We start from the raw sequence: 84,127 nt of genomic DNA, 5'->3' as shown, positions 1-84,127 counted from the left end.
ACTCTTTGCCAAATCGATCGCAACTGTCGTAATCTCCATAGCGGACGCTCCTTCCGTTCAAGTGGTTGTACGCACTCCCACTTTGGCACATTGATGCCGTTTCAGGTAGGGGCGTCCATCCCATTGACTTCCACTCGCTCGGCCACGAGGCGCGCCAACACGGTCACTGCCCCGCCTCGACTCGCAGAATCTCTGATTCCCTCGCCGCTGGCACGACTGGTCTTCGTAGGCTTCGTAGCACGGGCGTTTGCAAGGATGAAGATCTTGCAGGGCTGCTATTCATTGGCGCCTACGGGCGCGCCAATGAATAGCGTTCGTGATCTGCATGCGAAGGTTTTGGCATCGGAGATGAACAGAAGATCTCTCGAGCTACGATTTCGTTATACCTAGAGATGAACTGCGCATCATCGTCGCATGCACCAACTCTAGCCAAGCAGATCTTCCAAACTGGCACCATGCCACCCCGCCGCATGCCCGGACCGATCGCTATTCGCGCGTGTGCAGGGCACGCGCGAATAGCAGCACCGCAAGATCTTTCTCTTTGCCAACAGGGCTACAAAAAAACGCCAAGCAAGACAACCGTGCCAGCGACGTGATGAGCTTGAATTACTGCGAGTCGAGCCGAGGCAATCGGGCCGTGCGGGCGCCTCAAAGCCGAGTGGAGCGGATGCTGAAGGGAGGCCCGAAGGGGCCGGACGAAGCGAGCGAACACGATGTCCGGCGCCCGCGCGCCGGACCGGCTTTGTGAAGCCCGCACGGCCCGATTGCCTCGGCTCGACGTCCATAAGCACACCAACACCTGATAATCTCCCCAATCCCATACCGGTTAACAGCAACAACGCTGTCAACAATCCTTCATCTGCGCCCGCTACGCTGTAAAAAACGGGTAAAGGACCTGAAGCCATGAACTTTGAAGACCGCGACGAACTGCGACGCCGCATCGAAAACGATTTGCTCGACAGCCTGGACGAAGAGCTGGAGCTGGAAATCGAAGACCGCACCTATGACCTGGCACAGCAGGAGGGCGGCGCCGCCCCAGGGAATGAAACACATGCCCAGCGCGTGGCCTATTTCCGCGAGCTGTTTCGTCTGCAAGGCGAGTTGGTCAAACTGCAGAACTGGGTTGCATCGACTCGGCAAAAAGCCGTCATCATTTTCGAGGGCCGCGATGCGGCAGGCAAGGGCGGCGTGATCAAGCGCATCACACAACGCCTGAACCCCCGCGTATGCCGCGTAGTGGCCTTGCCCGCACCCAACGATCGCGAGCGTACACAATGGTATTTCCAGCGTTATGTGGCGCATCTGCCTGCTGCCGGCGAACTAGTGCTGTTCGATCGCAGCTGGTACAACCGGGCAGGCGTCGAGCGCGTCATGGGGTTCTGTTCGGACGAGGAATACGAGGAGTTTTTCCGTTCGGTGCCGGAATTCGAACGTATGCTGGTGCGTTCGGGGATCAAGGTCATCAAATACTGGTTCTCGATCACGGATGAGGAACAGCATCTGCGCTTTCTGGGGCGTATCCACGATCCTCTCAAGCAATGGAAGCTCAGCCCCATGGATCTGGAGTCGCGCCGCCGCTGGGAGGACTACACCCGCGTCAAAGAGACGATGTTGGACCACACGCATATCGATGAGGCGCCGTGGTGGGTCGTGCCCGCTGACAACAAAAAACAGGCGCGGCTCAATTGCATCCATCACCTGCTATCGCAGTTTCCGTACGAGGAAGTGGAACGTGCCGAGGTGGTCTTGCCAGAGCGCGTGCGCAACAAGGACTATATCCGCCATCCGGTGCCGGCCGAGATGATCGTGCCTCAGGTGTATTGAGCCGGAGCGATCAGTACTGTCGCGGAATTATGGTTGAGATTAGGGGTCAATCGGCGGAAGTTCATCGGCGATCAAATCCAGCCCCGCGCGCAACAGCCGATCATAGCGTGCACGTTCAGCAGCGATGCTTTCGGGCGTCCATTCATAAAAGCCATGGCCCGCCTTCATGCCGTGCCTGCCATCCGCGGCGCGTTTGGTCAGACAACGTGCGGGCGTATCGCTGTTGCAGAATGAGGGATACATCGTGGCGCCTGCCGCGGCGTGTACCTCGATACCTGCGTGATCTCGCTGCAATACCGGTCCGGCGGCCAGGAACCGGAACCCGAAACCGAACCTTACGGCCGCATCGACATCCTCGGGCGAGGCGATACCTCGATCGATCAGATCAAACGCCTCGCGTGACAATGCGTGCTGCAAACGATTGGCCAGAAAGCCAGGCAAGTCTTTCAATACCTTGACGGGGACCATGCCGCAGCGGCGCATGAATGCAATCAGGGCATCAGCCTGCGCGGGGTCGCTGGCGTCGCACAACACCACCTCGACCAGCGGCACGAGATGCGCCGGCATGAAAAAGTGTAGGCCCAACATGCGATCTCGTGTATGGAGTCCCTCGCCGATCGCACTGATTGGAAAGCTCGAACTATTGCTCGCCAGAATGGCATGCGCAGGCGCACGTCGCTCCAGTTCGGCAAACAGGGCTTGCTTCAGATCCAGTCTTTCGGGAATGCATTCGATCACCAACGCGACGCTATTCCAGTCGACGCTATCCAGATCGGGCGCTGTTTGCACATAATCCGCCGCCTCCGCACGTCCGGCCGCCGTCAGGTTGGCGGCGACGCGTGCAGGCAAGGCCTGGGCGCGCGCGGCATCGGGTTCAATGACCGTCGTGCGGCAATGCGCACGTGCCAGGACCACGGCAACGTCAGCGCCCATTGTGCCGCCACCTACCACCACGGCGTGCGTAGCGGCGGGGTTTGCGAGCAGAGGTTGAGGTAATGAAGACATCATGTTTCCTTTGACGGGCGGCGCGTTGAGTCATGGCGCACGTCTCGAATGCGCGGCGGATGGGCCGGATGGCAGTCAGATCCCCCGGCTCTATGGCCGGGGTATCTGCAACACTGCGAGCGCGAGAGAGAGGCGGTACAGCATTGTCCATCAGTCCGGCGAAGGCAGCTGTAGTGACATGAGCTAAGCCTTGCCGGGCACGCTTTCCTTCGTATCTGTGGCTCGCAGAAAATCAAAATCCACGCCTTGATCGGCCTGCGTCACGCTCTGCATATACAGCTTGCGATAGCCGCGTTCCCCGGTAGGGCGCTCGATGGGATGCGCGGCGGCGCGGCGGGCGAGTTCCTCGTCGCTGATCAGCACGCTGATTTCTCGATTTTTCACAGACAAGCGGATGCGGTCACCCGTCTGTATATACGCCAATGGCCCGCCCACCGCTGCCTCGGGCGTCACATGCAGCACAATCGTGCCCGCCGCCGTGCCGCTCATGCGGCCATCGGAAATACGCACCATGTCTTTGACACCGGCTCGTGCGAGCTTGAGCGGAATCGGCATATAACCGGCCTCCGGCATGCCCGGTCCACCGGTGGGGCCAATGCGTTTCAGGACCAGCACATCGTCCGCCGTGACGTCCAGGGCATCGTCGTCAATGCGATTGGCCATGTCCTCGGCGTCCTCAAACACGACGGCACGGCCTTCATGTTCCATGAGTTTGGGGTTCGCTGCGGATTGCTTGATGATGGCGCCGCCAGGAGCCAGATTGCCGCGCAGAACGGCCAGGCCGCCGACGGGATAGATCGGCGAGTCGAACGGCCGGATCACATCCTGGACGAAGGCTGCAGGCGCAGCGTCGAGTTCCTCGCCCAACGTACGGCCGGATACGGTCAGCGCATCCAGATGCAGCAAGGGCCGCAGTTCACGCAGCAGGGCAGGCATGCCGCCCGCTTTGTGAAAATCCTCCATGTAGTGCTGGCCGGAGGGCTTCAGATCGACCAACACGGGAGTCTCTCGGCTCAGGCGATCCAGGCCAGCCAGATCGATATCGATGCCCAGCCGTCCTGCCATCGCGGTCAAGTGCACGATGCCATTGGTCGAGCCGCCTACTGACAGCAGCACGCGCAATGCATTCTCGAATGCCTTGCCTGTCAAGATCTTGTCAGGCGTCAGGCGGTTGACCGCCATGGCCACAGCCGTGGTGCCTGTCTGCTCCGCCACACGCATGCGGTCAGCCGTGACGGCAGGGGCTGAGGCGCCACCAAACACCATGATGCCCAAGGCCTCGGCCAGGCATGCCATCGTGCTGGCTGTTCCCATCACCGAACAGGTTCCGACGCTGGCCACCAGTTGATTATTGACGTCGGTGATCTCCTCGGCGTCGATCTCCTCTGCACGATAGCGGCCCCAATAGCGCCGGCAGTCCGTACACGCGCCCACGCGTTCGCCGCGATGCGAGCCTGTCAGCATGGCACCCGTGACCAATTGGATCGCCGGTACGCCTGCCGACGCCGCGCCCATCAATTGGGCGGGCACGGTCTTGTCACAGCCGCCGATCAGCACCACGGCATCCATGGGCTGCGCGCGAATCATCTCCTCGGTGTCCATGGACATCAAGTTGCGCAGATACATGCTGGTTGGCTGCGAAAAGCTCTCATGCACTGAGATCGTAGGGAAATCGACCGGCAGCCCGCCCGCCAGCATCACGCCGCGCTTAACCGCCTCGATCAGCTGGGGGGCATTGCCATGACAGGGGTTGTAGCTGCTGCCCGTATTCGCGATGCCGATCACGGGGCGAGACAGGGCGTCCTCGGTATAGCCAGCACCCTTGATAAAGGCCTTGCGCAGGAACAGCGAAAAGCCCGTGTCTCCATAATTGGTCAACCCTTTGCGCAGACCGGTGGCAGGGGATTCAGGTTTTTTTGAGGAAGCCATTGTCATCTCAATAATATTATTGATAATCTATGGGCGATCATATCCGGGCCTTCTCGCGTAATGCAAGTACCGGACGGTGAAGCGACGCCAGAAACACATTCAACCACTAACCTGGCAGGAGACAAACATGTTTTTATCGAGCAAGCGTCCACCCGCAAGGCGGGCATTTCTGGCCTGTGCCTTGACCTTTTGTGCGAGCCTGGGCTTGCCCACTGTTGCTGCTGCCGCGGGCTATCCCGAGCGTCCTGTGCGCATGGTGGTGCCTTATCCGCCCGGTGGGGCGACTGATGTGATAGGCCGCGTCATGGCGCAGGAGCTGTCGCTGGCACTGGGCCAGCAGTTCGTCGTGGAAAACCGTGCCGGTGCGACGGGCAACATCGGGGCAGATCATGTCGCGAAATCCGATCCCGACGGCTATACGCTATTGCTCGGCGCGTTGACGAGCCATTCCATCAATGCAGAGCTCTACAAAGGCAAAGTCCCTTACGACATCGAAAAGAGCTTTGCTCCTGTTTCTATCGTCGGTTCGGTACCGCTGGTGTTTGTGGTGAATCCTTCCGTAGAGGCGAAGTCGCTGCAGGAATTCATCGACTTAGCCAAAAAGCGCCCGGGCTATTTGACGATGGCTTCATCAGGCAATGGCTCGCCTCAGCATCTGGCCACTGAAATGTTCAAGAGCATGGTGGGCGTGGACGTCCTGCATGTGCCATACAAGGGCAGCGGCCCGGCGATGACGGATTTGATGGGCGGACAGGTGCTCAGCATGATCGAGACCGTACCGGCGGCGCAGGGGCACGTGAAGGCCGGCAAATTGCGGGCCCTGGCGGTGGCATCAGATCAGCGCGCTGAGGCCTTGCCCGAGGTGCCGACGACTGCCGAGGCGGGGCTGCCGAATTTCCAGGTTAGCTCCATGTTCGGCATCGTGGCGCCTGCCGGGACGCCGGACGCCGTCATTCAGAAGCTGAATGACTCGCTCAAACAGATCCTCGCCAAACCCGAAGTCAAAGCCGCGCTGCTGAATCAAGGCGCGGTGGCAACGTGGACGACGCCTGCGGATGCGGCTGCGCGCATTGGCGCGGAGCGAGCGAAATGGGCGAAAGTGATTGCAGACGCTGGGGTGAAGGGCGAGTAGCGGGGTAGGGCTGGCGGAACCCGCCAGCCTCATACTGGATCAGTGAATCGCAGCCATCAAACCTTGTGCGATCTGGCGCGATTCACGGGCTGCTGTGGTTGCTGCTATCAACCGGACGCACGAAATCCCGCCAGGCGATACCTGCCTCATATCCAACCTGTTCAAGCGCGCTCAACGTGTCAGCCGGCAGCAGCAAGCCATTTACGCGGTGACGTACATCGGCTTCGGCCTCGATTTCGCCTGGGTAATAGACCGTGTCGTGACCTGCGGCGACGGGGACGCTCTTGAGAGAAGCGATGTACGCCTCCATGCGCGTTTGAAATTCGGCGATCGGCTGAAACGCGTCGATATTCAGGGCCATGATGAAATGGCCCGCCCGGCTGCGATTGACCGGATCATATGGGCCGTGCACTTGATCCTGAAAACCGCTGCCCGACAAGACCCCTGACATCACATCCACCATGACGCCAATGGCATAGCCTTTATGGCCGGCCATGGGCAGGATAAAGCCTTTCAGGGCCTCTTTCGGATCGGTCGTCGGGTTGCCTTGTGCATCGACCGCCCAGTTGGCAGGGATAGGCTCATGACGATTGTTCGCCAGATAAATCTTTCCCCGGGCGACGCCGGAATTGGCGATGTCCATGATCATCGGCGCATGCTTGCCGGCCGGTACGCCGATAGACCATGGGTTCGTGCCGATTTTCTTTTGCAAGCCGCCCCATGGAGCCATATTGGGCCCGCCATTACTCATCATCAGCATGGCGCAATTCTGTAGCGCGCCTTGCCGAGTGAAGTACATGCACGTGCCAAAATGGTTCGAATGCCGGACCGACACAATGCCCACACCGTGTGCACGCGCACGCCGTACGGCTTCTTCGGTAGCTTGGTGCGCAATGACTGGGCCGACGCCGTCATTGCCGTCCAGTACGCTGACGGCGCCCGCATCGATCACGGTCTGCAGGCGAGTCACGCCTTTCATTGCTCCGGAGCGCAAGCGAGCGTAATACCAGCCCAATCTCAGCAGGCCATGTGATTGGTGCCCCCATAAGTCCGCCTGGAGCAGTGCGTCGGCCGCCAGGTCGGCGTCGGCAGGCGGTACGCCCGCCTGCTGGTACACAGCGCAGGCAAAATCTTTGAGCGCCTCGGCGGACAATGGCGTGCACGACAGTTCGTCGATAGAGGAGGATTGCATCGCGTGACTCATTTGTTGAGATGGATATTGCGTTCGCGGATAAAGGTCTGCCACTTGTCCAGATCTGACCGAAACAAGGTGTTGAATTGTTCATGAGACAAATTGCCAGGCCGTAGGCCTTCTTCGGGAAAGCGCGCCTGAATGGTGGGGTCTTTCAACGCCTGGAGCATGGCCGTATTGAGCTTGCTGACGATAGCGTCCGGCGTGCCCGCCGGCACGAATACGCCGAACCAGACACTCATTTCGAATCCCGGATAGGTTTCTGCAATCGTAGGAACGTCCGGCAACACACTGATCCGCTCACGGCTGGCGACGGCGATAGGTTTGAGTTTCTTGGATTCGATAAAGTTGATGAACCCGGGGACCGTGCCGAAAGACATCATGATCGTACCGCCGACCAGATCGTTGATCGAATTGGCCGTGCCTTTGTAGTGGACCATCGTCAGCTTGGTATCGCTGGCCTGGCTGACCATCTCTGCGACCAGATGCGACATTTGGCCGGCGCCCGGTGTGCCTACGGTCACCTCATTCGGATGTTGTTTGGCGTATGCCACCAATTCGGGAACCGTGTTAAAGGGAACTGACGGGTGAGCGGCGAGCAAAGTCGGCGCATCAGCCAGATAAGTGACGGGTATCAGATCCTTGCGCGTGTCGTAGGGCAGCGTCTGATACAGCGAGGGATTGCTGGTGATCGCGCTGTTGGTCATCAGAATGGTGTACCCGTCGGGTGCTGCCTTGGCGACCAGATCCGTGCCGATGATGCTCGATGCACCTGGACGGTTTTCTACCACGACATTCTGTCCTAGCAACGGGCCCATTTTTTCCGCGACGAGACGGGCCACCACGTCCGAGCCGCCGCCCGGAGCAAAGGGGGCTATCATCCTGATGGGTCTGTCGGGATAGTCAGCGGCCGATGCGGACACGCCGCAGCCGAGCAAAAAGAGGGCAGGGAACAGGCCGCGCAGTACTGTGATGGGTTTCATGGTCGTCTCCTTGAGTTTTTATTTGCTGCACAGGCACTATAGAAAAATCTGCCTGCCTCACAGTGCGAGTTTTTGAGCCGAATACATTAGAAGCGCTTAACAAAATGAAGAGCCTGGACATTGATCACCTACGGACATTCGTTGCTGTCGTGGATCGGGAGTCATTCGCCGCGGCTGCCGTCGAGGTGTTGCGTACGCAATCGGCGGTGACGCAGCAAATGCAGCGTTTGGAGGCATTGTTTGGTAAACGGTTATTCCAGCGTGTGGGGCGCAACAAGCAATTGACGCCGGACGGATTGCGTCTGCTGGATTATGCGAGGCGTCTGCTGGCGCTAAACGATGAGGCCTGCGCCGCCATGCTGTCCCGAGAGGAAAGCGGCGAGTTGAGATTGGGCGCGCCTCATGACGTGACCGACAGTATCCTGCCCAATCTCCTGGCGCATTTTTCTCAGGCGTTTCCTCGATTGCGGATCGCGATTCATGTCGGGCGCAGTCCTCATCTCTTGCAGCGCTTGCGCCAGGGGGAAATCGATATGACGATTGCGGGATCGGATGCACCGGATCTGCGGCACATCACATTGCGCACCTCGCCTATCGTATGGATGTGTGCCGCCCGCTATCGGTATGATCCAGAGCAACCTTTGCCTTTGATCGTGGCAGCTGAATCGAGCCAATTTCGCCGCATCGCAATAGAGCACCTGGATCGTATAGGTATTCCGTGGCGGATTACCTATACCTCTCCGACGGTGGTGGGTGTACGCGCGGCAGTGAGGGCAGGGTTGGGCGTGACCGCGCGCAGCGTTGAAATGTTGGGCAGCGATCTGCGCGTGATGAGCGAGGCAGAGGCGTTGCCGAGATTGCCTGATGTCAGTTTCAGGTTGTATTTAAGCCCGCTCAGTGCGAACAGCGCCGCGCAGCGGGTGTTCGATTCGCTGGGGCATCTGAATTTGTAGCCCGGCGAGATCGAAGGCAAGGTCCAGCAGTGCACGCATGCTGGACCATTGCCATCAAGTCACCGGCGTCAGCACTTTACGCTGCTGAAACCAGCCATCGAGATTGCTCAATACCAGATCGGCCATGGCCTGCCGAGTTTCTTCCGTACCGCTCGCCAAGTGCGGAAAGAGCACGACTTGATCCATGTCCAATAGCGCCTGCGGGACTTGAGGCTCGTGCTCAAACACGTCCAGGCCAGCACCAGCGATACGGCCGTCTTGCAAGGCCTTGACCAATGCAGACTCGTCGACGACGGTTCCCCGTGCCACGTTGATGAGATACCCCTTGGGACCCAACGCGTTGAGGACCGCATCATTAATCAGATGTTGCGTGTCTGCTCCACCAGGCACAACCACCACCAGAAAATCGCTGTCTTCGGCCAGTTGGATCAGGTTGTCGTAATAGCGATAGTGACCCGGCACATCGCTGCGCGCGCGACGGTTGTAATACGCGATGCTCATGTCAAAGGCTTCGGCGCGTCTGGCGACCTGCAGGCCGATGCTGCCCAACCCGACAATGCCGCAGCGTTTGCCGCTGGGTTTGACCGCGAGCGGAAAGGCTTCGTTGAGCCAGCGACCCTCGCGCACGAAACGATCCGCCAGGCAGAGACGGCGCGACACGTTCAAGATCAGTGCGAGCGCAGTATCCGCAACGCAATCGTTCAACACGCCAGGCGTATTGGTCACGACGACGCCGCGTTTCTTGGCGGTGCCGATGTCGATGGGATCGTAGCCCACCCCTTGGCTGAAAATGCCTTCCAGCTTGGGCAGGCTATTGATCAGTTCTGCCGATGCGCCGTGGCGTCCGCTGGTGACCATGCCACGCACCGTTTGCCCTTGCATTTGCAGAAAACCGGCCTGGTCTTTGATTTCCCACCAGCGGTGCAAGCGGTAATGGCGATCGACGTGTTCAGTGATGGCGGGGGGCATGGGGCCCACCATCAGTACGTCGATGAGATCCGTGGAGACAGCATCAGTCATGAAAAATCCAATCTATAGGGTTTCAAGAACCCGCTTTGCCTTCGGCGGTCCAGTCATGGGGGACAGCGGGTTCTCGCGTATGAAGCTTCTTATTGTGCGAGCAGGCCACGCGCCTTGATGATCTCGCCATAGCGTGCTCGCTCGCTTGCGGCCAGCTGCGCCAACTCTTCAGGCGTCGAGCCGTGAGCGCCTGCACCTTGGGCCAGCAGCTTTTGCTTGATGCCTTCCTCGTTGGCGACATCGCGGATGGCTTTCGAGAGCTTGTCGACGATGGCTTGAGGCGTGCCTGCGGGCACCAGCACGGCGGTCCAGGATCCGCCTTGGGCATTCTTGATGCCGGCTTCGTCGATCGTGGGTACATCCGGCATCGCGGGCGAACGCTTGTCGCCTGTGACGGCCAGCGCACGCAGCTTGCCGGCTTGTACGAACGAATTGGTTTCCAGCACCGAGGCGAACAACATATCGACGCGGCCGCCCATCAGGTCGCCCATGGCCGGGCCACCGCCTTTATACGGAACGTGCAGCAATTCCGTACCCGTGGCCAATTGGAATACCTCTGCCGTCAGGTGAGGCGCGCCACCGGTGCCCGAACTGGCAAACGTGTGCTGGCCGGGCTCGGCCTTGGCCAAGGCCACGAGGTCTTGCACCGTTTTGACGTTCAGCGAAGGCGGCACGACCAGCACAAAAGGCAGGTCCGAGAACAGCGACACCGGCGCGAACGCCACCGCAGGATCGGTTTTCAACTTGTAAATCCAGGGGTTGATGGAGAGCATGCCCGAGTTTGCGAACAGCAGCGTGTAGCCATCAGGATCCGCGCGCGCGACCAGATCGGCAGCGATTTGCCCGCCTGCGCCGGCCTTGTTGTCGACGACGATGGTCTGGCCCAATGTCTGCCCCAGGCGTTCGGCCAGAATGCGGGCGGAAATGTCAGTGCCGCCACCGGGCGAGAACGGAACGACCAGCGAAACAGGACGATTGGGGTAATCGCCCGCCGCCTGGCTGGTGATGGGAAAACATGCTGCGATCGCCAAGGTCAGTGCGCCCGTGATCCGGGCGTGAATACGAGTAATCCGCTTTGCTTTCATGCGTTTGTGTCTCCGCAATACCGTTTTTGAATTGATTTTTAACTGAGCCGCTCTCGCTGGGTCGCAGCGCGCATGCTGTCTGGTTTACGGCATCTTTGAATGATGCCAACGGCAAAAGTATAGGGGCGGGGACACCATTCAATACCAATTAAGCTATAAATAACATTACCCGATACACATATTGAATGGATGGATGAGGCAGTATGGAACTGCGTCAATTGGAATGTTTTGTCGCCGTGGCCGAGGAATTGCACTTTGGCCGGGCAGCGGCGCGATTGCGCATGACGCAACCGCCACTCAGCCGGCAGATACAGCTGCTGGAACAGGACCTGGGCGTGACGCTGCTCGAACGCCATAGCCGCGTCGTCAGGCTGACTGCCGCGGGGCAGCGTCTGCTGCGAGATGCGCGTCATCTGTTGGATTATTCGGCACGTGCAGCGCTCGCGGCGCGGCGCGCTGCGCACGGCGAGGCGGGGCACCTGACCTTGGGATACACCGCTGTGGCAGCCTACCGTTTGATGCCGGCGATGCTGATGCGTGCGCAGCGGGTGCTGCCCGACGTCAATATCCAGTTGCGTGAAATGGTGTCCAGCGATCTGGGCCGGTTGCTATTGGCCGGCGAGCTCGACGTCGCATTGACGCGGCATGTGCCTATGCATCAGGGATTGGAAAAGCGGTTGATGGAGCGTGAAGCACTGATATTGGCGCTGCCTGCCGGTTCTCCGTTGTGCGCCATGGATACCGTGCCGCTGCGTGCCTTGCATCAACAGCCGTTGATACTGTATTCGCCGGGGGATAGCCGATATTTCCATGACCGCATTGTCGGCGCCATGGGCCTGGCCAATATCGCGCCACGCTATGTACAACGCGCCAGCCAAACACATACCTTGGTCGCGCTGGTCAGGGCAGGGCTGGGATATGGCATCGTGCCGGATTCGGCGCGAGAGCTGCATTTCGAGGGCGTGGAATATCGTCCCATTGCGCAAAAGAACCTGTACGCAGATATTTATCTGGCGTGGCGGCAGCAGGCGGACAATCCTACGGTAGAGGCGTTCCTGGATCGCGTCGCGGGGCGGGATGCAATGACAGACGCACCCGATGTCACGCTGGACGAGGCGTGAATCGGGCACGCAAAAAATAACGCCGGATTCGAGGGCGAATCCGGCGTTATCGTGGTGCTTTACCGCGTTTCTATCTACGATCAGGGCTTTTGCGGCGCGCCGTCGACCAGACGCCACAGGCCCAGCGGATTGGCCTGTTGAACCGCCTCGGGCAGCAACGCATCAGGCAGATCCTGATAGCAGACCGGACGCAAGAAACGATCGATTGCCGTCGTACCCACCGACGTGTACATCGCATTGGACGTCGACGGGAACGGACCACCATGCACCATGGCGTAGGTGACTTCCACACCGGTGGGGAAGCCGTTGGCCAGAATGCGGCCAGCCTTGCGTTCCAATACCGGCAACAGGGTGCGCGCAGCCTCAACGTCGCTGGCTTCGATCTGCAGCGTGCTGGTCAACTGGCCTTCCAGGTGTTCGGCGATCTCGCGCATTTCCGCGACGTCGCGCACGCGGATCAGAAGCGAGGCAGGACCGAATACTTCGGCTTCCAACGCCTTGTCTTTCAAGAAACGCTGTGCATCGGTGCTATACAGCACGGCCTGAGCGCTATTGGGGCGGCCTTCGCTGCTTTGGCCCTTGGCTACGCACGATACGCCTTCGACTGCGCTCAGTTGCGCCACGCCGGAGTTATAGGCGTCGGCGATGCCCGGGGTGAGCATGGTGCCGGCCGGTGCGGGTTGCAGCGCTGCCGTCACTGCAGATTCAAAACGCTTCAGATCCGGACCATCGATCGCGATGACCAGACCCGGATTCGTGCACAGTTGGCCCACACTGCCGGTCAACGAGGTGGCAAAGCCTTGTGCAATGCTTTCCGCGCGGGCAGACAACGCGCCCGGGAACAGGAATACAGGATTGATGCTGCTCATCTCGGCGTAGACCGGGATCGGCTCGGGGCGGGCGTTAGCGGTGCGTACCAGCGCCAGGCCGCCTTGACGCGAGCCGGTAAAGCCCACGGCCTTGATCGCAGGGTGCGCAACCAGCGCGTCGCCCAGGGTGCGGCCTGCGCCGAACAGCAGCGAGAACACGCCCTCGGGCAGATTGTTGTCTTTGACCGCTTTTTGAATGGCACGGCCCACCAGCTCCGACAGGCCGGGGTGGCCGCTATGCGCCTTGACCACAACCGGGCAGCCCGCGGCCAGTGCCGAGGCGGTATCGCCACCGGCGACCGAGAATGCCAATGGGAAATTGCTGGCGCCGAACACGGCGACCGGGCCGAGCGGCACGCGAGATAGGCGCAGGTCCGAGCGCGGCAGGGGCTTGCGTTCGGGTTGGGCCGGATCGATGGTGGCGTTCAGGAACAGACCATCACGCACGACTTTCGCGAACAGACGCAGTTGGCCAACGGTACGGCCGCGCTCGCCTTGCAGACGGGCTTCGGGCAGGCCGGTTTCGGCCATGCCGCGCGCGATCAGTTCGTCGCCGAGCGCCATGATGTTGTCGGCAATACTTTCCAGGAAAGCGGCGCGCTGAGCCAGCGGTGCAGCGCGATAGGGATCGAACGCCGCGGCGGCCAATTCGCAGGCGCGATTGACTTCGTCCTTGCCGCCCATGCCGAATTCAGGCTCGATGTGTTCGTTACGAGCCGGGTCAAATGCGCGCTGTGCGCCCAGTGTGCCGCGCACGGCGCTGGCGCCGATGAGCATCTCACCAGTGATAGACATGGAAAAGTCTCCTGAAGCTGAATTGAATGGATTCCGGAGGGGAGCCCGTATAAACGTTCTAGTATAGGGAAAGATGGTGGTCAGCCAGGAGGTTCTTTTCTGATTCAGTCAGAAAAAACATCGATCCATACAGGGATTGAATCAAATGGTGGGACGAAGGGCATGGGAAAAATGCCCTTCGACAGTTGGCAGTAGCAGATGGAGTACGTTCGGCACGCAGGCCGTTCTATCTACTTTTTAGCATCAGCAGCGACCAAAGGGCATTCACTCTTTGACAATGGCCGATACGCTTCGTCCCCAGGAATCGTGTCCAGGATTTTCAGCAGGTCCCAGTCGCCTTTGGACTCGCTCGGCGTTTTGGCTTGCGCCAGATACATGTCATAGACCATGCGGCCGTCTGCGCGAATTTTGCCGTTCTTGGCGTAGAAGTCATTAATCGGAGTTTCCTTCATTTTCGCAGACACGGCATTGGCCTCATCCGATCCGACGGCCTGGACGGCGTTCAGGTAATGCAGCGTGGCGGAGTACGCGCCGGCTTGCACCATGGACGGCATGGATTTCTGCCGTTCAAAGTAACGCTGCGACCATTTTCGGGTTTCCTCGTTGCGGTCCCAGTAGAATCCCGTGGTGAATTGCAGTCCCTGTGCGGCCTGTAATCCCATCCCCTTGATGTCATGCAAGAACACCAACAATGTGGCCAGTGCCTGCCCGCCTTGCGTGATGCCGAATTCCGACGCTTGCCGTACGGAGTTCTGGGTATCGGTGCCTGCATTGGCCAGGCCAATGACCTTGGCTCGGGATGCCTGCGCCTGCAATAGATAAGACGAGAAATCGGGGCTCGACAACGGTGCGCGTATTTGGCCGAGTACCTTGCCGCCGTTTTCTTCGATGACCGCTTTGGTATCGCGCTCCAGCGAATGGCCAAAGGCATAGTCGGCTGTAATGAAAAACCATGTGTTGCCGCCAGCGCGCGTGACGGCGCGGCCCGTGCCGTGTGCCAAGGCATACGTGTCATACACGTAATGCACGCCATAAGGCGAGCACGATTTTCCTGTCAGATTCGAGGTAGCCGATCCGGCGAAGATGGTGACTCGCTTTTTTTCTTGTCCCAGTGCTTGCAGCGCGAGCGCCGACGCGGAGTCTGTAGATTCGATGATGGCGCTGACGTTCTCTCTGTCATACCATTCTCGCGCTCTCGTCGCGGTGATATCGACCTTGTTCTGATAGTCGGCCGACAGGACTTCGATCGGGCGGCCCAGGACTTTGCCGCCAAAGTCTTCCACGGCCATTTTCACTGCGGTCACCATCCCCGGTCCGCCATGGGCGGAATACACACCGGTCATATCAACAATCGCGCCCAGGCGGAATGGCTTGTTATCTTGAGAATGGGCGGTTAGTGCAAACAACATGCTGCCCGTCAACGATACCAGGCGCAAGACGTTTTTCCTCATTGTGCTCCTCCTTATATTGGCATTCTTTTTGGTCTGGACCGAGTGTCGCTGTGCGTACTCGATGGTTGACCGACTCGTTACGGGATTCGTCCCTGGGAGGAGTAAAAGCAACTTCTATGCCAATTTACATACGCTGAGGAGAGCCGGGAAAAGGCCGTTCAAACAGTGTGCATAGTGTCTTATGTTTGGACACTTGCCAAAAAAGCGGGACACTGGTGACTACAGGTCAGGGCGACAGCAGAGGACAGGGCTTTACTGATGTGCAGCAGCGCCACGGATCAGTTGGGCGCCTTTTTCCCCGATCAGGATTGCGGCTGCATTGGTATTGGCCGACACCATGGCTGGCATCACCGACGCATCGATGACGCGCAACCTGTCCACCCCCTGCACCCGTAGCGCCGGATCGACGACTGCCTGCGCATCGCTGCCCATACGGCAGGTCCCCGAGACGTGGAATACTGTCCCCCCGCGTTCGCGCGCGAACTGCGCGAGGTCCTGCTCATTTTGTAGTCCTCCACCTGGCATGTATTCCTCGCCGGCGGTGAATTCGCGAAAGGCGGGTTGATGATAGATCTCGCGCAGCATGCGCAGCCCTGCGACCAGGACTTTGATATCGTGCGGTTCTGTCAGATAGTTGGATACGATGCGCGGTGGATCGAAGGGGTCGGCCGAGCGGATTTCGACTGTGCCGCGAGAATCGGGCCGGCATTGCGTGGCCGATGCGGAAAAACCGGAAAATCCATGCAGGGGGTCCCCAGGCTTGTCTACCGATAGCGGCATGACATTAAACAGAATATCGGCCCGGCCATCGCGCGCATGCTCGGTACGCACCATGCCGCCGACCTGTCCTGCGCCGACGGTCAAAGGGCCCGCTTTGTTGAAGAGCCATTTCGCGCCCATGTTCGCGAGCTTGAACGGATTGCGCACGTCGTCATTGAGCGAGAGTTTGTTTTTGACCTTGACGATGACGCGCGCCTGGTAATGATCCTGCAGATTGCGGCCGACTTCCGGCGCGTCGACATGGACGGGGATCTGGTGTTTTTGCAGCAGGCGGGCAGGGCCGATGCCGGATAGCTGCAGCAGATGAGGCGATTGCAGCGCGCCTGCGGCCACAATCACTTCGCCTGCTGCATGAGCACGCATGACCTGTCCGCGCTGCAGCCAGGTGACGCCGCGGCAGGTGCCACGTTCAATCAGCAATCGCGTGACATGGGCATCGGTCAAAACAGTGAGGTTTCGACGTGCCTGCACTGGCCGCAAAAACGCCGTAGCTGCGCTGTCGCGCCAGTGTCCCCGCAGTGTCAGCTGGTAGCTGCCCAGGCCGCTATCGTGTGCGCCATTAAAGTCAGGACTGCTAGGCAGGCCCGCTTCGGCACCCGCCCTCAGCCAGGCCGAACACAGTGGGTGATCATTGCGCAGGTCCGAGACATGCAACTCGCCCTGATCACCGTGATACTCGTTCGCGCCGCCCGCGTAGCACTCGGATTGCTTGAAGATGGGCAAGACATCCCGATAGCTCCAACCCCTCGCGCCCAGCCGCGCCCAGTCGTCATAATCCGCATGCTGGCCGCGAATATAAATCAGCCCGTTAATCGAGCTGGACCCGCCCAGCACCCGGCCGCGCGGCCAGACGATAGAGCGATTGCCCGTTTCGGGCTGAGGCTCCACGTCAAACTGCCACGAATAGCGCGGGTCATAGATCGACCGGAAATATCCCACGGGCAGCTTCAACCAGAATCCCGTGTTTGCGCCGCCGGCCTCCAGCAGCAATACACGGCAGGCCGGATCGGCACTCAGGCGATTGGCCAGCACACAGCCGGCGGAGCCGGCTCCCACAATGATGTAGTCGTAGGTTTGGGACATGGCGCGTTGCAGCGAGGTTAGGCTTTCACGATGTCTAGATAGGGCTTGGGATCGAAATAGGTACTGGCGGGCACGGGGTTGGAAATATTGGCGGTCTTGACGAAAAAGTCTGTGACCTGCTGCAGCCATTTCGTGACGGTGCCGTCGGCGTATTTGGCCCGCCATTCGCCGGAGGTGAAATACTTCGACGCTTTGAATTGATTCTTGAGGTCGGCCAGCGGGACTTCGGGATACTGTTTTTTCTGCAGTGCTGCAATGGCTTCGTCCGTGTGCGACAGGAGGTGATCATTGGCCTTGACCCAGCCCTTGATCAGCGATTGGATCAACTGGGGATTCTTGTCGTAGAAGTCATTGCGCGCGGCCCAGCCGCCCACGATGGCGGCCTCGGGATAAAAGGCCGAGGCATCGACCAGCATGCGCGCGCCTTCGGCCTTTTGTTTGACGGTCACGTCAAACGGTACCCATAACGCCACGGCGGGTACTGCGCCTGAAATGAACGAGGTGACAGCCTCAGTCATGCGCTGATTCACGATCTGCACGTCTTTGCCTTCTTGCAGATTGGCTCCTTGCAGTACTCGATTCAGGAAAACGTGCGCAGTGGTGCCGGCCGTGGTCGAGATCTTCTTGCCCTTGAGATCGGCGGCGCTCTTGATGCCGGAGTCTGCTCGTACCCACAACTGCGCCGTCGCGTATTCCACATTGTTCAGCAAAAAGACTTTGCCTTGGCCGCGTGCCGGGAAATTGGATACAACGGCACCGGTGGACAGTACATCGAGACTGCCTCCGATCATGGCCTGGAACAGTTCGAGTCCGGTGGTGAACTTGATCATTTGCAAATCCAGGCCTTGCTCGGCAAAAGCACCGGTTTCCAGGCCTGTCCAGATTTGGCCGTCTACGGCGGGCGTATGCAGATAGCCCACGCGCACGGGCTGCGCGGCACGGGCCAGTAATGGCATGCCTATACCCGACATGGCGGCCGCGAGGGCGCCGGTTTTCAATAAGGTTCTGCGCTGCGGATTCATGTGGAGGCTCCTTTTAGCAGGCGAAACGACGACATAACGAGTCAAGAAAAACGGGAACAGCGCGGCGTGAGACACGCGCGCCAGGATCATTCAGACAGACGCACCGCCTGGCTGGCCTGCCGGGCGTATTCCTCCATGACCAGACTGCGGATATGCGAACGCAATTCCCCAAAGCGCGGGTCTTCGTGCAGATTTTCCGCACGCGGATAGGCAAATGGCACGTCGATCACCGTACGGATCCGCGCCGGTCTCGCCGTGACCACCACAATGCGCGATGACAGATAGATGGCTTCTTCGACCGAGTGCGTGATCAGCATGACGGTCTTGTTTTCGGCCAGCAGCACTTGCAGCAGCAAGTCCTGCATAGCCGTGCGTGTCTGTGCGTCCAGCGCCCCGAAAGGCTCGTCCATCAGCAGAAACTGCGGTTTGACAGCGTAGGCGCGCGCCAGGGCCAGGCGCTGGCGCATGCCGCCGGACAGGTGCTTGGGATGGTGGTTCGCAAAATCGGCGAGCCCCATCAGCGACATGTAGCGCTGACAGATCTCGTCGCGCTCGGCGCGGCTGACTTGATTGGCGCGCAGCGTCAGGCCGAACGCGATGTTCTCTTTCACGGTCAGCCAGGGAAATACGCCGTATTCCTGGAAAATCACGCCCCGGTCCGGCCCCGGGCCGGTGATGGGCTTTCCATCCAGCTGGACTGTGCCCTGGGTAGGCTGCAAAAAGCCCGCCACCATATTCATCATCGTGGTCTTGCCGCAGCCAGAGGGGCCGATGATCGAGACAAACTCGCCCTGATGGATATCGAGATTGATGCCGTCGAGTACCCGCATCGGCCCGTGCGCCGTGGGATAGTCCACGGACACATCGGAAAACTGCAGGCGTACAGGGGTGTTCGATGTCATGCGATGCGCTCCTGCCATGCCACCAGGCGGCGCGCCAGCGCGCGCAGAATCAGATCCATGATCAGCGCGATGAGGCCGATGCAGATGATGCCGACGTAAATGATATCGAGCTGAAAGAACGACGACGCATCCTGAATCAAGGCCCCCAGTCCCTGCTGAGCGGCAATCAGTTCCGAGGCGACCAGCGTCGCCCAGGCGACTCCCAGCGCCACACGCAGCGCGGTCAACATATGGGGAATCGTGAGCGGCACGATGACCTTGCGAAAAATCTCACCATCGCTCGCACCCAGTGTCCGCGACACACGTACGAATATGGGATTGATCTGCGCAATGCCTTCGTACATGACAATGACGCCGGCAAAGAACGATGCATAAAACAGAATCGCGATCTTGGCCGACTCGCCTATCCCAAAATACACGATCACCAGCGGAATCAACGCAATCGGCGGCAGGGCGCGGAAAAAATTGATGACCGGATCGACAAAGCTGCGTATCGATTGATACCAGCCCAGTACAAACCCGACCGGCACGGCCAGCACAATTCCCAACACGACACCGACCAGCACGCGCTGAGTCGACATCAAGATGTCATGTGGCAGCCGGGTTTGCATCAGCTCCAGAAATTTCGCCAGCACCTCGTGCGGGCTGGGAACCAGGGCAGGGCTGACCAGGCCGCTGGCTCGCACTGCGTACCACGCCAATACGATGAGCAGCCACGGGGCGGCAATCAACGCCACGCGTTGCACTACGGAACGATTGCGCAAGATGTCTCCTCCGTAAAAAGCGAAGGCGCTTGACCTTTTATAGGTCAAATCGTACTGTAGACCATACGTTCAGCAAACAACATATGGCTATTTGTTTATGGCTATCAACTTTCACGACAGCCCTATTCCTCGCTATCTCCAATTGGCAGACCTGATGCGTCAGCGCATCGGTCGCGGCGTGTGGGAGCAGGGACAGAAAGTGCCGTCCCTCGAGGAGCTCGTTGCCGAGTTCGGGGTGGCCAGGGTGACGGTTCGCCAGGCGGTGGACGTCCTGACCCGCGAGGGGCTGGTTTCACCCCAACAGGGGCGAGGGACCTTCGTAACAGGCTTGCCTCCCAACGACCGCTGGCTACGGGTGCAGACCACTCTGGCGGAGCTGGCCAATATGTACCGGGATACCAAGCCCAAGATCGTGACGATCGACGAGTCCATCCATCGCGCCCCGGTCACGCCGCAGGACGGCACGGCGGCCGAGCGCTATGTCTTTATGCGCCGCGTCCACGAACGCCAGGACCAGCCGTATTGCGTGATCAATATTTATCTGGCCGAGGATGTATTTCGCCAGCATCCGGAGCGTTTTCGCAATGAAACCGTGATTCCACTGTTGGTGTCCATGCCCAGCATCACGATTGCCCAGGCGCGGCAGGCATTGACCATCGGCACTGCCGATACCGAGGTTGCCCAGCACTTGCAGGTGGCGGTGAACACGCCCATTGCCGAGGTGCGCCGCGTCTTTGTGGACGCGGACGGGCGTGTGATTTATCTGAGCGAGGTCTCCTACCGTGGGGATTTCATCCACGTTGAAATGAACTTGATTCCCTGATTGTTGCAGACCCATGACGAATAACAACCGCAGTATCCATCCCACCAAACTCAGCGTGCATGTGTTGCGCTATCCCCTGGAAACCCCCGTGCGCACCTCGTTCGGTACGATGTATAGCCGTCCCGCCGTCTTTGTGCGCGTAGAGGATCGTGATGGCGCGCATGGTTGGGGCGAGGTCTGGTGTAATTTCCCATCGTGCGGGGCCGAGCATCGGGCATTGCTGGTCGAGACGGTATTGCAGCCTTTGCTGCTGGATCGCGAATACAAAGATCCCGCCGCTGCCTTTGCCCACCTGACGGCGGCAACGGAAGTCCTGGCCTTGCAATCCGGCGAACCAGGCCCCATGGCGCAGGCCATCGCCGGCATTGATCTGGCGTTGTGGGACTTGTGCGCCCGCCGTGCTGGCCAGCCGCTGTGGGCCTTTCTGGGAGGTACGCACGATCAAGTCCAGGTCTACGCGAGCGGCATCAATCCCGATGAGCCAGCCAGCATGGTGCGCAAGAAATACGACGAGGGTTATCGCGCTTTCAAGCTCAAACTCGGATTTGGCCAGGCGCGCGATTTGAAGAATCTGCGCGATGCGCGCGATGTGATCGGGATGGATTTGCCGCTGATGACAGATGCGAATCAGGGGTGGGACGTAGGTACAGCCGCCACCATGATGGCGGCGATGGCCGAGTTCAATCTCGCCTGGTTAGAAGAGCCGCTGCGCGCGGATCGGCCATTCGATGAGTGGCAAGCGCTGTCCCGCCACAGCGCGATTCCCCTGGCCGCGGGCGAGAACTATCTGGGGCTACCCATGTTTCAGGCAGGAATCGGTGCGGGGTTCCTGCAAGTCGTTCAGCCCGACCTCGCCAAATGGGGCGGCATTTCGGGGTGTTTGCCCGTCATTCAGGCGGTGCGGGCTGCGGGCTTGCGTTATTGCCCGCATTACTTGGGGGCCGGCATTGGCCTGATGGCATCGGCTCATCTGCTGGCGGCCGTCGATGGTATTCATCACGGGGGCTTGCTGGAAATCGACGCGAACGACAATCCTTTGCGTACGCTGCTCAGCGAGCCTTTGCTCAAGCTGGATAAAGGTCTGGCCCACTTGGGACAGGCGCCGGGTATCGGTATTGAACCGGATGTGCAGGCGTTGCAAGCCAGTTGTGTTCGATAGCTGGCCCATGTCTGGGCAGTGACAAGACGGATCGAGGTGTTACGGCACGCCGGGAGACCCACCTCGGTTTTTCATACTTTGTCGCATTCGGGCCGCCGTCTTTGCTTTGTTTTTCTTGTTTCGCGTCACATGCGGCCGCTAGGATGAATTCGGTTTTTTCAGACTGGAGTGATGCAATGAAACTGAATCATCGTCATGTCATCGGCATAGCCGCCATGATCGCCGCGCCGCTTTTTGCCACGGGCGCGAATGCGCAGTTGCTGGATGCAGTCAAGGGACAGCTGGGTGCGGAGGCATCGGCGCAAGCCGGGTCGTCTGGTACGGGTGCAGCACTAGGCGGTGGTGCGGCAGCGCAGACGGGCTCTTCGGGGACGGGCGTGTCAGGGGGTGGCGCGGCAGCCGCACAGACCGGATCGTCTTCCGGCGGCATCACGCAAGGGTTGGGCGGCGCACTGGGCGGCAGCGGCGGCGGAAATAGCTCGTCGGTCCTGTCTGCCATCACCGGCGGCTCGGCGAGCTCTAGCACGGCGGGCAATGCGGCGGGTGTGCTCGAATTTTGCATCAAGAATAATTACCTCAGCGGCAATGACGCCTCATCAGTAAAGGATCAGTTGATGGGCAAACTCGGCGGATCCGCAAAAGCCTCGTCCGATGCCGGATACTCCAAAGGGTCGTCGGGCGTGTTGACCACCAGTAACGGAGCGTCGCTCGACCTGAGCAGCGGCGGTGGCATGAAAGAAGAAATCACCCGTAAGGCGTGCGATCAGGTGCTGGACCAAAGCAAGTCGTTCCTATAAAAAAAAAGGCCTCCCGAGGGAGGCCTTTTTTTGCATATTGCGTTGTGGCAGCCGGTACGCGCCGTATAGCGCGTACTGCCCCGTGACACGAAAGCGTCAACTGTTATCGCGAATATCCGCGGTCGAACCATTTTGCTTGACGGATTCGATACCGCCATCGCGAGCCGCTTCGCTGCCATACATCTGACTGTTGGCGATGACCTGATTATTAGCAGCTCGCAACGAGAAATAGAATTTGCCGTTCGATGATGTGGCCGATTTGTACCGGGCGTTGTCACCGCTGTTCTTTTGTACCGAGGCGATGCCGTTCGAGGCCGAGGCCTTGGTCTCGTACATCTCGCTGGTCAGGATGATTTCACCGTTGCCGGCTTTCAGGGAAAAGTGGAATTGCCCGTTGCTTGCTTTTTTTAGTTCAAACCAACCTGCCATGATGTGACTCCTTGGGTTGAAGGCGATGAGCGAAACGATACGTGGCAGGACCTTGTCCCGCAGCGCTTCCCGATCATAGGGAATGCATCGGATTTTGCCTAGGCTGGAGTCGCGTTTTTTTGAGATTCCAGCCTGGGATTTGCATTGCTTTACGTTGCTTGCTGCAGCGTGTTGCGTTGCCGGTCCATCGAGACCGAAACCAGCCATAGTAAAAAGCCACCCAGGGCGAGCAGGGCGCCGACCCAGCCTGGTGCGTGCCAGCCGTAGCCTTGAGACAGCGCCAGTCCGCCCAACAGCGGCCCCAGCGCATTAGCGGTGTTGAAGGCCGAATGGTTCAGCGCCGCAGCCAGGCCTTGCGCGTGTTCTGCCACGTCCATCAAGCGCGTCTGTAATACCGTACCGAGTGCGCCGCCGATCCCGACGAGGAACACAGCGGGTGTGAGCGTCCAGATGCTGTCAATGCTGAATGTAAACAACACCAGCGAGACCGCACTGAATACCAGCAGTCCGCCCGCGGTCGGCATCAACGCGCGATCGGCAAATTTGGGAATGATGAGGTTACCCGCTGTCATGCCGATGCCGAATACGCCTAGTACCAATGGAACGATGTCGGGCGAGACGTGAGTCACCTCCAGCAGAATGTCGGCCAGATAGGTATAGACTGCGAACAAGCCGCCAAAGCCAATTGCGCCTATCCCGAGGGTCATCCAGACCTGAGCATGGCGCAATGCGCTCAATTCGCGCAACGGGCTGGCTTTGGGATCTGCAGGCGTGGCCGGTGCAAACAAGGCAACGAGCAATACAGTGAGCAGGCCCGTCGCGGCCACCAGGGCAAATCCCCAGCGCCAGCCTACGGCATGCCCCAGCCAGTTGGCCATAGGAACACCAATAATCGTGGCAACCGTCAGGCCTAAAAACATGCGGCCGACTGCCTGTGTGCGGCGGTTCTCGGGCACAAGCGACACGGCGACCAGCGACGCAATGCCAAAGTAGGCGCCATGCGGCAAGCCGCTCAGAAAGCGCAGCACCATCATCCACTCATAGGTTGGGGCAAAGGCGCACAATCCATTGAATAGCGCGAAGCTGCCCATCAACAGCAACAGCAGTGCACGGCGAGGCAGGCGTGCTGCCGCAACGGTGATCAATGGTGCGCCTACCACCACTCCCAGCGCATACGCACTGATGACATGGCCCGCCGTCGGCGCATCAATACCCAGCGCGGGCGCAAAGTACGGCAGCAGGCTCATGGTGGCGAATTCGGTAGTGCCAATGGCAAACGCGCCTATAGCGAGCGCAAACAGCACTAGGCCGGGCGAACGCGGCCCGGAAACAGAGGAGGTCATGGAATGAATCTTGGGAAATGAAAAGGCGGAGGGGCGCCATGGCCCGCGGCCAAAAACGCCTAATTGTAGCGCCCCGCCTATGACAGGAATACAACGCGCTGGTTGGCGCCTTATAAGGAATCAGACTGAGCCCCAGCAGGCTGTCAGCCTTCAGTCAGCAACGCATCGTCCTCCCGGTCTGATGCCATGAGCGGGCGGCGTTGCTGCGCGCCATCGGGCAAGGTCAGGCCTTTGGTCAGTTCCAGAGCTTGGCGCTCGAGCAACCGCCGATATAGGCCGCCTTCGCGTTGCATCAGGGTGTGATGATTGCCTTCCTCGACGATGCGGCCTTTGTCCATCACCAGCAAACGGTCCATGGTACGTATCGTAGACAGCCGGTGTGCGACCACCAGCGTGGTACGTCCGGCCATCAGGCGTTCCATGGCTTGCTGGATCAGGGCTTCGCTTTCGCTGTCCAGGCTCGATGTCGCTTCGTCCAATATCAGGATAGGCGCATTGGCCAGAAACGCGCGCGCAAGGGCCACCCGTTGGCGTTCGCCGCCAGAGAGTTTGACGCCGCGTTCGCCCACCATGGTTTCATAGCCCTTGGGCAAGGCCATGATGAAATCATGGGCACTGGCCTGGCGTGCGGCGTGTTCGATCTCTGCGCGCGTGGCGTCGGGCCGGGCATAGGCAATGTTCTCGGCCAGCGTGCGGTGAAACAGCACGGGTTCTTGCTGCACGATGGCGATCTGGCTGCGCAACGAGGCCTGCTGCACCTCGGCGATATCCTGGCCGTCGATGGTGATGCGGCCGCTGTTGATGTCATAGAGCCGTTGGATCAGCTTGATGAACGTCGTCTTGCCAGAGCCCGAGTGGCCCACCAGGCCCACGCGTTCACCCGGTTTGATACGCACCGAGAAATCGTCGTACAACGCGACAGGGTGCGCGCCATATCGGAACGTGACGTTCTCAAAACGGATCTCGCCTGCCTGGATCGCAATAGGGCGCGCATTGGGACGGTCGCTCACGCCCAGAGGCTGCGCATGCAGCGAGACGAGCTCTTCCATATCGTTGACCGATCGCTGCAAGTCCCGAATGTGCATGCCGATATCCCGCAGATACCCTTGCAAGATAAAGAACATCGTCAACGCAAAGGTGATGTCGCCGACACTGGCTTGGCCTTTGGCCCAGAGCAGCAGGGCAGTGCCCAGAATGGCGGCTTGCATCGCAGCGAGCATGAGGCCCTGTACGCCGCCATTGAGTGTGCCGCGTACCCAGCCTCGCCGCGTACGATGCCGCCATTTGCTCAGTATGCGCTCCAGCCGGTCCTCTTCGCGCGATTCCGCGCCAAAGGCTTTGACCACGGCATTGCAGGTCACAGTGTCGGCCAAGGCGCCACCCAGCCGAGTATCCCAAGCATTACCCAGGGCTGCGGCCGGCGCGACAAAACCCAATGACAAGGCGGTTGTCACCGAGATGTACAGCAGCGATCCCACGCCAACCACCAGGCCCATGATGGGCCATTGCACGCTCAAGAGAATGGTCGCACCCACCAGCATGCCGACCGATGGCAGTAGTGCGATCAGCAAGGTGTCGTTGAGCGAGTCCAGGGCCCACATCCCGCGCGTGATCTTGCGTACCGTCGAACCGGCAAAATTATTGGCATGCCAATCTGTAGACAGGCGCTGCACACGGTGAAATGCGCGTGATGCCACCGCACTCATCATTTTCAGCGTTAGCTTGATGATGTTGATGTACACCAGCTGTAGAAAGACTGTGCTGGCTAGCGCCAGCCCGGCCAGCGCCCAAAATGCGGCCATCGCAGTATCCCAGGCCTGCGGGCCGCTGGAGATGCCCGCCGCCACTGCGTCGACCAGACGCCCAGCAAACATAGGTGTCAACACATCCGCCGTGGCCGAGAGCAGCACCAATAGAATGATCAGCAGAGCGCGCCAGGGCTGTTCGCGCCAATGCCGAAACGTAAAACCTAAAACGTTCTTGAACGCGTGTCCGCGAAAATCAATTTTTCTTCGAGCCATTTTTTATGGCCCAGTATCGTTGCGATACCGGGACTTTCAACAAAAGCAATAGAAACAGACATCGCCGCGCGTCCGTAGAGGCGGATGGGTCGAGCAAAATGTCTGGAATGGGCGATAGGCTGCCGCAAGTGCGCAGATGCGTACTTACAAGCGAAAAGAGCTTGGCGGGCGGCCCAGCGCCAGCGACGACTTAACGGTGTCGCGGGTCCACGCCGGGGAAAGCATTGCGAACGATAGACATCAGACGCCTCCCTGGTGGCAAGTGAAATGGTGGAAGAAAGCGGGGTACGGAATGAGGGGCGGTAAACGCCCGAGTACGAATAGTATCAGCCTAGGCTTGACAATGGCAATGCATTCGGTCCTGTTTATGTGACGGACGCAACACTGCCTCGGGATGGCCTCGCTGGTGGTCGCAGCGCTGGGATCAACGCGCTGCGACCACCAAGACTTCGGCGATCTCCCGGCTGACTGTACGCATGCGGTGCGGCAGTTCTGAATCGAAATACACTGAGTCGCCGCAATCCAGCCGAAACTGCCGTTCGCCGACATGGACCTCGACCGACCCTTTCAGGACCAGCATGAATTCCTCGCCTGGGTGTGGGAATACGGCCTTGTCGGCAGGGAATTTGCGCGGTGGGCGTACGACAAAGGGCTCCATGGTGCGGATCTTGCGCCGGCCGGCCATGGATTGGTAGTGGTAGCCGACATGGGTGCCATCACGCACTAGGGGTTCCCGGTCTGCCACGCGCACGATGCTGGTGGTTTCTTCTTGTGCGTCCATGTCTGCGCCGACCAACTGCGACACACCGATATCGTACGCCTGCGCCAGGCGGAGCACCGTGGAAATGGAGGGCTCGCTCAGGCCGCGCTCCAGTTTGGACAGATAGCTCTTTGTCAGGCCTGTGCGCTGGGCGAGTTGTTCCAGCGACAGGTCTTGTTGGCGGCGCAGGGCGCGAAGTCGGTGTGGCAGGTCTTGCATAGGCAATTCGGATCAGGTCAGCACGTCAGTGTGGGTGCGCAGGGCTCGACGTGCATAATACGCGAAGCCGATCTGTGACCGTTTTGGCGTCAAAATCCAATCGTGGGCCTCCGTGCCGAGCTCCGGCGGGATGGGCCGGATCGTGCCGGCGCTCATCGCCAGCAACTGCATGCGGGCAGCGCGCTCGAATTGCAGCGACAGCACGCAGGCTTCTTCGATTGTCGTGGCTGCGACCAGCATGCCGTGGTGCGAGAGCAGGATGGCGCGCTTGTCGCCCAGGGCTGCCGAGATGATTTCGCCTTCTTCGTTCCCAACGGGCACGCCGGGCCATTTTTCCAGAAACGCGACATCGCCGTACAGTGTGCAATTGTCCATGTGCGACACCTCGAGCGGGACCTCCAGCATCGACAATGAGGCGACGTGCAACGGATGCGTATGAATGATGCACTGCACGTCGGGCCGGGCGCGATAGATCCACGAATGAAAACGGTTGGCCGGGTTCGGCATGCCGTCGCCTTCTTGTACCTGCAGGTCTTCGTCGACCTGCAGTAGATTGCTGGCCGTGATTTCGTCAAAGCCCAGTCCCAGGCGCTGGGTGTAATAGCTGCCCGGGGTTTCCGCGCGTGCGGTGATTTGTCCGGCCAGTCCGGAATCATGGCCGCCGTCAAACAAGATGCGGCAGGTCAGCGCGAGACGTTCGCGCTTTGTCCACTGCGAGTCGGCGAACTGACGGCGCATCTCGGCCTGGGCTTTTTCGACCAGTTCTTGTTTGGACAGGTGCATGGTGTCTGCCATGGTGCTTCCTTTCGTGTGGTGTTTGTACGTTGTACGTTATGACTGATTTGTCATGCGCGATCGGTCATCCCTGATGTGCGCGATGAAGTGAGTCATGGGTAGGGAGTTCAAGTTCGTCACGGCCATCAGTCCAATCGAATATGGGCACGTTGGATGATGTCAGTCCATTTCGCTTTTTCGGCGGTGATGAACTGTTGGTATTCCTCGTTGGTTCCTTTGTACATCTGCGTCCCTTGTGAGGCCAACCGCTCGCTTAAAGCGGGCGAGGACAGGGCCTTTTGCAGGGCCGTATTTAACGTGGCGACAATCGGCGCCGGGGTGCCGGCCGGGACATACAGCCCATTCCAGGAGCTGATTTGCAGTTGGGGCACATGCACGTCTACGCTGGTAGGCACACCAGGGGCCGAGGGCAGGGGGCTGGGGTTGGCCAGTACCAGCGCTCTGAGTTTGCCGGCCTGGACCTGCGGCATGATGACAGGTATAGCATCCATGACGACGTCGACTTGGCCGCCCATGGCTGCGTTGACGGCTTCGATACCGCTCTTGAATGGCACATGCGTGATGTCGACGCCGGAGGTAAGTTTGAGCAGTTCCAGGCCCAGGTGCGGTGAGCTGGCGTTGCCCGCGGAGCCGAAATTCAGTTGGCCGGGATGCGCCTTTGCATATGTCACAAACTGCGCAAAATCCTGAGCCTGGACGCTGGGATGGACGGCGAGCATAAATGGTGAGCTCGATACCAAGCCTACCGGCTGAAAGTCGCGGTCCGGGTCATAGGAGATCTTGTCGCGAACGAGAGGATTCACGATCTGTGTGCCGACCGTACCTAGGAACAGGGTATAGCCATCCGGCGCGGATGTGGCCGCGAGCTGGGCGCCGATCACGCCGCCGGCGCCAGGGCGGTTTTCTATGATCACGCCCTGGCCCAAGGCGTCTCCCAATTCCTTGCCCACCTGGCGCGCCACGATATCGGTGATGCCGCCCGCACCAAAAGGCACGATGAGCCGCACGGCACGCTCCGGATAGGATTGCGACGCGGCGGTGCTGCAGCTGACCGCGAAAAGGGTCGAGATAAGAAGTCTGGATATACGCATGATTTTTCCCTGATGTTGATTGTAGTCAAAAATGATTCCTTAATGACACGAAGTGTCCTATAGATTTATATGTGTCATCAAGGTTTGGCGTGTAGGGGATTTCCCTCGAAGGGGCGGCGTTCAGGCCCGGGCACATCGCCCGATGTGGCGGGCCCAGGGTTATTACTTATGTGTTCCTGGGCCTTCTTTAACGTAGGATTGACGTATTGTCATACAATCAGATGAAAGGAGGCGGTCTTGGAGAACCAGGAAATCGGCTTTGTCGGGTTGGGGCGTATGGGCCTGCCTATGGCGCGCAACCTGCTGAAGGCCGGATACGCGGTGCATGCATTCGACGCGTCCGCGCAGGCACGGGCCGCTGCGAAAGAGAGCGGTGCGGTCTTGGCAGATAGCGTCCGGGCGCTGGCGGATCGGGTCGAGACGATATGCCTGAGCCTGCCCACACCTGCGATTGTGGAATCCGTCTTGCTGGAATTACGGCATGGCGCAAAGGTCCGCCGGGTGATCGATCTGTCGACGATTGGTATCCGGGCTGCGCGGCGCGCTCATGAAATCGTCAGCGAGCGCGGCATCGAGTGGATCGAAGCCCCGGTCAGCGGCGGCGTCACCGGCGCTGCGGCAGGGACGTTGACCTTGATGGTGTCGTGCGCTACGAGCGTTCGCCACCAGGTCGAGCCGATATTCCAGCCGCTGGGCAAGGTGCTTTACGCTGGCGAGGCGCCGGGCTTGGCTCAGGCGGCCAAACTGGCCAACAACATGCTGTCGGCAGCGGCCTTGGTGGCCTCGTCAGAGGCGCTTTCCATGGCCACCAAGGCAGGCGTCGACCCGGCCGTCGCGCTGGAGATCATCAACGCCAGCAGCGGTCGTAATACGGCAACCACACACAAGATCCCCAACGAGGTGCTGACCCGCCGTTTTCAGGTGGGATTCGCCAACAAGCTGTCCCACAAAGATGTGACGCTGTGCATTGAAGAGGCCGCGTCCATGGGCATTCCCATGCCTGTCAGCGTCGCGATCCGCGAGATGCTGGCGATCACCACAGCGACCTGTGGCGAGGACGCCGATATTTCGGACGTCGCCCGTGTCATGGAGCAATGGGCCGGCATCACGATTCGCGGGCATGCCGATTCCCAGTAAATACCGGTGCGTTCGTGATTTCCACGATCGGCCACGCTTGACGCCGCAGGCGTTTCTTTCTGGGTGTCAGGCTGTTCTTTTTGATTAATGCTTTTCTCACTGTCAAGGAAGACGATGAACAACGAACTGTACGAAAAAGGCTTGAAAGTCCGACGCGAAGTGCTGGGCGCCGAACACGTGGACAAGTCGATCGCCAATGCGACCGATTTCAATCGTATCGCCCAGGAAATCACGACGACGGCGTGCTGGGGATTGTGCTGGGCCAATGATGACCTGACTCGCCGTGAACGCAGTCTGGTGAATCTGGCCATGATCAGCGTGCTGAATCGTCCGCATGAGTTGTCGCTGCATGTCAAAGGCGCCTTGCGCAATGGCTTGAAAGAATCGGAGATCCGCGGCGCACTGACTCACGTGGCGATTTATGGCGGTATTCCGGCAGGGATGGATTCGTTCCGGATCGCCTCTGAAGCGATCAAGGAATATCGCGAGGCGCAAGCTGCCGGAACCGAGAAATAGCGTATCGGCGTCTGCGGCCGGGGATGACAACACAACACTAACGGAACAGGCCTCTGCATAGACCAGCGCGATAGGCAGCGCAGGGCAGGGCCGTTCATATCCGGTCGTTCATTTTCAATGCTGGACTGACATCCGCCTGAGACAAGGTGGAGGGAGACACTCATGCGTAAATTTCTTCGCCCCATGCTGGCGGCCGCCCTGGCCGTCCTCGCGAGTGCGGCACATGCGGCTTATCCGGAGAAACCCATCACCATGATCGTGCCTTATGCGCCGGGAGGCTCTACCGACGCGCTGGCGCGCATCGTGGCCGAGGCCATGGGCAAAGATCTCGGCACGACCGTCATCGTTGAGAACCTGGGCGGTGTCGGCGGCGTGCCAGGGGTACAAAAGTTCTTGCGCTCGGACAACGATGGCTACACCATCATGTTCAGCAATATGGGTTCGTTTGCGATTGCGCCAACCCTGTATCGCAGTATGAAATTCGACCCCAAGACGGAAATGGAGCCCATAGGCCTGGTTGCAGAGGTACCGATGGTGCTATCGGTCAGCGCGGCCAGCGGCATCAAGAACCTGCCGGATCTGCTCAAGCGGTTGCGCGACCAATCTAAACCCAGCGTGAACCTGGGCAATGGTGGCCCGGGCAGCACGGCGCACATCGGAGCGGAATATTTTCTCTATCTGACGAAGACGAAAGCCCAGATGGTTCCGTATCGTGGCACGGGGCCCGCGTTGGTCGACCTGATGGCCGGCACGGTCGACATGCTGATCGATCAGACCGTCGCGATGATCCCGGCCAGCAAGGGCGGGCGCGTGGTGCCTTTGGCGGTGGCCAGCCCCGAGCGTATTTCGCAAATGCCCGACACACCGACGTTTGCAGAGGGCGGCGTGCCGGAATTCGATATCGCGGTGTGGAATGCCTTGGCCGCGCCGAAAGGCACGCCCAAGGATCGGATGGACAAGCTCGTCAGCGCGCTGAATTATGCGCTGGACGATCCAAAGGTGAAGGCCTCATTGGATTCGTTGGGAGCGTTGGCACCGCAGGGCGAGCGGCGTGGCCCCGCCGAAATGGAGCGTTTGACGAGCAAAGACCTGGACCGCTTTGCTAAATTGATCCACGACGCGAATATTCCTATCAATCCATAGAACGATATCGAGACAAGACATGACGACACCGACAATCGGATTTATTGGCTTGGGCAGCATGGGCAAGCCGATGGCCCAATGCTTGTTGCAGGCGGGATATTCTCTCGCTGTTTATGACACCAATGCGCAAGCTGTCGCTACACTGGCGCAAAATGAACGTGTCAGCGCGTCGGCGACGCCCGCCGATGTGGCCAAACGGGCATCTATCATCATCACGATGCTGCCGACCAGCGCGATTGTGGAGCAAGTGCTCAGGGGCTCGGACGGAGTATTTTCTGTGGTGCAACCCGGCTCCATCATCGTCGAGATGAGTTCGGGGGTGCCAGCCGCGACGCGGGCCTTGGCCCAAGAGGCCCAGGGCCACGGTGCAGCGCTGGTCGATGCGCCCGTATCGGGCGGTGTCAGCCGTGCGAATACTGGCGATCTATCGATCATGTTCGGCGGGACAGATGCGAGCCTGTCCATCGTCGAACCGGTACTGCGTGCCATGGGATCCAGCGTCGTGCGTACGGGCGAAGTGGGCAGCGCGCACGCGATGAAGGCGTTGAACAACCTGGTGTCGGCCGGCGGTTTCTTGATCGGAATCGAGGCAATTCTGATGGGAAAACGGTTTGGCCTGGATACCGAAGTCATGGTGGATGTATTGAATGCCTCGACCGGTATGAACAATTCCACGCAAAAGAAATTCAAGCAGTTCGTTTTATCGGGAAAGTACAATGCCGGTTTTGGGCTGGAGCTGATGGTCAAAGACCTAGGCATCGCTCTGGGATTGGATGAAAACCATACGGCCGAGTTCTCGCAGCTTTGTCTGAAAACGTGGCGCGCCGCCGCTGAGTCGCTAGGAAAGGGAGCCGATCATACCGAGCTCGCCAAGTTCATTGCGCAGCGCTGCGATGTGACTCTGCCATGAAAGACGACTGAGGGGCCCGGCGATAGCGGTCGATAATGAGGCCATGAGTATTCAATTTGAACGTGCCGAAGTCTCGCTGAAGAAACAGGTCATCGATAGTATGCGTAATGCCATTATCGATGGCACGTTTCTGCCCGGCCAGAAACTGGTTGAACGCGAGTTATGCGAGCTATTCGATGTCAGCCGTTCTCTGATGCGCGAGGCCTTGCAGAAATTAGAGGCCGAAGCGCTCATAACCATCGTGCCGCATCGCGGGCCCGCCGTGGCGGAGATCACGCTCGAAGAGGCCAAGTCCATTTATGCCGTGCGCCAGGCCCTGGAGGCGCTGGCTGGCGCAGGTTGCGCGCAGCACGCGTCAGAGCAGGATATCGCTGCATTGGAGGTGAGTTTGCAGCGCGTGGCCGCCTGTCAGGGAAGTGCTGACCAGAAAGCCTTGGTCCAAGCCAAAAATGAGTTTTATCGTGTGTTGCTCAAGGCTTGTGGCAACCCCATCGTCCAGGAAATGCTGACAGGATTGAATAATCGCATTAATTCGCTGCGCCGCTTTTCCATGAGCCAGCCTGGGCGGCTGCCTCATACGGTCAAAGAGTTGGAGGCGATCATCGGCGCTATCCGCAGCCGTGATGCCGAACGGGCATCGAAACTGTGTGCCGAGCATGTCGGTAAAGCTGCGACGATCGCTCTGCGCGTGATGGCCGAGCAAAAGCAGCAGGTTTCATCAGCATAGACCTAGCCTTTTGAAGCATCCAGGCGGAGGGGGCTGCCGTCGGCCCTGGGCGGGCTGTATTTGTTAATGTAAATAAAAAACATTATCATGTTCGATCTTATCGATCCTCTGTTATGTCAGCCCGCCGATCTCGCCCGCAAGGTTTTCTCGCCTATTACGAAGAACTGCTCGCGGTCTGGACCCGGAAATTGGGATGCCGGGAGGCGGCGCGGGATCTTGCGCATGACGCCTTGGTAAAGTGCCTGGAGACAAGCTCTGCAGAGGTGGCGCAGCCTCGGGCGTATCTGCACCAGGCAGCGCGCAACGCCGCCGTCGATGCCTTTCGACGAGATCGCGCCAAGGAATGGGTGCCGCTTGATACCATAGCGGCCTATGCCGATCCTCTACACGACCCCGTCTCTCAGGCCCGCGCCAGCCAGCTCGGCCGTGCTCTGGAAGCCGCCCTGCAGGAATTGCCGCTCAAGTGCCGCCAGGTATTCGTCTGGCAGCGTGTGGAGGGCCTGACGCAGGCCGAGATCGCTCAGCGCCTGGGGTTAAGCAAAAACATGATCGAGAAATACATGATTCGTACTGCCTTGCATTTACGAGAGCGATTGGGGGCCTATGCGCCGGATTGAGTGTCCGCTCGTGATAGAGGTTTTGCTGTGAGCGCCGCCGTCGGATCCGATCCTATTCGTGCCCAGGCGGCCCAGTGGTTTGCGCGCGCCCATTCAGGCGAGTGGGACGATACGGCGCAGGCCGAGCGGGATGCGTGGCTGGCAGCCGATCCACGCCATGCATATGAGTATCGCGTCTTGGAGTCCATCTGGCAGGCAGCGGCCGACATACCGCAGGAGCGCCTGCAAGCATTGGCCACGGTGCGGCCGAGGCGGTTTGGCGTCAATCGACGCCAGGCTATTGCGGCGTTCTGTACGGGCGTACTTGTGCTCGGGCTGGCGATCTGGCATTGGCCTCGCGGCGTGATCGAGATGGAATACCGCACCGCTTTGGGCGAGCGGCAAACCGTGACCTTGTCGGACGGCTCTGTGGTGGAGTTGAACAGCGGCAGCCATATTCAGGTGCGATTTGATGAAACGACGCGGCGAGTGAAGTTGCTGGCCGGCCAGGCGTTGTTCTCGGTGGAAAAGGACGCCAAGCATCCGTTTCTAGTTGACGCAGGCATAGGCACGGCCTTGGTCACGGGAACGCGGTTCGACGTGCGCCGTGATAGCGATCAATTGTCGGTGGTGGTCGAGTCGGGTTCGGTCAATGTCGAGGGGCGCGATGATACTGAGCCTGTTGCCGTGGTGGCGGGTAATGCCGTTCGCATAGGCGCCAATGGCCGTGCCGAGTCGCCGCAGCACGTCGACGTGGCGACGGAATTGTCGTGGCGCAAGGGACAGATCGTGTTTCGTGAGACAGACTTGGCCAGCGCGGCACGCGAGGTTTCGCGTTATCGTCAGCAGCCCGTCGTCCTGGCCGGACAACCATCATTGGGAAAGCTGCAGGTCAGCGGCGTTTTCCGGACGGATGATACGGACGCGTTCCTCGCGGCCTTGCCGCATTTTCTGCCGGTGCAGGTGCGTCAACTGGCTGACGGCCGCCGGGAAATCGTTTCCGCAGCGGCTGTTACAAAATAACCGCTCCGGCGATTCAGGTTTTTTTCTGGAGTTTCGTCTTCTCCCTGATTGAGACAGGCGGCGTGGTTGCCGCCGTCAAATAGCATTGGAGTCGACACGGTGAAGCGAAGGAAAGTGGGGAGCGGGGCGCGGGTACGTCCATACCTGGGGCCTGTGGGAGTGGCATTGATGCTGAGTCTGGGGGCTGTCAATGTCCAGTCACAGCCGGCGCCGGTCGAGATCAATATGCCTGCTCAATCGCTGGATCAGGCGTTGCGGGATCTGGCCCAAACGCACGGCCTGCAGATTTTCTATACCCCGCAAACGGTGGCTGGTTTGAATGCGCCGGCAGTCTCGGGGCGCATGTCGCCGCAGCAGGCGCTGGACGCGTTGCTCAAGGGGACTTCCTTGCACGCCCGCAAGGAGGGCGCAGCGATCATTGTCGAGCGCGACACAGCGGCCGACGCTGCAACGGCAACCGATCCGGCGGTCATGGCGCCGATTGAAGTGTCAGCTTCGCGTACGTCGAGCAATCTGGTGAGCCCGGTGCAGCAGACGATTGTGCTGGAGCACGACGCTTTGCAAGAGCTGCGTACGGGATCGGGCAATCTGGCAACGGTGTTGGCAAAGGCCGTGCCTGGCATGGCGGATTCGAGCCGTACGATCACCGATTACGGGCAGACGCTGCGCGGCCGCGGCGTGCTGGTGTTGGTCGATGGTATTCCGCTCAATACGAATCGGGACTCCTCGCGGAATTTGGCCAATATCGACCCGGCTACGATCGAGAGCGTCGAGGTATTACGAGGAAGCAGTTCCATCTACGGCGCCGGTGCGACAGGCGGGATTGTGTCGATTACGACTCGCCCGGCTGGCGGCGAGTTTGTCGCGGAAACGACGCTGACCGGCGTGAGTCCGCTGACGCGTTTGCATGCCGATGGACTGGGTGGGCAGCTGCAGCAGCATTTCGCGGGCAGTGAAGGGATATTGGATTATTCCTTCGACCTGGGCGCGCGTCACAATGGAGCGTCGTACGACGCTCACGGCCGGCGCATTGCACCCGAGCCCAGCCAAGGCGATCTGTTTGATTCCAATATTTATAGCGTCGGCGGCAAGCTGGGATTGCGCATCGACGAGAACCAGCGTGTGCAGCTGTCCGCCAGCTACTACAACGCAGACCAGGACTCTGACTACACCTCTGATCCATCGGTAGCACGGCTCCCGCCGGGCACTGCACGGGCACTGCCCATGAGCGGTCTGGAGCTCGTCGATCAGAATCAGATCCGCAATACGCTGGTGAACCTGGAATACCAGCATCTGAATCTGCTGGGCAGCAAAGTCACGGGGCAAATGTATTACCGCGACTACTTTACGCGTTTCACGCCATTCGACGCTCGTGCAGTGGTCACCCGCGGAAATCAGGTCGATCAGGTCACGCAAAACTCCAAGGTGCTGGGCGGACGTCTGACGGTCGATACGCCGTTGGGAGATCAGTCCAAAGTGCTGTGGGGCGCGGATTTTAATCAAGAACGCAGTGATATGCCGCTGGATATTTTCGATGCGGCGGCGTATGACGCCAGCGGTGGCAGGGTCTTTCGCAAGACCGGCCAGTTGACCTATATGCCCGAATTGACCACGCGCAGCACGGGCGTGTTCGCGCAGTTGGAGCATCGTTTCAATGAGCGATGGTCAGCTCAGGGCGGAATACGTTATGAATATGCGACCGCAAAGTTCGACGATTTTGTGCCCCTGTCTCAGTTGCGTGTGCCGTCGCCTGCGACAGTGGATGGTGGGTCAGTCAGCTATGACGCGTTTCTATTTAACGCGGGGTTGGCCTATGCACCTGTAAAGGGGCAGGAGTTCTATGCCAATTTCAGCCAGGGATTCCAACTGCCTGATATCGGCGTGCAGATGCGCAATGCGCGGCCGGGATTCGATATCGAATCGTCGGACCTGCAGCCGGTCAAGACCAATAACTACGAGTTGGGATGGCGCGGCGGTATAGGCAGCAATACCTCGGCCTCGTTGGCGGTGTTCTACACCACCTCAAAACTTGGGGACGCGCAGAGTTTCAACAATGGCCTGATCCTCACGCGTACGAAAGAGCGCATCTACGGTATCGAGGGAACAGTCGACTACCTCACGGATGACGAGAAATGGGGCGCAGGCGGAACCTTTACCTGGATGAAAGGCCGCGAGCAGCCCGAAAATGGGGATTGGCAGGACATGACGGGTTTTCGTATTCCTCCGATCAAGCTCACCGCGTATTTACAGTACCGCCCCACTGAACGATGGAGCACCCGGGTCCAAGCGAACTACTTTGGCGCCGAGGACTATCGTCTGGATGGAAAAGAGGGCTTTGGGCGCCGTGACGTGAGCAGCTATTTCACGGTCGACCTGATGAGCCGGTATGAGTTCACGCCCAAGGACACTTTGATCGTCGGCGTGGAAAACCTGTTCAATCGCGATTACTACCCGCTCTATAGCCAACTGATGCGCAGCAGTACGAACACCAGCCGTTTGCCGGCGTCGGGGGCGTTGTTGACGCTGACGTATCAGCATCGTTGGTGATACGAGTTCAATGCCCGAACCGTTCCGCATCCAGCATGTTTGGATCGGGACGGTCCAGTGCATTCAGTGCAGCCACCTCATCGTCTGATAGCTGAAAATCAAAAACATTCAGGTTCTGTGCCTGTCGCGCCGGGTCGGAAGATTTGGGCGCCGGCACAAATCCGTGCTGGATATGCCAACGCAACACGATCTGAGCCGGCGTGCGGCCGTGACGTTTTGCCACGGCGGCAATCGCCGGGTCGGCCAGCATGTCCCCGCCGCGGCCAATGGGGCTCCATGTTTCCGTGACAATGCCGTGGGTTTGATGCAGCGCGACGATGTCACTGCGCAGATGATACGGGTCCAGTTGAATCTGATTCACATGCGGTGCCAAACCCTGGTCCAGCAGACGCTGTAAATGCGGGACGGTGAAGTTGGACGTCCCGATGGCGCGTACCAGGCCTATTTCCAACAGTCGGGTCAGCCCTTCGAAAGCCTCGACATAACGGTCCTGTTTGGGATTGGGCCAGTGGATCAACAGCAGATCGATATAGTCCAGGCCCAGGCGTTTCAAACTGGCCTCGCAGGCCTGTCGGGGGCCTTCGATGCTATGCCATTCGCGATTGAATTTGGTCGTGACGAATATTTGATCGCGCGTAATACCGGATGCGCGGATGCCTGCGCCTACGCCGGTTTCATTGCGATAGTTCTCTGCAGTGTCGATGAGCCGATAACCCATCTGCAAAGCGCTGGCAACTGCACGCGTTGCCTCGGCATCGTCCATGGGCCATGTGCCCAACCCTAATTGCGGCATGGCTACGCCGTTGCGCAATGCTATGGTCGGGGCGATGTTGTTGCTCATGGGCGGCTCCTATGACGAATGCTCTTGCCATGATACGACGAGTGGCCTGAACACGAAATGACACGCGTGTGATCTGGCGTAGGCAAAGACGCGATAGCGGCGAGCAAGGGCGTGGCATGTTCAACGCCTGATGTCCGGTCTCAACGCCTTTGAGTTGCGGGTCCGGCTTACCGTATTCAGCTCTTATTGATCAAACTGACGCCCGCAATCACAGGCGTGCCTGTCTGCGGGTCTTGCATCAAGGTGCAGCGTACGCCGTAAAGAGTTTCGACCAGCTCGGGCGTCACGATGTGTGCGGGCGGACCTTGGTCCACGATCTTGCCTTGCTTCATCGCCACGATGTGATCGGCGTAACGGCAGGCGCTGGACAGATCGTGGACCACCATGACGACCGTCTTGCCGACGTGCGCCAATTGGCGGATCAGTTCAAAAACCTCGATCTGGTGCCCGAGGTCCAGCGCAGAGGTCGGCTCATCGAGCAACAGCAAGGGGGTGTCCTGCGCGATCGCCATCGCGATCCAGGCGCGTTGGCGCTGGCCGCCGGACATGGATTCCAGGGGGCGATCGGCCAAGTCGTTCAGGTCGGCTACGTCGAGCGCAGCCTGGACGACGGCCTGGTCCTGATCGCTCCATTGGCGCAGCAAACCCTGGTGGGGCTGGCGGCCAAAACGAATCAGTTCCGATACCGTCAGTCCATCAGGGGCGCTTGCGTCCTGGGGCAAGAGCGCCAACAAGCGTGCGACCTCGCGGCTGGGCAATGTGTTGATGGCTTTGCCGTTGAGCAATACTGCGCCGCCCAGCGGTTTCTGCAAACGCGATAGCCCCGCCAGCAAGGTCGATTTGCCGCAGCCGTTCGGGCCCACGATGGCCGTGACCTGGCCTGTGGGCAAATTCAGGTCCAGCGAGTCAATAATGAGCCGTTGGCCGTAGCCCATGCGCAAGGCTTGCGTGGCCAAGGTCGCGCGGGTGTCGGCGGATGCATAAAGCAGGGGGGAAATCGGGGCGGTCATAGTCGAATCACGGGCGTTTTTGCGCCGATTGGCGCAGGATGATCCACAGCAGGTATGGCCCGCCGATGATGGCCAGGATGATGCCTACGGGCAGTTCGAGCGGGGCCAGTATCGTGCGGCCTATCCAGTCGGCAAAGACGGTCAGGATGGCGCCGGCCAGTGCCGAGTTCAGAACAGGCACGCCATGTTGTCCGCCGAGATAGCGGGCGGCCTCGGGCGCGATGAGCGACACCAGGCCCACCGGGCCGCAGACGGCGACGGCCAAGGCGGTCAAGCAGACGGTCACGATGAGGGTGGCGATGCGCATGGCCTGCAGACGTACGCCCAGGCCGATGGCCACGCTGTCTGTGAACCGCATGGCGGCCAGGCCGCGCGTCAGCATCAGGCTGAGGAATAACAGAACAGGCAGGCTGTAGCCCAGGAGATGGACGGTGGCAGTCGGGCGCGCGTTCAGACTGCCTACGGTCCAGGGATAGGCGGCATTGGCGGCGTCGATGGCGGCGCGAGCGAGCATCAGATTTGTCAGGGCGCCAAACAGCGCGCCTACCGCGATACCCACCACGATGAAGCGATAGCCGCGTGCGCCTGCGCCCGACGCCAGTATGAAGGTCATGGCCGCAGCCGTGGCCGCGCCGGACAGCGCCAGCGTTGATGGGGCCAAGCTGCTGGCTACTCCCACGATCGACGCCACGGCAAAGGCCGTTGCGCCGTTGTCGATTCCGACGATGCCCGGCGTAGCCAGCCGGTTGCGGGCGAGCGTCTGCATTAGGCAGCCTGCGGCGCCCAAGGCTGCGCCGCTGAAGAGGCCCGCCAGAATACGCGGCACGCGCAACTCCATGACCAGCAGGCGTTGCATGGGCGTGCCGCCGCCCAGCAGCGTGGCAAAGGTTTCGCTCAACGCCAGGGGCTTGGGGCCTCCTGCACTGAGACAGAACACGCATACGAATGCCAACAGCAGCGACAGCAGCAGAAATACCCAGGTACTGCGCTGGTGCAACAACAGCGACAAGCCGCCCGCACGCAGCACGATATAGCCATGAGGGTGGTGAAGAGAAGCAGAGTTAGACATCGGCAATCACAAGCTAGGCAGCCGATGGCCACGCACTACTGCAATCAAAATCGGTGCGCCTATGAACGCAGTCAGTACGCCTACGGGCAGCTCGTACGGACGCACTGCTATGCGGGACACAATGTCGGCCAGCAGCAGCACACAGGGTCCGAGCAAGACGCATAGCCCGAGGAGTTTGCGGATATCCGTGCCGACCAGGCGGCGTGCGATGTAGGGCACGATCAGCCCCAGAAAAGCGATCGGGCCCGCCGCGGCATTGGCGGTGCCGACCAGTAAGGCGACCGACAACAGCGTTGCCAGCCGTACTGCGTGCGGGTGGTGGCCCAGGCCCTTGGCGACGTGCTCGCCCAACGCCAGCGCGGCCAGTGGGCGAATCAACGGCAACGCAATCAATAGGCCCAGGATCAGCCCCGGTAGTGTCCAGGCGAAAGTTTCGAGCGGACGTCCTGCTACGCCGCCGACGACCCAGAACCGGATCTCGTCAGCAGTGCGTTGATCGGAGAGCAGGATCATGCTGCTGCCCGCCTGCAGCAGGCCGGTAAAGGCGGCACCTGCCAGCACCAGACGAATAGGGTCATCGCCGACACCGCGCATGCGCATGACGATCATGACCAGCATGCAGCCGGCCATCGCACCGATAAAGGCGGCAGAGAGATAAGTAGCAGCCGCTGACGCGCCCAACAGGATCGCCAACACCACTGCGAACGACGAGCCCGCGCTGACGCCTAATAAGCCCGGTTCGGCCAATGGGTTGCGGGTCACGGCTTGCATGAGCAGGCCGGCGACTCCCAGCGACACGCCCACCAGTAACGCCAGTTCGGTGCGTGTCCACCGCAGTTCCAGTATGGTGAAGCGCGCATTGTCGGTCCCGCCTCCCAGCAACGCATGCAGGCTATCGACAGGACCTACATCGCCGGCGCCCACTAATAAGCTCAGCAGGCATAACAGCACCAGGCACAGCGCGCTAAGGCCCAGCGCCTTTAGCGGCATCGTAGATTTTGTCGCGGTCATCAGTTCGCCACTACTTCGTCGTTACTTCGCCAGCGATTTCTCCACATCGTCGAGAACGCGTTGCGCGGCGAAGTAACCCGAACTGCTGCTCCAGATCTGGCCGTCGACGCTGACGACGTGCTGGTCCTGGGCAGCTTTCAGGCGAGTAAAGGCGGGTTGATTGCGAGCTTCTTCGACAGCTTTTTTACCGTCGGGATTCAGCGTGGCCAGAAAGATCCAGTCGGCGTCGGCTTTATTCAGATTTTCCAGGCTGAGGATATCGCTGTGCGGGCGTTGCGTCAGGCTTTCAGCCAAGGCATTTTGTTTCAAGCCCAGTTTGCTCAACAAGGAGCCCACAAACAGGTGGCTCGACATCATCTGGGGGCCTTGAGGATTCCAGCGCAGGACGGATACAGTCGTGTCAGCAGGGATACGTTTGCGCAGATCGGCGATGCGCGTGTCGACTTCGGCAATGCGCTTTTCTGCTTCGTCGGATTTGTTGACGGCCTTGGCGTAGAGCCGCAGCGTGTCTTCCCATGGGTCGAAGGAACTGCCCGGAGGCACGACCGTCGGGGCGATCAGACTGAGCTTGTCGTACATCTCTTTGGTCAGGCCGGTGGCAGACAGTATCAGGTCGGGCTGCTGGGCCAGGATGGCTTCCAGATTGGGCTCGCGCACGGTGCCCACCAGCGGTAATTGGCCGGTCTTGTCTTTCAAGTAATTCGGAATGTCTGTGCCGCCGCGGCTCGCCAGTGCGCCGACGGGTTTGATGCCCAGAGCAGCCGTGGCGTCCAGTGCGTTTTCGCCCAGCGTGACAACACGGGTCGGTGTGCCCTCGATCTTGACGTCCCCAAATGCGGTTTGCACGGTTTGTTCGGCGGCCAGGGCCTGCGTAGTGAGGGCCAGACTGGCGATCAGGGCTGCAGCAATAGCGGGCAGGGCGCGAACGGGGGATAAAACGGCAAAACGCATGAGGTTCCTTCGGGTATAGCGGCACAAACGAGCCTGGTCATGACGTAACTGAGGCAGCCGCCTCTACGACTGATCAGGAATAAGTCTTATTTCCCGAGTTTACCTTCATTTACATCGAGCTGAATTGCAGGCGGCGGCCGCAAATATTGCATTCGATTACGCAGGCGGCGAAATAGGGGCTCGCGGGGTACAGAAATAAAGGTATTTATGCACCGATATGGTGCGTTTGCGTGTGAGTTAGCACAGGAGCGGTGCGCACGATTCATGTATGCCCGGCAAAGAGGCCGAGCGGTTTGCGGTGGGGCGGCTGATATCCCGAGAGGGCAGCTCGGTGCCAGGCCAATATGGCACGGATTTTGCGTGACGGTATACAAGCCTGGATTCCCAATGAGTCCGCCCCTAGTTTGCTGTTATTGGAGTTCCTCATGAGTAAAGCTTGTTCCGCTACCCTGTTAGCCAGTGCCAGCCGCCGCCGTGTGTTGCGTTCCAGCGCCGCGTTGTTTGGCGTACTGGCCGCGCCTGCGCTGGTACGAGCTCAGACCGCGCCCAAAATTCGCATCGGCTTTTGGCCGGTCGCATCAGGGCTGCCGTTTTACGCCGCACTGGAGAAAGGCTATTTCAAAGAGGCGGGCTTGGATGTAGAGGGACAGAAGTTCGCTGGGGCCCAGCAAGTCATGGAAGCCATGCTGGCCGGCCGCTGCGACGGCAGCTCCAACGGTACCGGGTCCGCCAATCTGGGAATTGGCGAGATTGCGCAGCCCGGCCTGTTCAAAATTTTCTGCACCAATCCCACTAACGTCAAAGACGTATTGGATGAATTCATCGTCGCCAAGGACAGCCCCTATAAAACCGTGGCGGATTTCAAGGGAAAGCGGATTGCGTGCGGCCCCGGAATTCAGAACATGACGCTGGCCAAGACGATGCTCGAACGCGCGGGCGCCACGGGCGCGTCAGTCATTGAGTTGCCTATCGGTCAGCACGTCGCTGCGGTCGCGGCGGGCCAGGTAGAGGGGTGCTATACGCTGGAGCCCACCGGTACGGTAGGGCGGCTCAATGGCACGACTCGCGTGCTGGAGGCAGGCGTCGTGTCGCACTACATTCTAGGAGACCCCATGGCGCCTTGGCATGGCGGCTCGGCCAGCCTGACCAGCGAATTCCTGAAAAAGAATCCGGAAGCCGCGACCAAGTTCATCGCAGCCTATCGCCGTGGCATCGACCTCGTGCGCAATCAGCCTGATGAGGCTCGGCAGTATATGAAAGGCTACACCGCGATCGAAGGCGCTTTGACCAAGGAAGTTCCTCTGGCGGCCTACGTCATGTACGACGAATTCAAGCCCAGCGACGTGGAGTATTTCCAGAAGTACTTCGATCTGTTTACCGAGAAACAGATCTTCGCGCGCAAGATCGATGTCGCTGGATTGATTTACAAGGCCTGACCTCATGGAAAAATCTGCAGTTTCTTCGGGGGCGAGCACGTGGGCTCCGCCTGCCTCGCATGATGCCGCGCCACCGCGTGCGCCATTCAGCGATCGACTGTTGCCTTTTGTCGGGCCGATCGTATTGTTCGTCATTTGGGACGTGGTCGTGCGGATGGGTTTTGTCAAACCCATTTTGTTGCCAGGGCCAGTGGACACGCTCGTGGCGCTGATGCAGGGGCTGGCTGGCGGCGATTTGTTGACGGATTTTCTCGTGACGGTCAGCCGCACTTTGCAGGCTTTTGCAATTGCCGCCGTGATCGGCATGCCGCTGGGTGTTTTGTTGGGCAGCAACGAGCGCGCTTATCGCAGTGTTGAATTTTTGGTGGACTTCTTTCGGTCTACACCGTCCTCCGCGTTGATTCCGCTGTTCTTGTTGATTTTCGGCGTGTCCGATTTCAACAAGGTGGCCATCGCTGCGTTTGGTGCATTGCTGATTGTGATCTTTAACAGCGCCTATGGCGTGATTAATGCGCGTAAACAGCGCGTCATGGCGGCCAAGGTCATGGGCGCCTCTCGCTGGCGCATTTTCAAGGACGTGTTGGTATGGGAAAGTCTACAGCCCAGTTTTGTCGGGTTGCGCTCGGCGGTGTCGATGGCGCTGGTGATCGTGATTGTGGCTGAGATGTTTATCGGTTCTGAAAACGGTCTGGGTCACGCCATCATCGATGCCCAGCAGATCCTGAATGTCAAAACGATGTATGCCGCGATTCTGGCAGCAGGCGCGTTGGGGTATGTCCTGAACATCCTGTTCCTGGTGATCGAGCGCCGTGTCGTACATTGGAGCGGACGATAATGAGTGCTGTGTTGAATGTTCCGGCGTATGCCGATGTGCCACCGCCACGATTTACCCCTGGACCAGCGGGTACGCATATCACGATACGCGGTTTGACAAAGTATTTTGCGGGTTGGCCGCTGTATGAGAATTTCGATCTCGACATCCCGAAAAACCGCATCGTGTCGGTGTTCGGCCCCAATGGCTGCGGCAAGAGCACGCTGATCAATATGATCGCGGGGCTGATCCCCATTGATCGCGGCGAGATTCTTTTTGATGGCAAGTCGCTGAAAGACACGCGCATCGGTTATGTGTTCCAGAACTATCGCGAAGCGATGTTTCCCTGGATGCGCACGATCGACAATATTGCCTATCCCTTGATGCTGGAGGGCAAGACCAAGGTCGAGGTCGATCGTCGGATGGAGGAACTGATCGCGTCGTTTGACGTGAAATTCGACCTGAATCGCTATCCCTACGAGTTGTCGGGCGGTCAGCAGCAAACGGCATCGATCATGCGCGCCTTGGCGCCAAAGCCCGAGGTCTTGTTTCTGGATGAGCCCTTTTCTGCATTGGATTTCGAGATGACCTTGTTCATCCGGGAAAAATTGCAGGAGGTCTTCATACAAACGGGTACGACCATGTTGTTGGTATCGCATGACCTGGAGGAAGCCGTCTATCTCGCCGATCAGGTGTTGTTGCTGACTAAACGGCCGACTCGCGTTGCCGAGATTCTCGATTATCGCGACGCACGGCCGCGTACCGTCGAGACGCTGTCGCAGCCCAGTTTTATCGAGACCAAAAAACTCAGCCTGGAAATCTTTCAACGAGAGGTGCGGCGGTGATGGAAATCAACCTGCCGGAGGTCGTGGCCGAGGTGACGACGCAATTCGAGCGCTATGAAAAGGCGCTCACCGGCAATGACGTCGCCGTGCTGGATGAACTGTTCTGGGACAGTCCGCATACCCTGCGGTACGGGGCCGGTGAGAATCTATACGGCTATGACGAGATTCGGGCCTTTCGCGCCGGCCGTCCGTCCAAAGGACTGGATCGAGAGGTGCTCAAAACGGTGATCACGACATATGGCCGCGATTTTGCCACGTGCAACATGGAATTCCGGCGAGAGGGTGTCGCCGGAACCGGCCGCCAAAGCCAGACCTGGGTGCGCACACCTGGTGGGTGGCGCGTGGCGGCGGCGCACGTCAGTCAGCTGAAACCGTAGCAGCGTTTTTCTTTAGCAGCCGTACGAAGGCATGAGCGATGGTGCTCAAGGGGGCACGTTTACGGTAAAGCACGCCTATCGTACGGCGGCAGTCTTTTCCGGGCAGGGCTTGCGCCTGCAGGCCTTCCATATCGACCCCTTTTAAAGCACTGCTGGGCAGGATCGTGATGCCCATGCCGTTGCGTACCATGCTGACGGCGGTACCCATATAGGCCACTTCGATGGTGGGTGTAATACCGGGGCGGTTCGCGAGGATGGCGCGATCCGCGGACCCCATGGTCAGCATGATCAGCGGATAGTCACCAACGCGGCTCCATTTCAGCGGCTCGGCGAAGATCGCGTGCCGCATCGGGGCGACGACGACCAGATCGTCGTGAAACAGTTGCATGAACCCTAGCTCCGGATCGCCGTTGAGCTCGGATCCGACGCCCAGCTCCACCTCGCCGCGTTTGACGGACTCGATGACCGCGACATTCAACTCCTCGCGCATGCGGATGCGCACATTAGGGTAATCCTGATTGAACCGGCCCAGGACTTCCGTCAGCAGTCCGAAAGACAGCGAAGGCAGGGCCGACAAGAGCAGTTGACCGCTGCGTCCTGCGCCGACGTCGATCGCCCGGCCATAGGCCTGCCGCAGGTCATGCAGGATGGGCGCGATTTCGCGGTGAAAGGTCGTGCCTGCGGGCGTCAGCCGGCACGAGCGCGTGGTGCGTTCGAATAATTGCAGGCCCAGGTCATGCTCGAGCTCGCGTATCTGCACCGAAAAGGAAGGCTGGGTAATACAGAGTTCCTCTGCTGCCTTGGCAAAGGATCCCAGCTTGGCGGCAAGGGTAAAGGCCTGCAGTTGCCGGTACTTGATGTTCATGCCCGTTTCCCCGATCGAGACGTCCGCATCAGCACAGGTCTCTGCTGCATTGGCAGCCGCTAATACTCCGCCATCCGAGGCCGATTTGGGACTTAGTTTTTTTCGAATAATGCATGGATATTATCCAATAGTTATTTATGAAGTAATCCGGTTAACTACTGCCATGTTTACTAACTGGGAATGCAATCATGGCGTCGTCCGGTGCGGCCAGTCGGGTCAACCCCTTGTATCTGCTGATGGCGCGCGATGCGGGCCTGGATGAAATCGTAGGCACCTTTGAACAGGATCTGCTGGCCGCGGTTCAGTCGGCGATGCAGCTGCGCAACGTCTTGTTTGCGCTCGACGATGTGAAGGCCGAGGTGTGGCCTCCGATGCAGGCGAGGAGTTGCTCGTGAACGATATTCACTGGATGACTGCCTCGGAACTGTCGCGTGCCTACCGTAGCGGTGCCCTGACACCCGAAACTGTAGTGACGGCGCTGCTGCAGCGGATTGCCCGCTATGACGGCGGCATCAACGCCTTTGTGTCGTTGGACGCGGAGGGTGCGATCGCCCAAGCCCGCCAGGCAGGGCGCGAGATCGCTGCCGGAAATTGGAGAGGACCGCTGCATGGCGTTCCGGTCGCATTCAAGGATCTGATCGACATGGCCGGGCAAGTCACGAGTTGCCATTCCCGCCTGATGCTCGACCAAGTGGCCGAGCGTGATGCGACAGTCGTCAGGCGCTTGCATGACGCGGGCGCGATCAGCCTGGGCAAGCTGGCGTTGCACGAGTTCGCGATCGGAGGTCCCAGCGACGATGCCGCCTATCCGCCGGCCCGCAATCCGTGGGATACAGAGCATCAGACGGGAGGCTCGTCTTCGGGATCGGGTGCGGCGGTGGCGGCAGGGTTCGTGCCATTGGCGTTGGGCACAGATACTGGCGGGTCGATCCGTAACCCGGCCGGGCACTGCGGCGTGGTGGGATTGAAACCTACTTATGGCGCGGTGTCGCGCCATGGGGTGTTTCCACTGTGTTTTACGCTGGACCATGTCGGGCCTATTGCGCGTTCGAGCGAGGATCTCGCCATTGCAATGAACATTATCGGCGGCCACGACCCCGAGGACCCAGGCAGCGCACGGCAAACCGTGGACGATTACACCGCCGAATTGTCTAGCGGTTTGCGCGACCTGCGCTTTGGTCTGGTGCGCCATTTTCATGAGCAGGACATGCAGGCCAGTGCCGAGGTGGTCGGCGCCATCGACGACGCGGTTCAGGTATTGCGTCAACACGGTGCGTCCGTGACAGATGTGAGCCTGCCGCCGCTGGCCCGCTTTACTACCGCTCAACGCGTCATCTTCCATGCCGAGTCCTGGGCGGTGCACGCGAATTGGCTGCGCGAGCGGCCGGCGGATTACTCGTATATCGCCCGGCGAAAACTGATCGTCGGCGCATTTCTTGGTGCGGGAGACTATGTGCAGGCGCAACGCTGGCGCCTGCAGCTGATTCAGGCGGTTGACCGGGTGTTGCGCGACGTTGACATCTTGATCGTCGCCAATTCTCTGGAGCCGGCTTCGGCGATAGACGACGAAGTCGAGTTCGTTCGTACTTATGCCCGCCAGGCGCGTTCGCCTTTCAATCTGACTGGGCACCCAGCCTTGGCCGTGATGTGCGGTTTGTCCAGTGACGGGTTGCCCTTATCGCTGCAATTCGTTGGCCGTTGCCATGAGGACGCCAAAGTCCTGCGGGCGGGCGCAGGATTCGAGCAGGTCACAGCCTGGCGCGGACAGCATCCCGCTATCGATCGGGAGGCGGCCTAGCGGCGGCGCGCCGGGGACTTGAAACGTGCGGTGGACACTTTCAGGAAGGCATATCGACACGAGGAAGATCACTACAACAAGCTGAGGCAAGTCAAATCAAATTGTTCAAGGGGAACGCGCATGTTCAAGCAGATCAAGGTACTGTCATTCGTTGCAGCGATGATGCTGGCCTCTACAGCCGGCGCCCAGGAAGAATTGAAAATCGGCGGCATCGGACCACTGTCAGGCGGCGGTACCGCCTGGGGGCTGGCCCTGCAGCGTGGGATCCAGATCGCGTTCGACGAAGTCAACGCGGCAGGCGGCCTGAAGGTAGGCGACAAGGTCTACACGCCGAAGCTGGTCATGTACGACGATAAATACACCGCAGCGGGAGGACGATTGGCGGCCGATCGCCTGATCAATGCCGACAACGTCAAGTTCATCATCGGCCCCATTGGGTCTCCGTCGGTGTTGAGCGCGGTAGCAGTGACGAACCCGGCCAAGGTGCTGTTGTTATCCAATGGCTTTTCGCCCACCATCTTGAAGAACGAGTCGAAATCGCCTTTCAACTTCCGCGCGATGAACAGCACGGTGGAGTTCGGGCCGCCGATGGTGAAGTGGTTCCATGAGACGCATCCCGAGGTCAAGAAGGTCGCCTTGATCGCGCCCAACGATGCGGTGGGGCAGTCTGTCGTGCCTCAATTGGCCGAATACTACAAGGCCAACGGCATCGAGGTCTGGACTGAACTCTACGATCGCGGCGCCAAGGAATTCACTCCCTTGATGGCGCGCATGATTGCCCAGAATGTCGATGCGCTGGACTTGAACAGCAACGCACCGGGTGAGGCCGCACTGCTGCTGAAACAGGCGCGCCAGAGCGGTTTTAAAAAGACCATCTGGCAAGTTGGCGGACCTTCGGTCGACGAGATCGTGGATATCGCCGGACCGCTGGCAAACGGCTTTATTTCGCTGAACGTGTTCGACTTCGATTCGCCTGACGCAAAGGGCTTTATCGAGGCCTATCGCAAGAAATACGGCGACGGCGTGATCAACGCTCAAGCGCCAGGCTGGTACAACGCCGCCAAAATCATGCTCGAGGCGATTCGCCGTGCCGGGACGACAGAGGTCACTGCGGTGCGTGATTCGCTGGAGAAACTCGACGACTACGATGCTGGACTGTTCGGGCCGGTGCGTTGGGGCGGGATGAAAGACTACGGCGTCGAGCACCAGTTGCTGATGAAGTTCTGGATCGTCGAGGTCAAGGACGGCAAGCAGGTCACTATCCAGGCATTGCAGCCCGAAAAGCGCTGAGCCATTCCTGCAATGACGTCGTACTCGCGCGCCGCTTGACCGCTCGGAACGGTGGCGCCCGGCATCCAGTCGTCCGACCTAGTGAGATCCGCCGATGTTCTCTTTACCGATCCTGAGCCAGGTCTTCATCAACGGCCTGAGCCTCAGTTCCATCTACATCCTGGTTGCGTTGGGCTTTACGCTGCTGTTCGGCATCATGCGCGTGGTCAATTTTGCGCACGGCGCCTTTGCCATGTTGGGAGGCTACGCGCTGTACTACTTGTATGGCATGTACGGTCTGCCGTATCCGGTGGCCGTGGTGGGCGGCGCGCTGCTGGTCGCGCTGTTGGCGTTGGTGCTGGAACGTCTGGTGTTCCGCTGGTTCTACCACAAGATGTTCCAGAGCATGATTGCGCTGCTGGGCCTGAATATGGCGCTGGTCTATGCAGCGGTGCTGATATGGGACGTGAACGAGCGATCATTGCCTGCTGTGACAGACACCATGCTCGATGTGCACGGTGTATTGCTGCCGATGGATCGGCTGATCATCATGGGCATCGCCGTCGTGGTGCTGGGTTTGTTCTGGTTTTTCGTTACGCATACGCGGCAGGGGCTGGCGATGCGCGCCGCGGCGCTCGATTCCGATATCGCGGCCACGCAAGGCATCAATACGCGATTCATCTACATGCTGGCCTTTTTCATTGCGATTTTCATGACGGCGTTGGCGGGCGGTCTGTATGCCCAGACCTATGCCTTGTCGCCATTCATGGGAGATCGCCCGCTGATGGTCGCATTCATTGTGGTGATCTTAGGGGGAATGGGTAGCGTATCCGGTGCGGCGCTGGGCGGCGTACTGCTGGGCTTTGCGGAGAGTTTTCTGTCCACTTTCTATGGCGCGTCGGTATCGTCGTTCGTCTCATTCGGCGTGGTCGTCGCGTTGCTGATATTCCGACCGTGGGGGCTCCTTGGAAAACCTGAATGAATCCTTGCCCATCGGCGGGCGAAGCACTATCCGAGTAGAGGGAACCATGCCCAAGCTACGTAAACGCGGCTTCTCGCGTATTGGCTGGATCACCATGGTCATTCTGGCGGTGGCTCTGTTGTGGCCCGTTGTGGTCAACAACTCCTTTTACATCACGCTGGGGACCATGGTGGTGCTGGCGATGATAGGCGCAGCCAGCCTGAATCTGATCATCCGCACCGGCCATGTGTCATTGGCGCATGGCGCCTTTATGGGTGTGGCGGCGTACACGTGCGTCTTGTTGCAGGTCGAGATGGGGTGGCCATTTCTATTGGCGATGTTGGCAGGCTGTGCCGCTTCGGGCCTGTTGGCGTTGATCATTGGCCCTATTGTGCTACGGCTGACGGGGAAATATTTTGTGCTGGTGACCTTTCTATTGGGCGAAATATTGCGTTTGGTGTTCGTGGAATGGCAATCGGTCACAGGAGGGGCTAATGGCATACAGGAAATTCCATTGGGATTGCCATTCTTTGCGTCGCCTGTGGCGTTTTACTATTTCTCGCTGTTCATTACGGTGCTGTCCGTTGGCATTGTGTGGCGCATTCTGTGCTCGGAAATCGGGCGTTCTATGGACGCGGTACGCGAGGCTGACCGGATCGCGGAAAGCTCTGGCGTGCCTGTCATCAGGCTGAAGGTCATGATCTTTGTGATCGCGTGCGCGTTGGTGGGGTTGCAGGGCTCGTTGTCGGCGCAGCTGGTCCATGCAGTGGACCCGACGGGTTTTGACATGAATGTCTCCTTGGGCATGGTGGTGATGAATGTGCTGGGAGGCATGTATTACCTGCTGGGTCCGCTTATCGGTACGGTCTTTATGGTGGCTCTGCCGGAACTGTTGCGCGGCTACGTAGAGCTGCAGCAGATTATTTTTGGTGTGATTCTGATCGTCGTGATGGCGGCGTTGCCAGGGGGCATGATTGGGTTGCTGTCCTTGATCCGTCACGGGGCGACGGTTGTTTTCCGGCGGAGGCAGACATGAGCCGATTGCTCGAGGTTTCCAATCTGTCGCGGCGGTTTGGCGGATTGATGGCCGTCAATAACCTCAGTTTCAGCGTTGACAAAGGCGAAATCGTGGGACTGATCGGCCCTAATGGCGCCGGCAAGACTACAGTCGTCAATCTGGTCAGCGGAATGATCGTGCCGAATACTGGAGAGGTCCGTTTCGATGGGCAGGACGTGACGCGAATGCCGCCGCATGAGCGTGCCAGCCGTGGCCTGGTGCGCACGTTTCAATCGACAGCGGTTTACAAAAGCCAGACCGTGCGCGAGAACGCCATCCGGGGTACTTATCTGCAATCCTACCCAGGCCATTGGGCAACGTTTCTGTCTACTGCTCGTGCGCGGCAGTTGCGAGATGAGGCCGAGGCGCGCGCCGATCATCTGCTGGCGTGGCTGGGGCTGGATTCGCTGGCTGATGCGCAAGCGGATTCATTGCCCTATGGTCATCAGAAAACCTTGGGTATCGTCATCGCGCTGGCTGCCGAGCCGCGCATGATCATGCTGGACGAGCCCGTCGCCGGGCTGAGCGCCGAAGAAACCGACCACGTGCGCGAAACCATTTCGCGCGTAAGGGACCGCGGTATTTCGGTCATGGTGATCGATCACAACATGCGGTTCATCTCGGGGCTGTGCGACAGGCTTTTTGTGACCTCGCAAGGGACCAAGATCGCCGAAGGCACGCCTGAGGAAGTGCTCGCCGATCCGCAAGTCATCGAGGCTTATCTGGGGAAGGCCTATGCCGCTACTGAGCGTCAGTGATCTACAGGTGCGCTATGGCCACATTCAGGGCACGCAGAGCGTGTCGCTAGCGATCTCGCCGGGCGAGACAGTCGCATTGATCGGCTCGAATGGCGCGGGCAAGAGCAGTACGTTGAAAGCCATTCTGGGCATGGTGCCCTACGCCCGTGGCGATATTCAGTGGCAGGGGAACAGCCTGAAGGGCCGCAAGCCGCATGAGATCCTGAAGGCGGGCATCGGTTTTTCGCCCGAAGGGCGCCGCGTGTTTGCGCAGTTGACGGTGCGCGAGAACCTGCGCGTGGGCGGATACAGCAGATCAGCCCATGAAATTGCCGCGCGCACCGAACAGATATACCAGTATTTCCCTCGCTTGAAAGAACGGTATAAGCAGGACGCAGGCAGTCTCAGCGGCGGAGAGCAGCAGATGCTGGCGATCGGCCGCGCTTTGATGTCGTTTCCCAAACTGTTTTTGCTGGATGAGCCGTCGCTGGGTCTGGCGCCCATAATCGTGGAGCGCATCGGCGAGATCCTGCTGGAGATTCAGCATACCGAGAAGCTGGCCATCGTCCTGGCTGAACAGAACGCCAATTGGGCGCTGAGTGTGGCGCATCGGGGCGTCATTCTGGAGATGGGGTGCAATGTCGACGCCGGCGATGCTGCCGCGCTGCGCGATAGTCCAAAGATACGCAGCGCTTACTTGGGAGTGTGACGATGGGCGAACAGAAATTGCGCGGTAAGGTTGCCGTGATTACGGGCGCTGCGTCGGGCATAGGGGCAGCAACGGCGCAATTGTTTGCTGGGCATGGTGCCCGCGTCGTGCTGGTGGATGTAGACGAGGCAGGCTTAAAGACAGTAGCCGGTGCTATCGAGGCCGACGCTGGCCAGTGTTTGGTCGAGGTCTGCGATGTCACGCAGGCGGGCCAAGTCGGAGCCGCGGCGTCCCGGATCATTGAAACGTGGGGCGGGGTGGATGTCATGATGCCGTGTTCGGGCGTCTCCGTTGGAGGCACTGTCGTCTCGATAGACGAGGCGCTATGGGACCGCGTGTTCGATATCAATGTGAAGGGCGCTTACCTGTGGCTGCACGCGGTACTGCCCTCGATGATCGCTAGAGGTGGGGGCTCGGTGATTTTGGTGGGGTCGCAGCTGGTGGCTTCCAGTGGCGGCAACAACGCGGCCTATGTCGCATCCAAGGGTGCGATAGCGGCATTGGCAAAGACCATGGCGGTAGATCATGCGGCACAAGGTATTCGCGTCAACGCGCTGATGCCTGGTGTGACCGATACCGCGATGTTGCGCCGGTCGTTACAGCGCTATGACGATCCCGAGGGCTGCCGGCAACGCTGGATGGCCCGGCATGCCATGGGGCGCTTGGCGCGCGCCGAAGAGGTGGCGCGTGCGGCGTTGTTCCTGGCAAGCGACGATTCTTCTTTCACGACGGGCAGCCATCTCTACGTCGATGGCGGCTGGTCTGCAATGTAGCAACGGCAGGCGCGATGTTTGTGCCGCGCCTTATTCCTATCACGCAGCATCGTAATTCTGGAGATTCGACATGGGAAAGAAACTCACGCAGGCGATGGTGGATCATTATGCTGATAAGGGTTTTGTGTGTCCGGTAGACGTTTTCAGCCGCGAGGAGGCCGCGGCCTACCTCGCCAAACTCGAGACGTTCGAGAGCGCGCAGGGACAGCAATTGACCAAGGGATTTAATTTCAAGCCTCATCTGTTGTTTACCTGGGTGGATGAGATCGCCCGGCATCCTGCGGTGCTGGATGCCGTCGAGGATCTGATTGGCCCGGATATTCTGCTCTTTCACCTTTCTGTCTGGCCCAAGAACCCGCATCATTCGGCCTATATCAACTGGCATCAGGATGCGACCTATTTTGGTCTCGAGCCCTCGACCCAGGTCACGGCATGGGTGGCGCTGTCGGATGCGCCGGTCGAGGCGGGCTGCATGGAGGTCGTGCCGGGATCACATAAGCTCGGCCAACTGCATCACGGCCAGAACCATAGCGACAATATCCTGCTGTCCAAAGGGCAGACGATAGACGTACCCTTTGATCGATCGCATACGGAGTTCATGCCGGTGAGGGCCGGCCAGATGTCGCTGCACGATACCTTCCTGATCCATGCGTCGGGTGCCAACAATACCGATCACCGGCGTGTGGGCCTGGGGTTCAGCTATATCCCGGCCAGTTCGCGCTGTATCAGCAAGACGCGGCTCACGGCGTCATTAGTGCGCGGCAAGGACTACGGCAATTTTGATCTGGAGCCGCCGCCACAGGTCGATAACGGCGAACAGGAGCGCACATTTCACCAGGATGCCGTGGCCCGTTTCCGCGCCGCCAATGACGAGCTCGCCGCCAGATATTGAATTCTGATCGAAAGGATCTCACCATGTTTGAATTGCCGCATCACGGTCGCTATGGATATTCAGCGATCACCCGCCGTCCCGACTATTCCTGGCCGCAGGGCCGGCGGTTGGCCATATATTTTGCGCTGAACATCGAGCACTTCGCTTATGGCGGTGGGCTGGGCCATGCGATGACCAATGAGTTGCCTGGACCCGATGCGCGTACCTTTGCATGGCGCGACTATGGTAATCGGGTAGGGGTGTGGCGCATGTACGATCTGTTTGACGAATTGAAAGCGCCGGCCTGCCATCTGGTGAACACGGCGATATTTGACTACTGTCCCGAAGTCATCGAGCCCATCATGGCGCGGGGGGACGAGATCATCGCGCACGGCCGGACCAATGCGGAGCGTCAGGGGCAATGGTGGGAAGCTGACGAAAAGCGTTTGATCGAAGACGTACGCGACAAGATCTCCAGCCACACGGGGCGGGCTCCCCGGGGGTGGATGGGGCCGTGGATGTCGCAAAGCCGTGTGACGCCAGACCTGTTGCAAGAGGCCGGCTACAGTTTTGAGATGGACTGGCCCGGCGACGATCAGCCAATATGGATGCAGACGCGGAACGGCCGCTTGATGTCCATGCCGTATTCGCTGGAGATCAATGACTCTCCGCAGATTCTGGTGCGCCATCATACTGGTGAAGAGTTCGCGACCATGATCGTGCATCAGTTCGAAGAGATGCTGCGCCAATCCGAGCGCCAGCCGCTCGTATTGGGTATCGCGTTGCATACGATGATCGTGGGGCAGCCTTATCGCTTGTATGCGTTGCGGCGCGCCCTGGAGCATATCGTCAACCATCCGCAGGCCGACAAGGTATGGATCACGCGGCCGGGCGAGATCTATGACCATCTGCTGTCATTGCCGGAAGGCACCGTGGTCTGAATAAGGGCACAGCCAAGCGATTGGATGTTTGCAGGGATGCACGGAAATGGGTAGTGTCTGGCATCGTGCGCTGTAGCAAAACAGGACAAATATGGACATTGATATTCAGGCTCTACCTCCCGCAGATCAGTATCGCTTGTTGTCGTCGACGGTGGTGCCACGGCCTATCGCGCTGATCTCTACGTATTCCGAGGAGACCGGCCACAATACGGCGCCGTTCAGTTTTTTCAATGTCATGGGCGAGGCCCCTCCGGTGATGGCGATCGGCCTGGAGGATAAACGCGGCAGCGGTGCGTTGAAGGACACGACGATCAACATTCGCGCGACCGGCGAGTTTGTCGTGCATCTGGTCGATGAGGCGCTCGCGCAGGCGATGAATGTGTGCGCGATCGATTTTCCCAGCGATATCTGCGAAGCAACCGCGGCGGGTTTAACGTTGGTGCCATCCAGCATAGTTCAGCCTCAACGCATCGCAGAGGCGCCCGTTGCTTTTGAGTGCCGCAAGATTGCGATGATCGAGATCAATCCGCATCGGCATATCACCCTGGGCGAGGTCGTGCGCATGCATGTGCGCGAAGGCCTGTTCGATGCAGATCTCAAATATATCGATCCCGAGAAATATCATCCGATCGGGCGGATGTTTGGCCGACTTTACACCACCACGCGAGGGCATTTTGAGATGGTGGTGCCGGAATATGATGTCTGGCGCGAGCGTGAGCGATGATGATAGGTTGGTCCATCATTTAGCGATGGAACGGAGTACGGATACGATCATCAGCCAACGCGCGCCCGCAACATCGACACCGCCAAGTCCACAAATGCCCTGACTTTCGCGGGCGCTTGCCGGCCTTCTGTATAAAGTACGTGGATGGGCAAGGGCGGATCTTCGTGTTCGGCCAGTACGATCTGCAGTTTGTCCTCACGCAACGCTGGGGCGACCTGGTAATGCAGGACCCTGGTCAGGGCCAGACCTGCCACTGCGGTGGCAATGGCTGCTTCGTTCGAGTTGGACTGCAGCCAGTTATGTATGGTCACGCGCTGGTCATTGGCAAATCGCCATTCCGGCGACACCCATGCGCCGGTCGAGGCGGCAATACGGTGGTGCTTGAGATCGGCAGGGGTGGCGGGGATGCCGTGTTCCTTGAAATAAGCAGGAGCGCCGCACACCACTCGGCGGACGGTGCCCACCTGGATCGCCGAGAAACCCGAATCCTGCAAGCGGCCGATGCGAATTGCGACGTCGATGCCTTCGTCGACCAGATTGACTGGGCGATCGATGAACAACAGCCGGCCGTTGACTTTGGGATAGCGCCTCAGAAATTCGTGCACAATGGGCAGGACGTACATCTGCCCGAACAGGACCGACGCGGTGATGGTCAATGTTCCGGTCGGCATGGCATAAGATCCGGCGGCAGCCGCCTCGGCCTCGACGATGTCGGCCAGGATACGTTTGCAGTCGTCCAGATAGCGCTTGCCGGGCGCTGTCAGTTTGACTGAACGAGTCGTGCGTACGAACAGCCGTGCGCCAATCACGTCTTCGAGTGCGGCAATGGCGCGAGTCACGGCTGGCGGACTCATGTGCAACTCGCGCGCTGATGCCGCGAAGCTCTCTGTTTCCGCGACCTTGACGAAAATCCTCATTGCCTGCCAGCGATCCACCGCCACGTCCCCCGTATCTCGATTGTGCTTCTATAGCACGAGTGTCTGCATCGTAGCCGCCTAGAACCCAAAATGGCTCAAACCCGGGTGATCGTCAGGGCGGCGGCCGAGCGGCCAATGGAATTGCCGTTCTGATTCTGAAATGGGGTGTTCGTTGATACTGGCGTGCCGTACGCGCATGAGCCCGTCCTCCGCGAAATCCCAGTTTTCGTTGCCGTAGGCGCGATACCACTGTCCGCTGTCATCATGATACTCGTAGGCGTAGCGCACCGCGATGCGGTTGTCTTTGAATGCCCAGAGTTCCTTGATCAGACGGTATTCGAGTTCACGATTCCATTTGCGAGTGAGAAAATCCACGACCTCTGCACGGCCTCTGGCAAACTCGACGCGATTGCGCCAACGCGTGTCTTCGGTATAGGCCAGCGAGACTTTCGCGGGGTCGCGGCTGTTCCAGCCGTCTTCGGCCAGGCGGACCTTTTCGATGGCGGTTTGTTCGCTGAATGGGGGCAGCGGGGGGCGGGGCATGTGGATTCTCCTGGAATAGAGCCGTTGAGGGTCGCTTGCGCCGGGTGTTACAGCGCCAGATGAATACGTTGTTCGTTCGAGCCGGCTGGTTGGGCAGGCACGGCACAACAGATCAGGACTTCGTCGTCGGCCACAGACGCGGTCGGCGTCTTGACATAGGTGACGGTGCCCTCGATCAGTTTGGTGCGGCACGTTCCGCAATTGCCTGTGCGGCAACTGTAATCTGGATTCAGGCCGCGCGCCTCTGCGAGTTCGAGCAGCGTGCCCGATTCGGGTGTCCAGCGTGCCTCTTTCAAGGAATCGAGGAATGCGACCGGGACAGGCGCGGTTGCGGCGGGCAATCGCGCCGGTGCCGCGACGACGGCATCAGGACTGCGAGTCAGCGAAGCAGGTCCGAAGGCTTCCGCATGAATGCGGCGATCAGCCACACCGTAGCTTCTGAGGCCGTCGTAGAGTGCTTGCATGAACGGCGGAGGACCGCAAAGGTAAAAGTCATAGTCGTTGAATGATAGAAACCGGGTGAGTAACGCCATGTCGATGCGGCCCTCGGCGTCATAGTCCCGGCCGGTTTCGGCATCGCCGGTATCGCCGAGGACGCGAACCAGTCCAACAGCACCTTTGGAGGCGGCGACCAGTCCAGAGAGCTCTGCATCGAACGCGCGTTCCGTCTTTGAGCGGGCAGCTTGAAATAGCACGGTGGGGCGCACGCGCTGTTTACGCAGTCCTTCGTAGACGATATGCCGCAACATGGAGAGCATCGGGGTGATGCCGACGCCGCCCGCCAGCAAGACGGCGGGGCGTTTTTCGCGCGCATCGATGGTGAACTCGCCAGCTGGCGCGCGGGCTTCGATCGTGTCGCCCACGCGGACATGGTCGTGCAGGTATTGCGATACCATGCCCTCGCGTTTGACGCTGATGCGATAGACGTTATCGGATGGGGCGACCGACAGGGTATAGGTGCGGATCAGTGGCGTGGGCGTCTCTGGCATCGTGACGCGTATCGGCAGATGCTGGCCTGCCTCGTGCGCCAGCAGACTCAGTCCATCCGCGGGCTGCAGATAAAACGACCGGATCGATGCGCTTTCGTCGACCATGCGTGCCACGGTGAACGGCCGCCAGCGCGAGGCCAATTCGTTCGCCTGCAAGCGGCCGGCCGCTTGCGCCCAGTCGCCCGTCATCAGCGAATTGGGCGACCAGCCATCTGCGTGCAGCCGCCACCGCAGTGCGAGTGCGCCTGGCCGGCGCACAATGCGGCGCGGACGGAACGTCCAGAGACGCTCCGCGCCCTGGAAGGCGGCGATTTCCGGGGAATCCAGAATGACTTGCGCGTCCCCGGTCATCTGCAATACATCGCCGCTTTCGTAGTCTACAAAAAGCATGCCGGCTTGATGATTCAGAATGAAGTTGCCGAGCGTGGCGAAAAACAGATTACCGTCAAAGTCGGGGATGGTGAGCATCCCGTCGTCGTCAACCCGGACAAAGCCGGCCTTGCCACCCCGGTGTGAAACGTCGACCTGCCGACGGTCTTCCCGATCGGCATACGAGGCGACAAAGAAGGCGTCTGCGGTCTCGATCATTGATCGGGCGGCAGAGTCGAGTTCATGCAGATCCTCGCGTGCGGCTTCGTACGCCGCATTGGGATCACGCACAAAATCGAAGTCGCGTAGTTGAATGTATCGGGGGCAGTTGCCAAAACTCTGGTCCACCTCGACATGCAGACCATTGTCCGTACTCGTTACGATGCCGTTCATCCGATTGCGGCGGCGGGTGTGCATTTCGATACCGAGCAGGCCGATCGGTGAGCTGGTTTCCAATCCGGGATACGCGGGATCGCTCATGTCCGTACTAGCCGCAATGTCTAGCGTCGTCGGCGTGGGCGAGTTCATGAAGCCGGGCTTGCCTGACAGAATCGTGGCCCATGCATTGTCATCCGCGTCGACACTACCCAGCACGATAAAAGGCAGCTGGGCGTAGAAATCACGATGCTGATCCGGCATGTAGTCTCGTACGACCCGTTGGCCGACGACGCGCATCCGTTCGGCGACGCCCACCTTTTCCTGGAGGTAGGTCTCGCCTGCATGCCATACCGGTAGCGTTGACAGTTTCGTGGTCATCTCGGTGTCCTTATTCGTTCGTGACGCGCGGGATCGCTTGACGCGGCGTACTCGAGTCTTGATGTGGGCTGGGCCTATAGTCCAAGTCCGGCACGCCGTCGCCAAAGGCTGCGGAGCTCAGGCGGCGAGTCCCGCTGGCGTCTGGACGAAAGGCACGAATCCCGGCAGCGCCTCGATCCTGCGTAGAAATGCGTTGACCGCCGGATAGCCCGAGAGATCGACGTTGCCTTCGGGTGCACGCGCTACGTAGCTGTAGAGCGCCACATCCGCGATCGTCGGGTTCGTGCCGACCAGCCAGTCATGATCAGTCAGATGACTTTCCAGGCGGGCGAGCAGGGTATGCGCTCGTGCAATGACTTCCTCGGGGTTGTATTTGGCGCCAAAGACGGTGACCAGGCGGGCGGCGGCAGGGCCGTATGCCACTTCGCCCGCCGCGACGGAAAGCCAGCGCTGCACCGCGGCGGCGCCTCGTGGATCCTCAGGCAGCCACTCTGTCCGGCCCGCTTTCTTTGCCAGGTACACTAGGATCGCGTTGGAGTCGGCAATGACAACACCGTTGTCATCCAGGACGGGGACTTGTCCGAACGGATTGAGCGCCAGGAATTCCGGGGTCTTGTGTGCGCCAGCCTTCAGGTCCACTTCGATGAGTTCGTGAGGCAGTCCTAGCAATGAGACAAACAGGCGAGCACGATGCGCGTGGCCGGAAAGCGGGTGGTGGTAGAGCTTCATTTGTATCTCCGATGATGGCCGGGCCATGTGCCGTGCCGTTAACGAAGATTAATTAAGGACGGATTTATATAGAATCCATTGATTTGGTACTTCACAATTTCACATGAAGGAATAATCGCCGGATTGGTCGCCGCGATGGTGGGTGGTATAAATTGAGCAGGTATCCAACGACATCCCGATATGGCAAACACCGACGCGTCGACTTTCCAGGCACGACTGCTGCGTCCAGCAAACCCGGATGCGGACGAATCATGGGCGTTCCTGGTGTTGCCCAAAGCCGCCAGCGACACGCTGCCGCGGCGAGGCAGAACGTCCGTAGAAGGAACTATCAATGGACATCCTTTTCAGGCAACGCTCGAGCCTGACGGCCAGTTGAGTCATTGGCTCAAAGTCCCCCATGCGCTGCAAGAGGCAGCTGCCGCATCATTCGGCGATACGGTTAGCGTTCACATCGCCGCGGCGGATCCTGAGCCAGAGCCTGAGATGCCGGATGACCTGCGAGAGGCATTGGCTGGGTCAGCCGCCGCGGCCGCCACTTGGAAAGACACCACAACGCTCGCACGGGTCGACTGGATCCACTGGATCGAGTCTGCCAAGCAGGCCAAGACACGTGCGCGCCGCGTGCAGAATGCGTGTGAGATGCTCGCAGAGGGAGAACGGCGCGTCTGCTGTTTCGATCAATCGGGCTTCTATAGCAAAAGCTTGAGCGCACCGAAAGCCAAAGGGTGAACGCTGCGCTTAGGAGGAGACTTCTATGCCAGATATTGTGCAATTGCGCCCCGAAGGTCTCTACTGCCCGGCCGGCCAGTTCTACGTGGATCCGTGGCGGCCGGTGTCGACGGCCGTGATAACGCATGGCCACGGAGACCATGCCCGCTCGGAGATGGGCCGCTATTACACCAGCCGCGAGGGACAACCTATTTTGCAATGGAGGCTGGGCGAGCAGGACTATCGCGCCTACGACTATGGCGAGGCTTTTACGCTGGGCGATGCTCGGGTATCGCTGCATCCCGCAGGCCATGTGCTGGGATCGGCCCAGGTACGCATCGAAGCTGACGGACAGGTATGGGTTGTGTCGGGAGACTACAAACGTCAACCGGATCCGACTTGCCGTCCCTTTGAGGTCGTCCCTTGCGATACCTTCATCACTGAGGCGACGTTTGGTCTGCCCATCTATCGCTGGCCGGCCACTGCCGATGTGGCGCGCGAAATCGTGCAGTGGCGGGACCAGTGCGCGGAGCGTGGAGAGGCCGCCATTCTCTATTGTTATGCCTTGGGCAAGGCGCAGCGCGTGCTCGCGGAACTCGCACCGCACATCGACCGGCCTGTCTATCTGCACGGCGCCATTGCCGCCGGGGTCGATGTATATCGGCAGGCAGGGATTGCCATGGCAGACACGGCATTGGTGATGGAAACCGAAGTGGCGGCGAAAGCGGGCGGCACGAATTTTGCTGGTGAGTTGATCATGGCGCCTCCCTCGGCGGCAGGCAGTCCGTGGCTGCGGCGGTTTCGCAAGGCGCAGCAGGGCTACGTTTCGGGTTGGATGCGGTTACGAGGCAACCGGCGGCGGCGCAACATGGACCGGGGGTTTGTGGTCTCTGATCATGCCGATTGGCCGGGTTTGCTGCGTACGATCCGTGAGACGGGGGCATCGCGCGTAATTGCGACTCATGGTGATACGCGCGCGTTGGTGCGTACGTTGAATGAAGCAGGCGTGACGGCTGAAACGCTGATGACGCAGTTCGAGGACGAGGAATAGGGCGCTGATGTCGCGAATCGTCTTGTCTAGACCTTCGGGTGAAGAATAATAGGGCGTGTATGAAACGATTCGCGGCTCTCTATCAGGATCTGGACCGCTCTACTGCCACCTCGGACAAGCGGGCAGCGCTGGTTGCATATTTCCGCGATGCGCCGCCACGCGATGCCGCCTGGGCACTGTTTCTGTTGGCTGGCGGGAAAATCACCAGCGCACGCCGCAAGATCGCAGCGGTAGGCGAGTTGCGCGCCTGGGTAGCCGATGCCTCGAATACGGCCCCTTGGTTGGTTGAAGCCAGCTATGAACAGGTGGGCGATCTGGCAGAGACGCTGGCCCTGTTGGTGCCCGACCCGGAACAGGTGATTGCCGAACGCAGCCTGGCGGAGTGGATCGAAGAGGTCCTGGTGCCGGTAGCCAATCGGGAAGAGGCCGAGCGTCGCGATGTCATTGTGTCGGCATGGCATGGCCTGCCGTTTGACGAGCGTCTCGTCTTTAACAAGTTATTGACGGGCGCGTTGCGCGTCGGTGTCTCGCAGCGCCTGGTGCAGCAGGCGCTGGCGGAAATGTCGGGAGTCCCTATCGCCCGCATCGCCCAGCGCATGATGGGCGAGTGGACGCCTAGCCCGGCGTTTTTGCTCACATTGCTCAGTGCCGAAGAATTGCCGGGGGATCGTCAGCAACCATATCCATTTTTTCTGGCTTCTCCACTCGAGAGCGAGCCGGCGAGCCTGGGATCTATCGACGAGTGGATGCTGGAGTGGAAATGGGACGGTATTCGCGCTCAGTTGATCCGGCGTCATCGCGAGGTTGCGCTGTGGTCGCGTGGCGAGGAACGTCTGGATGGGCGTTTTCCTGAAGTCGAGGACGCAGCGGCCGCGTTGGACGCCGATTATGTGCTGGATGGCGAGTTGCTGGCGTGGCAGGAGGATGCGTCAGGGCCCATGCCGTTCTCGGCCTTGCAGACTCGCATTCAGAGATTGAAACCCGGCCCGAAATGGCTGGCCGAAGCACCGGTACGGATGCTGGTGTATGACTTGTTGGAGCTCAATGGAAAGGACCTGCGTGAGCTGCCTCAGCTAGAGCGGCGCCGTCAACTCGAAGCGCTGTTGCGGCGGAACCCGGATACGCGGCTATGTCTTTCTCCCTTGATACCGATAGCCGACTGGAGTGCGGCGACAACGTTGCGAGAGGAGTCGCGCGAGCGCGGCGTAGAAGGCTTCATGCTCAAACGCGCCAGTGCGCCATATCAGAGCGGCAGGCGGCGTGGCGATTGGTGGAAGTGGAAAGTCGATCCCCTCACGATCGACGCGGTGTTGTTATATGCACAGGCGGGCCATGGGCGGCGCAGCACGCTTTATACCGATTACACCTTTGGTTTGTGGGACGGGGATGCTTTGGTGCCGATCGCCAAGGCTTATTCCGGTCTCGACGACAAGGAAATCTTGGCGCTGGATCGCTGGGTGCGCGCGCATACGCTCGAGCGTTTTGGCCCAGTCAGGTCCGTCAATCCTGTCCAGGTGTTCGAGTTGGGCTTCGAAGGCGTCAACCTTTCCAAGCGCCATAAATCGGGTGTCGCCGTGCGTTTCCCGCGTATCCTGCGCTGGCGGCATGACAAGCCGGCAGCCGAGGCCGATCAGTTGGATACGCTGAAGGCATTGGCGCGATGAGTGGCCGGCCGCGACGCTGGGACGCACCGCTAGCTGCGTGGTTTCAAGCGCGTGGATGGAAGGCCGCCGCATTTCAGCGTGAGGTATGGCAGCGATACCTGGCGGGCCAGTCGGGTGTGTTGCATACGCCGACAGGCAGCGGCAAGACGCTGGCGGCATTCGGTGGGCCGTTACTGGAGGCCTTGGCCGAGCCTGTTGTGACGCGGCCTCCTGTGGCACAGGGCCCTCGCGTACTCTGGGTCACGCCCTTGCGCGCGCTCGCGGCCGATACCACGCAGGCACTGGCGCAGGTCGTGACGGACTTGAATCTGAGTTGGACCGTCGCCATGCGTACGGGTGATGCGAGCGCACGCGATAGACGTTTGGCGCGGCAGGGCAAAGCCGATGTGTTAGTCATCACACCGGAGTCCTTGGCCTTGCTGTTGTCTTATGCGGACTCGTCGACGCGTTTTCGTGCCCTGCGATGCGTAGTCGTGGACGAATGGCATGAGTTATTGGGCAACAAGCGCGGTGTGCTGCTGCAATTGTGCCTGGCACGCTTGCGATGTTTGGCGCCGAACCAGCGCACGTGGGGCTTGTCGGCAACGCTGGGTAATCTGGATGAAGCGCGCGCTGTGCTGATACCTCACTTGTCCGATAGCGTATTGGTAGCAGGCGCACGGCCGCGCAAAATGACGCTGTCGACGTTGTTGCCCGAAGCTGATCGCGGCCTGCCCTGGGCTGGTCATCTAGGGTTATCGCAGCTCGGCAGCGTTTATAAACGTCTGTTCAAGGCAGGCACCAGCTTGCTGTTCACCAACACGCGAGCACAGGCGGAGCTGTGGCATCGCGCGCTGGAGTCTATATGGTTGGATGATCCCGCGACGCTGGCGCTGCACCATGGATCATTGGATCCGAAGCTGCGTGCCAACGTAGAACAGGGACTGCGCGAGGGCAGGCTGCGATGCGTGGTGGCGACGTCGAGTCTGGATCTGGGCGTCGATTTTCCGGCCGTCGACCAAGTGCTGCAAGTCGGCAGCGCCAAAGGCGTGGCCAGGCTGTTGCAGCGTGCGGGCCGCGCCAAGCATCGCCCGGGTGCGTCGGGCCACGTTATCTGCGTGCCGACGCAGGCGCTGGAGCTCGTTGAGTTTGCCGCGGCCCGGCAGGCTATCGCCCGTGGGGATATCGAATCGCGCCGGCCGCTGCGCGATTGTTGGGATGTACTGGCGCAGCATGCAGTCACGTTGGCCTTGGGGGGAGGCTTCGACGCCAAGGCGCTTTATGAGGAAGTCCGCCAGACGCACGCTTATGCTTCGCTGGATCCCGACACCTGGCAATCCGTGTTGGATTTCATCGAGCAGGGCGGTAATGCGTTGGCCAACTATCCGGAATTCCGGCGAGTGCAGCGCGACGACGATGGCTGGTATCGCGTGCATGATCGGCGCATCGCGCTGCGTCATCGTCTTTCGATCGGTACGATTACGGCTGACGGGGCGATCTCGGTAAAGTACCTGCGCGGTGGCGGACTGGGCTCGGTCGAAGAGGCCTTTCTCGCCCGATTGCGGCCGGGCGACCCCTTTCAATTCGCGGGCCGTACGCTGCAACTGGTGAGGCTGGAGGGCATGACCGCCTATGTGCGGCGACTGAAGACGGGAGTGGGCCCTGTGGCGACCTGGCAGGGCGGACGTATGCCGCTGTCTACGCAACTGGGGCGCGAGGTCGAAACGGTTTTTGCGCACCCTGGCACTCACCCGGAAATGCGGGTGGCGCAGTCGCTTTTGCATATTCAAGCTCGCGCGAGTGCGCTGCCAGATCAGGGCCGCTTGGTTGCTGAGCACATTACGACACGTCGCGGCATGCATCTTTTTCTGTTTCCATTCTCAGGTCGCGCTGTGCACGAGGGGATAGCGGCCATGATGGCGTCGCGCTGGGGGCGGCTGCAGGGCAACACGTTTTCCTATACCGTGAATGATTATGGACTGATGTTGACCTTGGCCCAGCCCGCCGCCGTGGATGAAGCATTGCTGAGGCTATTGCTCAGTCCGGAGGGCGTGATGAACGATTTGGGCGAGGGCGTCAATGTAGGCGAACTGGCACGCCGACAGTTCCGTGAAATAGCCCGTGTTGCGGGATTGTTGACGCCTTCCATGCCTGGGCGCGAAATGCGCTCGTTGCGCCAGGTGCAGGCATCCAGCGGCCTGTTGTATGACGTGCTGCGGCGTTATGACCCTGGGCATCTGCTGTTGGCGCAAGCTGAACGCGAGGCCTTTGAGCAGCAACTGGAAATGCCGCGGCTCATGGCGGTATTACAAGAATGTGCGGCACGTCAATTGATCTTGTGCGAGCCGCGAGCGCTGACGCCGTTGTCGTTTCCGTTGTGGAGTGAAAGCTTGCGTGGACAACTCAGCACCGAGACTTGGCAGGACCGTGTCAAACGCGCCGCTGCGCAACTGGAGAAACGCTATGCCCGCATTGCCTGAGGGTGCGTGGGTCGAACAGTTGGCCGGCGAACGTATGTTGTTGCTCGGAGAGCGCGCGATGTTCTGGTGTGCACGCAGGCGCTTGATTATTGCCGACTTGCATCTGGGCAAGGGGCATGTCTTTCGCCGCGCGGGCATCGCCGTTCCCAGTGGCGCTACCGAGGGCGATTTGCGGCGCCTGGCCGCTTTGGTGGCAGCGACGGATGCACAAGAACTATGGATTGTAGGAGACGTGCTGCATGGCCCGGCAACACAGGCCGAATGGCGCGACAGCTGGATACGTTGGCGGCAGGCGCACGCGTCCCTGCAGGTGGCCGCATTAACTGGTAATCATGATCGCGCGCTCAATGGCGAGGCGTTGGGCATCTGCCAGCTGGGGGAGTCCCAAGTCGATGGCCCATTCGTGTTCCGTCACTTGCCGCAGCACGATGAGGATGGCCGGCATGTTATCGCAGGGCATGTGCATCCTCAGGCGCGTGTGCCAGGTGTGCCGCGCAACTGGCCGGTGTTTTGGCTGAGGCGGGACATGACGATTCTGCCCGCGTTTTCCGCCTTTACAGGAGGGCAGCGGCCCCAGGTCGAATACGGCGATGCCTTGATCGCCTGCGTCGATGGGGCCGCTATTCCGATACCGTGATTACGGTGTATACGTTTTGAGAGTCTTCACTGCTTGGCCGCCATGTGTCATCGGCATGTGGTTTTTGTTCACTGATTGGCCAGCATTTCTTTCATACGGGCATAGTCTTGTAGATATTCCCGGCCCAATCGGACTTTTTCCCTTTCACTGAGGATCTTTCCAGAGATCTGAAAGAACTTCTTTTCCTCTTCGCGCAGGTGGTGGCGGACCTCGTCTGCCAGCTTTTTCGCTTTGGAAAGCCAGCTGCCGCCGCGCGTTTCGGCCTTTCCCAGGTCTTCGACATACTCGTCGATCTCGTGATGTTCGGCCAGCGCATGACGCGAAGGATCCAATCCCATGTCGTCCATCAGCATCGGCGCGTACAGAAATCGTTCTTCTGCAGCGGCATGAGCAGCGAGCTCGATCTTCAGCTCTCGATAGATCTCGAGGCGGCGCTCGCTATGGGGCGCTGCGCGTAGCAGTTTTCTGCATAGCGAACGTTGGACCTCATGACTCTCGCGCAGGGCGTCATAGATATTGGCAGCAGCCATAGTGCCTCCATTTTTATGAGGAAAAGCCGATTCGGTCGGTGTCCTCGACACTGGTACTTTACCTCCAATATCGAGGAGCAACCGTGCTTTAGCGATCGCGAGAGCGTCCGCCGATCGTCGCGCAGAAACTTGCGACAAAGGCGCCTACCAATAGCGAGGCAAAAGCCCACAGGGAAAAGCCTGCCGCGGCCTTGCGTGCGGCGTCGGCGGCTTCGCGGGCCTTTTGCTCGGTTTCGCGTGCAGTCTGCTCAGCCTGTTCCTGGATCTGCGTCAGGCGCTGCTGCGCGGTTGATTCGTCTATGCCTGCACGCTGAGCGATGAGCTTGACGAGGTAGTCCTGGTCTGTATCGGACAATTCACCGGTGGCGAGGCTGCGGCCGAGTATCCGCGAAGTCTCTTGCCGAACATCGCCCTGAGCCGTCGCGACCAATGGGTCGTTGGGGCGCAACAATGCATCGGTGAAATAATCCAAGGAAAACCGGTCCGAGCCTTCTTGAACGGCTTGCCCTGCGGTTGCCGTGACGGCTCCCACGCTGGCGCCTGCCATCGTGGCGCCCGCTTTGGCCGTACCGGAGATCACGGATGCCACGGTGGTGCCCAACAAAATCAGCCCCACGACGGCGCTCAAGGCCCAGACGAGAAAGCCATGGGCGGTGTCCCGGAAATAGATTTCGTCATCGTGGATGCCGGTCCATTTCGTGCGCAGCCGCCCTGCGGTATAGCCGGCGATTCCGTAGGCGATGATGTGTGTGAAGAACAGCCAGACGATGGATCCTACGGCAAGGGCCGGCCCGGAGGCTCCCTCGTCCCGCCAGGGAGACATCGAAACGAGCCCTAGCCCTGTACCACCGATCACCAACATAGCCGATACCGCCGAGGCGATAACGGCCCCTGCGATGACGGCGCCCCACGATACCGCGGAGTGTGGCGACTCTACGCCGCTCACGTCACGAGCATAAGAAGTCACGGACTGATTATTCTGCATGACATTTCCTTGTTTGGTTGAAGTCACCTGCACTGGATGGTCAGTGCCAGAATAGGGCTAGCAAAATGATGATCGGGATGGGTACGCCCAGCAGCCACAAAAGTATGGATCGCATATCGTCTCCTTATTGAGGGCAGTTATCGCGACTGTTCCTGAATTTTTTCCCCACCGCGTTCGATATCCTCTCCGGCTCCGTGCATGGTGTTGCAGCCGGCGGTGAGGCTTGCGGCGACTAGCGCCATGATCACGAGGAATTGACGGCTTTTCATGGTGTGTCCTTGACAGAGTGTTGACGTGCCGATCGTCAGCAAGCCGCGTGCCTGACCCGCGTTTGCCGAGAGTAGAGACGGAACGGATTTGGTCCCGCCCACATCGGCGCGCCAGAAAACCGGCTCGCGGCCTATATTGGGAATTACCCGATAGAACAGCTATATCCTTATTTGTTCTATTGACGATACATTGGGACATGGACAGAATCTTTGTCCATGGGAACCTCCTTACCGCTACCGAAATATCACCAGATCTACCTCGTCTTGCGCGAACAGTTGCAAGAAGGGCGTTTCGATCAGGACGGCGTGCCGGGCGAACTCGCCTTGGCCACGCAGTTCGAGGTGGCACGCATCACCGTTCGCAAGGCAATGGAGATGCTGGTGGCCGATGGACTCGTGTCGCGCCGCCCAGGATTGGGGACGTGGCCGACACGGCATGCGCCCGCCGACAGTGCGCGTGATGCCGGCAGTGCGACAAAGCGCCCGCGCCAAAAGGCCCATCTGGTGGGGCTGATGGAAAACATCGTCAACATGGGTTTGCGCACGTCGGTGCACGTGCTGGACAGCGAGTTGGTCAATGCCTCGCCAGCAGTGGCCGATTCCCTGGAAATCCCGGTGGGTACGCCCGTCCACAAAAGCCTGCGCGTGCGCAGTACCGAGGCGGGGCCTTTATCCCATATCACCACCTACGTACCGCAAGCCGTGGCGAATTTCAGCCGTGCGGATCTGGAACGTCAGCCGCTGTTGATGTTGCTGGAGGCGGCAGGCGTCGAGTTCGGCGGGGCTACGCAGACAATCGGCGCCCGCTTGGCAGATGCGCAGATCGGCCGCCATTTGGATGTAGCGGTGGGATCGGCGTTGCTGTCGGTGGTTCGCTTGGTGCGTGATGTGAATGATCGTCCGGTGCAGTTGCTGCATGGTTTGTACCGTCCGGATCGCTATCAATATCAATTACAGCTGTCGCGCGTCGGGGACATCGACGCCAAAGTCTGGGTCAGCGAAGAGCTCTCGGCCCAATTTCATTAAGTCTCTTTCGGAGTTTTGCCATGACGACGCGCCGTACTTTTTTGACGCAGTCCGCCGCCGCGGCTGCTGTGTTATCCGCACCCTGGGTGGTGCGCGCCCACTCCGCCACGCCGGTGAAAGTCGGCGTTCTGCATCCGGTGACGGGCGCGTTGGCGTATTCGGGACAGCAATGCCGTCTGGGGGCTCTGCTGGCCATCGAAGACATCAACAAGGCCGGCGGCATCAAGGCGTTGGGCGGTGCAAAGATCGAGGCTCTGCTGGGCGATGCGCAATCGCGTCCCGAGGCAGGCTCTGCCGAGGTGGAAAAGATGAACGCCGCCGGCGTGTCGGCAATTGTGGGCGCCTACGCGTCCGCCATCTGTCTGGCGACGACGCAGACGGCGGCCAAGTATGGACTGCCTCACGTGGTTGATGTCGGTGTGGCGGATCAGATCGTCGAGCGCGGCCTGAATAACACCTTCCGTTTTGGGCCAGGCTATCGTACATGCACCGAGCGCGCGATCACTGATCTGGTGGCGCTGAACGATGCGGCAGGCAAACCGGCAAAGACCGTGATGATCGTGCACGAAGACTCGTTGTTCGGTACGGGGACGGCGGCGTTGTTGTCCAAGGCTCTGCCAGAGCATGGCTTCGAGGTGAAAGAGGTCGTCAAACACCCGAACCCCACGCGGGACTTCAACAATATCGTGCTGCGCATGCGCTCGGTGAATCCGGACATCGTGATTCCGGCGAACTACTACAACGAGTACGCCTTGCTATTGCGTGCGATGAAGCAGCAGAAGGTGAGCCCGAAGGCGATTTATTCCGTATTGGGCGGCGCGGCGTCGAGCTATAAATTCCTGAAAGAATTCCCGGACGTGGCCAACGGGATCATTGATTGCAATCACTGGTTCAATCCCAAGGACGCACGCGTCGCGCCCTTGAAGGCCCGCGTCGAGGAGAAGGGCGCATACTTCAGCTACGAGGTCTTTATGACCTATGTCAGCGTCTACTTGTTGGTCGACGCGATCGAGCGCGCCAAATCCACGGATCGGGCGGCGATTACCGATGCATTGGCCAGCAGCACGTTCTCGGACCATCTGATGCCATATGGCCCGACGAAATTCGTGAACGGCCAGAATACGGGAGCCCAGCCCCTGCTGACACAGGTGATCGATGGTGATATCAAGGTCATTATCCCGGAGGCATATCGTCAGGCCAACGCGCAGTTTCCGGTAAAGGCCTGAACGATGTTGTGGGATCCTGCCATTCTATTGTCTGCCGTGCTCAACGGCCTGACCACGGGCGCGGTGTACGCGTTGGTAGCGTTGGGCCTGACGCTGATTTACGGCGTCTTGCACATCATCAATTTCGCGCACGGCGCTGCCCTGATGGTGGCGTTGTACGCTGTCTATCTGCTGAAAGAGCGTCTGGGGCTGGATCCCTATATGGCGCTGCCGTTCGTGATGGCGGGCATGTTTGTGCTGGGATATTTCCTGCAGCGCGTCATCATCAGCCGCGCCAGCCACGGCAAGGACGAGAATATTCTTTTAGTTACCTTGGGTCTCTCGATCGTGCTCGAGAACCTGGCGCTGGTGTGGTTCAAATCGGATACGCGCAGTATTGATACGGCCTATACCCTGTCCACGGTGGAGATCGGGCCGGCTTTGATCGCATTGCCCAAACTCATCGCCTTTGCGGGGGCGATGGTAGTGGCGGCCGTGCTGCTGTGGGTGATCCGCCGCACGGATCTGGGTCGCGCAATACGCGCCGTGGCCAAGGAAAAACAGGGCGCCAAACTGATGGGTATAGACGTAGAGCGCGTCTACGCCTTGTCGTTTGCGATAGGCATGGCCTGCCTGGGCGCTGCAGCCTGTTTTCTATTGCCGGCGTATTACGTCAATCCGCAGGTGGGCAGCGGCTTTGTGCTGATCGCCTTCACCATCGTGGTGCTGGGCGGTATGGGCAGCTTTGCCGGCGCCTTGGTCGGCGGTTTGCTGATCGGCGTGGTGGAATCGTTGGGTGGCTTGTTTCTGGGAGATTCGTTGGGCCAGATGGGCATCTTTGCGATCTTTATTCTCGTGTTGCTGTTTCGCCCGCAGGGGCTGTTTGGGGCGAGGGCCTGACCATGAAGGATTTTTACGCGATCCTGATTTTCGCCCTGGCGGTGGCTGTGGCGACGATGTTCGTCCAGTCCGGCGTATGGCTGACGTTCATCATGATGTCGCTGTATGCGGCGTTGCTGGCTCAGGCCTGGAATATCCTGGGCGGCTATGGCGGTCAGTTGTCGTTTGGTCACGCCCTGTTTTTTGGCGTTGGGGCCTATGCGCAGGCATTAGGGCAACTGAACTGGGGTCTCAACCCGTGGATGGTGTTGCCGATAGCAATCGTCTGCGGCGCGCTGGTGGGGCTGGCGGTGGGGGCGCTGACCTTTCGCTATGGCTTGCGTGGTTCCTATTTTGCGCTGGTGACGTTGGCCTTTGCCGAGGTGTTTCGCATCGTCGCGGGGTCCGTGTCGTTCACGGGCGGCGGTGTAGGCTTGATGGTGCCGTTGAAAGAGGGCGTGGCCAATATGCAGTTTGCCTCGCGTCACGGCTATATCTATTTGATCTTGGCGTTCGTGGTGTTGGCGTTGGCGGTGACGGCGTGGCTGCGGCATTCGCGTTTCGGCGCGTATCTGCAAGCCGTGCGAGATAACGAGGATGCGGCACGTGCCATCGGCGTAGACCCGTTGAACATCAAGCTCAAGGGTATTGCGATCTCGGCGGCCTTCATGAGCGCGGCAGGCGCGTTCTACGTGCAGGTATTTCAGTACATCGATCCGTCGATCGCGTTCGGGCCCGCGGTATCGGTCGAGGCGCTGGTGGGAGCGATTGTCGGCGGCATTGGTACCTTGTGGGGGCCGATTGCAGGCGCGGTGGCGCTGCATGTATTGGCGGACTTTACGCGCAATTTGTTCGGCGAGTTGCCAGGTATCAGCATGGTGATTTATGGCGTCGTCTTGATTGTGATCGTCATGTTTGCGCCGCGCGGATTATCGGGCTATGGCCAGCCAGTGATGCGCCTGTTTAGTCAAAAGGGGCGTAGCCATGGCTGATATCTTGCTTCAGGCAGAGAATCTCTCGATTACGTTTGGCGGGGTAAAAGCGGTACAGGATGTGAGCCTGGCCGTGCCGCGCGGCAGCTTGACCGCACTGGTTGGGCCCAATGGCGCTGGCAAAACGACGCTATTCGGTTTGTTGTCCGGTTTTTTGCGTGCGCAACAAGGGCGTGTCGTCTTTGACGGGACGGACATTACGGGGATGGCGCCCCAACGCTCGGCAAAGTTGGGGCTGACTCGCACCTTCCAGGTGGTGCAGCCCTTTGGCGCGCAGACGGTGCGGCAGAACATAGCGGTAGGCGCGCATTTGCGCCTCGCCAATCGCGCGCAGGCGCTGGAGGCTGCCGAGGTCATTGCGAGACGGGTGAATCTGCATCGCCAATTGGATAAGCCCGCGGCCGATCTGACCGTGGCGGGCCGCAAGCGCTTGGAACTGGCCCGGGCCTTGGCCACGCAGCCTCGTTTGTTATTGCTCGACGAAGTGCTGGCCGGACTGAATCCAGCTGAGATCGACGAGATGATTCCCGTCGTGCGTCAGTTGACGGCAGATGGCATCACTGTCTTGATGATCGAACACGTGATGCGTGCCGTCATGAGCCTGGCAGAACATGTATGGGTATTGGCGCAGGGGCGATTGATTGCCGATGGCACGCCGTCGGCGGTCACGCGTGACCCGGCGGTGGTCGAGGCCTATCTCGGCCATGGCGCGGCCGCGCGCATCGCGGCGATGGAGGTGCGGGCATGAGCGCGTTACTGGAAGTCAGCGGCCTGCGAGCTGGCTATGGCCGTATGGAGGTCCTGCGCGGCGTCGATCTGCACGTCGAACAAGGCGAGATTGTCGTGCTGCTGGGCAGTAATGGCGCAGGCAAGTCCACGCTGAACAACACCTTATGCGGCATCTATCGACCCTGGGAAGGCCAGGTGCGTTTTGATGGGCAGAACTTGACGGGCAAGCATTACCGCGAGGTCGTAAAGGCTGGCCTGATTCAAGTGCCGGAGGGGCGCCGGGTATTTCCCAATCTGAGTGTGCGCGAGAATCTGGAATTGGGCTCTTTCACGCGGGCGCGTGAGCGGCGTGCCGCCAATCTGGATCGCGTGTTGACGATTTTTCCCCGTCTGGGCGAGCGTCTGACGCAGTTCGCGGGAACGATGTCCGGCGGCGAACAGCAGATGCTGGCGATCGGACGCGGTTTGATGGCCGAGCCGCGCTTGCTGATTCTGGACGAACCCTCGTTGGGCCTGTCGCCGCTGATGGTCGAAGAAATGTTCGGTTTGATCAGCCGTTTGCACGAAGACGGTTTATCGATCCTGTTGGTCGAGCAGAACGTGGGCCAATCGCTCGAGGTCGGGCAGCGGGCCTATGTCCTGGAAGACGGCGCCATTCGCCATAGCGGCGGCTGTGCAGAGTTGATGGCCAGCGATGATGTGCGCCGGGCATATTTGGGGATGTAATGATGAAACAGACCCTGGCACAAAAACTGATCGCTGCCGCGAGCGGTCGCGATACGGTCGCCGAAGGCGAGATCGTGACGTGCTCCGTGGATCTGGCGATGTTTCACGATTCCAGCGGCCCGCGCCGGCTGGAGCCCATGTTGCGCGAGTTGGGCGCGACAATCTGGGACCGCGACAAAGTGGTGCTGGTGATCGATCACTATGTGCCGGAATCGGACGACGAATCGCGCCGCATCGTGCGTATTGCGCGGGATTGGGCGCGCAGTGAGCGCTTGCCGCACGTCTATGACAGCCAGGGCATCTGCCATGTCGTGGTGCCGCAGGGCGGTCATTTGCGCCCCGGCATGTTCTGTGTCGGCGGGGATTCGCATTCGCCGACCGGTGGGGCGTTTGGCGCGTATATGTTCGGCGTGGGCAGTACCGAAATGCTGGGCGTGGTTGTCACGGGGCAGATCTGGGTCAAGGTGCCACGGACGCTGATGATGCGTTGGAACGGCCGCCTGGCCGACGGCGTGACGGCCAAGGACATGATGCTGCATCTGATTGGCCGCTATGGCATGAACGGTGGACAGTATCAGGCGGTGGAGTTCTGCGGCGAGGCAGTCCGGGCTCTGTCCATGCCGGAGCGCATGACCCTCTCCAATATGAGTGCGGAGCTCGGATCGCAAGTCGGGCTGGTGGCACCGGACGAGACGACTGCAGCCTGGTTGCGCGAGGTCGGTGTGACCGAGCCGCTCGACGTGCAGCGTTGGCACAGCGATGAGGGCTGCGATGCCGAATGGTATGACTTTGATGCCAGTGCATTGGCCCCGCAGGTGGCGGCCCCGCATAGCCCTGCCAATGCGCGCGATGCGGGCAGCTATCGCGATATTGCGGTGCAGGCGGCGTATATCGGCGCATGTACCGGCGCCAAACTGGAGGACCTGCGAGCCGCTGCGAGAGTGTTGCGCGGCAAGCGTCTGGCCGATGGCATGCGCCTGATTGTCGCGCCAGCCAGCATGAAAGACCAAGCTGCCGCGACACAGGAGGGCGTCATGCAAGTGTTGACCGACGCCGGGGCCCAAGTATTGCCGACCACATGTGGCGCGTGTGCCGGCTACGGCGGCTCGATCCCGGATGGCGCCACGGTGATTTCCAGCACGGCCCGCAATTTCAAAGGCCGCATGGGCTCGGAGTCCGCACAGGTGTATTTAGGCTCGCCGTACAGTGTGGCAGCTGCCGCCGTGGCGGGCCGCATTATCGACCCGCGTGAGGTGATGCAGTGATGATGCGATACCTTGACGTGCATGAACCCCTGTGCCTGCCCACAGTGACGCATAGCAGGAGAATCCAATGAGCGCACGCGTATGGCGTGTCGGTGAGGATATCGACACCGACGCCCTGGCGCCTGGCGCCTATATGAAATTCGGCATCGACGAGATCGCACGTCACTGCCTGCAACGGGTGCGGCCCGATTTTGCATCGGCGGTACAACGCGGAGATGTCTTGGTCGCCGGGCCTAATTTTGGCATTGGATCCTCGCGCGAGCAGGCGGCCGCGGCGCTGGTGCATTTGGGCGTAGCGGCGGTGATAGCACCGTCATTCAGCGGCTTGTTTTTCCGCAATGCCTTCAATGTGGGGCTATTGCTGTTGACGTGCGCGCAGGCCGAGCAATTGGCCGAGGGCGAGCAGGTGACGTTAGACCTGGATCATGGCCTCGTCCGCAACGAACAAGGCCAGACGCTGACCTGTGAACCCGTGCCGGATTTTCTGCTGGATATGGTGCGCGCGGGCGGTCTTTTGAACCTACTGAAGACGCGCAGCCGGCCGTCTTGATCACGACAAACTGGAATCGAATCATGCTTGACCCCGTGACCTTGGCCGTCCTGAAGGGACGGCTGGAACAAATCGCCGATGAGATGGATGCGACGCTGTATCGCAGCGCCTTCAATCCCATCATCGCAGAGGCTCATGATGCATGCCATGGCCTGTACGACGCCGAGTCGGGCGCGACCCTGGTGCAGGGAAAATCCGGTTTACCGGTATTTGTCGGCGCGATGTCCTTTGCTGTGCAGGCGGCTGCGCGTGCCGCCGCCGAACGCGGCGGGATGGTCGATGGCGATGTGTGGCTGTTCAACGATCCCTATGACGGCGGCACTCATGCCAACGATTTCAAGCTGGTGCGCCCGGTCTTCCGTGACGGCAAGCTGTTTTGTTTTCTGGCGTCGGCCGCGCACTGGCATGACATCGGCGGCGCCGTGCCTGGCAACTACAACCCGTCGGCGACAGAGTGTTGGCAAGAGGCCGTGCAGATTCCGCCCGTACGTATCGTGCGTGGGGGTACGCTCGACGCAGACGTGCTGGCCATCCTGAAAGCGAATACACGCCTGCCCGATAGTCTCTGGGGCGATCTGAACGGCCAGCTGGCTGCATTGGAACTCGGAGCAGGGAGGCTGGACGGCTTGCTGGGCGAGTACGGCGACAGCACGGTCAAGGATGCATTGGAGACCCTGCGCCTGCGGGCGCTGCGTCTGATGCGTGATCACATAGAACGCCTGCCGGACGGCGAGTATGCCTTTGCGGATACGCTGGACAACGATGGAGTCCGCGACGAGACGCTTACCATTGCGCTGAAGCTGCGGGTAGCCGGGGACAAACTGACCCTGGATTTTTCCGAGACCTCGCCGTCTTGCGCGGGGCCTGTGAACATTTCACGCGCGACGGCCATCGCGGCCTGCTATGTGGCGTTGAAGCATGTGTTCCCCGATGTGCCGGCGAATGCAGGCGTGTTGGACGCTGTAGACGTGGTGCTGCCCGATGGCTTGCTGATCTCGGCCGCACGTCCACGGCCCGTAGGCGGTTATACCGAAACCATCTTGCGCATGATCGACGTTATTTTCTGCGCGGTGGCTCAGGCTGCACCAGAACGCGCGCCCGCTCAGGCTTACGGCACTATCAATGCGCTGTCGATCGCCGGTTACCGCAGCGACGAGGCGCGCAAGGGACAGCGCTGGGTGATGTTCAGTTTCTTTGGCGGCGGACATGGCGGCCACAGCGATGGCGATGGCTTGTCGCATGGCAATGCGCCGATTTCCACAGCTACCATACCGCCGCTGGAAATCCTGGAGGCCGCCTATCCGGTGCGTTTTACGCAATGGGCCTTGCGTCCGGACTCTGCCGGCGACGGCCAGCACCGCGGCGGCCTGGGCGCCATCTACGAAATCGAGCTGCTGGAAGACAGCGCCGAGGCGTTTATCTTTGGTGAACGCGGGCGCAGCGCGCCGAAGGGTATCGCAGGGGGGACATCGGCCGTTCCCAACGTCTTCAAGTACGAAAACGAGGGGCAATGGCATACCCCACCCATGACCTCAAAAATGTTGGGCATACGCTTGAAACGCGGTGAACGTGTGCGCCTGGAAACGCCGGGAGGCGGCGGCTACGGATCGCCTCAGGCCCGTTCGGCACAGGCTCGCGAGCGCGACCAGAAAATGGGATATGTCAGTCAAGCAGAACAGGAGCAGGCAGCATGAGCGCCGCGCAGCAATCGTTGGTGGTCGGGGTGGATGTCGGTGGGACGTTTACCGATCTTTTTGTGTTGGATGAAAAAGCCGGCAGCGCCCGTGTGGTGAAAGTTCCTTCGACCCGTGGCGAAGAAGCCCGGGGCTTCATGAACGGCATCGAGCGTGTGGCCGACGGCGCTGATGCCATTGCGACCATTGTGCATGGTACGACGGTGGGCACCAATGCCTTGCTGGAGCGTAAAGTCGCTCGTACGGGCATCATCACGACCGAGGGATTCCGCGACGTACTGGAGATGCGCCGCCGTGACCGTCCGCAAACCTGGGGTTTGCGTGGCAACTACGAGCCGGTGGTATCACGCGATTTGCGCTTCGAGGTCAGCGAACGGGTTTTGGCTGACGGGACGATTCACACGCCGGTCGATCTGGACCAGGTGGCGACGGCGGCACGTGAACTGCTGGCCTTGGGGTGCGAGGCCGTGTGTGTGTTCTTTGTGAACGCCTACGCCAATCCCGCCAACGAAGCAGCCGCCGTCGCACGTGTGCGCCAGATATGGCCAAACAGCAATGTCACGGCTGCGACCGAAGTATTGCCCGAGATCCGCGAATTTGAACGTTGCTCGACCGCGACCTTGAACGCATCGTTGCAGCCCGTCGTAGGCAGCTATCTTTCGCGCCTGGAAACCGATTTGAAAAGCCACGGGTTCGAAGGTGAACTATTGGTGGTGCAAAGCAACGGCGGCGTCATGTCGCGTCAAACCGCGTGCGATGTGCCGGTGCGTACGGCGCTATCCGGACCGGCGGCAGGCGTGATTGCGTGCGCAGCCATAGCGCGTGCGGCCGGTTTGCCGGACGTGGTGACCGGCGACATGGGCGGTACGTCGTTTGACGTTTCGTTGGTCGCGGGCGGAGAAGCATCGCTGGCCGCGCAGACGTCGATTGAGTTCGGCATGGTGGTTCGTGCGCCGATGATTCAAATCGAGACCATTGGCGCGGGCGGCGGCTCGATCGCCAGCGTTGATGCAGGAGGTTTGCTGCAAGTCGGACCGGAATCAGCCGGCAGCATTCCCGGACCGGCCTGTTACGGACGCGGGAATACGCGCCCTACAGTCACGGACGCCAATGTTCTGTTGGGCCGCATAGCTGCAGATCGCCCACTGGGCGGCGGGCTGTTGGCGCAAATGAATACGGAATTGGCACACACGGCGATCGACACGCACGTGGGGCAGCCGCTGGGCTTGGACGCGTACGCGGCCGCCGAGGCCATCCTGACGGTGGCAAACGCCAAGATGGCTGGCGCGATTCGTGTGGTTTCGATCGAACGCGGCCACGATCCGCGCAAGTTCGCCTACATGCCTTTCGGCGGCGGCGGCGCGTTGCATGTTTGCGCGATGATGCGCGAGGTGGGCTGCACGCGCGGACTGATTCCTCGCTTTCCCGGCGTGACATCGGCATTGGGTTGCGTGATGGCGGATATGCGTCATGACGGCGTGCAGACATTGAACGTGACGCTGGACGGCTTGAACGTCGACGAGCTGGTTGCACGCATCGATGCCTTGGCCCAGGCATGCCAGGCGCGCCTGGATTCCGCAGGGATGGCATTCGAGGGTGTGCGCGAGAGTATCGAACTGGATATGCTGTATGCAGGCCAGAGCCACACCGTGACCGTTGAGGTCTCGCGCGAGGCGCTGGATCGCGCTGCGATTGGCGCGGCTTTTGAGGCTGCATATCGCCGCGCATATGGCCGCAGCTTGGCTGGCATCGCGATCCGTGTCTTGAACTTGCGTTATGCACGGATCGGTCAGCGGCCCAAATTCGATTTGGCTTTGTTGGCCCCGACCGCGACTGATATGCCCGCATCGCTGGGCACGCAGCGTGTCTACCACGGCGGGCAATGGTGGGACGCGGTGCGTTACGAGCGGCTCGCCCTGCCGATAGACGCACACGTGGATGGGCCTGCGATCCTGGAGCAACCCGACACCACCATCTGGCTGGAACCGGGATTCCGTGGACAAGTGGACGCCTTGGGCAATCTCTTGATCTCGCGCCAGGAATAAGGAGCACGCTCGTGTCACGTTCAACAGCACTCATCGTCGTCGATCTGCAAAACGACTTTCTGACGCCCGGTGGCGCCTATGATCGCGGCGGCGCGGTCAGTCCCGAGGCTCGTGCATTGCCTGCACGCGTGGCGCCTGTCGCACAGGCGGTCAAAGCGGCCGGAGGGTATGTGGCAGCCAGCCAGTTCACGCTGTGGCCGGATGCCCAGGGCGAGCCGATGATCTCGCCACACTTGCGCCGCCTGCGTCCATTTTTAAAGCGCGGCGATTTTGTCGCGGGCAGCCCCGGTCATGGCTGTGTCGCCGAGTTGGATGGACTCATCGATGTGTCGGTCTGGAAAGTCGCGTATTCCGCGTTTTTCAATACCCAACTGGATTGGGTGCTGCGCCGCACCGGTATCGACCATGTCGCCATCTGCGGCATTGTCACCAATGGCGGCGTGGCCAGCACGGCACGCGATGCGCACATGCGGGATTATCACGTGACGGTATTGGCCGATGGATGTGCTGCGCCCAGACCCGAGATGCACGATGCGGCGTTGGCGGATTTGCGTACGGTGGCCGACATTGCGACGTGTGCGGAATTTATCGCGAGTCTGTCGAAATGAGTGTAGGCCACGTCTCGCAGGAGCCAGTGTCAGCTAGCGATAATTTGCGCCGTGTTGCGCAAGATCCGGTGCCTATAGACGAGCATGGTCCTCGTGTTATCCGAGGGCCGGCCCCCGCTGGTGAGCGGGTGCCCGTCGTGATCATTGGCGCGGGCGCTTGCGGTTTGACGGCTGCCTGGCGATTGGGGCGTGCCGGGATTGAATGCGTGCTGATCGAGCGGGACGCGGTGCCCAGCGGCTCCACCGCGCTGTCCTCGGGCTTTATTCCGGCTGCGGGCACGCGTGCCCAACAGCTTGCCGGGGTGACAGATAGCCCGGCCGAATTTGCGGCCGACATTCGTGCCAAGGCGCATGGCCAGGCGGCGCCTCATCTGGTGACGGCCTATACCGAGGCGATTCCTCAGGCTATCGACGCGTTGCAAGAGGCGGGATTGACGTTTGAGGTCCTGGACGGTTTTCTGTACCCCGGCCATCATGCGCGCCGTATGCATAGCTTGCCGGAACGTACAGGCGCGGCTTTGGTTGGTGCGTTGACCAACACGGCCACTGAGGCCGGCGCCTATCTGTTGACCGATACCATCGCCCGGGAATTATGGTGCGACGCCGATGGCCGTATTACGGCCGTGGGGTGCGAGCGGCCTGATGGTGGCAGAGAGGTGATCGGCTGCGATGTGCTGTTGCTCGCTTGCAATGGTTTTGGCGGCAATCTCGCCATGCGCCGGGAATATCTGCCTGCAATGGCCGACGCCGAGTACGGCGGACACGTGGGCAACGATGGCAGTGCGGTGCAATGGGGCCTGCAATTGGGTGCGCGATTGGCCGATATGGGCGGTTATCAGGGACATGGCTCGTGGGCGATTCCTCAGGGCGCGTTGATTTCATGGGCAGTCATCATGGATGGCGGTGTGCAGATCAATCGTGCCGGAAAGCGTTTTCACGACGAAACGCAGGGGTATTCCGAGGCCGCGGTGCACGTATTGGCGCAACCGGAAGGCGTCGCATGGAATGTGTTTGACGCACACACATTGGCGCTGTTGCGCGAGTTTCCCGATTTCCGGGACGCGGAGGCGGGCGGTGCATTGCGGTGTGCTGCTGATGCTGCGGCATTGGCGGATATCATCGGCTGTGACGAGACAACGCTGACGGCTACTCTGGCATCCGTGTCCCACGATCTGGCTGACGCGTTCGGCCGGCGTTTCACGCGCCGTCTCGAGGCGCCGTACTACGCGATCAAGGTGACGGGTGCGTTATTCCATACGCAAGGCGGGTTGGACATCGATGCGCAGTGCCGAGTGTTGAACACGAACGGCAACGTTTTTCCCAATTTGCTCGCTGCCGGTGGTGCTGCTCGCGGCGTGTCGGGGAATGAGGTATCGGGCTATCTCTCCGGCAACGGCCTGCTGAGTGCCGTGGCGGGGGGATATATCGCCGCGGCGACAGCCGCAGAATTGCTGGGCCGGCCGCTATAGCGCTGCTCAACGAAAAGATCGGCCATTCAATAGGTGCGGGGTCATACCTTACGTTCCTGGCCTAATTACTGAAGTTTCTCGGAGTCACAAGGATGAAAAAGCTTGCGCAACAACTGGCCCAGGGCTGCGTTCTGGCGCCTGGCGTTTACGACGCCTTGTCAGCGTTGATCGCGGAGCAGGCCGGGTTCGATGCGCTCTATCTCTCGGGCGCTTCGATCGCCTATACCCGATTGGGGCGTTCGGATGTCGGTCTGACGACCTATACCGAAGTCGAGGATACTTTGGCCCGTATCGCAGAGCGTGTGTCGGTGCCTGTGATCGTGGATGGGGATACGGGGTTCGGAAATGCACTGAATGTGCAACGCACGGTGCGCGGCTTCGAGCGCGCTGGGGCGGCGATGATCCAGCTCGAGGATCAGACTTTCCCAAAGCGTTGCGGTCATCTGGACGGTAAAACGGTGGTGCCGGTCAACGAAATGCGCGGCAAATTGCGCGCCGCTGTCGATGCGAGGCATACCGCCGATACGCTGATCCTCGCACGCACTGACGCCATTGCTGTCGAGGGCCTGGACGCTGCGTTGGATCGCGCCGAACACTACCTGGAAGACGGCGCTGATGCGCTGTTTATCGAGGCGCTGCGTACACCTGAGCAGATGCAGGCAGCATGTTCTCGCTTTGCGGGACGTGTGCCGTTGCTCGCCAATATGGTCGAGGGGGGCAAGACGCCGATCAAAGCTGCCTCCGAATTAGCCGACGTGGGTTTTCGTATCGTGATCTTTCCGGGCGGGACCGCGCGGGCGGTGGCGCATACGTTGGCGGGTTATTACGGTAGCCTGAGGCAGAACGGCAGTACGGGGCCGTGGCGCGAACAGATGCTGGATTTTGACGGGCTTAATGCGGTGATTGGGACGCCGGAATTGTTGGCTGCGGGGGAGAGGTACGAGGGGTAATCGTCGGGTCTAGAGTTTAGGGATTAGGTGTGGCTGAGGGTGGTGTGCTTATGGACGTCGAGCCGAGGCAATCGGGCCGTGCGGGCTTCACAAAGCCGGTCCGGCGCGCGGGCGCCGGACATCGTGTTCGCTCGCTTCGTCCGGCCCCTACGGGCCTCCCTTCAGCATCCGCTCCACTCGGCTTTGAGGCGCCCTCACGGCCCGATTGCCTCGGCTCGACTCGCAGTAATTCAAGCTCATCACATCGCTGGCACGGTTGTCTTGCTTGGCGTTTTTCTGTGACCGTGTTGGCAAAGAGGAAGATCTTGCAGGGCTGCCATTTTCGGGTGCCCTGCACCCCCGAAAATGGCGATCGGTCCGGGCATGCGGCGGGGTGGCGTG

79 protein-coding genes are annotated in these 84,127 nt (G+C 60.0%); 48 read left to right on the top strand and 31 right to left on the bottom strand.

The features are described from left to right. The first annotated feature begins 903 nt into the window (after positions 1–903). On the top strand, positions 904–1,824 hold the full coding sequence (gene ppk2 / locus CAL20_RS16745) for a polyphosphate kinase 2 (RefSeq protein WP_094820792.1): 921 nt from the start codon (positions 904–906) through the stop codon (positions 1,822–1,824). Positions 1,825–1,863: 39 nt separating this feature from the next. Here ppk2 and CAL20_RS16740 read toward each other — a convergent pair whose 3' ends face one another. Both CAL20_RS16740 and CAL20_RS16730 read right to left on the bottom strand, forming a co-directional pair. Beyond that, the gene (locus CAL20_RS16740; protein ID WP_373558309.1) at positions 1,864–2,832 is read right to left on the bottom strand and encodes a 3-hydroxyacyl-CoA dehydrogenase family protein; all 969 of its coding nucleotides are present in this window, start codon (positions 2,830–2,832) and stop codon (positions 1,864–1,866) included. Positions 2,833–3,012: 180 nt separating this feature from the next. After that, positions 3,013–4,758 carry an IlvD/Edd family dehydratase gene (locus tag CAL20_RS16730; protein WP_094838441.1) on the bottom strand — a complete coding sequence of 582 codons (1,746 nt, stop codon included), beginning with the start codon at positions 4,756–4,758 and terminating at the stop codon, positions 3,013–3,015. 127 nt (positions 4,759–4,885) lie between these two features. On the opposite strand from CAL20_RS16730, the gene CAL20_RS16725 reads away from it, so the two are divergent. Next, entirely contained in the window at positions 4,886–5,890 is a 1,005-nt protein-coding gene (locus CAL20_RS16725) for a Bug family tripartite tricarboxylate transporter substrate binding protein (RefSeq protein WP_094838440.1), read from the top strand. 82 nt (positions 5,891–5,972) lie between these two features. Here the strand turns inward: CAL20_RS16725 and CAL20_RS16720 are convergent, their stop codons facing one another. Together CAL20_RS16720 and CAL20_RS16715 are read right to left on the bottom strand one after the other, a co-directional pair. Further along, on the bottom strand, positions 5,973–7,082 hold the full coding sequence (locus CAL20_RS16720; RefSeq protein ID WP_179266691.1) for an Ldh family oxidoreductase: 1,110 nt from the start codon (positions 7,080–7,082) through the stop codon (positions 5,973–5,975). A gap of 8 nt (positions 7,083–7,090) precedes the next feature. Next, the gene (locus tag CAL20_RS16715; RefSeq protein ID WP_094838439.1) at positions 7,091–8,065 is read right to left on the bottom strand and encodes a Bug family tripartite tricarboxylate transporter substrate binding protein; all 975 of its coding nucleotides are present in this window, start codon (positions 8,063–8,065) and stop codon (positions 7,091–7,093) included. 104 nt (positions 8,066–8,169) lie between these two features. On the opposite strand from CAL20_RS16715, the gene CAL20_RS16710 reads away from it, so the two are divergent. Beyond that, positions 8,170–9,018, top strand: coding sequence for a LysR substrate-binding domain-containing protein (locus CAL20_RS16710; RefSeq protein WP_094838438.1), 849 nt, complete (start codon positions 8,170–8,172; stop codon positions 9,016–9,018). A gap of 54 nt (positions 9,019–9,072) precedes the next feature. On the opposite strand, the gene CAL20_RS16705 is transcribed toward CAL20_RS16710, so the two are convergent. Both CAL20_RS16705 and CAL20_RS16700 read right to left on the bottom strand, forming a co-directional pair. Next, positions 9,073–10,038 carry a 2-hydroxyacid dehydrogenase gene (locus tag CAL20_RS16705; RefSeq protein WP_094838437.1) on the bottom strand — a complete coding sequence of 322 codons (966 nt, stop codon included), beginning with the start codon at positions 10,036–10,038 and terminating at the stop codon, positions 9,073–9,075. An 89-nt stretch (positions 10,039–10,127) separates the two neighbouring features. Beyond that, complete coding sequence (locus CAL20_RS16700) at positions 10,128–11,123, bottom strand: Bug family tripartite tricarboxylate transporter substrate binding protein (RefSeq protein WP_094820797.1); 996 nt, start codon at positions 11,121–11,123, stop codon at positions 10,128–10,130. Positions 11,124–11,326: 203 nt separating this feature from the next. Between CAL20_RS16700 and CAL20_RS16695 the strand changes: the two genes are divergently transcribed. After that, on the top strand, positions 11,327–12,244 hold the full coding sequence (locus tag CAL20_RS16695) for a LysR family transcriptional regulator (RefSeq protein ID WP_094838436.1): 918 nt from the start codon (positions 11,327–11,329) through the stop codon (positions 12,242–12,244). Between the two features lie 80 nt (positions 12,245–12,324). Here CAL20_RS16695 and CAL20_RS16690 read toward each other — a convergent pair whose 3' ends face one another. The 6 genes from CAL20_RS16690 to CAL20_RS16665 form a co-directional block, all read right to left on the bottom strand. Continuing rightward, positions 12,325–13,908 (bottom strand): aldehyde dehydrogenase (NADP(+)), encoded by a 1,584-nt coding sequence (locus CAL20_RS16690; RefSeq protein WP_094838435.1) that lies wholly within the window; start codon positions 13,906–13,908, stop codon positions 12,325–12,327. Between the two features lie 230 nt (positions 13,909–14,138). Next, positions 14,139–15,359 carry an ABC transporter substrate-binding protein gene (locus CAL20_RS16685; protein WP_094838434.1) on the bottom strand — a complete coding sequence of 407 codons (1,221 nt, stop codon included), beginning with the start codon at positions 15,357–15,359 and terminating at the stop codon, positions 14,139–14,141. A 252-nt stretch (positions 15,360–15,611) separates the two neighbouring features. Continuing rightward, on the bottom strand, positions 15,612–17,222 hold the full coding sequence (locus tag CAL20_RS16680) for a GMC family oxidoreductase (protein WP_094838433.1): 1,611 nt from the start codon (positions 17,220–17,222) through the stop codon (positions 15,612–15,614). A gap of 17 nt (positions 17,223–17,239) precedes the next feature. Continuing rightward, positions 17,240–18,244: an ABC transporter substrate-binding protein gene (locus CAL20_RS16675; RefSeq protein ID WP_094838432.1), complete on the bottom strand. Its 1,005-nt coding sequence runs from the start codon at positions 18,242–18,244 to the stop codon at positions 17,240–17,242. An 86-nt stretch (positions 18,245–18,330) separates the two neighbouring features. Continuing rightward, complete coding sequence (locus tag CAL20_RS16670) at positions 18,331–19,146, bottom strand: ABC transporter ATP-binding protein (protein ID WP_094820803.1); 816 nt, start codon at positions 19,144–19,146, stop codon at positions 18,331–18,333. Continuing rightward, entirely contained in the window at positions 19,143–19,910 is a 768-nt protein-coding gene (locus CAL20_RS16665) for an ABC transporter permease (protein WP_094820804.1), read from the bottom strand. The genes CAL20_RS16670 and CAL20_RS16665 overlap by 4 nt, the downstream gene beginning before the upstream one ends. A 97-nt stretch (positions 19,911–20,007) precedes the next feature. Here CAL20_RS16665 and CAL20_RS16660 point away from each other — a divergent pair, with 97 nt between their 5' ends. The 3 genes from CAL20_RS16660 to CAL20_RS16650 all read left to right on the top strand — a co-directional run bounded on the left by CAL20_RS16660 (position 20,008) and on the right by CAL20_RS16650 (position 22,689). Beyond that, positions 20,008–20,733 carry a GntR family transcriptional regulator gene (locus CAL20_RS16660; RefSeq protein WP_094838431.1) on the top strand — a complete coding sequence of 242 codons (726 nt, stop codon included), beginning with the start codon at positions 20,008–20,010 and terminating at the stop codon, positions 20,731–20,733. Positions 20,734–20,746: 13 nt separating this feature from the next. Then, on the top strand, positions 20,747–21,892 hold the full coding sequence (locus tag CAL20_RS16655) for a mandelate racemase/muconate lactonizing enzyme family protein (protein ID WP_094838430.1): 1,146 nt from the start codon (positions 20,747–20,749) through the stop codon (positions 21,890–21,892). 176 nt (positions 21,893–22,068) lie between these two features. Beyond that, positions 22,069–22,689, top strand: a complete 621-nt coding sequence (locus CAL20_RS16650) for a DUF2501 domain-containing protein (protein WP_306431396.1) — start codon at positions 22,069–22,071, stop codon at positions 22,687–22,689. Positions 22,690–22,785: 96 nt separating this feature from the next. Here the strand turns inward: CAL20_RS16650 and CAL20_RS16645 are convergent, their stop codons facing one another. The 6 genes from CAL20_RS16645 to CAL20_RS16615 all read right to left on the bottom strand — a co-directional run bounded on the left by CAL20_RS16645 (position 22,786) and on the right by CAL20_RS16615 (position 29,347). Then, positions 22,786–23,118 (bottom strand): YegP family protein, encoded by a 333-nt coding sequence (locus CAL20_RS16645; protein ID WP_094838429.1) that lies wholly within the window; start codon positions 23,116–23,118, stop codon positions 22,786–22,788. Positions 23,119–23,267: 149 nt separating this feature from the next. Next, positions 23,268–24,461: an MFS transporter gene (locus CAL20_RS16640; RefSeq protein WP_094838428.1), complete on the bottom strand. Its 1,194-nt coding sequence runs from the start codon at positions 24,459–24,461 to the stop codon at positions 23,268–23,270. Positions 24,462–24,604: 143 nt separating this feature from the next. Next, complete coding sequence (locus CAL20_RS16635) at positions 24,605–26,482, bottom strand: ABC transporter ATP-binding protein (protein ID WP_094838427.1); 1,878 nt, start codon at positions 26,480–26,482, stop codon at positions 24,605–24,607. A gap of 424 nt (positions 26,483–26,906) precedes the next feature. Then, positions 26,907–27,461: a helix-turn-helix domain-containing protein gene (locus tag CAL20_RS16625; RefSeq protein ID WP_094820811.1), complete on the bottom strand. Its 555-nt coding sequence runs from the start codon at positions 27,459–27,461 to the stop codon at positions 26,907–26,909. Positions 27,462–27,473: 12 nt separating this feature from the next. Next, the gene (locus tag CAL20_RS16620) at positions 27,474–28,256 is read right to left on the bottom strand and encodes an aldolase (protein ID WP_094820812.1); all 783 of its coding nucleotides are present in this window, start codon (positions 28,254–28,256) and stop codon (positions 27,474–27,476) included. A gap of 125 nt (positions 28,257–28,381) precedes the next feature. Further along, positions 28,382–29,347, bottom strand: a complete 966-nt coding sequence (locus CAL20_RS16615; RefSeq protein ID WP_094820813.1) for a Bug family tripartite tricarboxylate transporter substrate binding protein — start codon at positions 29,345–29,347, stop codon at positions 28,382–28,384. A gap of 237 nt (positions 29,348–29,584) precedes the next feature. Here CAL20_RS16615 and CAL20_RS16610 point away from each other — a divergent pair, with 237 nt between their 5' ends. The 8 genes from CAL20_RS16610 to CAL20_RS16575 all read left to right on the top strand — a co-directional run bounded on the left by CAL20_RS16610 (position 29,585) and on the right by CAL20_RS16575 (position 37,946). After that, positions 29,585–30,484: an NAD(P)-dependent oxidoreductase gene (locus CAL20_RS16610; protein WP_256981572.1), complete on the top strand. Its 900-nt coding sequence runs from the start codon at positions 29,585–29,587 to the stop codon at positions 30,482–30,484. A 114-nt stretch (positions 30,485–30,598) separates the two neighbouring features. After that, complete coding sequence (locus CAL20_RS16605; protein ID WP_094820814.1) at positions 30,599–31,000, top strand: carboxymuconolactone decarboxylase family protein; 402 nt, start codon at positions 30,599–30,601, stop codon at positions 30,998–31,000. 162 nt (positions 31,001–31,162) lie between these two features. Next, positions 31,163–32,143, top strand: a complete 981-nt coding sequence (locus CAL20_RS16600) for a Bug family tripartite tricarboxylate transporter substrate binding protein (protein ID WP_094820815.1) — start codon at positions 31,163–31,165, stop codon at positions 32,141–32,143. Next, positions 32,124–33,053 (top strand): NAD(P)-dependent oxidoreductase, encoded by a 930-nt coding sequence (locus CAL20_RS16595; RefSeq protein WP_306431397.1) that lies wholly within the window; start codon positions 32,124–32,126, stop codon positions 33,051–33,053. The genes CAL20_RS16600 and CAL20_RS16595 overlap by 20 nt, the downstream gene beginning before the upstream one ends. A 43-nt stretch (positions 33,054–33,096) precedes the next feature. Further along, positions 33,097–33,780 carry a GntR family transcriptional regulator gene (locus CAL20_RS16590; RefSeq protein ID WP_094820817.1) on the top strand — a complete coding sequence of 228 codons (684 nt, stop codon included), beginning with the start codon at positions 33,097–33,099 and terminating at the stop codon, positions 33,778–33,780. 113 nt (positions 33,781–33,893) lie between these two features. After that, positions 33,894–34,397 (top strand): sigma-70 family RNA polymerase sigma factor, encoded by a 504-nt coding sequence (locus CAL20_RS16585; RefSeq protein ID WP_094820818.1) that lies wholly within the window; start codon positions 33,894–33,896, stop codon positions 34,395–34,397. A gap of 27 nt (positions 34,398–34,424) precedes the next feature. Beyond that, positions 34,425–35,399, top strand: a complete 975-nt coding sequence (locus tag CAL20_RS16580; protein ID WP_094838425.1) for a FecR family protein — start codon at positions 34,425–34,427, stop codon at positions 35,397–35,399. A gap of 168 nt (positions 35,400–35,567) precedes the next feature. Next, complete coding sequence (locus CAL20_RS16575) at positions 35,568–37,946, top strand: TonB-dependent siderophore receptor (protein WP_094838424.1); 2,379 nt, start codon at positions 35,568–35,570, stop codon at positions 37,944–37,946. 7 nt (positions 37,947–37,953) lie between these two features. Here CAL20_RS16575 and CAL20_RS16570 read toward each other — a convergent pair whose 3' ends face one another. The 5 genes from CAL20_RS16570 to CAL20_RS16550 form a co-directional block, all read right to left on the bottom strand. After that, positions 37,954–38,787 (bottom strand): aldo/keto reductase, encoded by an 834-nt coding sequence (locus CAL20_RS16570; RefSeq protein WP_094838423.1) that lies wholly within the window; start codon positions 38,785–38,787, stop codon positions 37,954–37,956. Positions 38,788–38,963: 176 nt separating this feature from the next. Further along, complete coding sequence (locus tag CAL20_RS16565) at positions 38,964–39,797, bottom strand: ABC transporter ATP-binding protein (protein ID WP_094838422.1); 834 nt, start codon at positions 39,795–39,797, stop codon at positions 38,964–38,966. Positions 39,798–39,804: 7 nt separating this feature from the next. Next, a complete protein-coding gene (locus CAL20_RS16560; RefSeq protein ID WP_094838421.1) occupies positions 39,805–40,866 on the bottom strand; it encodes a FecCD family ABC transporter permease in 1,062 nt (353 codons plus the stop codon). 6 nt (positions 40,867–40,872) lie between these two features. Further along, the gene (locus CAL20_RS16555; protein ID WP_094820824.1) at positions 40,873–41,877 is read right to left on the bottom strand and encodes a FecCD family ABC transporter permease; all 1,005 of its coding nucleotides are present in this window, start codon (positions 41,875–41,877) and stop codon (positions 40,873–40,875) included. Positions 41,878–41,898: 21 nt separating this feature from the next. Further along, positions 41,899–42,828, bottom strand: a complete 930-nt coding sequence (locus CAL20_RS16550; RefSeq protein WP_094820825.1) for an ABC transporter substrate-binding protein — start codon at positions 42,826–42,828, stop codon at positions 41,899–41,901. 425 nt (positions 42,829–43,253) lie between these two features. Between CAL20_RS16550 and CAL20_RS16545 the strand changes: the two genes are divergently transcribed. From CAL20_RS16545 to hpxZ, 4 genes are read left to right on the top strand one after another with little or no spacing between them, the layout of a single operon-like run. Then, a complete protein-coding gene (locus CAL20_RS16545; RefSeq protein WP_094820826.1) occupies positions 43,254–44,264 on the top strand; it encodes an ABC transporter substrate-binding protein in 1,011 nt (336 codons plus the stop codon). A gap of 4 nt (positions 44,265–44,268) precedes the next feature. Beyond that, positions 44,269–45,099 (top strand): ABC transporter permease, encoded by an 831-nt coding sequence (locus tag CAL20_RS16540; protein ID WP_094820827.1) that lies wholly within the window; start codon positions 44,269–44,271, stop codon positions 45,097–45,099. Next, a complete protein-coding gene (locus CAL20_RS16535; protein ID WP_094820828.1) occupies positions 45,099–45,920 on the top strand; it encodes an ABC transporter ATP-binding protein in 822 nt (273 codons plus the stop codon). The genes CAL20_RS16540 and CAL20_RS16535 overlap by 1 nt, the downstream gene beginning before the upstream one ends. Beyond that, complete coding sequence (gene hpxZ, locus CAL20_RS16530) at positions 45,920–46,297, top strand: oxalurate catabolism protein HpxZ (protein ID WP_094820829.1); 378 nt, start codon at positions 45,920–45,922, stop codon at positions 46,295–46,297. Before CAL20_RS16535 ends, hpxZ begins: the two co-directional genes overlap by 1 nt. On the opposite strand, the gene CAL20_RS16525 is transcribed toward hpxZ, so the two are convergent. Beyond that, positions 46,278–47,162, bottom strand: a complete 885-nt coding sequence (locus tag CAL20_RS16525) for a LysR family transcriptional regulator (RefSeq protein ID WP_094820830.1) — start codon at positions 47,160–47,162, stop codon at positions 46,278–46,280. The two genes, hpxZ and CAL20_RS16525, sit on opposite strands and share 20 nt — an antisense overlap. A gap of 188 nt (positions 47,163–47,350) precedes the next feature. Here CAL20_RS16525 and CAL20_RS16520 point away from each other — a divergent pair, with 188 nt between their 5' ends. The 11 genes from CAL20_RS16520 to CAL20_RS16470 all read left to right on the top strand — a co-directional run bounded on the left by CAL20_RS16520 (position 47,351) and on the right by CAL20_RS16470 (position 57,002). Further along, entirely contained in the window at positions 47,351–47,557 is a 207-nt protein-coding gene (locus tag CAL20_RS16520) for a hypothetical protein (protein WP_094820831.1), read from the top strand. Then, positions 47,554–48,960, top strand: coding sequence for an amidase (locus CAL20_RS16515; RefSeq protein WP_094820832.1), 1,407 nt, complete (start codon positions 47,554–47,556; stop codon positions 48,958–48,960). Before CAL20_RS16520 ends, CAL20_RS16515 begins: the two co-directional genes overlap by 4 nt. Before the next feature lie 120 nt (positions 48,961–49,080). Continuing rightward, the gene (locus tag CAL20_RS16510; protein ID WP_094820833.1) at positions 49,081–50,250 is read left to right on the top strand and encodes an ABC transporter substrate-binding protein; all 1,170 of its coding nucleotides are present in this window, start codon (positions 49,081–49,083) and stop codon (positions 50,248–50,250) included. A 94-nt stretch (positions 50,251–50,344) separates the two neighbouring features. Continuing rightward, positions 50,345–51,211: a branched-chain amino acid ABC transporter permease gene (locus CAL20_RS16505; protein WP_094820834.1), complete on the top strand. Its 867-nt coding sequence runs from the start codon at positions 50,345–50,347 to the stop codon at positions 51,209–51,211. Between the two features lie 46 nt (positions 51,212–51,257). Continuing rightward, complete coding sequence (locus CAL20_RS16500; protein WP_094820835.1) at positions 51,258–52,226, top strand: branched-chain amino acid ABC transporter permease; 969 nt, start codon at positions 51,258–51,260, stop codon at positions 52,224–52,226. Further along, positions 52,223–53,005 carry an ABC transporter ATP-binding protein gene (locus CAL20_RS16495; protein ID WP_094820836.1) on the top strand — a complete coding sequence of 261 codons (783 nt, stop codon included), beginning with the start codon at positions 52,223–52,225 and terminating at the stop codon, positions 53,003–53,005. The genes CAL20_RS16500 and CAL20_RS16495 overlap by 4 nt, the downstream gene beginning before the upstream one ends. Continuing rightward, positions 52,983–53,693, top strand: a complete 711-nt coding sequence (locus CAL20_RS16490) for an ABC transporter ATP-binding protein (RefSeq protein WP_094820837.1) — start codon at positions 52,983–52,985, stop codon at positions 53,691–53,693. The genes CAL20_RS16495 and CAL20_RS16490 overlap by 23 nt, the downstream gene beginning before the upstream one ends. 2 nt (positions 53,694–53,695) lie before the next feature. Further along, positions 53,696–54,466 (top strand): SDR family oxidoreductase, encoded by a 771-nt coding sequence (locus CAL20_RS16485; RefSeq protein WP_094820838.1) that lies wholly within the window; start codon positions 53,696–53,698, stop codon positions 54,464–54,466. 70 nt (positions 54,467–54,536) lie between these two features. Next, positions 54,537–55,358: a phytanoyl-CoA dioxygenase family protein gene (locus CAL20_RS16480; protein WP_094820839.1), complete on the top strand. Its 822-nt coding sequence runs from the start codon at positions 54,537–54,539 to the stop codon at positions 55,356–55,358. A 23-nt stretch (positions 55,359–55,381) separates the two neighbouring features. Continuing rightward, positions 55,382–56,278, top strand: coding sequence for a polysaccharide deacetylase family protein (locus CAL20_RS16475; protein WP_094820840.1), 897 nt, complete (start codon positions 55,382–55,384; stop codon positions 56,276–56,278). A gap of 91 nt (positions 56,279–56,369) precedes the next feature. After that, on the top strand, positions 56,370–57,002 hold the full coding sequence (locus tag CAL20_RS16470) for a flavin reductase family protein (RefSeq protein ID WP_094820841.1): 633 nt from the start codon (positions 56,370–56,372) through the stop codon (positions 57,000–57,002). Between the two features lie 50 nt (positions 57,003–57,052). Here CAL20_RS16470 and CAL20_RS16465 read toward each other — a convergent pair whose 3' ends face one another. The 4 genes from CAL20_RS16465 to CAL20_RS16450 all read right to left on the bottom strand — a co-directional run bounded on the left by CAL20_RS16465 (position 57,053) and on the right by CAL20_RS16450 (position 61,305). Beyond that, positions 57,053–57,937, bottom strand: a complete 885-nt coding sequence (locus CAL20_RS16465) for a LysR family transcriptional regulator (protein WP_094821371.1) — start codon at positions 57,935–57,937, stop codon at positions 57,053–57,055. Between the two features lie 60 nt (positions 57,938–57,997). After that, positions 57,998–58,462, bottom strand: a complete 465-nt coding sequence (locus CAL20_RS16460; RefSeq protein WP_094820842.1) for a nuclear transport factor 2 family protein — start codon at positions 58,460–58,462, stop codon at positions 57,998–58,000. Between the two features lie 47 nt (positions 58,463–58,509). Further along, positions 58,510–60,576, bottom strand: coding sequence for a 2Fe-2S iron-sulfur cluster-binding protein (locus CAL20_RS16455; protein WP_094820843.1), 2,067 nt, complete (start codon positions 60,574–60,576; stop codon positions 58,510–58,512). 117 nt (positions 60,577–60,693) lie between these two features. Then, positions 60,694–61,305: a glutathione S-transferase family protein gene (locus tag CAL20_RS16450; protein ID WP_094820844.1), complete on the bottom strand. Its 612-nt coding sequence runs from the start codon at positions 61,303–61,305 to the stop codon at positions 60,694–60,696. Between the two features lie 180 nt (positions 61,306–61,485). Between CAL20_RS16450 and CAL20_RS16445 the strand changes: the two genes are divergently transcribed. The 5 genes from CAL20_RS16445 to pdeM are packed head-to-tail and all read left to right on the top strand — an operon-like array spanning position 61,486 to position 67,824. Next, positions 61,486–62,034, top strand: a complete 549-nt coding sequence (locus tag CAL20_RS16445) for a YdeI/OmpD-associated family protein (RefSeq protein WP_094820845.1) — start codon at positions 61,486–61,488, stop codon at positions 62,032–62,034. A 25-nt stretch (positions 62,035–62,059) separates the two neighbouring features. Then, entirely contained in the window at positions 62,060–63,064 is a 1,005-nt protein-coding gene (locus CAL20_RS16440; RefSeq protein WP_094838420.1) for a ligase-associated DNA damage response exonuclease, read from the top strand. Positions 63,065–63,123: 59 nt separating this feature from the next. Beyond that, positions 63,124–64,728 carry an ATP-dependent DNA ligase gene (locus CAL20_RS16435; protein ID WP_094838419.1) on the top strand — a complete coding sequence of 535 codons (1,605 nt, stop codon included), beginning with the start codon at positions 63,124–63,126 and terminating at the stop codon, positions 64,726–64,728. Further along, positions 64,725–67,187, top strand: a complete 2,463-nt coding sequence (locus CAL20_RS16430) for a ligase-associated DNA damage response DEXH box helicase (protein WP_094820848.1) — start codon at positions 64,725–64,727, stop codon at positions 67,185–67,187. Before CAL20_RS16435 ends, CAL20_RS16430 begins: the two co-directional genes overlap by 4 nt. After that, positions 67,171–67,824: a ligase-associated DNA damage response endonuclease PdeM gene (pdeM, locus tag CAL20_RS16425; RefSeq protein ID WP_094820849.1), complete on the top strand. Its 654-nt coding sequence runs from the start codon at positions 67,171–67,173 to the stop codon at positions 67,822–67,824. Before CAL20_RS16430 ends, pdeM begins: the two co-directional genes overlap by 17 nt. A 68-nt stretch (positions 67,825–67,892) precedes the next feature. Here the strand turns inward: pdeM and CAL20_RS16420 are convergent, their stop codons facing one another. The 3 genes from CAL20_RS16420 to CAL20_RS16410 form a co-directional block, all read right to left on the bottom strand. Next, positions 67,893–68,354: a hemerythrin domain-containing protein gene (locus CAL20_RS16420; protein ID WP_094820850.1), complete on the bottom strand. Its 462-nt coding sequence runs from the start codon at positions 68,352–68,354 to the stop codon at positions 67,893–67,895. An 88-nt stretch (positions 68,355–68,442) separates the two neighbouring features. Then, a complete protein-coding gene (locus CAL20_RS16415) occupies positions 68,443–69,339 on the bottom strand; it encodes a hypothetical protein (RefSeq protein WP_094820851.1) in 897 nt (298 codons plus the stop codon). A gap of 137 nt (positions 69,340–69,476) precedes the next feature. Beyond that, entirely contained in the window at positions 69,477–69,581 is a 105-nt protein-coding gene (locus CAL20_RS16410; RefSeq protein WP_254924038.1) for an entericidin A/B family lipoprotein, read from the bottom strand. A gap of 243 nt (positions 69,582–69,824) precedes the next feature. On the opposite strand from CAL20_RS16410, the gene CAL20_RS16405 reads away from it, so the two are divergent. From CAL20_RS16405 to CAL20_RS16345, 13 genes are all read left to right on the top strand, one after another. Continuing rightward, positions 69,825–70,634 (top strand): GntR family transcriptional regulator, encoded by an 810-nt coding sequence (locus CAL20_RS16405; RefSeq protein WP_094820853.1) that lies wholly within the window; start codon positions 69,825–69,827, stop codon positions 70,632–70,634. A gap of 20 nt (positions 70,635–70,654) precedes the next feature. Next, positions 70,655–71,860, top strand: coding sequence for an ABC transporter substrate-binding protein (locus tag CAL20_RS16400; RefSeq protein WP_094820854.1), 1,206 nt, complete (start codon positions 70,655–70,657; stop codon positions 71,858–71,860). Positions 71,861–71,863: 3 nt separating this feature from the next. After that, on the top strand, positions 71,864–72,739 hold the full coding sequence (locus CAL20_RS16395) for a branched-chain amino acid ABC transporter permease (protein WP_373558308.1): 876 nt from the start codon (positions 71,864–71,866) through the stop codon (positions 72,737–72,739). A gap of 2 nt (positions 72,740–72,741) precedes the next feature. Then, positions 72,742–73,710 (top strand): branched-chain amino acid ABC transporter permease, encoded by a 969-nt coding sequence (locus tag CAL20_RS16390; protein ID WP_094838418.1) that lies wholly within the window; start codon positions 72,742–72,744, stop codon positions 73,708–73,710. Next, positions 73,703–74,458, top strand: coding sequence for an ABC transporter ATP-binding protein (locus CAL20_RS16385; RefSeq protein ID WP_094820856.1), 756 nt, complete (start codon positions 73,703–73,705; stop codon positions 74,456–74,458). Before CAL20_RS16390 ends, CAL20_RS16385 begins: the two co-directional genes overlap by 8 nt. Next, positions 74,455–75,165: an ABC transporter ATP-binding protein gene (locus CAL20_RS16380; RefSeq protein WP_094820857.1), complete on the top strand. Its 711-nt coding sequence runs from the start codon at positions 74,455–74,457 to the stop codon at positions 75,163–75,165. Before CAL20_RS16385 ends, CAL20_RS16380 begins: the two co-directional genes overlap by 4 nt. Next, positions 75,165–76,430 (top strand): 3-isopropylmalate dehydratase large subunit, encoded by a 1,266-nt coding sequence (locus CAL20_RS16375; protein WP_094820858.1) that lies wholly within the window; start codon positions 75,165–75,167, stop codon positions 76,428–76,430. The genes CAL20_RS16380 and CAL20_RS16375 overlap by 1 nt, the downstream gene beginning before the upstream one ends. Before the next feature lie 67 nt (positions 76,431–76,497). Beyond that, positions 76,498–76,980, top strand: a complete 483-nt coding sequence (locus CAL20_RS16370; RefSeq protein WP_094820859.1) for a LeuD/DmdB family oxidoreductase small subunit — start codon at positions 76,498–76,500, stop codon at positions 76,978–76,980. Positions 76,981–77,003: 23 nt separating this feature from the next. Beyond that, complete coding sequence (locus tag CAL20_RS16365) at positions 77,004–78,674, top strand: hydantoinase B/oxoprolinase family protein (protein WP_094820860.1); 1,671 nt, start codon at positions 77,004–77,006, stop codon at positions 78,672–78,674. Further along, positions 78,671–80,719: a hydantoinase/oxoprolinase family protein gene (locus CAL20_RS16360; protein WP_094838417.1), complete on the top strand. Its 2,049-nt coding sequence runs from the start codon at positions 78,671–78,673 to the stop codon at positions 80,717–80,719. Before CAL20_RS16365 ends, CAL20_RS16360 begins: the two co-directional genes overlap by 4 nt. An 11-nt stretch (positions 80,720–80,730) precedes the next feature. Beyond that, positions 80,731–81,327, top strand: coding sequence for a cysteine hydrolase family protein (locus CAL20_RS16355; RefSeq protein WP_254923992.1), 597 nt, complete (start codon positions 80,731–80,733; stop codon positions 81,325–81,327). Between the two features lie 74 nt (positions 81,328–81,401). After that, positions 81,402–82,796, top strand: a complete 1,395-nt coding sequence (locus tag CAL20_RS16350) for an FAD-dependent oxidoreductase (protein ID WP_256981576.1) — start codon at positions 81,402–81,404, stop codon at positions 82,794–82,796. Between the two features lie 92 nt (positions 82,797–82,888). Further along, entirely contained in the window at positions 82,889–83,746 is an 858-nt protein-coding gene (locus CAL20_RS16345) for an isocitrate lyase/PEP mutase family protein (protein ID WP_094820863.1), read from the top strand. Positions 83,747–84,127 lie beyond the last annotated feature (381 nt).

Source organism: Bordetella genomosp. 4, from assembly GCF_002261185.1.
Classification (GTDB): Bacteria; Pseudomonadota; Gammaproteobacteria; order Burkholderiales; family Burkholderiaceae_B; genus Bordetella_A.
Note: the sequence above shows the minus strand (reverse complement) of the source record. Positions and strands in the feature narration are given on the sequence as shown.

Excerpts from the sequence above, each read along its gene's own strand:
- ppk2 (WP_094820792.1), top strand. The coding sequence starts at position 904 with ATGAACTTTGAAGACCGCGACGAACTGCGACGCCGCATCGAAAACGAT.
- CAL20_RS16740 (WP_373558309.1), bottom strand. The coding sequence starts at position 2,832 with ATGATGTCTTCATTACCTCAACCTCTGCTCGCAAACCCCGCCGCTACG.
- CAL20_RS16730 (WP_094838441.1), bottom strand. The coding sequence starts at position 4,758 with ATGGCTTCCTCAAAAAAACCTGAATCCCCTGCCACCGGTCTGCGCAAA.
- CAL20_RS16725 (WP_094838440.1), top strand. The coding sequence starts at position 4,886 with ATGTTTTTATCGAGCAAGCGTCCACCCGCAAGGCGGGCATTTCTGGCC.
- CAL20_RS16720 (WP_179266691.1), bottom strand. The coding sequence starts at position 7,082 with ATGCAATCCTCCTCTATCGACGAACTGTCGTGCACGCCATTGTCCGCC.
- CAL20_RS16715 (WP_094838439.1), bottom strand. The coding sequence starts at position 8,065 with ATGAAACCCATCACAGTACTGCGCGGCCTGTTCCCTGCCCTCTTTTTG.
- CAL20_RS16710 (WP_094838438.1), top strand. The coding sequence starts at position 8,170 with ATGAAGAGCCTGGACATTGATCACCTACGGACATTCGTTGCTGTCGTG.
- CAL20_RS16705 (WP_094838437.1), bottom strand. The coding sequence starts at position 10,038 with ATGACTGATGCTGTCTCCACGGATCTCATCGACGTACTGATGGTGGGC.
- CAL20_RS16700 (WP_094820797.1), bottom strand. The coding sequence starts at position 11,123 with ATGAAAGCAAAGCGGATTACTCGTATTCACGCCCGGATCACGGGCGCA.
- CAL20_RS16695 (WP_094838436.1), top strand. The coding sequence starts at position 11,327 with ATGGAACTGCGTCAATTGGAATGTTTTGTCGCCGTGGCCGAGGAATTG.
- CAL20_RS16690 (WP_094838435.1), bottom strand. The coding sequence starts at position 13,908 with ATGTCTATCACTGGTGAGATGCTCATCGGCGCCAGCGCCGTGCGCGGC.
- CAL20_RS16685 (WP_094838434.1), bottom strand. The coding sequence starts at position 15,359 with ATGAGGAAAAACGTCTTGCGCCTGGTATCGTTGACGGGCAGCATGTTG.
- CAL20_RS16680 (WP_094838433.1), bottom strand. The coding sequence starts at position 17,222 with ATGTCCCAAACCTACGACTACATCATTGTGGGAGCCGGCTCCGCCGGC.
- CAL20_RS16675 (WP_094838432.1), bottom strand. The coding sequence starts at position 18,244 with ATGAATCCGCAGCGCAGAACCTTATTGAAAACCGGCGCCCTCGCGGCC.
- CAL20_RS16670 (WP_094820803.1), bottom strand. The coding sequence starts at position 19,146 with ATGACATCGAACACCCCTGTACGCCTGCAGTTTTCCGATGTGTCCGTG.
- CAL20_RS16660 (WP_094838431.1), top strand. The coding sequence starts at position 20,008 with ATGGCTATCAACTTTCACGACAGCCCTATTCCTCGCTATCTCCAATTG.
- CAL20_RS16655 (WP_094838430.1), top strand. The coding sequence starts at position 20,747 with ATGACGAATAACAACCGCAGTATCCATCCCACCAAACTCAGCGTGCAT.
- CAL20_RS16650 (WP_306431396.1), top strand. The coding sequence starts at position 22,069 with ATGAAACTGAATCATCGTCATGTCATCGGCATAGCCGCCATGATCGCC.
- CAL20_RS16645 (WP_094838429.1), bottom strand. The coding sequence starts at position 23,118 with ATGGCAGGTTGGTTTGAACTAAAAAAAGCAAGCAACGGGCAATTCCAC.
- CAL20_RS16640 (WP_094838428.1), bottom strand. The coding sequence starts at position 24,461 with ATGACCTCCTCTGTTTCCGGGCCGCGTTCGCCCGGCCTAGTGCTGTTT.
- CAL20_RS16635 (WP_094838427.1), bottom strand. The coding sequence starts at position 26,482 with ATGGCTCGAAGAAAAATTGATTTTCGCGGACACGCGTTCAAGAACGTT.
- CAL20_RS16625 (WP_094820811.1), bottom strand. The coding sequence starts at position 27,461 with ATGCAAGACCTGCCACACCGACTTCGCGCCCTGCGCCGCCAACAAGAC.
- CAL20_RS16620 (WP_094820812.1), bottom strand. The coding sequence starts at position 28,256 with ATGGCAGACACCATGCACCTGTCCAAACAAGAACTGGTCGAAAAAGCC.
- CAL20_RS16615 (WP_094820813.1), bottom strand. The coding sequence starts at position 29,347 with ATGCGTATATCCAGACTTCTTATCTCGACCCTTTTCGCGGTCAGCTGC.
- CAL20_RS16605 (WP_094820814.1), top strand. The coding sequence starts at position 30,599 with ATGAACAACGAACTGTACGAAAAAGGCTTGAAAGTCCGACGCGAAGTG.
- CAL20_RS16600 (WP_094820815.1), top strand. The coding sequence starts at position 31,163 with ATGCGTAAATTTCTTCGCCCCATGCTGGCGGCCGCCCTGGCCGTCCTC.
- CAL20_RS16590 (WP_094820817.1), top strand. The coding sequence starts at position 33,097 with ATGAGTATTCAATTTGAACGTGCCGAAGTCTCGCTGAAGAAACAGGTC.
- CAL20_RS16585 (WP_094820818.1), top strand. The coding sequence starts at position 33,894 with ATGTCAGCCCGCCGATCTCGCCCGCAAGGTTTTCTCGCCTATTACGAA.
- CAL20_RS16575 (WP_094838424.1), top strand. The coding sequence starts at position 35,568 with ATGCTGAGTCTGGGGGCTGTCAATGTCCAGTCACAGCCGGCGCCGGTC.
- CAL20_RS16570 (WP_094838423.1), bottom strand. The coding sequence starts at position 38,787 with ATGAGCAACAACATCGCCCCGACCATAGCATTGCGCAACGGCGTAGCC.
- CAL20_RS16565 (WP_094838422.1), bottom strand. The coding sequence starts at position 39,797 with ATGACCGCCCCGATTTCCCCCCTGCTTTATGCATCCGCCGACACCCGC.
- CAL20_RS16560 (WP_094838421.1), bottom strand. The coding sequence starts at position 40,866 with ATGTCTAACTCTGCTTCTCTTCACCACCCTCATGGCTATATCGTGCTG.
- CAL20_RS16555 (WP_094820824.1), bottom strand. The coding sequence starts at position 41,877 with ATGACCGCGACAAAATCTACGATGCCGCTAAAGGCGCTGGGCCTTAGC.
- CAL20_RS16550 (WP_094820825.1), bottom strand. The coding sequence starts at position 42,828 with ATGCGTTTTGCCGTTTTATCCCCCGTTCGCGCCCTGCCCGCTATTGCT.
- CAL20_RS16545 (WP_094820826.1), top strand. The coding sequence starts at position 43,254 with ATGAGTAAAGCTTGTTCCGCTACCCTGTTAGCCAGTGCCAGCCGCCGC.
- CAL20_RS16540 (WP_094820827.1), top strand. The coding sequence starts at position 44,269 with ATGGAAAAATCTGCAGTTTCTTCGGGGGCGAGCACGTGGGCTCCGCCT.
- CAL20_RS16535 (WP_094820828.1), top strand. The coding sequence starts at position 45,099 with ATGAGTGCTGTGTTGAATGTTCCGGCGTATGCCGATGTGCCACCGCCA.
- hpxZ (WP_094820829.1), top strand. The coding sequence starts at position 45,920 with ATGGAAATCAACCTGCCGGAGGTCGTGGCCGAGGTGACGACGCAATTC.
- CAL20_RS16525 (WP_094820830.1), bottom strand. The coding sequence starts at position 47,162 with ATGAACATCAAGTACCGGCAACTGCAGGCCTTTACCCTTGCCGCCAAG.
- CAL20_RS16520 (WP_094820831.1), top strand. The coding sequence starts at position 47,351 with ATGGCGTCGTCCGGTGCGGCCAGTCGGGTCAACCCCTTGTATCTGCTG.
- CAL20_RS16510 (WP_094820833.1), top strand. The coding sequence starts at position 49,081 with ATGTTCAAGCAGATCAAGGTACTGTCATTCGTTGCAGCGATGATGCTG.
- CAL20_RS16505 (WP_094820834.1), top strand. The coding sequence starts at position 50,345 with ATGTTCTCTTTACCGATCCTGAGCCAGGTCTTCATCAACGGCCTGAGC.
- CAL20_RS16500 (WP_094820835.1), top strand. The coding sequence starts at position 51,258 with ATGCCCAAGCTACGTAAACGCGGCTTCTCGCGTATTGGCTGGATCACC.
- CAL20_RS16495 (WP_094820836.1), top strand. The coding sequence starts at position 52,223 with ATGAGCCGATTGCTCGAGGTTTCCAATCTGTCGCGGCGGTTTGGCGGA.
- CAL20_RS16490 (WP_094820837.1), top strand. The coding sequence starts at position 52,983 with ATGCCGCTACTGAGCGTCAGTGATCTACAGGTGCGCTATGGCCACATT.
- CAL20_RS16485 (WP_094820838.1), top strand. The coding sequence starts at position 53,696 with ATGGGCGAACAGAAATTGCGCGGTAAGGTTGCCGTGATTACGGGCGCT.
- CAL20_RS16480 (WP_094820839.1), top strand. The coding sequence starts at position 54,537 with ATGGGAAAGAAACTCACGCAGGCGATGGTGGATCATTATGCTGATAAG.
- CAL20_RS16475 (WP_094820840.1), top strand. The coding sequence starts at position 55,382 with ATGTTTGAATTGCCGCATCACGGTCGCTATGGATATTCAGCGATCACC.
- CAL20_RS16470 (WP_094820841.1), top strand. The coding sequence starts at position 56,370 with ATGGACATTGATATTCAGGCTCTACCTCCCGCAGATCAGTATCGCTTG.
- CAL20_RS16460 (WP_094820842.1), bottom strand. The coding sequence starts at position 58,462 with ATGCCCCGCCCCCCGCTGCCCCCATTCAGCGAACAAACCGCCATCGAA.
- CAL20_RS16455 (WP_094820843.1), bottom strand. The coding sequence starts at position 60,576 with ATGACCACGAAACTGTCAACGCTACCGGTATGGCATGCAGGCGAGACC.
- CAL20_RS16450 (WP_094820844.1), bottom strand. The coding sequence starts at position 61,305 with ATGAAGCTCTACCACCACCCGCTTTCCGGCCACGCGCATCGTGCTCGC.
- CAL20_RS16445 (WP_094820845.1), top strand. The coding sequence starts at position 61,486 with ATGGCAAACACCGACGCGTCGACTTTCCAGGCACGACTGCTGCGTCCA.
- CAL20_RS16440 (WP_094838420.1), top strand. The coding sequence starts at position 62,060 with ATGCCAGATATTGTGCAATTGCGCCCCGAAGGTCTCTACTGCCCGGCC.
- CAL20_RS16435 (WP_094838419.1), top strand. The coding sequence starts at position 63,124 with ATGAAACGATTCGCGGCTCTCTATCAGGATCTGGACCGCTCTACTGCC.
- CAL20_RS16430 (WP_094820848.1), top strand. The coding sequence starts at position 64,725 with ATGAGTGGCCGGCCGCGACGCTGGGACGCACCGCTAGCTGCGTGGTTT.
- pdeM (WP_094820849.1), top strand. The coding sequence starts at position 67,171 with ATGCCCGCATTGCCTGAGGGTGCGTGGGTCGAACAGTTGGCCGGCGAA.
- CAL20_RS16420 (WP_094820850.1), bottom strand. The coding sequence starts at position 68,354 with ATGGCTGCTGCCAATATCTATGACGCCCTGCGCGAGAGTCATGAGGTC.
- CAL20_RS16415 (WP_094820851.1), bottom strand. The coding sequence starts at position 69,339 with ATGCAGAATAATCAGTCCGTGACTTCTTATGCTCGTGACGTGAGCGGC.
- CAL20_RS16410 (WP_254924038.1), bottom strand. The coding sequence starts at position 69,581 with ATGGCGCTAGTCGCCGCAAGCCTCACCGCCGGCTGCAACACCATGCAC.
- CAL20_RS16405 (WP_094820853.1), top strand. The coding sequence starts at position 69,825 with ATGGGAACCTCCTTACCGCTACCGAAATATCACCAGATCTACCTCGTC.
- CAL20_RS16400 (WP_094820854.1), top strand. The coding sequence starts at position 70,655 with ATGACGACGCGCCGTACTTTTTTGACGCAGTCCGCCGCCGCGGCTGCT.
- CAL20_RS16395 (WP_373558308.1), top strand. The coding sequence starts at position 71,864 with ATGTTGTGGGATCCTGCCATTCTATTGTCTGCCGTGCTCAACGGCCTG.
- CAL20_RS16390 (WP_094838418.1), top strand. The coding sequence starts at position 72,742 with ATGAAGGATTTTTACGCGATCCTGATTTTCGCCCTGGCGGTGGCTGTG.
- CAL20_RS16385 (WP_094820856.1), top strand. The coding sequence starts at position 73,703 with ATGGCTGATATCTTGCTTCAGGCAGAGAATCTCTCGATTACGTTTGGC.
- CAL20_RS16380 (WP_094820857.1), top strand. The coding sequence starts at position 74,455 with ATGAGCGCGTTACTGGAAGTCAGCGGCCTGCGAGCTGGCTATGGCCGT.
- CAL20_RS16375 (WP_094820858.1), top strand. The coding sequence starts at position 75,165 with ATGATGAAACAGACCCTGGCACAAAAACTGATCGCTGCCGCGAGCGGT.
- CAL20_RS16370 (WP_094820859.1), top strand. The coding sequence starts at position 76,498 with ATGAGCGCACGCGTATGGCGTGTCGGTGAGGATATCGACACCGACGCC.
- CAL20_RS16365 (WP_094820860.1), top strand. The coding sequence starts at position 77,004 with ATGCTTGACCCCGTGACCTTGGCCGTCCTGAAGGGACGGCTGGAACAA.
- CAL20_RS16360 (WP_094838417.1), top strand. The coding sequence starts at position 78,671 with ATGAGCGCCGCGCAGCAATCGTTGGTGGTCGGGGTGGATGTCGGTGGG.
- CAL20_RS16345 (WP_094820863.1), top strand. The coding sequence starts at position 82,889 with ATGAAAAAGCTTGCGCAACAACTGGCCCAGGGCTGCGTTCTGGCGCCT.